Here is a 111,521-nt window from a genome sequence, read left to right as displayed (position 1 = left end):
TCAAGCTCAGCAAGAGCGGAGTCTTCGCCCTCTTCGGCTCGAAGGAAGAGCTGCAACTGGCGACCGTGCGCGCCGCCATCAAGATCTACATCGAGTACGTCGTCCAGCCGAACCGCGAACTGCCCGCCGGAATCCGCCGGTTGTGGAGCCTGACCACCAGCTGGCTCACCTACTCCGAGCAGCGGGTCTTCCCCGGCGGCTGCTTCTTCTACTCGGTCTCCGCCGAGTACGACGCACGCGAGGGCAAGGTGCACGACACGGTCGCCGGCGCACACGGCAGCTGGTTCAAATATCTTGAGCAGACGATCGAGGAGGCGAGGAAGGCGGGCGAGGTACGCGACGACACCGACATCCCCCAACTCGCCTTCGAGCTGGTCGCTCTGCTCGAGATGGCCAACTCCGAATCCGTACTGCACTCCAACTTCACCTGCTACGCCAGAGCGGCCGAGGGCATCCTGAACCGTCTCCGCGACGTCTCGACGGAACCGTCCCTGCTGCCCGACACACCTTGAACCCCACCGCGGTCCGCCGGACCGCGGCCCTGGTCCGGAGGCACCATGGCATTCGATCCACAACTCCAGGCGCTGTACGACCAGCGCGCGGAGCAGGGGGCCCGCCCCCTCTACACGATGACCCTGGAGGAGGCGCGGGCAGCCGATCTCGCCGCCATCCAGGCCGATTCGGGCACTCCCGAGCAGGTGGCGGAGGTGACCGACGAGTCGATACCCGGACCGGCGGGGCCGCTGCCCGTGCGCGTCTACCGGCCCGCGGGCGAGGGCCCGCTGCCGGTGCTCGTCTACTTCTTCGGCGGCGGCTGGACGCTCGGCTCCATCGCGACCAGTGACGCGATCTGCCGCAGCCTGGCCAACGCCGCGGGGTGCCTCACCATCGCCGTGGGCTACCGCCTCGCGCCCGAGCACAAGTTCCCCGCCGCGCCGCAGGACTGCCTCGCGGGCGTGCGCTGGGCGGTCGAGCACGCGGGGCGGTTCGGCGGTGACGGCGCGCGGGTGGCGGTCGGCGGCGACAGCGCGGGCGGCAACCTCGCCGCGGTGGTCTCGCTCATGGCGCGCGACGCCAAGGGGCCCGACATCCTGGCCCAGCTGCTCGTCTACCCCAACACGGACTACCTCGCCGACACCGCGTCGCGCCGCGAGAACACCGATCCGCTGCTCTTCAACGACAAGTCCGTGCAGTGGTACTGGGACAACTACCTGGCCTCGCCCGACGACGGCGCCGACCCCCGCGTCTCCCCGCTGCGGGCCCCCGACCACACCGGCCTCCCCCCGGCCCTGGTGATCACCGCGGAGTACGATCCACTGCGTGACGAGGGCGAGCAGTACGCCGAGCGCCTGCGGGCGAGCGGCGTGCGCGTCGAGGCGACCCGCTACCCGGGCGTGGCGCACGGCTTCTTCGCCATGGCGGGGACCCTGGACGCGGGCCGCCGCGCGATCGAGCAGGCCGCCACCTATCTGCGTACCGCCTTCGCCGGTGCCACCACGGAAGGCTGATCCCATGGCAGACACCACCACTCCCGCGCACACCGCGTCGGGGGCGCTCGACCTCGGCGAGCTGCACGGCTCGCTCACCGATCCGGTGCTGGACGCGATGAACTTCCTCAACGAGGTCGTCGCCCGCTTCCCCGAGGCCATCTCCTTCGCACCGGGCAGGCCGTCCGAGGGCACGTTCGAGCCGGAGGACCTCGCGCGCCACCTGCGGTCCTACTCCGACCACTTGGAGCAGGAGCGCGGCTGGTCCCGCGACCAGGTGCGCACCCAGCTCTTCCAGTACGGACGCACCAACGGCGTCATCCACGACCTCATCGCCCGCACCCTCGCCAACGACGAGGACATCCACGTGAGTCCGGAGTCGGTGGTGGTGACCACCGGCTGCCAGGAGGCGATGCTGCTCTCCCTGCGCGCGCTGTTCGCACGGCCCGAGGACACGCTGCTCGTCAGCTCGCCCTGCTACGTCGGGGTGACCGGCGCCGCGCGGCTGCTCGACATCGCGGTGCGTCCGGTGACGGAGGGCGCCGCGGGCCCCGACCCCGACGCGATCCTCGCCGCCGTGCGCGAGATCAGGGCCGAGGGCGGACGGCCGCGCGCCCTGTACGTGGTGCCGGACTTCGCCAACCCGTCCGGCGCGAGCATGACCGTCGCGGCCCGCGAACGGCTCCTGGAGATCGCCGCCCAGGAGGACCTGCTGGTCCTCGAGGACGATCCGTACGGGTTCTTCGTGCGCGAGGGGTCCGCGCGGCCCACCCTCAAGGCCCTGGACCGCGAGCGCCGCGTCCTGCACCTGGGGTCGTTCTCCAAGACCGCGCTGCCCGGCGCGCGCGTCGGCTATGTGGTGGCCGACCAGGAGGTGGTGGGCCCGACGGGCGAGCGCACGCTGCTCGCCGACCAGCTGTCCAAGATCAAGAGCATGACGACGGTGAACACGTCGGCCATCAGCCAGGCCGTCATCGGCGGGCTCCTCGTCGAGTCGGGCTACCGGCTCCGCGAGGCCAACGCGGCAGCCATCGACTACTACCGCGGCAACCTCAACGCCCTCCTCGCGGAGCTGGAACGGCACTTCCCCGCCGAGCGCAGGCAGGAGCTCGGGGTCGAGTGGAACCGTCCCGACGGCGGCTTCTTCCTCGTCGTACGCGTCCCGTTCGTGGCCGACACCAAGGCCCTCGAATGCTCCGCCCGCGCCTACGGCGTGCTCTGGACGCCGATGGGCGACTTCTACCTGGACGGCGGCGGCGACCGTCAACTCCGGCTCTCCTGCTCCTCGCTGAGCATGGACGAGATCACCGAGGGGATCGGCAGGCTGGCCGCGTTCATCACCGATCAGGCCGCGGAGGCGGCCGGATAGCGCCTCACGGAAGGCGCCGCGAAGCAACAGGCCGAGGGGCCGGGACCTGCTGGTCCCGGCCCCTCGGCCCTCTTTTTCCCCAATAACTAAACGTACGGTCGTGCTATTGTTTTTCTGGCCGCGCTCCCCGCCGAAAGGATCCGCATGGACATCCGGAAGCTCGACCGGACGGCAGTGCTGGAGACCGTACGCATCCTGGAACAGGCGTCGCCCGAGGACTGGGCGGCCCCCACCCCGTGTGCGAACTGGAACCTCCGCGAACTGGTGGCCCACATGGCGGGCCAGCACATCGGCTTCGCGGCGGCCGCCTCGGGCGGCGGCGCGGACCTCTCCGCCTGGCGGCCCGCCGACCTCGGCGACGACCCGGTGAAGACCTACCGCGCCGCCGCCGACGACGTCCTCGAAGCCTTCGCCCGACCCGGCGTACTCACCAGCGAGTTCGCCATCCCGGAGATCAGCACCACGACCACCTTCCCGGCCTCGGTCGCGATCGGGTTCCACTTCCTCGACTACGTCGTGCACGGCTGGGACGTGGCGCGGGCCCTCGGCATCGACCCGCGCTTCGGCGACGACGTCGCCGAGGCCGCGCTCGTCTTCGCCCTGCGGGTGCCCGACGACGACCGCAGGCTCGGCCCCGGGGCGCAGTTCGACCCCGCCCTGCCCCCGGCCCGCGGCGCCGCCACGCTCGACCTGGCCCTCGCGGCACTCGGGCGCACGCCCGGCTGGACCGCCCCCGCGACGCCCGCGACCTCACCGCAGCACTGACCCACAAGGAGACACCCATGCTCGCCGAACTCAGGACCCACGTCGCACGCCGCCTCGGCCTGCCGCAGGAGGAGGTCTTCGACGGACGGCCGCTCTCCGCCGTCCTGGTCGCCTCGCCGGACGCCATCAACTCCATCGACCTGCTCGACGCGTTCGCGGGCGCACTCGCCGACGTCGGCGTCGACGACGACGTGGAGCTGCCGACGATGACCCTCGACCACACCGCCGAGGACGTCGTGTCGGCCCTCGGCAAGCAGCTCGCCACCACCTCCTCCTGACCGGAAGGCGTCCCGACCCATGCTGATCATGACCGACATCGTCAAGGAGCTCCGCGCGGGAGCCACCGTCAGCGATGTGCTGCGCGTCCAGCAGAGCTACCACGAGCAGCGCCGCTGGGGCACCGACAACCTCTTCGACGGCCGCAGGCTCACGCAGCCCGCCCCGGGCGACAAGGCCGCGCTCTGGCACGCCTCGCGCGCCGAACTCACCACCCAGCCCGCCGGCATCCGGCTCGCCGTGGACGGCGTCAAGCTCGCCAACGAGATACGCGAGTCCAACCCGCTCGGCGCCAACGTCCTGCACATCGCCGCGGCCTGGTCGGCGCGGTACTGGCTGGAGGAGGAGGCGCACCACGAGGTCGCCTTCGGCCGCCTGATGGAGATGGCCGGCGTCGACCCGATCGACGAGGACGAGGTGATCGAGCACCGGGGCGCCTTCCCGACCGACAACTACGCCCGGGTCTGCATCCTCCAGGCGTGCGTCGAGATCGAGGCCTGCGTCTCGTACGGCTGGCAGTCCCGCACCACCGAGGACGGCCTGGTGCGCGACGTCTTCCACACGATCATGAAGGACGAGGTGCAGCACCGGCAGTACTTCGCCTCCTTCGCCAAGGCGCTCGTCGAGTCCGGGGTCTACCCCATCAAGGACGTCCTCTCGATGGCGTACACCTGGGTGCGGCCCGACGGCGGCGAGACCTTCGGCTCGGCGCGCGACGCGCAGACCGAGCGCGAGGGCTTCGTCAACTGGTGGGAGAGGACCCGCACGGCCGAGGAGGAGTTCGGGCTCGGCGACGACGCGCTGCACGAGGGCTCGGTGCACATGAAGAAGCTGACCAGCGTGTTCGCCCTGGTCCGCGAGGTGACCGGCATCCACACCCAGTCGTACGAGGACCTCAAGCGTGCCTACTTCGCCAGCCTGCGGACGAACGATGTCGACCGGATTCGATCTGCAGTCCGTGACGGAGCTGCGCGAGAAGCGGCACTTGCTCGCTAGCGGCGCCCTGTTCACCGAGGGCGAGCGCGCGCACTGCCGCTCCCGCCCCGGCCCCGACGCCTCCCTGGCCGGTCTCTTCGCGGCCAAGGAGGCGTTCGTGAAGGCGCTCAGCTCGCTGGGCGGCGGGCCCGCGCACACCTTTCCCGAGGTCGAGGTGGTGCACGGTCCCGCGGGCCAGCCCCGGCTGCGGCTGCACGGCGAGCTCGCCGCGTGGCGCAGGGAACACCGGATCGATGTCGAGCTCTCGATCAGCCACACCGGGGATCTGGCGGGCGCGGTGGTGGTGCTCCTCGCCAGGCCCGCGGACGACGGACCCGCCGGGTCCGCGCGCGACCGAAGGGACACGCCATGACCACCACCGCCGCACCGCCGCGCCTGGAGCACGCCTGCGAGGTCGCCCTGCGCCCCAACGACTTCGACTGGGCCGGGCACCTCAACAACAGCGTGTACGTCCAGCTGTTGGAGACCGGCCGCTGGGAGTGGGGCCGGGCCCACGGCGGCGACCTGAGCGAGGGCACGCCGGTCGCCGTGGTGCTCCAGCTCCAGCTGGACTACCTCAAGGCGGTCGACTGGGACCCCGTCGGCCGCCTCGTGGTCCGCACCTCCCTGGTGGAGCAGACCGCGTACAGCTTCACGCTCGCCCAGGACGTCGAGCGGGCCGACGGCACCGCGGTGGCCAGGGGCCGGGTCAGGCTCGGGCTCGTGGACCGCGACACCAAGCGGATCCGGCGGGCCGACCTCCACGCGCTGCTCAACCTCCCGGAGGGGGACCGATGATCGCGACCACCTTGCAGGAGGCCATCGCGGGGCAGGCCCACCGGGCGGAGGCCGCCGTCACCTTCGGCACCTCCGCCCGGCGCGAGCGCCTGACGTACCCCGAGTTCGCCGCGCAGATCGCCGCGGCGGCCGGTGGCTTCGCCGCACAGGGCGTACGCCGCGGGGACCGCGTGATGCTGCGCATCGGCAGCTCGCGGGAGGGCGTGCTCGCCCTGCTCGGCCTGATCCACCTGGGCGCGGTCCCCGTCTCCGTCAAGCCGCACGTCCCCGGGGCGATCATCACGCAGTACTTCGCCACGGTGATGCGGCAGCAGGACGCGCGCCACGGCTTCCGCGTCTCAGGACACGGACTGACCGAACTCCAGCTCGTGCTGCGCCCGCAGGACGCGCCGGGGCCCGCCCCCGGCGGCCCGGAGGACCTCGCCTTCATCCAGTACACGAGCGGCTCCACCGGCATGCCGAGGCCCATCCCGCTCAGCCACCGGGCCGTCCTCGGCAACATCGCGGCGATCCGCGACGTCGCGGGCATGAAGCCGGGCGACGCCGGACTCATCGCCCTGCCGCTCCACCACGACATGGGGCTGATCGGAGTGCTCACCTCGCTCGTCCAGGGCATCGACCTGGTCGTCGAGGAGCCCGGCACGTTCCTGCGCAGACCGCTGGCCGCCCTGCGCATGGTCCGCGACGCGGAGTCGGTGCACAGCGCCTTCCCCGACTTCATGCTGCGCTACCTGGCGGCGCGGATCGGCGAGGCGGCGGAGCAGGGGTCGCTCGACCCCAGCCTGTTCGGTGCCTGGCGCACGGTCTTCTGCGGGGCCGAACCCATCCGCAAGCCCTCCGTCGACACCTTCGTGGCCGCGACCCGCCGCTGGGGCTTCGACCCGACGGCGCTCGTGTTCTGCTACGGCCTCGCCGAGGCCGCGCTGATGGCCACCTCGCACCGCTACACGGACGCCGGGACGAGCTTTCGCACCGAAGGCCCCGTCACCACCGCGTGCCTGGGCACCACCATGCCCGACCTCGACCTGCGGATCGTCGACGAGTCGGGCAAGGAGTGCGCGCAGGCGCAGGTGGGCGCCGTACAACTGCGCGGCGCCACGCTGTTCAACGGGTACGACGGCACCACCGACCACCGCACCACCTGGTTCGACACGGGCGACGTGGGCTGTCTGCGCTCCGGCAGGCTCTATCTGAGCGGCCGCAGGAGCGACCGCATCAGCGTCAGCGGCGTGAACGTCTTCGCCGCCGACGTCGAGCAGGTGGCGACGGAACTGCCGGGCGTCGCCGAGTGCGTGGCACTGCCGTACGACGAGTCGTTCGCCCTCGTCGTCGTGGCCGAGCGGTCCCGGCAGATCGACACCACCGAGATCGCCAACCGGGTGGCGGCCGACTTCGGACTCGCCCCTCGGTCCGTCGTCGAGGTCACGCGCAGCGCGATCGCCAGGACCGCGAGCGGGAAACCCGCCCGCAATCACATGGCGGCGCGGTGGGAGCAGGGGCTCCTGGCCTAGCCGGGGTACCGGGTCAGCCCGGGTACTGGGTCGTACCGCGCGCGACGTACGACCCGTGCCCGGCCCGGCCCGTGAACTCCCGCCCGTCGATGACGAATTCGCCGCGCGAGAGCACCGTCTCGACCCGCCCCGTGACCCGCTTCCCCTCGTACGCCGAGTAGTCCACGTTCATGTGGTGCGTCGCGGCGGACATCACCTGCTCGGCCGCCGGGTCGTAGATGACCACGTCCGCGTCCGCGCCCGGTGCGATCGTGCCCTTCTTGCCGTACATGCCGAACATCCTGGCCGGGGCGGCGCAGGCGATCTCGATCCAGCGGCGGCGCGTGATGTGGCCGTCCACGACGGCCTGGTGGAGCAGGTCCATACGGTTCTCGACGCCCGGCATGCCGTTCGGGATCTTCGAGAAGTCGCCCCGGCCCAGCTCTTTTTGGCCCGTGAAGCAGAACGGGCAGTGGTCCGTGGAGACCACCTGGAGGTCGTCGGTGCGCAGCCCGCGCCAGAGCGCCGCCTGGTGCTCCCTGGGGCGCAGCGGGGTCGAGCACACGTACTTGGCGCCCTCGAAGTCCGGCTCCGCGAGGTTGTCCGTGGACAGGAACAGGTACTGCGGACAGGTCTCGCCGAAGACCGGAAGTCCCTTGTCCCGCGCGGCCACCAGCTCCGCGAGGGCCTCCTCCGCCGAGACGTGTACGACGTAGAGCGGCGCCTCGGCGACCCGGGCGAGCTGGATCACCCGGTGCGTCGCCTCGGCCTCCAGGAGGGCCCTGCGCACCTCGCCGTGGTAGCGCGGATCCGTCTCGCCGCGCGCGAGCGCCTGCCGCACCAGGACGTCGATGGCGATGCCGTTCTCCGCGTGCATCATGATCAGGGCGCCGTTGGCCGCGCCCTTCTGCATCGCGCGCAGGATCTGCCCGTCGTCGCTGTAGAAGACGCCGGGATAGGCGGTGAAGAGCTTGAACGACGTCACGCCCTCCCCGACCAGGCCGTCCATCTCCTTGAGCGACGACTCGTCGACGTCCGAGACGATCATGTGGAAGCCGTAGTCGATCGCGCACGTGCCGTCCGCCTTGGCGTAGTAGGCGTCGAGCCCCTCGCGCAGGGAGTGCCCCACCGCCTGCACCGCGAAGTCGATGATCGTCGTGGTGCCGCCCCAGGCCGCCGCCCTGGTGCCGGTCTCGAAGGTGTCCGACGAGGCGGTGCCGCCGAACGGGAACTCCATGTGCGTGTGGGCGTCGACGCCGCCCGGGATCACGTACTTCCCCGTGGCGTCCACGACCCGGTCCGCGCCCCACTCCTGGGTGCCCGCCGAGGCGAGCGCCGCGATGCGGCCGTCCTCGATCAGGACGTCGGCGTGGATCTCCTCGGCGGCCGTGATGACGAGACCGCCGGTGATCAGCGTACGGGTGCTCATGGGGCACTCCCTTTCCTGTAGGTCCTTCCTACGACTGGACGCTCCGCAGGGCCCGTTCGAGGATGGCTGCGCCTTCCTCCGCCTCCGCGACGGTCAGCGAGAGCGGCGGCGCCACGCGCAGCACGCTGGTGTGGTGGCCGCCTCCCTTGCCGATGAGCAGTCCGCCGTCGCGGGCCGCCTCCTGGACGGCGGCCGCCGCATCCTGGTCCGGCTCGTCCGTGCCCGGCCGCACCAGCTCGATGCCGATCATCAGGCCGCGCCCGCGCACCTCGCGCACGCCGGGCAGTTGGGCGCAGATCGCCCGCAGCCGCTCGATGAGCAGTCCGCCGACGCGCCGTGCGTTGCCCTGGAGGTCGTGTTCCAGGAGGTGCGTGAGGTTCGCGAGGCCCGCCGCCATGGTGACCGGCGAGCCGCCGAACGTCGAGATGGAGTTGGCGTCGAGGCAGTTCATGAGCTCGGCGCGGGCCACGACGCCGCCGATCGACATGCCGTTGCCGATGCCCTTGGCGAAGGTGAGGACGTCCGGCGGGCCGCTCCGGGCGTGCGCCTGCCAGCCCCAGAAGTGCTCGCCCGTACGCCCGAGTCCGGTCTGCACCTCGTCGGAGATCCACAGGATGCCCTGCTCGTCGAGGACCTCGCGGAACGCGGCGTACAGACCGTCGGGCGGCGAGGTGAAGCCGCCCACGCCCTGGATGGGCTCGGCGATCAGGGCCGCCACTCCCCCTCGCGCCTGCCCGAGCACGTCCCGCAGGTCGGCGACGCACGCTTCGATGAACTCGGCGTCGCTCAGGGCGGCGTACGGGCCCCGGCTGCGCACGCCCCCGTGCACGTACAGCGTCTGGAGGGGCGAGAGGCTGGTCGGCGACCAGGCGCGGTTGCCGGTGATGCCGACGGCCGTGAAGGAGCGGCCGTGGTAGCTGTTGCGCATCGCCAGGACCTGGTTGGAGCCCCGGTACGCGGTGGCGAGCATCAGGGCGGTGTCGTTGGCCTCGGTGCCCGACGTGGTGAAGAAGACCCGGGCGTCGGGGATCCCGGAGAGCGCGGCGACCCGTTCGGCGAGGTCCACCATCGGGCGGTTGAGGTACAGCGTCGAGGTGTGGATGATCCGCCCTGCCTGGTCCGCGACGGCCTTGGTGACCTCGGGCAGGGCGTGCGCGGTGAGGGTGGAGAGGATGCCGCCGAAGAAGTCGAGGTACCGGTTGCCCTCGGCGTCCCAGACGTGCCGGCCCTCGCCGTGGGTGAGTTCGAGCGGACGGCTGTAGTACAGCGCGAGCCAGTCGGGCAGCACCGCCCGGTGGCGGTCGTACAGATCGGTCACGGCTCCACCAGCCCCTGGTAGGCGTCGGGTCGGCGGTCCCGGTAGAACGCCCACTGCTGGCGTACTTCCTCGATGAGGCCGAAGTCGAGGTCCCTGACGAGGAGTTCCTCGGCCTTGTCGCTCGCGGGCTCGCCGACGAACTGGCCGCGCGGGTCGACGAAGTACGACGTTCCGTAGAAGTCGTTGTCGCCGTACTCCTCCTGGCCGACGCGGTTGATCGCGGCGACGAAGTACTCGTTGGCGACGGCCGCCGCGGGCTGTTCCAACTGCCACAGGTAGGCGGAGAGGCCGCGTGAGGTGGCGGAGGGGTTGTAGACGATCTGCGCGCCGCCCAGGCCCAACTGCCGCCAGCCTTCCGGGAAGTGGCGGTCGTAGCAGATGTAGACGCCGACCTTGCCGACCGCCGTGTCGAAGACCGGCCAGCCCGCGTTCCCCGGCTTGAAGTAGTACTTCTCCCAGAAGCCCTTGACCTGCGGGATGTGGTGCTTGCGGTACTTGCCGAGGTAGGAGCCGTCGGCGTCGATCACGGCCGCGGTGTTGTAGTAGAAGCCGGACTGCTCGACCTCGAAGACGGGGACGACGATCACCATGCCGGTCTCGCGGGCGAGTTCCCGCATCCTGGTCACGGTGGGCCCGTCCGGCACGGGCTCGGCCCAGCGGTAGTGCTCGGGTTCCTGGACCTGGCAGAAGTAGGGGGCGTTGAAGACTTCCTGGAAGCCGATGACCTTCGCACCCTGTCGGGCCGCCTCGCGAGCGTGCTCCTCGTGCTTGGCGATCATCGATTCCGTGTCGCCCGTCCAGGTCGCCTGGACCAGTGCGGCGCGTACGACGTTGACCATGAGCTGCTCCTTCACATGCCCTTGAGAGGACGTCAGAGAGCTTCTACGCACGTAGACTTGATGCGTAGATAGGAGAACGTAAGCCTCCGCCGACGGGCTGAGCAAGACCATCGTCGTGAACCGGCTGAGTCGATCACGTTTCGCACCCGAGCGGGCGAGAAGCGGACCGCTCGGTGGGGAGAACGGACCGGGTCAGGCGCTGAACCCCGCGACGCGCAGTGCGTGCACCAGGTCCCAGTGGTGCTCGTCGGAGACCGCCTTCGCCGTCTCCAGGAGCAGGGGTATGAGGCGGCCCGGATCGGTGTGCGCGCAGCGCGCCGCGTCCTCGGGCGTGCGCACGCGCAGATACGAGTCGAGGAGCGCGCGGGCCTCACGCTCGCGGCCCGCGTCGATCAGCCCGAGCATCGCCTCCGCCATCTCGGGCGCGGGGCGCGAGACCCCCTGCCGCAGCAGCTTCCTGCAGTCGTCGGCGCGGCCCGCCCCGGCCAGCGCGTCGGCCACGGCGACCAGGCGGTCGGGCGGCAGCGACGCGACCTCCCAGAGCAGGGTGGCCCAGTCGGCGCCGAGCCCCGCGCGGTGCAGCTCACCGGCGAGCTCGGGCAGCCGCGCCGCGGGCCAGCCCGCGGCCTCGACGAGCACGCCGTGCGCCTCGCCGCTGCGGCCCTCGCCGCGCAGCCGCACGAGCTCTTGCACGGCGGTGGCCGTGATCCGTTCGTCGTCGTCCGCGAAGCCGCCGGAATCGCCCTCGCGGTCCGGCGCCGCGACGGGCCCCGGCTCCGGGCCCGCATGCGCGAACCGGGCACCGCGGGGAGCCTCGGGAGCGTTCGCCGCGCTCCCCTCAGGGGTGGCCGCGGGGGCATCGGACGAGCCGCCGCTCCCCCCGAACCCCGCGAACCGGGCGCCACCCCTGGCACGCCTGCGGGACCGGGCCTCGGGGGCGCGGGCCTCGGGGGCGGGCGCCTGCGGCGGCACGCGGTGCTCGGCGCCTTCGGGCTCGCCGAAGTCACCGGTGGCGGTGGCCGTGGCCGTGGCGAACGGGCTCCCGAAGTCGTCCGCGACAGCGGCGGCGGACACATCGGAAGCGCCCGGCAGGTCGCCGAAGCCATCCGGGCCGGACGCGCCGTCCATGCCGGACGCGCCGCCGGGGCCGTCCGCGCGGGACGGGCCGGACCGACCGCCGAAGGCGTCCGCACCGGACCCCGCGCCCGCCCCGCCGAAACCGCCCCCGGCCGTCCTGCTCAGGTCCACCCAGGACGGCCGCCGCGCCGCGTCCAGGCGGTCCAGGCGCTCCTGGAGCTCCACGCAGCGCGCGGTGGCCCGTTCGTGGTCGTCGCGGACCCAGGCCAGGTCGAGGTTGACCCGGTCCGCCTCGTCGGCGTCCGTCGCCTCGGCCAGCTGCCGGGTGAGTTCGGCCTGGCGCTCGGTCGCGTAGCGCTGCTCCCTGAGCATCATGTCGAGCCGCTCGCCGAGCAGCTCGCGGCCGCCGGTCCTGGCGTCGTAGGCGGTGAGCGAGGCGCGGTGCAGGACGCGGGCGTGCCCGGTCTCGCGCTCGGCCTCCGCCACGCCCCGGTCCGCCGCGAGGTCGTGGAGCAGCGCCTGCACCACGTCCCAGGGAGGCACCTCCGCGCCGTCCAGACAGGCGCGCATGCCGTCCGGATCCCGTTGCCAGAACACGCCGCACCAGCCGGCGCCCTGATCGAGCCGCGCCAGCAGCTCCCTCATGTACTTCGCGAACTCCCTTACCTGATCCGGGAGTTGTCCCACTGCCATCGACCAGCACCGCCCCGTGGAGCCTGGAGTCTTCCGGTCCGGAAGATAACACCAGTCGTGTTACGGGACGACTACACGCAGTTTTCCGGGGTCCGCGCAAGAGTCACACGGGCACGAGCTCGCACCGCAGGACGATCTCGTCGAGCGAGAGCCCGAGCACGGACGCGAGCGCGGCCACGGTGAAGAGCGCGGGCGTGGGCGCGCGGCCCGTCTCGATCTTGCGGAGGGTCTCCGCCGAGACGCCGGCCTCCGCCGCCACCGACACCATGCTCCGCGCCCCCCGGGCGTCCCGCAGCAGCTGCCCGAGCCGCTCGCCGCGCTCGTGCTCCTCAGGGGTCAAGGGATTTCGCACCATGGGGCCATCGTAGCGGACCCCCATTCAAATACCGGTATAGTAATTGGCATGGTGGAACTCAAGACAGCACAATCGATCGACGCGATGCGCGAAGCGGGCCGCGTCGTGGCGCAAGGACTGACCGCGGCCCGCGAGGCGGCCGCGGTGGGCGTCTCCCTGCTCGACCTGGACGAGGCCGCGCACGCCGCGCTCCGCGCAGCAGGCGCCTCCTCCCCCTTCCTCGGCTACCGGCCGCACTTCGCCTCGACCCCCTTCCCCGCCGTCCTGTGCGTCTCGGTGAACGACGCGATCGTGCACGGCATCCCGACCGACTACCGGCTGCGCGACGGCGACCTGGTCTCCATCGACTTCGGCGCCGAGCTGGACGGCTGGGTCGGCGACTCGGCGCTGAGCTTCATCGTGGGCACCCCGCGCCCCGAGGACGTACGCCTCGTCGAGACGGCGGAGCAGTCCCTGGCGGCGGGCATCGAGGCGGCGGTCGTCGGCAACCGCATCGGCGACATCTCGCACGCCATCGGCACCGTCTGCCGCAAGGGCGGCTTCGGCATCATGGAGGACTACGGGGGCCACGGCGTCGGCCGCAGCATGCACGAGGACCCGGCCGTGCCGAACGAGGGCCGCCCCGGCCGGGGCATGCCCCTGCGCCCCGGCATGGTCTTCGCCATCGAGCCGATGCTGATCGCGGGCGGCGGCGACGGCTACCACGCGGCGCCGGACGGCTGGACCCTGTGCACCAACGACGGCAGCCGCGCCGCCCACGCCGAGCACACGGTGGCGATCACCGAGGACGGTCCCAGGATCCTCACGGCACTGTGACCCCACGGGGACATCCCCCGAGGTAGATCATCCGTACGATTCACCGGTGACAGCAGAGATCATCGACTACGGACGGTTCGCGGACCGGCTCCGGCAGTGGCAACAGGGCAGCTCCCGCTGGGACTTGCTCGACGCGGTGCAGCGCGAGTGGGGTTACGAGGACCCCGGCGGCGAGCCAGGACACTCCCGGTGGGGCGGCGAGAACCGGCGGGACGGCATCGACTGGAACCTGCCCGTCCCGCAGGCCCTCAACGAGTGGTGGGACTCGCCGCTCAACTCCTTCGCCTTCGACCCGCGCCTGTACTGGGTCCACACGCAGTGGCCGCCGACGGTCTCCGAGCTCGAAGCCGCCCCGGACAGCGGCCTGGTGGACCCCCGCGGCGACCGCCGGGTCTGCGTCTTCATGTCCGAGTACCACTACAGCCACGCGTGGGGCTATCTCGCCGCCGAGGCCGAACTGCCCGACCCCCGCGTCGTCGTGAGCGTCGACGGCGCGTGGGTCGTGCAGAGCCGCTCGCTGTCGGAGTTCCTGACGCAACTCGCCTTCGAGCGGCTGCCCGCGCACTACGGCTGGACGCTGCGGGTGCGCGCCGCCACGGTCGACGCCGACCCGGGCATCGTCGAGCGGCTCACCGCCTCGTACCGCGAACTGGGCCTGCTGCCCTGGCAGGAGATGGGCACCGACGCGCTCTCGTACGGCGCGCCGGACGCGGTCGTCCGCCATGGGCGCGGCCCCGGCGCCGACTTCAGGATCGTCGTCAACGCCCGCACCCGCGAGGCCCTGATCGCGGTCGCCGAGACCCTCGGGGTCGACTGGTCGGGCGACAAGGCGATCCAGGGGCCCGCCGAGGTGCCCGCGCCCCTGGAGAACCTCGGCCCGCTCTCCCTCGCCGAGGGCGACGCCGACCCCAGGGGGCGCTGGAGCGTCCTCTCCCGGGGTCACGTCGCACCGCCCTCGGTGCCGGGCGCCGCCGCCGCGCTCGTCCAACCCCCGGGATCCGTACGGTCGGTGGCCGCCGACCAGGACGCGACGACGCTCGCGGCGGGCGACGCGGAGGGCCAGGTGCACGTCCTGGAGACCGACGACGAGTGCCCCGAGACGATCACCCTGACCCTGCACCGCGCCCCGGTCACCGCGCTCGCCTGCGTCAAGCTGGACAGCGGGAAGCGCCTCGTGCTCAGCGGCGACGAGAACGGCGTGATCCGCTACTGGAGCACCCGCCGCAAGCCGCTGCGCTCCCCCTTCGCCCGCCGCCGCGCCCCCGTACGGGCCCTGGCGGCGGCCCGGTTGGCGACCGGGCCCGCGCTCGCCGCCGCCTGGGACGACGGCTTGGTCCGCGTCTGGGACCTCTCCTCCGACGCGGTGGCGGGGCTGCGCCTCGGCACCGGCATCAGGTTCCTCGGCCTCGACGCGGACGGCACCCTGAGCGTCACCGACGGGGGCGGTACGGCCGCGCTCCGCCTCGACCCGGCGAAGCTCTGGCCGCACCGCGACCTCTCACTGCGCCTGGACGGCGTCGACTGGGGCTCCCTGTGGACCGCGCGCGGGCCCGGCCACCGGATCCCCGAGCTGATCGGCAAGGTCGCGTCCGACGACAAGAAGACCGCCATGGACGCGGTCCACGACCTGTACAGGATGCTCGTCTCCAAGGAGGCGGCGTCGACCGCCGCCGTCCCCGCGATCCCCTTCCTCGTCGAGCTGATGACGGACCCGGACAACCAGGCCCGCAGCACGCTGCTCCTGCTCATCGCGGACCTCGCCGACGTCCGTCAGGCGCGCGGCGGCCGCGGCGACGCCCAGCTCGCCGCGGTCCGCGAGGCACTGCCCGTGCTGCGGTACCTGCACGACGACCCGGAGTCGTCGATCCGCTGGGCCGCGAACGAGCTGGAGCAGAACTGCGCGGCGTCACCCGCTTCCTAGGGCCTGTCCGTACGACATCACCGGGCGGGGTGCACCACCATCGCGGAGCCGCCGCCCCTGCGGACCTTCTCCGCGGCCGCGAGCCACTGGCCGTTCGGCAGCCGCTGCACACCGGTGGCGGCGCCGATCTCCGGGTTCTGCTTGAAGGAGTGCCCGATGGATTCGAGCGAACCCCTCAACGGGCTGTCCCACAGCCCGGGTTCGAGCTCGGTCTGCGCGGCGTTGCGCTGGCTGGCGCGCGGCGCGGCGATCGCGTCGACCAGCGGCAGGCCCCGGTCGACGAAGCCCGTGAGGGTCTGCAGGACGGTGGTGACGATGGTCGCGCCGCCCGGCGAGCCGAGCGCCACCACGGGCTTGCCGTGCTTGAGGACGATCGTCGGGGCGATCGAGGAGCGCGGCCGCTTGCCGGGACCCGGCAGGTTCGGGTCGTGCACCGCGGGGTCGGCGGGCGCGAAGGAGAAGTCCGTCAGCTCGTTGTTGAGCAGGAAGCCGCGGCCGGGCACGGTGATGCCGCTGCCGCCCGTCGACTCGATGGTGAGGGTGTACGAGACGACGTTGCCCCACTTGTCGGCGGCCGTCAGATGGGTGGTGTTCTCGCCCTCGTACGTCGTGGGGGCCGCCTTGTCGCCCGCCGCGCACGCCTCGGGGTGGCGCGGGTCGCCGGGCGCGAGCGGGCTCTTGAGCACCGCGTCGTCCTTGATCAGGCACTCCCGCGCGTCCGCGAACCGCTGCGTGAGGAGCTGCTTGGTCGGTACGTCCTCGAAGGCGGGGTCGCCCACCCAGCGCCCGCGATCGGCGAACGCGATCCGGCTTGCCTCGATGTAACGGTGCAGGTACTGGGTCTTGGACGCCTTCGAGAGGTCGGTGCGCTCCAGGATGTTGAGCGCCTCGCCGACGGTGGTGCCGCCGGAGGACGAGGGCGCCATGGAGTAGACGTCGAGCCCCCGGTAGGCGGTCCTCGTGGGCTTCTGGCGCTTCACCGCGTACGCCTTGAGGTCCTTGGCGGAGAGGTCGCCAGGACGGGCCACGCGGCCGGACGCCGGGTCGACCGGGGGCTTGTTCACCGTGCGGACGACGTCCTTGCCGATGTCGCCCCGGTAGAGCGCGGCGATGCCCTCGCGGCCCAGCTGCTCGTACGTACGCGCGAGGTCGGGGTTCTTGAACGTCGAGCCGACCACCGGGAGCCGCCCGCCCGGCAGGAACAGCTTCGCCGTGTCGGGGAAGTCCTTGAAACGTTTCTGGTTCGACTCGGTCTGCGAGCGGAAGGTCGGATCGACCGTGAAGCCGTCGCGGGCCAGGCGCTCGGCGGGCTTCAGGAGCGTGCCGAGCCGCTTGCTGCCCCACTGGTCGAGCGCCGACTGCCAGGTGGCGGGCGTGCCGGGGGTGCCGACGCCGAGGCCGCTGGTGACCGCGGACTCGAACGGGATGGGCTTGCCGTTCTCCAGGAAGAGCCCGGAGTCGGCGGTGCGCGGGGCGGTCTCGCGCCCGTCGATGGTGCTGACTTTGTGGGTCCTGGCGTCGTAGTGGACGAAGTAGCCGCCGCCTCCCACGCCCGCCGAGTAGGGCTCGGTCACCCCGAGCGCCGCGGCGGTGGCGACGGCCGCGTCCACGGCGTTGCCCCCTTTCCGCAGGACCTCGATGCCCGCCGCCGAGGCGTCCGCGTCGACGCTGGCGACAGCGCCTCCGTGGCCGACGGCGACCGGCACCTTCTCAGGAGCCGGTTCCGCTGAGCGCGTAGGCGAAGGGGGCGCGGCCGCACCGACCGACACCAATACCCCTCCGACCGCCAATAGCGTCAGATTCCGTACGACAGCGCGACGCATTCGTACCTCCAGTCAACAACCGTCTGCGCAGCGTAACTTCGAGTCGCCCGTCGCGTCAGGACCTCTTCGAACACCGGTCCGGGGGCCCGCTAGCATGCGCCCCCATGACTGAAGACGTGCGCACGATCGTCCTCGGCCTGATCGCGGTCGGCATCAGTGCCGTCCTTGGCTGGCTAGCCCGCTCCCACCTGTGGAAGCGCAAGCTCCGCCGCAAGCAGGCCTTCTTCGGGCTGCCCGAGAACTCCGAGTCGCTGCTCGTGGTCAACCGCGACGCGGGCGGGCCCGAGCTCACCGTGGTGCGCCACGACGCGTCCGCGCTCATCGAGCTCGCCGCGGTCATCAAGGAGTGCGGGGCGCACGCGCAGATCGTCGCGCACGACGCGACGCAGCAGGGCTTTGGCGAGCGCACCGAATTCTGCGTGGGCAGCCCGGTGGCGAACCGCCGCATGGCCGCGCACATGCACACGCTCCTGCCCGGCGTCCGCGTGAACACCGAGCCCGAGCCGATACCGGACCGGGGTGCCTTCCAGATCGGCAGCGAGCGCTACCGCCTGGAGTCGGGCCTCTGCGAGTACGTCATCCTGGCCCGCCTCACCGCCGACCAGGGCCAGGACGCGAGACCCGTCTTCCTCTTCTGCGGCCAGCGCGCGGTCACCAGCCAGGCGGCCACCCGCTATCTGGCCCGCCACCACGAGAAGCTCGCCCGCAAGCACGGCAACAACCCCTTCGTGCTGCTCCTGAAGGTCGTCAACTCCCAGGCGTACGGTCCCGACGTCGTCGAGCTCGTGGCGGACGTGACGCGCCCGGCGCAGACCCCGCTGCCCACGCCATCGGCACGCACCTCCCATCGCGCCAAGTGACGCCTTGATCACCGCGCGTCGATGCCATCCGGCGTCTTCTGTGATCTAGCAGGCAATTTCCGGACATCGTGCAACCTGAAGACGTCTTCAGGACTCTCTCCGTGCAGATCGACATTCGCACGGAGGTACGTTTCCTTGACCCCCCAGAGCTCTTCGAGCCGCCGACGCCCCCTTCGCACCCGCCACGTGGCGACCGCGGGAGTCGCCGTCCTTGCCGCCGCCCTGAGCGCCTGCTCGGGCGGCAGCGGCTCCTCCGGCGCCGACAAGGCCGCCGAGAAACCGAAGATCTCGGTGAACCTCTCGGGGCAGCAGGCGAAGGCGGGCGGCCCGGTCGAGGTGAAGCTGGCCGACGGCAAGCTGAAGAACGTCACGGTCGCCGACGCCAAGGGCGCGAAGCTGCCCGGCAAGCTCTCGGCGAACGGCACCAGCTGGACCTCGGAGCGCAAGGCCGCGCCCGGCACCGCCTACCAGGTCGAGGCGACCACCGACGAGGGCGGCAGCGCGAAGCACTCCTTCAGGACGGCCAAGCCCGACAAGGTCAACAAGGTGACGCTCGCCCCGGGCAAGAACACCACCGTCGGCATCGCCCAGCCCCTGTCCATCACCTTCGACAACCCGGTGCGCAACAAGGCCGAGGTCGAGAAGCACCTGAAGGTGACGACCTCGAACAACACCGAGGGCTCCTGGGGCTGGATCAAGAACTACGACGGCAAGGACCGCGTCGACTGGCGCCCCAAGGAGTACTGGAAGTCCGGCACGAAGGTGAAGCTGGACGCCCGCCTGAACGGCATCGACTCGGGCGGCGACGACTGGTTCGTGCGCGACTACGCGACGAACTTCACCATCGGCAAGAGCCAGGTCGTCAAGGTGAACCTGGACAGCAAGACGGCGACCCTGATCCGCGACGGCAAGACCCTGAAGTCGCTGCCGATGTCGGCGGGCACCCCGGGCGGCGACAAGGCGTCCTGGGGCGGCACCTCGGTCCTGATGTCGAAGGAGGGCACGATCAACATGCGCTCCGAGACCGTGGGCCTCGGCGACGCCTACGACAAGATGGTCGACTACTCGATGCGCCTGACCTGGTCGGGCATGTACGCGCACGCGGCCCCGTGGAACGCCTCATACTTCGGCAACACCAACCACAGCTCCGGCTGCGTGGGCATGAGCGACGGCGACGCGGGCTGGCTCTACGGCCAGGCCCAGATAGGCGACCCCTTCGAGGTCACGGGCAGTGGCTCGAAGGGCGTCCCGGACCCGGGCAACGGCTACGGCGAGTGGAACATCTCCTGGTCGGACTGGCAGGCGAAGAGCGCGCTGAAGTAGGCGCCCGAGCCCCAAAGATCGTTACCGGGGCGTAACTTACCGACGGGTTACCCCCGGTAAAGGATCGCGGTTACCGTCGGGTCACTTTGCACTTTCAACGAGTGAGGAAGTGACCCGTGAGCCATCCGCACCCGCACCGCGTCCTGCGCACGACCACCGTGGGCGCGGTCTCCGCGTCCCTCGTCGCGGGCGCCGCCTTCGGCCTGGCCCCGGCGGCCCAGGCGGCCCCCGCCGCAGCGCCGCGGGCCGCGAGCGCCGCAGGTTCCGACGTCCGCTTCGTCGACATCCCCGGCGACGGCGGCACGGTCCTCAAGGCCAACGTCTTCACCCCGAAGGGCGCGGAGCCCGGCGCGAGGTTCCCCTCGATCGTGCTGCCCACCAGCTGGGCCATGCCCCAGATCGAATACGTCGCACAGGCCCAGAAGCTCGCGAACTCCGGCTACGTCGTGGTCAGTTACAACTCCCGCGGCTTCTGGCAGTCCGGCGGCGAGATCGAGACCGCGGGCCCCAAGGACATCGCCGACGCCTCCAAGGTCATCGACTGGACCCTGAAGAACACCCCCGCCGACCCGTCGAAGGTCGGCATGGCGGGCGTCTCGTACGGCGCGGGCATCAGCCTGCTGGCGGCGGGGCACGACAAGCGGATCAAGGCCGTCGCCGCGATGAGCGGCTGGGGCGACCTCATCGACTCGATCTACAGCGGCCGCACCCAGCACGTCCAGGCGGCGGCCCTGCTCGGCGGCGCGGGCGCCCTCACGGGACGCCCTGGCCCCGAACTCCAGCAGACCCTGAAGGACTTCCTCGGGTCCCACCTGGACAAGGAGGACGAGATGATCGCGTGGGGCAGGAAGCGCTCCCCCGCGACCTACCTCGACCAGATCAACGAGAACGGCGCGGCCGTCATGCTCGGCAACGCCTGGGGCGACACGCTCTTCCCGCCCAACCAGTACGCGAAGTTCTACGAGCGCCTCACGGGCCCCAAGCGCCTGGAGTTCCGCCCCGGCGACCACGCGACGGCCGAGGCGACGGGGCTGCTCGGCCTGCCCAACGACACCTGGACCAGCACCCAGCGGTGGTTCGACCACTACCTCAAGGGCGAGGACAACGGCATCGACAAGGAACAGCCGGTCCAGCTCAAGTCCCGCTCGACGGGCGGCTACGAGGGCTACCCGGACTGGAAGTCGGTCGGCCCGACCCGCAAGAAGATCGAGATGGCGGGCGCCACCACCATCCGCACGAACGTCGACTCGGGCGCCAACGGCGGCATCGCCATCCTGTCCAACGCCCTGGACCAGTTCTTCAAGCTCCCGCCGATGGCCTCGGTACCGCTGCTCCCGCGCCGCTACACGGGCGTCTGGCAGTCGGAGAGGTACGCGTCGGCCCAGCGGGTCCGCGGGACGGCGAAGCTGCACACGACGCTCTCCAGCACCAAGGAGAGCGGCACCCTCGTCGCGTACCTCTACGACGTGGGCCCGCTCGGCCTCGGCAAGCTGGTCAGCAACGCGCCGTACACCTTCCACGGCAAGACACCCGGCAAGCCGTTCGGCGTGGACCTGGAGTTGTTCTCCACGGCCTACGACGTACCGGCTGGGCACAGGCTCGCCCTGGTCGTCGACACGGTCGACCCGCTCTACATCGAGCACAACCCGTCCGGCGCGCAGCTGACCTTCTCCTCGCCCGAGGCGGACCCGTCGTACCTGTCCGTCCCGCTGCGCGAGCAGTGATCACCGGCTGCTGCCGGGTGGGCATGGCCCTGCTGGCTACTGCGTACCCGGCAGCAGCGTCCCTGGTTCGGCCGGGGCGACGTCCGCGGCCTCGGTCTTGGGATTGCGCTGCTGACGCCTGGACACCCACTGGGCGAACCACGACAGCAACATGCACATCCCGATGTAGATCGGTGAGATCACCATGACTACGGGGATGAACGGCAAATCGTAGTCGAGATTCGACGCGATGAGCTTCCCGGCATGGAGGAACTCCTCATAGGTGATCAGATAACCGAGCGACGTGTCCTTCAGGGCCACCACCAACTGACTGATGATGGCGGGCAACATCGCGCGCACGGCCTGCGGCACCAGGACGTGCGACATGACCTGTGTCTTGCGCATGCCGAGCGCGTAGGCCGCCTCCCGCTGCCCCCTCTCGACGGAGTTGACGCCGGATCGGAAGACCTCGGCGAGCACCGAACCGTTGTAGAGCGTGAGTCCGGCGACAAGTGCGGGCAGCGGCTGGACCTTCAGCGCCACGAAGACGAAGAAGATCATCACCAGGACCGGCATCGCCCGGAAGAACTCCACGAGGAGCGTGGCCACCCAGCGCACGGGCCTGTGGTCGGAGAGCCGCCCCATGGCGAGCAGTCCGCCGAGGGCGAGGGCGAGGACCGCGGAGATCGCGAAGGCCTTGAGCGTGTTGCCGAGGCCGCGCAGGAGCAGTTCCTGGATGCCCTTGTACTCGAAGGGCGTCCACTTCGTCGCCGTGAACTGGTCGGTGTCGAAGAGCAGGTACAGGATCCAGGCGACGAGCCCGAGGACGACCAGGGTGGAGAGCAGTCCGTAGAGCTTGTGCCGCCGTACGGTCTTGGGCCCGGGGACGTCGTAGAGGGCGGTCGAATCGTGGGAGAGGGCTTTCATCGGGCGACTCCCCAGCGCTTTTCGAGGACATGGAAGATCGCGCTGATGGCGAGGGTGATGATGAGGTAGCCGAGGGCGATCCAGACGAAGGTCCAGACGATGTTGTAGCCCAGCTCGCTGAGCGTCTTGTACGTGCCGAGCAGCTCGGTGACGCTGAACGCGCCCGCGATCGCCGAGTTCTTGGCGAGCGCGATGAGATTGGAGCCGACCGGCGCGATGACGGAGCGGAACGCCTGCGGCAGCACGACCATGGACAGCGTCTGTCCGAAGGACATGCCCAGGCTGCGGGCCGCCTCGCCCTGTCCCTTGGGCACGGTGTTGATGCCCGAGCGGATCGCCTCGCAGATGAAGGCGGAGGTGTAGCAGCCGAGCGCGAGCACCGCGAACACCTTGAAGGGCAGCACCAGTCCGAAGCGCGGCAGGCCGAGCAGCACCGCGAAGAAGAGCAGGGTGAGCGGCGTGTTGCGCAGGACCGTCACCCACACCGTGCCGAACGCCCGGAAGGATCCGACGGGCGCGACCCGGAAGGACGCCATGACGAAGCCGAGCACGAGCGCGAGGACCGAGGCGTAGACGGTGAGTTCGACGGTGCCGATGAAGCCTTCGCCGAACGTGGAGAAATTGTCTGTCAGTACGTCCACGACGCCTCCTCAGCTCGCCGGGTAGCGGTCGATGGCGGGCGGCTTCGGCGCGGGGACTCCGGAGAGGCCGAGCGTGGCGTCGTACGCCTTCTTCCAGTCGCCGTCCTTCTCGCGGGCCGCGAGCGCGTCGTCGACGGCGAACCGCAGGTCGTTGTCGCCCTTGGGGACGCCGATGCCGTAGGGCTCCTCGGAGAACGGCTTGCCGACCACCTTGAGTTCGTCCGGCACCTTGGCCGCGTAGCCGATCAGGATCGCGTCGTCGGTGGTGACGGCGTCGACCTGGTAGGTCAGCAGGTTGTCGACGCAGACCGAGTAGGTGTCGTACGCGACGAGGGTGGCCTTCGGGTAGTCCTTCTGGATCCGCTGGTAGGGGGTGGATCCGGCCGCCGAGCAGACGCGCTTGCCCGCCAGGTCGCCGGGCCCCTTGATGTCCTCCTCGTCGTGCCGCACGAGCAGTCCCTGGCCCGCCATGTAGTACGGGCCGCCGAAGCCGACGAGCTTCTTGCGGTTGTCGTTGATCGTGTAGGTGCCTACGTAGTAGTCGATCTGCCCGTTCTGCAGGGCGGTCTCGCGGTTCGCCGACGCGATGGTCTTGAACTCGATCTTGTGGGGGTCGAGGCCGAGCGAGGCCGAGACCATCTTGGCGATCTCGATGTCGAAGCCGGAGTACCTGCCGGTGGCCGGGTCCTTCTCGCCGAGGTAGGGCTGGTCCTCCTTGGCCCCGACGACGAAGCGGCCCCGGCTGCGGGCCTTCTTCCACGTCCCGGAGCCGGGCAGCTGGAAGCCCTTCGCCACCTGGTAGGTGGGGAGCTCCTCCGCGGCGGGGCCCTTGGTCGGCGGGCTGCCCTCCTTGCCGCAGGCCGTGGCGACGAGGGCGGCCAGGACGAGTGCCGCGGCCAGGCGTGTCGTACGCGTGATGCTGCTGTGTCGCTTCAAGAGCACGTCACCCCCGTCAGTGCTTGAGGATCTTGGAGAGGAAGTCCTTGGCCCGTTCGCTCTCCGGGTTCATGAAGAAGTCCTCGGGGGACCGGTCCTCGACGATCCGGCCGTCGGCCATGAACACGACCCGGTTGGCGGCGGAGCGGGCGAAGCCCATCTCGTGGGTGACCACGACCATCGTCATGCCGTCGCGGGCGAGCTGCTGCATGACCTCGAGCACCTCGGTGATCATCTCGGGGTCGAGGGCGGAGGTCGGCTCGTCGAAGAGCAGCGCCTTGGGGTCCATGGCGAGGGCGCGGGCGATGGCCACGCGCTGCTGCTGGCCGCCGGAGAGCTGTGCCGGGTACTTGTCGGCGTGCGCGGAGAGGCCCACGCGCTCCAGGAGTTCGCGGGAGCGCTTGTCCGCCTCCTCCTTCTTGCGGCCCCGCACCTTCGTCTGCGCGAGGGAGACGTTCTGCAGGACGGTCTTGTGCGCGAAGAGGTTGAAGGACTGGAAGACCATGCCCACTTCGGCACGGAGCTTCGCGAGTCCCTTCCCCTCGTCGGGCAGCGGCTGCCCGTCGAGCCTGATCTCGCCGGACTGGATGGTCTCGAGCCTGTTGATCGTCCGGCAGAGCGTCGACTTGCCCGACCCCGAAGGGCCGATGACCACCACCACCTCCCCCTTGCCGACGGTGAGATCGATGTCCTGGAGGACATGGAGCTCTCCGTAGTACTTGTTCACATCACGCAGCTCGATCAACGGATCGACGGCCATGGCAAGACCTGCCCACTCTCAGCTGTGTACGTCCGCGCAAACTATCCACGCTTAAACGGGACTTACGGGACGACACGCACGTATGGGCATTAACCGTATTTGAGGCAATTACGGTTACGTCTCCGAAGCCTCGGCGTAGACCTGGGACAACTCGGGGGCGCCCTGCACCGCCCAGTCGAGGCCCGCCTCGACCACCGGGATCTCACGGCCCGACGCGAGGCGCACGACGGGGCTGCCGCCCGGCCACACGTACCAGGAGGCGCCCGGCACCGTGCGCACGACGACGGATCCCAGGTACAGGCCCGCGTCGTTGCCGAGCCACGGAAGGAGTTCGGGGTCGTCGCGCCAGAGCGGCAGGAGCTGGTCGAGCGCCGCCAACGAGGCCGGGGAGTCGTCGAGTTCGAGCCCGGCGGCACCGGCCTGGGAGCGCAGCAGCTCGCACTCGGAGAGCAGCTCCGCGACGCCTTCGGGGTCCTCGTCGAACGCGGCCGCGAGCCCTTCGGCGCGCTCCGCCGCGGAGTGCCGCTTGCGCCACTTGTCGAGGAACGGAATGTTCATGATCGGCCTCTCCATCGGGTGGCACAGCCGGCTGCGCGACCGGGCGCGCATGTCCGTATTTCCACGAATGTATCTTGCATCAGTTGATCACGGAATGAGGCGAATCACGCCGCCCGCGCCAGGTCTTGAGCGGCCCCGAGTGGGTACTCGTGGCTGCCTCAGTGAGGTGGTCCCGGGCCGCACGAGGGACCGGATCTCGATCGGGAGGCGGGCGATGGTGTGGTGGGTCTGGCTCGTCGCGGTGGTCGCCGTGGCGGGCGTACTGGTGGGTGGCGTCCTCGGGACGCAGGCGCGGCGGCGCGGCGGCGGAGTGATCGTGGTGCGGCGCGGACGGCGGCCGAGGGGCGGGAGGGCGCGATGACCCCGCACGCGGTGAATCCCCTGGAACCCGCGGCGCGGATCACCAAGCGCCCGGTGGTCACGCTGGGCGGCGAGGCGGTCGCCCAGGTCAAGGACGTCGTGCTCGACGCGGCCAACGGCAGGATCGCCGGATTCACGCTGGCCGGGCGGGGTTTGCTGGCCGGACCGCTGCGCAAGAGCCTGCCGTGGGCGGGGGTGCACTCGCTGGGGGCCGACGCGGTGATGATCCCCTCGGCCGACGCGCTCGAGGACCGCGCCGCGGTCGCCTCCTGGGACGAGAAGGCGGCCGGTCCCGTGCGCGGGGCCGGGGTGCTCACGGACCGGGGGCTGCGCGTGGGCACCGTGCTCGACGTGGTGGTCGAGACGGGCCGCGAGGGCCGGGCCGTGGCCATCGAGGTGGACTCCGCCGAGGCGCTCGGCAGGCACCAGCGGAAGGTCTTCCTGCCGCTCGGCGCCAGGCCCGCGATGACCGGCGACACCTTGATGGTCCCCGCGACCGACATCGAATACGTGGTCGAAGACATCGCCGAGCTGCCCGCCGCGGTGGGGCGCAAACGGCTCATGGAGCAGGGCGGCCACGACGCCGCCGGAACGGAGGGGACCCCGTGATGCTGTTCAGCCGGACACTCGGATGCCCCGTCCTGAGTGCCTCCGACGCCTCGCGCGTCGGCACCGTGGCCGGGCTCGTCGTGGACCCGGAGCGCGCGAGCATCACGGCGCTCCGGCTCACCGACGTCCCCTCGGGCGGCGACGTCATCCCCTGGACGGACGTCCACGCGGTCGGCCCCGACGCGGTCGTCGTCGAGGCGGTCGCCTCGGGCCGCTTCACGTCGGCGGCGTCCCCCGAGGTCCACAACCCGCTCGGCAAGCGCCTGTTGACCGAGCTGGGCGACCAGGTGGGGACACTCGGCGACATCGCCTTCGACCCGGAGTCGGGCGGCATCGGCACGCTGCACACCTCGCGAGGCGAACAGGTGTCCGGCGAGCGGCTGCTCGGGGTCGGCGCGTACGCCGTGGTGATCCGGGTGACGCCGGGGAGCGGGGCGCGCGGGATCACGGGGCTCGCGGAGATCCCGGAGGTCACGGAGGTCACGGAGGTCACGGAGTGAAGGTGTCCGGGTCCGCGCCGTCCCAGGCGCGGTGCCACTCGACGGGCAGGGACTTCGCGGTCAGGAGCTGCCCCGGTTCGAGCCAGGTGAAGAGGTCCGCGTACGAGCTGACCGCGTCGTACGCGACGCGCCTCCGCAGCATGTGGGGCCGCAGTGACGCCGGGTCGCGCACGCCGAGGGACGCCATGATCTCCATCGCGCTGTGCACGGTCGCCCGCTGGAACCTGGCCACCCGCCGGTACTTGTCCTCGACGTCGAGCGCCCGCCCGCGCCGCGCGTCCTGGGTGGCCACGCCCACCGGACAGCGGTTGGTGTGGCAGCGCTGCGACTGGATGCAGCCGACCGCGAACATCATGGCGCGGGCCGCGTTGGTGTAGTCCGCCCCCTGGATCATCCGCTTGACGATGTCGGCGCCGGTGGCCACCTTGCCGCTCGCGCCGATCCGGACGCGGTCGCGCAGGCCGCTGCCGACCAGCGCGTTGTGCAGGGTGGTGAGACCCTCGGTGAGCGGCGTGCCGACGTGGTCGACGAACTCCATGGGCGCCGCGCCCGTACCGCCCTCGGCGCCGTCGACGACGATGAAGTCGGGGGTGATGTTCTCCTCGATCATGGCCTTGCACAGGGCGAGGACGTCCCTGCGGCTGCCGACGCAGAGCTTGAAGCCGGTCGGCTTGCCACCGGCGAGGTCCCGCATCCTGGCGAGGAAGCGGACCAGTTCACGGGGCGTGGAGAACACCTTGTGGTAGCTGGGCGAGATCACCGTGCGGCCCTCGGGCACCTCGCGCACCCGGGCGATCTCCGCGTTGACCTTGGCCCCGGGCAGCACCCCGCCCATCCCCGGCTTCGCGCCCTGGGACAGCTTCAGGGAGACGCAGCGCACGGTGTCGCCCGCCGCCTTGCGGGCGAACTCGTCCGGATCGAAGTCGCCGTCGGACGTACGGCAGCCGAAGTAGCCGGTGCCGATCTCCCAGACCAGGTCGCCGCCGTGGCGCAGGTGGTACTCGGAGATGCCGCCCTCCCCCGTGTCGTGGGCGAAGCCGCCCTCGGCCGCGCCCCGGTTGAGGGCGAGGATCGCCTGGGCGGAGAGCGAGCCGAAGCTCATCGCGGAGACGTTCAGGAGGGCCATGTCGTACGGCTTCGCGCAGCCGGGCCCGCCGACGCGCACGGTCGGCGGGTGCTCGGGCACCGGGCTCGGGGCCATCGAGTGGGTGAAGAACTCGTACCCCGGCTCGTAGACGGAGAGTTCGGTGCCGAAGGGGTCCTGGTCGGCGACGCCCTTGGCCCGCTCGTAGACCGTGGACCGGGTGTCCTTGTCGTAGGGACGGCCGTCGTAGTCCCGCTCGATGAAGTACTGCTGCAGCTCCGGGCGCACGGCCTCCATGAGGTAGCGCAGGTGCCCGATGACGGGGTAGTTGCGCAGGACGGAGTGGCGGCGCTGCGTCACGTCGTACGTCCCCACGGCGCCCGCCGCGAGGAACGGTCCCGCCGCCGCCCACCACCAGGGGGCGGCCGTCACGGCGAGGACAGCCGCCGCGAGCCCCACGATCACCAGTACGGCCACCAGGCCCCTGCGCACCACGCTCTCTCCTCACTCCCCGCCGCCCGGCGGCGGACATGGACTCCCTGCCCCTTCTTCGGCTCCGCGACCCACCCGCATGAGCCACGCGGGCGAGGTCCCCGCGGACAGGGGGCGCCGGGTACCCGCGCCGCACGGGCCCAACCCGGCGCCGCGCCGCTCACAGGTCGCGGCGGTCCGCGGCGAAGACGGCGACGGCGGCCGCGAGCGGCGGCCAGAGCGCGAGGACGAGCCAGGCCCCGCCCGTCGTCCACGGGTAGGGGGAGTGCGGCACACCGGTCTCCACCAGGCGCGCCCACGCCCCGTACGGCGTCGCGTGACCGGCCACGGCGGACCAGTGGCGTTCGTCGCTGAGCACGCCGGGCAGGACGACCAGGAGGACGAAGGCGGCGACGACCGCGCTGCCCGCGTGCCGCAAGAGCGCGCCGAGCGCCAGTCCTGCCAGCGCGGCAACGGGCGCGAGCAGCGCCGAGGCGACGACGACCCGCCAGGCCCCCGGGTGGCCGATCGGGACCCCGGCGTCCCTGCCCGACAGGATCGCCTGGGTGAGCCAGAAGGAGGCGCCCGCGACGAGCGCGCCGAGCACGGCCGTGACCGCCGCGACGACCAGCGCCTTGGCCGCCACCAGCGAACGGCGCGCGGGCACCGCGGTGAACGTCGTACGGATCAGGCCGCTGCGGTACTCCCCCACGATCGCGAGCGCCCCGAAGGCGCCCGCGGCGAGCAGGAGGACCATGGTGGCGTTGGGCGTGAACGCCTCCTGGAGCGGGATGCCGTCGCGGAGGAACCGGGCCCGGCGGCCCGCCTCGTCCGCCTCGTCCGCCGACCAGTAGCGGTAGGTGTCGTACGCCTCGCCGACGTTGAAGGCGAGCACGGCGAGCGCGGTGACCAGGAGCGCCCAGGGGGTCGAGCGCAGCGAGCGGATCTTGATCCACTCGGCGGCGACGAGGTCCACGAAGCGGGCGCGCGGCTCGGTGGCCGAGGACAGCGGGGGCGACGGTGTGGCGGTGGTCATCGGGGCTCTCCCGCGAGGTATTCGACGCTGTCGGCGGTCAGTTCCATGAACGCCTCCTCCAATGACGCGGTGTGCGGGGTCAGTTCGTGCAGCAGGACCCGGTGGCGCAGGGCGAGTTCGGCGATGCGGGGCGCCGCGATGCCGTGCGCGACGAGCCGCCCGGTGCCGTCCGGTGCGACCGTGGCGCCCTCGGCGGCGAGCAGCGGGGTCAGCGCGGCCTCGTCGGGCGTCCGCACGGTCACGGCCGTGCGCGACGAGCGGGCCGCGAACGCGGACAGGCCCTCGGCGGCGATGAGCCTGCCCCGGCCGATGACGACGAGTTCGTCGGCGGTGTGCTCCATCTCGGACATGAGGTGGCTGGAGACGAACACCGTGCGGCCCTCGGCGGCCAGGCGCCTGAAGAGGCCGCGGACCCACTTGACGCCCTCCGGGTCGAGGCCGTTGAGCGGCTCGTCGAAGAGGAGCACCGGCGGATCGCCGAGCAGCGCGGTGGCGATGCCCAGACGCTGGCGCATGCCGAGCGAGTAGCCGCCCACGCGGCGCCCCGCCACCTCGGCGAGCCCCACCTCGGCGAGGACCTCGCCGACCCTGGCGCGCGGAATCCGGTTGGTGCGGGCGAGCGCGGCCAGGTGGGCGCGTGCGCCGCGCCCGCCGTGCACGTCGCCCGCGTCGAGCAGGGCGCCCACGTGCCGCAGTCCGCGCGGCCGTGTCCTGAAGGGGACGCCGTCCACCCTCGCCGTGCCCGAGGTGGGCGCGACGAGTCCGAGGAGCATGCGCAGCGTGGTCGTCTTGCCCGCGCCGTTCGGCCCGAGGAATCCCGTCACCCGCCCCGGGCGCACGGTGAAGCTCAGTCCGTCGACGGCCGTTGCGGCCCCGTAACGCTTCGTCAGTTCATTGACTTCGATCACGCTCACCACGGTGTCGTGGGCGCACCCGCCGCGTCGTCGGACCAGGACTGGCATTCCCGGGGCCCGGGTGTCGACCCTGGTTGTACGGCCCGGGTCCGATGCCCGCGGACGGGGCCCGCGGCTACGCTCGGCCCATGCCTGCCCTTTCGCCGTTCTCCCGTGTCGAGCGCCCGTCCGTGGGCGCGTGGGCCGCCGTGGCCTGGTGCGTGGGACTGGCCAACGCCCTGCGTTCGCAGTTCGGCATTCCAGGGATGCCGACCGGCGACGCACTGCTGAACGTGGGCGAGTGGGTGCTCGTCGCCGCGAGCATCGGCCTCGTGTGCGGCGCGGCCCGGCTGCTGGACCACAGGCCGCTGCCGGCGCTCGCTCTCCTCGTCGCCGCGACGTTCACCGCGACGCTGGCGAACGGCGAGACCGGCATCACCTTCCTGCATTACCTGGCGATCGACGTCGCCATGGCCCACATCGTGGCGAGCGGGCCGCGCGCCTCCCGCTGGACCGCCCTCGGCGCCGCGCTCTGCGTGCTGCCCGGTTACGCGCTCACCCGGCAGTGGTCGGGGCTGCCCGTCCAGCTCCCGCACACCATCGACACCAGCTGGACGGGGTGGCAGACGTACTCGCTGCTCGCCGCCGTCGCCTGGCTGGTCGGCAAGTCGGTGCGGCAGTCCCGCGAGTACGCGCGGCGGATGAGCGCACAGGCGGCGACGCAGGCCGTGACCGCCGAACGGCTGCGCATCGCCCGCGAGATGCACGACACGGTCGCGCACAGCATCGGGATCATCGCCCTCCAGGCGGGCGCGGCCGCACGCGTCGTGGAGACCCAGCCCGCCAGGGCGCGCGAGGCGATGGTGGCCGTGGAGACGGCGGGCAGGGAGACGCTCTCGGGGCTGCGGCGGATGCTCGGCGCGCTCCGGCAGGCGGACACGGCGTCGACGGACTCGGCGTCGACCGGCGCGACGTCAGCCGATACGCCGTCGGCTCCGGCGCGGGACGGCGGGCGCGAGGAGGCACCGCGCGGGCCCGCGGCGGGCCTCGCCGACCTCGACAGGATCGCCGCCGCGACCACCGCGGCCGGGGTGCGCGTGGACGTCGTACAGCGGGGCGAGCGGCGGCCGTTGCCCTCCGACGTCGACCTTGCGGCGTTCCGTATCATCCAGGAGTCGATCACCAACGTGGTACGGCACTCCGGCGCCCGATCCTGCCGCGTGAGCCTCGACCACCGTGCCGAGGAGCTCATCATCGAGATAGCCGACAGCGGCCGCGGCCACGCCACGGCCCCCGCGACCGGCGGCTTCGGCCTGGCCGGGATGCGCGAGCGCGCCGCCCTGCTGCACGGGGAGTTCAGCGCGGGGCCGCGCCCCGGCGGCGGCTTCCTGGTGACGGCGCGGCTGCCGGTGCCCGCACCCGCGCGAGCGGCGGTGGCGGGATGACCGTGCGCGTCCTGCTCGTCGACGACCAGCCCCTGATCCGTACGGCGCTCAGCATGGTCATCACCGACGTCCCCGACATCGAGGTGGTGGGCGAGGCGGACAACGGCGCGGACGCCGTGCGCATGGCGGCCGAACTCCGTCCGGACGTCGTGGTGATGGACATCCGCATGCCCGGCATGGACGGCATCGAGGCGACCTGTCTGATCACCTCGGGCACGGAGCCGACCCGGGTCGTCGTGCTCACCACGTTCGACGACGACGAGTACGTCTATGCCGCGCTGCGCGCCGGTGCCTCCGGGTTCCTCGTCAAGGACATGGCCCTCGACGACATCCTCACCGCCGTCCGCGTGGTCGCCGCGGGGGACGCGCTGATCGCGCCGAGCGTCACCCGGCGGCTCATCAAGGAGTTCGCCGAACGGCCCGCGACCGCCCCGCAGGGCGGTGACGTGGTGATCGAGGGGATCACCGAACGGGAGCGCGAGGTGCTCACGCTGGTGGGCGGCGGCCTGTCCAACACCGAGATCGCCGAGCGGCTGTGCATCAGCGTGGCCACGGCCAAGACGTACCTGACGCGGCTGCTCGCCAAGCTCGGCGCCCGTGACCGGGTGCAGCTCGTGATCATCGCCTACCGCTCGGGCCTGGTCTCCGCGGACCGCTGACGCCGGGCGTCACCACCCTTGCGCATGTTCACGTGGTGCGTCTGTTCCCTTCTCCAGCGGCTTCCTGGGCAGGAAGAGCGCGGGCAGGTAGATGAGCGCGACGAGTCCGAACGCCGTCCAGAACGTCTCGGCGAACGCCGTGGCGAGCGGTGCCTCGAACCGCTGCCGGACGGCGTCGGGCAGCTCGCCCGCCCCGCCGCCTCCTGAACTCCCGGCGCCCGACGGCAGGTTGGCGCTGATGCGGCTGCTCAGCACGACGCTCAGGACGGCGCTGCCGAAGGAGCCGCCGATCTGCTGGACGATGGTGAGGGTACTGCTCGCCCGGGGCACGGCGTCCTTGGTGAGCGTCGCGTACGCGGCGGACAGCGTCGGGCTCATGGTCGCGCCGAGCCCGAATCCGCGGACCACGAGGGACAGGGCGAGCAGGGTGTACGAGGTGTCGGGGTCGACCTGGGTGTAGAGGAAGGTCCCCGCGAGGGCCAGGGTCACCCCCGCGAGCACCACCCGGCCCGCGCCGAGGCGGTCGGTGAGCACCCCGGCGAGGGGCATGGCGAGCGCGGCCCCGAGCCCCTGCGGCGCGAGCAGCAGGCCCGCGGTGAGCGCGCTCTCGCCCTTCGCCGTCTGGTAGAAGAGCGGGAGGAGCAGCATCGAGCCGAACAGGCCGACGCTGAACAGGAAAGTGGTGAGCGAGGCCGCGCCGAAGGTGCGGTTGCGGAACAGGCGTACGTCGATGAGCGCGTCGGCGCCGCGCCGCGCGGCCGCCACGGCGAAGACGGCGAGCAGGAGCACGCCGATCGCGAGGGCGACGACCACGACGCCGTCGCCGAAGCCCTCGGTGCCCGCGCGCGAGAGGCCGTACAGCAGGGCGACGAGCCCGGTGGAGAGCAGGGCGAGGCCCCGGGTGTCCAGGCCGGCGCCGCCGCCTTCCCTCGGGGGCGTGCCCGGCAGCCACTTCACGGCGGCGGCCACGGCGAGGGCGCCGAGCGGGACGTTGATGTAGAAGATCAGCCGCCAGTCGACGCCGACGAGCCAGCCGCCGAGCACGGGCCCGAGGACCGGGCCGAGGAGCATCGGCACACCGATGATGCTCATCACGCGGCCCATCCGCTGGGGTCCCGCCGCGGTCGCGAGGATCGTCTGCGCCAGCGGCATCAGCATGCCGCCGCCGAGGCCCTGGACGACGCGGAAGGCGATCAGGCTCTCGATGGACCAGGCGGCGCCGGAGAGCGCGGAGCCGAGGGCGAAGAAGGTGAGGGAGAGCAGCCACAGGGGCTTGGTGCCGAAGCGTTCCACGGCCCAGCCGACGAGGGGGATCACCATGGCCATCGCGAGGAAGTAGCCGGTCACCACCCATTGGAGCGTGGCGAGTCCGGTGTCGAGGTCCTTGCTCAGGGTGTTGAGGGCGACGTTGACGATGGTGGTGTCGAGCACCGCCATGATCGTGCCGAGGACGACCACGCCGGCCGTCACCCAGATCTCCCTCCCCAGGCGTTCCTCCGGTCCCGGCGGGCCCTCGCGCTCCGGTAACTCGTTCACGCCTTGGGCACCCATGACGGCCTCCCGGATTGCCTCTGAGTCACATTAGCTCGAAGTTCGATGCATCTTGCAGTACAGCACCGGACGTGCTGGACTTCAAGCCATGGCCTCCCCTCCCGCCGGTGCCGAACCGGACGCAGCCGCAGTCGAGTTGACCGCCGACGCGAGTCCCGAGCTCGCCGACGACGTGAAGGCCCTCATCCGGCTCGTCACGCGTTTCACGCGGCGCGTCAGGGATTCCCAGGAGGCGGCGCCCGAGGAGCTGCGCGCGCTGCTCGGTGACGCCGGGCTCGCCAACCGCCATCTGGAGCCGCTGATCTCACTGGCGATGGACGGCCCGGCATCGGTGGGCGAGCTGGCCGAGCGGCTCTCGCTCGGCCCGACGACCACCAGTCAGCTCGTCAACGAGCTGCACAGGGGCGGGCTCGTGGCACGCGTCGAGGACGACGCCGACCGGCGGCGCACGATCGTCAGCGTCCTCGAACCGCACCGCTCGCTGATCGAGCAGTGCGCGCGGCTCAGGCTCGCCCCGCTGTACGACGCGCTCGCCGGGATCTCGCCCTCGGCCCGCAAGGACTTCATCCGTACCTGGCAGCTCGTCGTGGCGGCGTGCGAGCGGTGAGCACGGCCCCGGCGAGGGCGCACAACTCCTCCTCCCAGTCGGCCGGTTCGGCGAACGGCACGAGCACGAACGTGGAGAGACCGGCCGACGCGAGGGACCGCAGCCTGTCGGGCAGCAGGTCCAGGGTGGGCGCGAACTCCTCGACGCCGCCGACCAGTCGCTCGGCGCGCAGCCGGTCGAGGACCATCTGCTGCACGGGGCCGAGCGGCTCCTCGCGGCGCCGGTAGGGCACCACGGAGCCGTAGCCCTCGTCGCCGATGACGCGGCCCGCGCGCGCGGCGGCCTCCGCGATCACGGTGCGGGCCCGCTCGGCGCCGCCCGGCGTGGTCGTGGACGCGCCGAGCCAGCCGTCGGCGAGCCGCCCCGCCCTGCGCAGTTGGGCGTCGCTCGCGCCGCCCAGCCAGAGGGCGGGGCCCGGCCGCGCCGGCTTGGGCAGCACGTCCAGGCCCTCGTAGCGCGCGGCGGCGCCGTCATGGCTCACGGGGTCGTCCCGCCACAGCCTGCGCAACAGCGGCAGCGCCTCGTCGAACAGGGCCGCGCGGGCACCCCGCCGCACCCCGAACGCCTGCTGCTCGCCCGGATCGGCGCGCCCGAGTCCGAGCGCGACGGTGAGCCTGCCGCCGCTGAGCCTGTCCAGGCTCGCGAGCTGCTTGGCGAGCAGCGCGGGCGGCCGTCCCGGCAGGGTGAGCACGGCAGTGCCGAGCCCGATCCGGCTGGTGGCGGCGGCCGCGTAGGCGAGGGCGACAACGGGGTCGCTCACGAGCCCCGTGACGCGCTCGGGCACCCAGAACCCGTCGAACCCCTCGCGCTCGGCGACCCGCGCGGCGGTGCCGAGGACGGCCGGGTCGGGGGGCCGCGAACTCCCGGGATAGAACCCGGGAAAGAGCACACCCACGCGACTCATGACGGCCGCCTCCCGCCCGGACGCGATCCGTCCGCCTCGGTACGGGACCGATCGCGCGACCACCCGCTGCCGTGACCGGCGGGCCGGTCGTACACGCCGCTCGGAGTGTCGACGAGGACGGTGAGAGGCCGGTCCTGCGGCGTCCGGCGAGACCGGGCGACGAGAACAGAGGGGCTCGTCACGGCCGCCTCCCGTTCCGGTCCCGACGCGCCGCACCCGAGCCGTCCGCGCCCACCCCCACGCCCTCGCGCGGCCGGTCGTGCAGCCTGCGCAAGGCGTCGGTGAGGGCCGCTCCCGGGTGGTCCGGCGGCGACAGAGCGCGCCAGGCCACGAAGCCGTCCGGGCGGATCAGTGTCGCGCCGTCCGCGGGGACGCCGTACGCCCGGGGCCACTGTCCCGTGGTGTCCGACAGGTCCGCGTCGGTGCCGGGTGGGCCGACGCGGTGGGCGGGGAGCGTGATGCCCAGTTCCGCGGCGGCCTCGCGGGCGGCGGTCAGCCACCGTTCGCCCCGCTCCCCCGTCAGCAGGACGTAGGTGTCCTGCCACAGGTCGAGGGTGGAGAGGCGGGTGGCGTCCGGGCGTTGGAGGACGACGTGGGCCGCGCGGGTGCCGGGGCGTCCGGTGGGTTTGCGCGGGTCCTCGACGGGGTCGCCGTCGTCCTCGTCCAGGAGCACCGCGGCCGATCGGTAGCGGTAGCCGAGGGAGACCGTGTTGTGGTCGGCGGCCGGGGGCAGGCCGCCGACGGGGGTGGGGCCACCGGTGGGCGCGAGGCCGTGCGCCTGGCCGTCCGCGCCCTCACCGACCCAGGAGGCGGGCAGCCTGCTGGCCGTGGCGGCGACGGTGAGCTCGGCGACCGCGCGCCGCTCGGGGCCGTAGGTGTCGAGCAGTCCGGGGCCCGCCGTGCCCGCGAGGACCGCGGCCATCTTCCAGGCGAGGTTGTGGGCGTCCTGGATCGCGGAGTTGCCGCCGAACCCGCCCGTCGGCGGCATCACATGGGCGCTGTCCCCGACGAGGAAGACCCGGCCCTCCTGGAAGCGCTCGGCGACGAGCATGGCGATCTCCCACGGGGACGTGCTGCGCAGCTCGGCGTGCACGTCGTCCCTGCCGAGCGCGGAGCGGATCAGGCCACGGCAGCGCTCAGGCGTGAAGTCCCGCTCGCTCTCGCCCTGTTCGGGCCGGTACGGCACGGAGAGCTGCCACAGCCCCGAGTCGCGCGGCAGCAGGCTGGCGCCCATGCCCTCGACGAAGCAGGCGGAGAAGACGCGGCCGTCCAGTTCGGGACGCAGGTCCGCGGCGAAGTAGATGCTGATGCGGTGGCCGAGCAGCCCCGGCCCCTGCCTGGCGATGCCGAGGCGCTCGCGCACCGGACTGTGGGTGCCGTCCGCGGCGATCAAGTAGTCCGCGCGCACGGTGCGTTCGGCGCCGGTGGCGCGGTCGAGCAGGACGGCGGTGACGCCGTCCGCGTCCTGCTCGAAGCCGGTGAGCTCGCTGCCGAAGCGGATGCCCGCGCCCAGCTCACGCGCCCGGTCGAGCAGCAGCGGCTCGAACTTGTCCTGGTCGCAGGCGCAGGCCACGGTGGGGCTGACGCCGCTGAGGTCCTCCTCCCAGGGTTCGACGTTCCAGCGGACCTCCGGGTCGGCGAGGTTGTCACCGACCCAGGCGATGCCGCCGATCTCGCGGTCACTGGTGCCCGCGGCGCGGACGCGGTCCTCCAGGCCGACGCCGCGCAGCACTTCCATCGAGCGGATCGTGGGACCGCGGAAACGCGGCTGGTTCGAGGTGGCGGCGTGGCGCTCCGCCAGCAGGACGGGGACGCCCGCGCGGGCGAGGAAGAGGGCGGACGAGAGCCCTCCCAGTGCCCCGCCGACGACGAGCACGGATACGTGATCGGTCATCGTGCTTCCTCACTCCTGGGTGACGGGGGCGGCTTCGACGAGGTGGAGCCGGGGCGCGGCGACGGTGCCGATGGGCCGCGCCCCGGTGAGGGTGAAGCGTGCGTCGCCGAGCAGCGCCTCGTACTCAGCGAGGGTGCGTTCCCTGCCGCCGATGAGCATCATCACCAGGTCCGCGTACCCGGCCGTCGCGGTGGCGGGGCCTTCCGGCACGACGTCCTCGACGATCATCAGCCGGGCGCCGGGGCCCATCGCGGTGCGCACCGTGCGCAGCAGCGTCCGCGCCGTGTCGTCGTCCCAGTTGTGCAGACAGCGGGCGACGCAGTAGACGTCACCGCCGGTGGGCACGTCGTCGAAGAAGCTCCCGCCGACCAGGGCGCACCGCTCGGTGAGACCCGCTTCGCCCATCCGCTCGCGCGCGGCGCCGAGCATCGCGGGCCGGTCCAGGAGGGTGGCGGTGAGCCGGGGGTGTCTGCGCAGCGCCAGTTCGACGAAGGCGCCGTCGCCGCCGCCGAGGTCGACCAGGTGCTCCGTGCCGTCCAGCTCCATCCGGTCGAGGGCGGCGTCGAAGAAGGCGGCGCCGCTGCGGCCGAGGGACTTGGTGAACTCGCGGTCGGTGTCGGGGTGTTGGTCGAGGTAGTCGAAGTACGGCATCCCGTAGATCTTCTCGGCGGCGGGTCTGCCGGTCCTGAGGGTGTGCTCCAGCTCCCCGAAGAGCGGGAGCACGCGCTCCACCCCGACCGAGAGGAAGGCCCGCAGCGGTGCGGGCGCGTCGGCGCGCAGCAGCCGCGCCGACTCGTTCAGGGCGAAGTGCCCGCGCGGCCCCTCGGTGAAGAAGTCGAGGGCCGCGAGGGCCCGCAGGGTCCTGCCGAGCGCGTCGGCGTCCGCGCCGAGCCCCGGTGCGAACTCCTCGACGGGGCGCGGCGTCTCGTCCAGGACGTCGGGGACGCCGAGCCGCGCCACGGCGTTGAGCGCGTGGATCAGCCAGCTGCCGGTGGAGACCCGCGTCAGGAGTGCGCTCTGCTCCTGTGCCGTCACCGGCCCCGCTCCACGGTCATCGGCGGTGCCGAGACGCGGCTGCGCAGCTTCTCCAGGAGTTCCAGTCCGCCCTCGGGCGGGCTCTCGAAGAAGTCGCCGCCGTCGGAGAGACCGGACACCAGGGTCACGAAGTCGACGTCGGCGGGCAGCCCTTCGCCCCTGTCGAGGATCTTCTTGGCGTCCTCGTAGTACTCGCCGCGGTTCTTGCGCTGGTCGTAGAAGGCGCGGACGAAGTCGAGGATGCCGGTGAGGAAGCGCCGGTAGCTCTCCTCGTAGCGCCGGCCCGTCTCGTGCGCGGTGGCGGGGGTGTCGAGCATCATCCCCGCGGCGCTGGCCGCGGTGGCGCCGCCGCGCAGGGCGAGGGTGACGCCGGTGGAGAGCAGCGGGTCGACGAAGCAGGCGGCGTCGCCGACGGCGAGCCAGCCGGGTCCGTGGAAGCGCTCCAGGTTGTACGACCAGTCCTTGATGGTACGGAAGCCGCTGACGCGCGTCGCGGGCTCCATCATCCGGGCGACCTCGCGGGACTCGGCGGTCTGCTCGGCCCAGAGCTTCTCCGCGGTCAGGCCCGACTCGGCGAGGGTGGCGGTCGGGGTGACGTAGCCGATGCTGGTGGTGCCGTCGCCGAGCGGGATGAACCAGAGCCAGCCGCCGGGACGGTACTCGATCAGGACGTTGCCGCTCTCCTGCCCCTCGTACCTGCGGCAGCCCTGGAAGTACGCCCAGACGGCGATGTTGCGCAGGTCCTCGTGCCACCGGATGAGGTCGAAGTGGCGTCCGAGCCAGCGCTGTTGGCCCGACGCGTCGACGACCAGGTCGGCGTGCGCCTCGACCGGGTCGCCGCCGCGCGGCTGGTAGCGCACGCCGGTCATGCGCTCGCCGTCGAAGAGCGGTTCCTTGACGGTGGCGTCCTCCACGACGTGGGCGCCGAGTTCCCTGGCGCGAGTGAGCAGGAGCGCGTCGAAGTCGGCGCGGCGCACCTGGTAGGCGTACGGGTAGGGGCCGCCGTCGGCGAAGGAGAAGGTCCACTGCGGCAGGTCGCGGCCCCACACCAGGGTGCCGCCGTACTTCCGCACGAGCCCCATGTTCTCCAGGCGTTCGCGCAGCCCGAGCCGGTCCAGGGTCGGCCACACGCCGGGGATGAGGGACTCGCCGATGTGGTAGCGGGGGAACTTCTCGCGTTCCAGGACGAGGACGCTGCGGCCCTCGGTGGCGAGCAGTGCGGCGGTGGAGGCGCCGGCCGGGCCGCCGCCGACCACCACGACGTCGTAGTGGCGCTGCTGGTCACTCATCGCCGTTCCCTTCCTGGGTGACGTGGCCCTCTTGAGCTACGTGGGTGTAGACGACGTCGTACGCGCCCTGCTTGCCCTGGGTCAGTTCGCCGATCGGCATGAAGTGCGGGGCGGACGCGGGGTCCCGCACCATCGCCTCGAAGTCCTCGCGTCGGCGCCACTGCGTGTAGTCGACGACCTGGTAGCCGTCGACGCTGCGGTGCACGTTGCCGGAGATGTAGCCGGGCCGGTGCCGGATCAGCTCCTCGTGCGCCTTGACGATCAGATCGACCAGCTTCTGCTGGTCCCGCGGCTTGGTCGGGAACAGGTTGATGAACGTGGCGAACTCGTTGTCGGCGGAGATCTCGGCCATGTGGAGCTGCCCTCACTCTCTCGGTTGCCTCTTGCGCGGCTTGAGCCATTATGTAGAGTCGTTGATTGAGTAAGTCAATGGATTGGTCCCCAAATTGCTTTACAGGAGGAGCACCTCACCATGACGTCAACTCCCTTGCGCCCCACGCCCGAAGCCGCCACGAAACTCCGCGAGCTGGGCATGAGCCTCGGCTTCGCCGGCGCCCTGCGGGCCGCCGTCACGCTCGGCGTCCCGGACGCGCTCGACGAGGAACCGCGCACCGCGGCCGAGCTCGCCCCCGAAATCGACGCTCACGCACCGACGTTGGAGCGCCTGCTGCGCGCCCTCGGCACGCACGGCGTCTTCGAGGAGCGGGAAGGACGCCGCTTCGCGCACACCGACCTCTCCCGGCTGCTGCGCGAAGACGCCCCCGGCGGCATGCGGTTCATCGTGCTGTGGGCCACCGCGCCCTGGACCTGGCAGGCCTGGCCGCTGCTCGCCGACGCGGTGCGCACCGGCGAGCGGGTCTTCGACACCCTCTTCGGCAAGCAGTTCTTCGCGCACCTCGCCGAGGACGACCCGGAGGCCGCCGAGACCTTCGACCGGGCGATGACCCAGTCGAGCCGCATCACGTCGGCGCCGGTCGCCGACGCCCTCGACCTCACCGGGGTGGCCTCCGTCGTCGACATCGGCGGCGGCCAGGGCCACCTCGTGCACACCCTCCTGGAGCGCCACGAGGGCCTGCGCGGCACGCTGTTCGACCTGCCGGGCGTGGTCGCGGGCGCGCTGCCCGAGCTGCGCGAGGGCCCGCTGGCCGAGCGCTGCGAGATCATCGGCGGCGACTGCCGCGAGTCCGTGCCCAAGGACCGCGACCTCTACCTGTGCAAGAACGTCCTGGAGTGGGACGACGAGAGCTCGCTGGCCGCGCTGCGCGCCATGGCGGCGGCGGGTCGGCCCGGATCACGCGTCGCCCTGGTGCAGAACCTCGTCGAGGACAGCACGGAGCTCAAGGTCACCACCGCCATGGACCTCTTCCTGCTGCTCAACGTCGGCGGCAAGAAGCACACCGCGGCGGGCCTCGCCGACCTCTTCGGCCGGGCGGGCCTCACCTACCACGGCTACCGCCCCGTACCCGGCACCAGCCTGCACGTGGTGGAGGGCACCGTATGAGCCAGGAGGAGCCGCACCTGCGCGTGCTCTTCCTCGTCCGCGTGGAGAGCGGCGGCGCCGACCGGTTCGTCACGGCGTACGAGCACATACGCCATCAGGTCGCCCGGGCGGAGGGGCACGTGGGCGACGAGCTCTGCCAGTCCCTCACCGACCCCGACGAATGGCTCATCACCAGCGAGTGGGTCTCGGCCGCGCACTACCGCGCCTGGGCCGAGAGCCCCGGTCAGCCGGACCTCGCCGCCCCCATCACGGCGGCTTCCGTCACCTACGTCCACAAACCCTTCGCGGTGCGCCTGCGCACGGCAGCACCCCTCTGATCCGACCCAACGGGGACAAGGAGAACCATGACCACGCACACCGTGCGCGTCGTCGACGCACGCGATGCCGTGCCGGGCACCCGGCGCGGCGGCGAACTGCGCACCCTGCTCACGCCGTCGGCCGTGGGGGCCACGTCCGGCTTCATGGGCGTCGCCCGCATCGAGCCCGGCGACTGGATCGCCGAGCACTACCACCCCTACTCCGAGGAGTTCCTCTACGTCGTGCAGGGCGATGTCGTCGTCGAACTCGACGACGTGCCGCACCGGTTGGGCCCCGACCAGGCCCTGATGGTGCCCATCGGCATGCGCCACCGGGTCCGCAACGCGGGCAACGTCGACGTACGCATCGTCTTCCACCTCGGCCCGCTCGCGCCCCGGCCCGATCTGGGGCACGTCGACACCGAAGAGCGGTACGGGACATGACCCGGCAGGTCGCCGTCACGGGGGTGGGCGTCGTGGCGCCCGGCGCGATCGGCTCGGACGCCTTCGTCGAACTGCTCGGCTCCGGACGCACCGCCACCCGTGCCATCACGCTCTTCGACCCGACCGGCTTCCGTTCGCGGATGGCGGCCGAGTGCGACTTCGATCCGGCCGAGCACGGCCTGAGCCCGCACGAGGCCCAACGCATGGACCGCTACGTGCAGTTCGCCGCGGTCGCGGCGCGTGAGGCGCTCGACGGGGCCGGTCTCGACATCGCCGCCGAGGACCCCTGGCGCACCGGCGTATCACTGGGCAGCGCGGTCGGCGGCACCACGCTCCTGGAGTCGGACTACATCCGCGCCTCCGCGCGCGGCAGCAGCTGGGAGGTCGACCACGAGCGCACCTCGCCCGACCTGCACCGCGTCTTCTCGCCCGCCCCGCTGGCCGGTGAGATCGCCGAACTCAGCGGCGCCCAGGGCGTGGTGCACACCGTCTCCACGGGCTGCACATCGGGGCTCGACGCGGTCGGCTACGCCTTCCAGGCCATCGCGGAGGGCCGCGCCGACGTCATGATCACCGGCGCTTCGGAGTCACCCGTCTCCCCGATCACCGTCTCCTGCTTCGACGCGATCAGGGCCACCTCCGAGCGCAACGACGCTCCGGAGCGGGCCTCGCGCCCCTTCGACCGGGACCGTGACGGATTCGTCCTCGGCGAGGGCGCCGCCGTCCTCGTCCTGGAGGAGCTCGACCACGCGCGGCGGCGCGGCGCCGAGGTCCACTGCCTGGTCGGCGGCTTCGCGACCCGCAGCAACGCGTACCACATGACGGGTCTGACCAGGGAGGGAATCGAGCTGGCCGAATCCATCGAGCGCGCGATGCAGCAGGCGGCCCTGGGGCCCGACGCGATCGACTACGTCAACGCGCACGGCTCGGGCACCAAGCAGAACGACCGGCACGAGACGGCCGCCTTCAAGCTCGCCCTCGGCGGGCGGGCCCGCGAGGTGCCGATCAGCTCCATCAAGTCGATGGTCGGGCACTCGCTCGGCGCGATCGGCGCGATCGAACTCGCCGCCTGCGTCCTGGCGATGGACGAGTCGCTCGTCCCGCCGACCGCGAACCTGGAGAACGCCGACCCCGAATGCGACCTGGACTACGTGCCGGTGACGGCACGTCAGGCGCGCCTGGACACCGTGCTGTCCGTGGGCAGCGGGTTCGGCGGCTTCCAGTCGGCCGTCGTCCTCGACCGGAGGGAGCTGAGGTGACACGCCGCACGGTCATCACGGGGGTCGGCGCCATCGCGCCCACCGGAATCGGCATCGACCTGGTGTGGAAGGCGGCGCGGGAAGGGCTGTGCGCCATCGCCCCGCTCACCCGTTACGACCCGCGGGGCACACCGCTCGCGCTCGCGGGAGAGATCAGGGGCTTCGAACCCCTGGAACACCTGGAGGGCCGGATCGTCGCGCAGACGGACCGGTTCACCCATCTCGCGCTCGCCGCCTCCGACATGGCGCTGCGCGACGCGGCCCTGTCCCCCGCGGAACTCCCGCCGTACTCCTTCGGGGTGGTCACGGCGAGCTGCGCCGGTGGCGTCGAGTTCGGCCAGCAGGAGATCCAGCGCCTCTGGAGCAAGGGGCCCCGGCACGTGGGCCCCTACCAGTCCATCGCCTGGTTCTACGCCGCGAGCACCGGCCAGATCTCGCTGCGGCACGGCCTCAAGGGGCCGAGCGGCGTCCTGGTCACCGACGAGGCGGGCGGCCTCGACGCGGTGGCGTACGCCCGCAGGGAGATCGGCAGAGGGGCCACGGCGATGCTCGCGGGCGGCGCGGAGGCGCCGCTGTCCCCGTTCTCCATGGCCTGCCAGTTCGGCCACGGACTGCTCAGCGCGGAGCGCGATGCCCGGCGCGGCTACCTGCCGTTCACCGCGCGGGCCCCGGGGTTCGTCCCCGCCGAGGGCGGCGCGATGATCGTCCTTGAGGAGGCAGGGGCGGCGCTCGCGCGCGACGCGGAGCCGCAGGCCGAGGTGCTCGGGCACGGCACGACGTTCACCGGGGCGCGCCGCTTCGGCCCTTCGGCCGAGGGGCTCGCGGCGGCGGCCAGGATCGCGCTGGCCGAGGCGGGCGTCGGCCGGCACGAGGTCGACGTGGTCTTCGCCGACGCGCTCGGCGTGCCCGAGGCCGACGCCGCCGAAGTGGCCGCGCTGCGCGCCGTGTTCGGCGCGCGACTGCGCTCGGTGCCGGTGACGGCACCCAAGTCCGGTACGGGACGCGCCTATTCGGGCGCCGCCGCGCTCGATGTGGCGCTCGCCGTGCGCGGCCTGCGGCACGGCGTGATCCCGCCGACGCCCCGGGTCGGGACCACCGACCCCGCCCTGCACGACCTGAACCTCGTCACCGGGCGGGCGCGCACCGTGCCGGTCCGCACCGCGCTGCTCCTCTCGCGCGGTCTCGCGGGCAACAACTCCGCGCTGGTACTGGGCCGTTCACCATCCCAAGGAGAGACCTCATGACCACAGGAACACCCCTCACGTACGAAACGCTCGCCACGCTGGTCGAACAGTGCGCCGGAGTGGCGCTGCGCCCGGCCGAACTCGCCGACCCCGAAGCCGTGTTCAAGGACCTCGGCGTCGACTCGCTCGGCACCCTCGGCATCGTCGCCGAGCTGGAGAACCGCCTCGGCGTCCAGCTCGGCAAGGACGCGGAGGAGGCGGCGGCCCCCGGCGAGCTGCTCGCCATCGTCAACCGCCGCCTCGCCGAGGAGGCGGGCGCACCGACCGGCACACCGAAGGGAGCCTGACCGTGCCCGAGCTCACCGAGAACGAGATCGTCATCCACGCGCCGCTCGACGTCGTGTGGCAGCGCACCAACGAACTGGAGCGCTGGACCGACCTCTTCAGCGAGTACAAGGAGGTCGAAGTGCTCGAACGCGAAGGCGACCGCGTCCTCTTCCGCCTCACGCTGCACCCCGACGAGAACGGCAAGGAGTGGAGCTGGGTCTCCGAGCGCGTCATGGACCGCGCCCGCGCGACCGTGCGGGCGCACCGCGTGGAGACGGGCCCCTTCGCGTTCATGCGCATCCACTGGACGTACGAGGAGGTGGCGGGCGGCACCCTGATGCGCTGGCGGCAGGAGTTCGCCATGAAGCCCGACGCCCCGGTCGACGACGCCTGGATGCGGGACAACATCAACCGCAACAGCAAGGTGCAGATGGCCCTGATCCGGGACCGCATCGAGGCCGAGACCCCGCGCGCGGCCGTATGAGCGCCACCGAGGCCGACGCGGTCACCGGCGTCGACACCATCGACACCGCCGACGGCACAGGCCAGGGCCTGGACGAGCTGTGCCGCAGCGCCGAGCGCCTGGTCAGACTCGCGGGGCCGGGGCTCAGCCGCCTCCAGCTCACCTCGGGCGGCACCGTGGTGGTCGTGGAGTGGAACGGGGCACCGGCGGCGGCCCAGCCGCCCTCGGCCGCCGCGAGCCACGGCGAGGGCGGCGGCGTGGGCGAGGGCGAGGCGCACGCGGAGGAGGACACCCGGGCCCGGGTGCTCTCCCCCTGCGTCGGCACCTTCTACCACCGCCCGCAGCCGGACGCCCCGCCCTTCGTGAAGCCGGGGGACGCCGTCACCCCCGGCCAGCAGATCGGCGTCGTCGAGGCGATGAAGTTGATGACGCCGGTGTCGGCGCAGACGGCGGGCCTGGTCGCCGAACTCCTCGTACCGGACGGGGAACCGGTCGAGTTCGGGCAGCCGCTGCTCGCCATCGAACCCGCCTGAGCCTCAGCCCCGGTCGCCCTGCGGGGCGATCAGTGAGGCCGCGATCGCCTTGTTCACGGCGTCGATCCGCGAGGTGGCGCCCAACTTGGCGAAGATGTTGCGCAGATGGTGCTTCACGGTGCCCTCGGCCACCGCGAGCTGACGCGCCGTCTGGCCGTTGGTCATGCCCTGGGCGACCAGGGTCATGACCTCGCGCTCACGGGCGGAGAGCAGCCCCGGCTCGGAGGGAGCCGGGGTGTGCACCTGCGCCATGCTCGCCCGGGAGACCGACAGGACGACCCGTTCGTCGTCGGCGACCACCGCCCGTACCGCCGCCACGAGGTCCTGCCGGGACACGGTCTTGAGCAGATAGCCGCGGGCACCGCCCCTGAGCAGTTCCTGGACGATGCGCGGCTCGTCGTACACGCTCACCATGATCACCCGCACCGCGGGGACCGCGTCGAGGATGCGCCGCAGCGTCCCCACGGCGTCGCCGTCGGGCAGCCCGACGTCGAGCAGCACCACGTCGGGCGACTTGGCCGCGATCACCTCGACCGCCCCCGGGCCGTCCCCCGCCTCGCCGACGACCAGGAACTCCGGCTCCGCGTTGAGCATCTCGCTCAGTCCGTCGCGTACGAGCGTGTGGTCGTCGACGATCACGATGCGGGTCACCACGGTCTGCATCCGCGCCTCATCCGCTCTTCGTGGGCAGCAGGAACTCGACGAAGACGCCCCTGCCCGTGTGACTGGAGATGCCGACCGAGCCGCCGAGGCGCTCGATGCGCTCGCGCATCGAGGTGAGCCCCACGCCGCCGGGGCGCCTGGCCACCTCGAAGCCGACCCCGTCGTCCTCGACCACCGCCCGCGTCTCGTGCGGCGCGATGTCGACGCGCACGGTGACCGTGCTCGCCATGGAGTGCGCGAAGGCGTTGCGCAGGGCCTCGCGCAGCGCCTGGAAGAGCTCGTCCATCGTGTCGTCGGAGAGCCAGCTCTCGTGCCCGGTGACGACGATGTCGAAGGCGGCGTCCGGTGCGCACAGCGCCTGCGCGCAGTGCCGCAGCGCGTTCTCCAGACCCTCGATGCGGGCGTGCACCCGCAGCTCGCAGGCGAGTTGCCTGACCTCTTCGAGCGCGGTGCGCAGCGAGTCCTCCGCCTCCACCAGCTTGGCGTCCGCAGAGGGGGCGTCCAACGCCCGGTACAGGCGCACCAGTTCGACGTTCTGCTTGGCCACGCTCACCGCGTAGCCGACCCGGTCGTGCAGGTCGCGGGAGATGCTGCGGCGGTTCTCCAGGAAGCTCTGGGCCGTCTCGTGGAGCATCTGCCTGGTCTTGGTCTCCAGTGCGGCCTGGAACCGCCACATGATGCTGTGGTGCAGGCTGACGGCCGCCTCCACGGTGCACCGCGAGGTGTCGGGATGGTGCGTCATGGACGCCGCGACCGCCTCCACGACCACGTCGAAGAGCAGCATCACGGCGGTGCGCGGATCCTCCAGGCGCCAGTCGGCCTGGTAGGGGAAGGAGACGGTGCCGTTGCCCGTGCCGCGTTCGGCATCGACCGAGCGCATCCGCTCCAGGGGCCGACGGCTGCCGAGCGCCTGGAGCGAGTCCTCGATCACGGCCCTGGCCTGAAGGGTGCAGAAGCTCAGTACGCGCGGGTCGTCGACCCCCACGCCCGAGGCGAGCAGGCGCTGTTCGTAGTGGTGGAGCACGGACTCGAGACGGGCCCCGAGGGCCTCGGCGATCTCGGGTCCGCGGCTTAAGTGATCAGTGGCAGCCTCGTTCACAGCAGCCTCCCCGGTTCGGTCGCGCGGTCTCGCGGGAGGGCGGGGCGTGCGGGTGCGCGCCGCGGACTCCCGCCGGCCGGGCGGGTGCGGGCCCACGGGCAGGCCACCACTGTGTGCCGGTCACGGTCCCCCGTACTGGTCGAGTGCGCGATCATCGTCGTTCAGCACTGCCCCTCCGCCTTCGGCCCGCGGCAGGCAGGTAAGTGTCACCTGAGGGTCCCGCCACGCTACGAGTGACGTTACTCCGGTCATCCCGCACGCCGTCAATGTCGCAATATGCCGATTCGGACAGCGGCCCCGCCCACTGGGACAGGTTCCGTCCCCCGTCCGACCCGCGGCGGCTCTGCCGAAGGAGGGATGTCCCCTCCCCCGTGTGCCATAGACCGCCATGCCACCCCCTACTGTCCGGATCTGTCCTTGGGCCGGATGCGTTGAGCGCCCCCACCGGCCGCGATTAGGGTCGGGCGCAGCCGATGAATCACGCAGGCTTCGTGCACAGGGGGTACACGATGACCGTGAGCAGCGCCCGACCACACCATGCCGACCCGGCCGACCGGGCCGGGGCGGGGCGCGGGTCCCCGGCGCAGAACACCGGAACCGACTCCGACTCCGACTCCGACTGGGCCGTCTGCGACGCCTGCCACGGGGTCGTCTACCGCACGCGGCTGCGGCGCGCCCTCCAGGTCTGCCCCGACTGCGGCCACCACCACCGGCTGAGCGCCCACGAGCGGCTGAGCACGCTCCTGGACCCGGGCTCCGTACGGCAGTTGGACTTTCCCGTCGCCGCGCGGGACCCGCTGGACTTCACCGACACCCAGCCGTACGCCGAGCGCCTCGCCCGCGCCCGCGCCGCCACCGGTCTCGACGAGGCGGTGCTCTGCGCGCGCGGCGCCCTGGCCGGGCGGCCCGTGGTCGTGGCGGTCATGGACTTCCGGTTCCTCGGCGGCAGTCTCGGCAGCGCGGTCGGCGAACTCGTCACGCGCGCGGCCGAGGAGGCGCTGCGCACCCGCACGCCGTTCCTCGTCGTCACCGCGTCGGGCGGGGCCCGGATGCAGGAGGGCGCCCACTCGCTCATGCAGATGGCCAAGACCGGCTCCGCGTTCGCGCGGCTGCGGGCGGCCGGGGTGTTCACCGTCTCGCTGATCACCGACCCGACGTACGGCGGTGTCGCCGCGTCCTTCGCCACGCTCGCCGACGTGATCGTCGCCGAGTCCGGCACCCGGCTCGGCTTCGCGGGGCCGCGCGTGATCGAGCAGACCATCCGCCAGCGGCTGCCCGAGGGCTTCCAGACCGCCGAGTTCCTGCTCGAACACGGCCTGGTGGACGGGGTGTACCGGCGCGGCGCGCTGCGCCCCGCGCTCGCGCGGCTGCTCGCGGCCGCCGACCGCCCCGCCCCGGCGGGGACCGCGCGTGAGCCCCTGCCGGGACCGGCGCGCCAGCCCGCGCCCGACCCCGCGCCGAACGAGCCGCCCGAGTACGTCGTGACCGACCCGGCGCTGCTCCCCGACCGCGCCCCGTGGCCGGTGGTCAAGGGCTCGCGCGAGCTGGAGCGCCCCACCGTGCTCGACTACGCGGGCCGCGTCCTCGACGGCTTCGAGGAGTTGCGCGGGGACCGCGCCTCGGGCGACTGCGCGGCCATGGTCGGCGGGATCGGCACCCTGGACGGCGTGCCCGTCATGCTCATCGGCCACCAGAAGGGGCACACTCCTGCCGAACTGGCCGCCCGCAACTACGCGATGGCGTCCCCTGCCGGGTACCGCAAGGCGGGGCGCCTCATGTGCCTGGCCGCCCGCATCGGCCTGCCCGTGGTGACCCTCATCGACACCCCCGGCGCCCATCCGGGCATCGAGGCGGAGGAGAACGGACAGGCTTTCGCGATCGCCGAGAGCCTCTGCCTGATGAGCACCCTGCCCGTCCCGGTGGTCGCCGTCGTCATCGGCGAAGGCGGCAGTGGCGGCGCGCTGGGGCTTGCCGTCGCCGACCGCGTGCTGATCTGCGAGAACGCCACGTACTCGGTGATCAGCCCGGAGGGCTGCGCCGCGATCCTGTGGCAGGACCCCGCGGCCGCGCCCCGGGCCGCCGACGAACTCGGCCTGGTACCCGAGCGGTTGCTGCGGCACGGCATCGTGGACGGCGTGGTGCGCGAGCCGGAGGGCGGCGCGCACACCGACCCCGGCCTGGCCGCCGAGCGGCTGCGCGGCGCGCTCTGGTGGGCCCTGCGGGACTCCCTCGCGCTCTCCCCCGACGAGCTGGTCGCCCGGCGCACCCGACGCTACCGGGACATGGACGGCTCCGTGCGGCACGGGGAGGCGCTGTGTTCCGCAAGGTCCTGATCGCCAACCGGGGCGAGATCGCGCTGCGCGTCGCGCGCACCTGCCGTGAGCTGGGCATCGCGGTGGTCGCCGTGCACTCCACGGAGGACACCGACAGCGCCGTCGTCCGCATGGCCGACGAGGCCGTGTGCATCGGCCCTGCGCCCGCCAGGCACAGCTACCTGCGGATGAACAACATCGTCGAGGCCGCGCTGCGCACCGGCGCCGACGCGGTCCACCCCGGCTACGGGCTCCTCTCCGAGGACCGGGACTTCGCGGAGGTGTGCGCGAAGAACGGCCTCGCCTTCGTGGGCCCGCCCGCGGCCGTCATCGAGGCGCTCGGCGGCAAGCCCGCGGGCCGCGCCCTGATGGGCCGCAGCGACGTGCCGCTGCCGCCCGGCAGCGAGCGGCCCCCGCACGACGAGGCCGACGCCCTCGCGCTCGCCTCGGCCCTCGGCTATCCCCTGCTCGTCAAGGCGGCCGCGGGCGGCGGCGGGCGCGGCATCCGCACGGCGGACGACGCCGCAGGGCTGCGGGACGCCTTCCGGGAGGCCCGCGCCGAGGCCCAGCAGCTCTTCGGCGACGGCCGGGTCTACCTGGAGCGCCTGGTGCGCCCCGCCCGCCACGTCGAGGTGCAGGTGCTCTGCGACCGGCACGGCGGCGCCGTCCACCTCGGCGTCCGCGACTGCACCGTGCAGCGCCGCCGCCAGAAGCTGATCGAGGAGTCGCCCGCGCCGACGCTGGCGCCGGAGGTCGCCCGCGAGATGGCGGAGGCCGCCGTGCGCGGCGCGCGGGAGGCGGGGTACGAGGGCGCGGGCACCTTCGAGTTCGTCGTGGACGACGCCGACCGCTTCCACTTCATCGAGGTCAACTGCCGTATCCAGGTGGAGCATCCGGTCACCGAGATGGTGACGGGCGTCGATCTGGTCGCCGAGCAGCTGCGGGTGGCGGCCGGGCTGCCCCTGTCCGTACGCCAGGAGGACGTGCGGCCGCGCGGCGTGGCCGTGGAGTGCCGGGTCAACGCCGAGGATCCCGACCGGGCGTTCGCGCCCACGCCGGGCGTCCTCGACGTGTACGAGCCGCCGGGCGGGCCCTTCGTCCGGGTCGACGGCTACGGCTTCGCGGGCGCGCGCGTCTCGGGCGCGTACGACCCGCTGCTCGCCAAGGTGATCACCTGGGGCCCCGACCGGGAGGCCGCGCTCGCCCGCATGGAGCGGGCGCTCGGCGAGTTCAGGATCGAGGGCCGCGGGATGCGTACGACGCGTCCGTTCCTGCTCCGGGTCCTCGCGGATCCGCGCTTCAGGTCGGGGCGCCACCGGGCGACGTACGCGGACGAACTCCTGGCGGGGGCGGAGGCGGACCGTGCCTAGGCCCCGCCGGGAACGACCGCGTCAGTGCCCCGCGGGCACCTGTGCCGACACCTTCTCCATGAGGGCGCCGAGCCGCGTCTTCTCCTCTTCGGTGAGCGCTTCGAGGGCGGGCGCCGTGTCCATGGTGCGCGCCACCTTCGTGTGCATCCGGCGGCCCGCGGCGGTCAGGGTGAGCATCTTGACCCTGCGGTCGTCCGGATCCACATGCCGCTTCATGAGCTTGCGCTCTTCGAGGCGGTCCACGAGACCCGTGACGTAGGAGGCATCGCAACGCAGCTTCACAGCGAGTTTCCGCACGGTCGGTGCCGTGACGACGTGGTAGAGCGCCCGCGCCTGGGGCACGGTGATGCCCAAGTCGGCGGCGGTGCGCACCAGTTGGTCCTGGTGCGCCTGCGCGAAGTCCAACAGGCTGCCGAGCAGCGCGCTCTGCGCCGCCTTGCCGGCCGCGGGCGGCGCCGTGGTCGTGGTCATGTTCGCTCACCTCTGCTGTGACGTGCTTCGAGACCGCCGGTGGGGGAATCGGCGGACTTGGTCAATCATTGCAGAAGTCAGTGGTGGATGGATAGAAGTGCCGCGTCGGCCGTCCGCCGGTCGAGCACGTCCAGGAGCGGCGCGGTCATCACCGTCGCGGCGAGCGCGACGAGCACGAGCACGGTGAACAGGGAAGGCGAGAGCACGCCGAGTTCGCGGCCGATGGTGAGGATGACCAGTTCGGTCAGGCCGCGGCAGTTCATCAGCGTGCCCACCCGCAGGGCGTCCGCGCGCCCCACGCCCATCAGCGCGGCCGCGGCGGCACAGCCCACGATCTTGCCCGCCACCGCGACGAACAGGGTCGCCCCCGCCCACAGCCAGAGCCCGGCGTCGTCGGCGAGCAGTCCGAGGTCGGTCTTGAGGCCGACGTACGCGAAGAACGGCGGGAGCAGCACCGACGTGGTGAACTCCTGCATCCGGTCCTGCACGGCGTCCAGGGCGGGCACGCCCGCCGGGCAGACCGCCCCGAACAGGAAGGCACCGAAGATCAGATGCACCCCGATCCGCTCGGTCGCCACGGCCGAGAGCAGCACGCCGACCAGCACGAGCGCGAGCAGCCCGCCGTCGGGCAGCCACCGCTCGGGACGCCCGAGCGCCTTGCGCAGCAAGGGTCGTACGAGGAGCAGCATGCCCGCGAGGAACAGCGCGGTCAGCGCGAGCGTGCGCACCACGCCCAGCGGCGACGAGCTGCGCAGCAGGGTCACCACGAGGGCGAGGAGCAGCCAGCAGACCAGGTCGGCGACGGCAGCGCCGAGCACCGCGAGTGATCCGGCGCGCGATTGCAGCAGGCCGCGCTCCATCAGGAGGCGGGCGAGCACGGGGAAAGCGGTCACGCTCATGGCGACGCCGATGAAGAGGGCGAAGGGCACGAACTCCACGCCGTGCGGGGCGAGCGTCCGGTACATCGCGCAGCCGAGCCCGATGCCGAGCGCGCACGGCAGCGCGACCCCCACGAAGCCGACGGCCATGCCGGTGCGCCCCTGCCCCTCGTGGCGGGCCGCGCCGAACTCCAGGCCCACCAGGAACATGAAGAGGGCGAGGCCGATCTGGGAGACCGCCTCGATGTGCGGAAGCAGCGGCCCGGGGAACAGCGTGTGGTAGAGGCCGGGGGTGAGCATGCCGAGGACCGAGGGGCCGAGCACGATCCCCGCCACCATCTCGCCGATCACTCTGGGCTGGCCGAGGAAGCGGCTGAAGAGGGCGCCCGCGGCCCGTGCGGCGGCGATGATCACCGCGAGGGCGAGCAGCAGGCGCCAGCCGGTCATCCCGTCGCCGGAGCCTGCCGACGCGCCCTCGCGCGCGGCGCCCGCGCCGGACGCGGGCGCGGAGCCCACCCCCTGCCACAGCAGCAGTGCCGCGGCGGCCAGGGGCAGGACCGCGAGCACGCAGGCCAGGGCGAGCCCGCGCCCGCCCGCGCCCTCCGTCCGCATCCGGCATCCCTTGTGGTCCGCCATGGCGGGACTACTCGACGGGGACTACGCCGCGGCCCCGCTCCCACTGGTAGAACTGCGTCGCCGACGCGGCGTGGATGGAGCCCCAACTGCCTTGGTAGGGCTGGATGTACTCGTCGAGCGCCTTGCTGATCTGCTGGAAGAGCGGGTTCTTGCGGTGGCTCTCGATGCTCGGTCCCGCCGCGACCTCGGACTCGACCTGGTGGATGTACACGTCGTGGAAGGTGAAGAGCTTGCGGGTGCGGACACCGATCTGCTCGGGCAGTCCGCTGGCGTCCGACTCGGCGAAGAGGCGGGCGATCTCGGCCTCGCTCCCGGGCAGGTGCCGCGCGACGATCAACGTGGTGTGCATGGACGAACTCCCTTTCGCCTTGCGGAATCTCGCGTTATGGAACTCGGGCGATCGCGTACTCGCAGGTGTTGTGCTGCACGACGGTGCCGTCGGCGCGCACGGAGCCCCTGAAGTGCCGGTCGAAGACGGCGCGGACGGTACGCTCGCCCGCCACCGAACTCGCGTGCCGCAGCAGCCCGGTGGCGCCGAGGGCCGACCAGGCCGTCGTCAGGTCCGGGTAGCCGAAGGGGCAGGAGAGCTCCTTGGTGAAGACGATCGGCAGCCCGGCCCCGCGCACCGCGCGCCGCACCTCCGTGGGCGTGTTGGCCGCGTCGGTCCCGGATCCCGCCGGGGGTTCGGGCAGCAGCGCGAGCACGTCGAAGAGCATCGCGGTGGTCTCGCACTTGACCGGTTCGCCCCAGCCGCCGAGGACCACCGCTCCGCCGGACCGCACGACCCGGCCGAAGCCGCGCACCGCGGCGACCGGATCGCGCGCGTAGCGCAGCGCGTTGAACGAGAGCAGGACGTCGAACTCCCCGTCTTCGTAGGGAAGTTCCTGAAGGTCACCGACGCGCAGGTCGGACCCTTCGGGCAGTCGCTCGCGGGCGATGCCGAGCAGTCCGGGCGAGGCGTCGAGCCCCGCCGTCGTGGCACCGCGCGCCGCGGCGAGCCGCAGCAGCAGCCCCGATCCGCAGCCCACGTCGAGCACCTTGCTGCCGGGGCCGACTCCTGCCTGCCCCAACGCGTCCTCGAAGGACGACTGGAACTGGGCCTCCTGGAACTCGGCCCAGTCCTGGGTGCCTTGGTCCCATAACCGGCCCTCCGCCTCCACCTCGCCCACACCGGCTCCCATCGGTTGCTGTGCTAATTGATTGAGTAATTGCTTGAGTTACTCTACTAAATACCCGGATCCACGCAAGGGCCCGGGCCCACCCACGCAAGGGCCCGGGCCCGTCCACACAGGGGCCCGGGCCCGCGCCCCGTCGCCGCGCCGAGTTCGCGTCATGTTCACGCGCGGCTCATTGACGCGCCTCGGCCACCTCCTTAGCTTCATGGCGCATCTGTCATCACGCGGGAGGGGTCTGTCGTGCGCCGAAGAATCTGGGGAACGGCCACCGTGCTCGCCCTGCTCACCGGCATCGCCCCGGTGGCCTCCGCCGGGGCCACCACCGGACACGGACCCCGGCCGCTCCCCCTGGAGCGGCTCTTCGACAACCGGGCGGTCAGCGACGACGCCCGCCCAGCCGACGCCGACTTCGACGGTTCCGGCGGCTCCCTCTCCGCCCGGGACCTGACGGCCGCGGGCTGGACTCCCGGCCGCACCCTGGCCGTTGACGGCAGCCGACTCAGCTGGCCCCGCACCGCTCCCGGCGACGACGACAACGTGCGCGCCGACGGCCAGTCGGTGCGGGTGCGCGGCCGGGGCGACGCCCTCGCCTTCCTGGTCGCGGGCACCGGCGGCGGGGCGACGGGCACCGGGACGGTGCGCTACCGGGACGGCTCACGCGGCACCTACCGGCTCACCGCACCCGACTGGCGCACGGGCCCGCCCGCCACCAAGGCCGTCGCCCTGCCGCACATCAACACGCCCGGCGGCCAACTCGCCCAGCAGGCGAGGCTGTACGTCGTGACAGTGCCCCTCGTCCGGGGGCGCGAGGTCGCGTCGGTGGACCTGCCGCGCGACCCCGGCGCCGCGGATCTGCACGTGTTCGCCCTCTCGGTGCGCGCCCGGACCAAGGGCTGGACGGGCACCTGGTCGGCGTCGACCGCCGGATACACCACGGTGGGCCCCTGGACCGACCGCACCGTACGCCTCGTCGTCCACACCAGCACCGGCGGCCCCCGGGTGCGGATCAGGCTCGACAACACCTTCGCGGCCGCCCCGGTGCGGATCGGCGGCGCGACCGTGGCCGTGCAGGGCGCGGGGGCGGAGGCCGCGTCCGAGCCCCGGCGGCTCACCTTCCGCGGCTCGGCGGGCACCGAGATCCCGGCGGGCGCCCAGGCGTTCAGCGATCCGCTCGCCTTCGACGTGCCCGCCGACGCGAACCTCCTGGTCAGCTTCCACCTGCCGGGACCCGTGACCACGGCACCCGTGCACAGCCAGGCCATCCAGCGCTCGTACGTGAGCACGCCGGGCGACCACGCCGCGGAGAGCTCCGCCACGGCGTACACCTCGACGATCACGAACTGGCCGCTGCTCACCGGTGTCGACGTGAGCGGCGGTCCCGGATCCGTGGTGCTGCTCGGCGACTCCATCACCGACGGCGTGAAATCGACGCAGGACGCCAACCACCGCTGGCCCAACGTCCTCGCGACGCGCCTCCTGAACCAGTCGGAGGTGCCGCGCTACGGCGTCCTGAACCAGGGCATCTCGGCGAACCGCGTCGTCGCGGACCGCTACTCCGGCGACGGCGTCTCCACCGACACGGGCGGCGTGAGCGCGCTGCACCGCCTGGACCGCGACGTCCTCGCGCAGACGTCGGCGCGCACCGTCGTGGTCTTCGAGGGGGTCAACGACGTGCGCTGGGGCGCGTCGGCGGACCAGGTGATCGCGGGCCTGCGGGAGATCGCGGACCGCGCCCACGCGCGCGGGCTCCGCGCCGTCGCCGCGACGATCGCGCCCTGCGAGGGCGAGTCGCTCTGCACGGTCGCGGCCGACGCCGAGCGCCGGGCCGTCAACGCGTACCTCCGCGACAACAGCGACTATGACGCGGTGCTCGACTTCGACGCGGTGCTCCGCGATCCCGCGCGTCCGGCGCGGATCCTTCCCGCCTACGACAGCGGGGACCATCTGCATCCGGGCGACGCGGGGCTCGCCGCGCTCGCTAAGTCGGTCGATCTGCGCCTCTTGGCGCGGTGATCACCGGCTTCGCCGCGTTCGTCCTCAAACGCCGGACGGGCTGAACAGCGCCCCTCCTACACCTCCAGGTCGACCACGACAGGGGCGTGGTCCGAGGCGCCCTTGCCCTTGCGCTCCTCGCGGTCCACGTACGAGTCGGTGACGGCCTTCGCGAAGGGCTCGTTCCCGTAGACCAGGTCGATGCGCATGCCCTTGTTCTTGGGGAAGCCGAGCTCCCGGTAGTCCCAGAAGGTGAACGGGTGCGCGTACTTGAGGGGGCGCGGCACGACGTCGGTCAGGCCCGTCTCGCGCAGGGCCGCGAGGGCGGCGCGCTCGGCCGGGGTGACGTGCGTGGCGCCCTCGAAGAGCGCCGGGTCCCAGACGTCGTCGTCGGTGGGTGCCACGTTGAAGTCGCCGAGGACGGCGAACGGGCGCGGGCCCGCCGCGTCCTTCGCGATCGCCGCCTTCAGTGCCTCGAACCACTGGAGCTTGTACGCGTAGTGCGCGTGCTCCACCTCGCGGCCGTTCGGCACGTACACCGACCAGACGCGGACCGGGCCGCAGGTCGCGGAGATGGCGCGGGGCTCCTCCGCGCCGTCGTAGTCGGGACCGCCGGGCAGTCCCTTGACGACGTCGTCAAGCCCCACCTTGGAGACGAGCGCGACGCCGTTCCACCGCCCGGTCGCGTTCACCGCCGACTCGTAGCCGAGCTCGCGGAGCTCGTCGGCGGGGAACGCCTCGGCCGTCGTCTTGGTCTCCTGGATGCACAGCACGTCCGTGCCGGTGTTCTCCAGCCAGGCCAGGAGCCTCGGCAGCCGAGCGGTGATCGAGTTCACGTTCCAGGTCGCAATGCGCATGCCTCACAACCTACCGGGCGGCACTGACAGTCACAGGTCGGCCGACTCCCCGGGTGTCAGCCGCAGGTGCTCGGCGCCGCCCAGGGCGCCGATCTGGTTGTCGTAGATCGGCCGGGCCAGATCGGTGAGCAGCGCGTCGTGGATGTCGTACGCGCGCCGGGGCTTGACCTCGCGTACGTACTCGATGACCTCGGAGATCTTGTTCCAGGGGGCCATCACGGGGAGCATCAGCGTCTCGACCGGCTGGTCGGGGACGGTCAGCGCGTCACCAGGGTGGAACACCGAACCGTCCACCAGATAGCCGACGTTGGTGATCCGCGGGATGTCCGGGTGGATCACGGCGTGCAGCTCGCCGTGCACCTGGACGTCGAACCCGGCCGCCGTGAACGTGTCGCCGTCGCCCACGGTGTGCACCCGCCCGGGAAAGGCGGCCGAGAGCTGGTCGGCGACGGACTTGAGGGTCCAGATCTCGGCGGCCGGGTTGGCCGCCATGCCCGCCCTCAGCCGCTCCTCGTTGAAGTGGTCGGGGTGCTCGTGGGTGACGAGGATCGCGTCGGCGCCCAGGGCCGCGTCGTCCTCGCTGAAGACGCCCGGGTCGATGACGAGCGTGCGTCCGTCCTTTTCGAGACGCACGCACGCGTGGGACTTCTTCGTGAACGTGATGCGCTTGGTGGAGGTCGTCATGCCTCCATCCTGCTACTCCTGGGGCGTGGTTTCCTCGCGGATCACGCCCTGGGCGACCTTGAAGGCGGCGTTCGCCGCCGGGACGCCGCAGTAGACGGCGGCCTGAAGCAGCACTTCCTTGATCTCGGCGGGGGTCAGCCCGTTGCGCAGCGCGGCCTTGGTGTGGAACGCCAGCTCGTCCAGGTGCCCACCGGCGACGAGCGCGGTCAGCGTGACGCAGCTGCGGGAGCGGCGGTCGAGCCCCGGCCGGTTCCAGACCTCGCCCCACGCGTAGCGCGTGATCAGCTCCTGGAAGTCGCCCGAGAAGTCGTCGGCGGCGGCGAGCGCCTGGTCGACGTGGGCGTCGCCGAGCACCTCGCGACGGACCTTGATCCCCGCCTCGTACGGATCGGGTCTCGCCGCCCCCTCCACGGCCTCGGGCTGCTCCATGGGCGCGATCTCCGCCATGGGCGGCACGAGCGGCGGGGCGAGCACGGGCTTGACCGGCGGCGCGGTGATCGCGGCCTGGGTGTCCTGCTGCCAGGCCGTCGAGAAGTGCCGCACGAGCAGGTCGGTCACGGCGGCGGGCTGCTCCACGGGCGCGAGGTGCGAGGCCCCCGGCACCACGGCGAGCCGCGCGTCGGGGATCCCCGCGACGAGCGTGCGCGCCTCCCCCTGCCCCGTGACCTGGTCCTCGGACCCCACGAGCACCAGCGTGGGCACCCCGACCCTGCCCAGCTCGGCCCGCACGTCAAAGGCGGCGAGCGCCTCACAGGCGGCGATGTAGCACCCCGGATCGGTGGTGCGCACCATCTGTACGGCCCAGTCGGTGATCGCGGGCTGCGCGGCCGCGAACCCGGGCGTGAACCAGCGGTCGGGCGCGGAGCGCGCGATCGGGTCGAGCCCGTTGCTGCGCACGATGACACCGCGCTGACGGAACTCGTCGGCGGTGCCGAACCTCGGCGAGGCGGCGATCAGCGCCAGCGAAGCGACGCGCTGCGGATGCCGCAGCGCCAGCTCGACACCGATGGCCCCGCCGAAGGCACAGCCCGCGTACCCGAAGCGCTGCACCCCGAGCTCGTCGAGCGTCGCGAGCAGCCGCCCGGCGAGCTCGCCCACGGACCCGCAGGGATGGGCGGGCGCCCCGCCGTGCCCGGGCATGTCGAAGCGGAAGACCCGCCAGTGCCGGGTCAGCTCGGGTATCTGCCGATCCCACATGTGCCAGGTGGTACCCAGTGAGGCACCCAAGATCAGGACAGGGGCGTCTTCCGGCCCGTCAAAGCGGTATTGCAGGGTGTTCATCGGTGTCTCACTCACCCGCCCGACCCTCTCATCAGTCACGAGATGTCACATCGCCGGGGTGAACCCAGCGGGCCGTGTCCCGCTCGCGACGGCAGGTCCGACACCGCCGGAACCCCTCGATGAGCCCAGGTACGTACTCTCCAGCGTGCACTCGTGACCGTATCCACAGTGAGCCTCCGGGCACATGCCCTCCCCCAGTTCCTACGAGGATCTTCATCCTTGGTCACGCCTTCACGTGGTTCCGGTCGCAGCGGCTTGAACACCACGCAGTGAACAAGATCCGGCTTCCGAGCAATGCTCAATACCTGTGGATCAGCCCTGACGGAAGGAGGCGTACCTTCCCGATGGATCGACCGATAGGTCATCGAGCAAGGCCGACGTTGCCGCGTCGGTCGGGAAGGCGCGCCCATGCTTACGGTGGTCAACGAGGACAGCACCACGCCAAGCGGCGGTTCGCTGCTTGATGAGATTGTCCGGGAAGGCGCACGGCCGGAGCGGTCGAGGTGAAGGCGCTGCGGGTGAACGACAAGCGCGTCGACCAGGCCACCGGCGAGCACAAGCGGTTCTCCCCCGCGATCCTGCCGCCGTGGTGCCGCAAGTCCCCGAAGATCAGCGAGGTGCTGCCCCTGCTCTACCTGCACGGCCTGTCCTCCGGCGACTTCGTGCCCGCACTCGAGCAGTTCCTCGGCTCCTCCGCCGGTCTCTCCCCGGCGACGCCCCCCGCTGACCCAGCAGTGGCAGGCCGACCACACCGCCTTCATGGACCGCGACCTCGCCGAGGTCGACTACGTGTACGTGTGGGCCGACGGCATCCACCTCAACATCCGCCTGGAGGAGGCCAAAGCCTTCGTCCTGGTGCTCATCGGGGTGCGCGCCGACGGCTCCGCCGTCAAGAAGATCACCGACGACGAGGCTGAGCTACTGGCCTTCTATGGCTTCCCCGCCGAACACTGGATCCATCTGCGGACGACCAACCTGATCGAGTCCACGTTCGCCACCGTCCGGCTGCGGACCAAGGTCACCCGTGGCGCCGGCTCCCGCACTGCAGCCCCGACGATGGTCTTCAAGCTTGTTGAGTCCGCCCAGGCCCAGTGGCGGGCCGTGAACGCGGCCACCTCGTCGAACGTCCCGAAGCCCGCGTGGCATGAGCGAGCGCAACCGATCCGCAGATCGCCACCCATGGATCCGGGTCACGGGCGCGGGAAGCGGGCGCGTGGGGCGTCGATGCAGGTGTCCCGGGACGTGGGTCCGCCGAACCGAAGACGGTCGTAGGCCGTGAACGCCGGTTCCAGCGTGTCGAGTTCGTCGACCAGCGCGTGCAGCCGCTCAGACCACCGCGCTGAACCGAAATCCGGCTCCTTCGCTGCGGCGCTGATCGCGGTCGTCAGGTGATCTTTGCGCTGAATGGCGGCTGGGGTCACCGAGTGCAGGCACACGTACTGTCCGCTGAGGTACGCATTCCATTCCGCCTTCCCGGTGATCGGGTCGGCCCAGTGAGCGGTGAACCACGCTTCGAGCAGCTCTACGCCACCGGCTTCGTCGGCGAGAGCGAACAGGTCGGCCGGCACCATCTCGGCACCGTCGGAGCGCAGATATCCCGGAAGCGGCAGATGCTGCCCCAGCATCAGCCGGCGTACCGCATCGGCATCGCGGCCATGAATTGCGCACAGTTCCTCCAGGGCAACGAACTGCGCGCTGACGTATGCGTCATCGGTATCGGTCATCGGATGGTCACCGTTGACTTCGCGGAATCGCTCGACGAGCTGCTGCTCCAGATCTGTCTCCGACATCAGGTCGCCTCCGGCGTTTACCAGCGTGGGCATCTCCCGCACAGGACTCGGCACGCTACCGGCCGGGCGGTTCGGCACTCACCGAACCATCGATGGAACCACGACAGCACGAAGGCACCTCGCCCTCGCTCCGCCCCACCGATCCACAAGGAGGCTAGGCGTCACACTTCACGGCGTAGGAGAAGCGGCGCCCGGTTTCCAGGGGCCGCGGCTGTCCTTCCGAGCCTCGGCGGAGAACTCTGCGTCCGCGACGAGCGGGGAGGTCGGAGTCTCAAGGTCATCAGGCCAGCGGGCGGACCATGGTGGCGTAGATCGGGACGTCGGGGAACGGCTGCTGGCCGCCGATGTCGCGATACCCCAGGATTCGTACCGCGTCTTGCCCTTGGGGAGATCGGGGTCGACGAGGAGGGTGACGCGCTCTTCCGTCCGGGACCGGAGGAGTTCCTCGTGGATGCGCTGGGCGAGGCCAGTGCCCCGCCAGCGGCTGCGGACCTTCAGTTCAAAAGTTCGAACCGCGGTGCCAGACCGGCTTCGCTCCGGAATTTCCAGACCAGGAGAAAGGCTCGATGTGATCAGCAGCAAGAGCAAGATGCGTTTAACGGCTGGTGCGGGTGCGCTGCTCCTTGCCGCCGGCGGGATTGTCGCGGGACGGAACAGGGCTCATAGGTTGGGCCACCCAGTGCGGGCGCAATGAGATCGTGGGCACCCCGCTGCAGGGAAAGGTGTCGTCTGTGAAGACGCACGGCAACGCCGTCACCTTCTACAACTACAACAACCCGTGGTTCAGCGTCGCCGAAGTGGGCCCCTGGACGCAGACCAACCTCTCCCCGAAAGAGAACGACTCTCCCGACTGGATGTACGTCGATTGCTGAGGCAGTTCGTCCCCGCGTGCACCCACACTGAGCGCTGATCCATCCAGAGCGGCGCACGGAAACTGTCCGTCCGGGCAGTCACTGTGCGCCGTTTACCCGTCGAGCGCGTTCCTAAGACAATGCCCCTTGAAAGCCGATGCCCGCAGGCGCGGCAATCCGCCGTCGCCAAGGCTTCCGGGCCGGGGAGACGAATCCGCGACCCGTTGACGCTTCACCACCGGATCGCGCTCACGACATCCTCTGTGCCTGCACGGGCAAAGTAGACCTCCGCCCGAGCCGAAATCTCCATATCTTCCATCGCATTTGGCATGCGTCAGCGGCAGTTCGACGCCGGTACGGCTGACAGCAGGTCGACCACGGCGTCACCGCGCTCGGTGCGTCGTATCCGCACGTGTCGGCCGTGCTGCTGACGGTCGATGAGTCCGGCGTCCGCGAGTTGTCGGCAGTGATGGGTGGCGTTGGCCGCGCTGCAGCCGAGCAGGCGGGCCACTTCGCCCATGGTCAACGACTGCGCGGCCGCCCGCAGGATTGCCGCCCGCAGCGGGCCGGCCACCAGCGACAGCGCGTCGGCCTTGGGGGCAGGGGCACTCGCGGACGCTTCCCACATCCGGCCGATCGCGGGCAGCGGGTATCCGATCCACACCAGGTCCGGGCGATCCAGCGCGAACATCGACGCACCGGGCCCCGACACGATGGGGACCAGGACCAGCCGCCGTCCGTTCAGCCGAAAGGTGTCGGCCTGCGGATCGGGCAGGTGCAGGCTGCCGTCTTGCAGGCGAAAGCGCGGGCTCAGGTCCTGGAACACCAGATCGGCGCAGCCTTGGAGGACCGCAGCACCCACCCGTTCAGCTTCCCGTTGGATGTGCGGCTTCGCTTGTTTCCAGACCGGTTCGAACTCCCGCCAGACGCACTGGGACAGCTGGGCATAGGCATGCAGCCAATGCCGCGGTCGGTCCACCACCGGTCGCCACCGCTCGGGCACGGTCGTGCCGAACTCCGCACCCAGTTCCGCCAGGAGCGTGTCCGGAGGCAGGTCGGCGATCTGTGCGCACAAGGTGGCCACATCGCCGCCCGGCATGCATGCCGTCGGGGTGACGCAATCGGGGATGACCGAGGAGCCGGGAGCGAACAGCGGCCCGAGGATCGCCTCCGGGGACTTCGAGATGGCCGAGCGGACCAGGCGACGCCACCGCGGCGGCACTCCTTGGCTGCGCTGTCCGAAGGCATCGGCCAGCAGCGACAGCAGCGTAGCGCCCTGGTGTGCGGCGAGTGAGATCGGTAGCCGGTCAAGTGGGTCGAGACGCAACTCAGTGAAACCTTGCATGGATCCGCCCCGTCAGGTTCCGTGGTTCCGGCTGTCAGCGTACAGAGCGGCGGGAGCAGCGGGTCGGGGCGTACGAAGAGGGAGCGGAGCCGAAGGAGTTGGACCGGGACAGGACCGTCGCGGCCAGTGCGTCCCGCCCCACGGACTAGGCGGATGAATGACTTACTCGTACGCCCGGGCGCGGCCGATCTGTCGGTGCTCCTCAACAGGAATGGGATCTACGCCGTCCCGCACCCGGGCGGTGCAGAGAAGGCCATCGAGGTGGTCGACCTCGTGGTGGACGAGCCGGGCCAGGCCGCGTTCGTAGGCACGCGAGTTGCTGGAGCTGACCAACGAGCCGGTCGCCCAGATCCGGTTTGGCATCGCGGCACGCGCCGGCCATCAGGAGGTCCTGTCGAGGGGTCAGCCGGCGAGGATGCGCCCCACTCCTTCCCGATAGCTGGTGACCGGGAAGTCGGGAAAGCGGGCCGCGAACGTCGAGCTGTCGAAGATGTTGTCGTCGCGGTAGCGGACGAGCAGCTCGTACATCTCGTCGAGCGGCTTGACGAAGCGGCGCCCGAGGCGGAAGGCGAGCATCGGCAGCACCGTGTAGCCGATCTTGCGGCCCGTGACCTCGCCGGCGATCTCGATGAGCTGGGCGTAGGACTTGCGGTCCGGGTCGACGGGCAGGTGCCAAGTCTGGCCGTAGGCGTCCGGGGTGTTGCCGAGCAGAGCGAGGGCGCGGCTCGCGTCGGGGGTCCAGATCAGGGAGCGCTTGGCGTGGGCGTCGACGGGAACGAACGGCCGCTTGCCCGTCTTGATCCGTTCGAACACCAACGAGTTCGTGTAGCTCTTCGTCCGGCCGGGACCGTAAAACTCGGGCGCTCGGCCGATCAGTGCCTCGACCCGTCCGGCCCGCATGGCCTCCAGCAGCGTGGTGGCGATCTGTCCGCGGACCCGTCCCTTGCGTCCGCCCGGCGCGAATGCCGTCGACTCGGTCTGGGGCGTCGATGTTCCGGGATACATGTAGGTGTTGTCGAAGAAGACGAGCTTCGTGCCGTGTTCGGCGCAGGCGTCGATGACGTTGCGCATCATGAGGGGGAACTTTCGCTCCCACAGCTCCGAGTCCAGGGGCAGGCCGACGGTGAGGTAGGCGATGTCGCTGCCCGCGACGGCACGGCTGGTGGCGTCGGCGTCGGTGAGATCTGCGGCGACGAGCTCATCGGTGTCGTTCACCCTCGACGGCTTGCGGCTGACGAGGCGAATGTCCTTGGTGTGGTGGCGGTGGAGCTCGTTCACGAGCTCGTCGGCGATGGGTCCGCCGGCGCCGAGAACGGTCTGCATGGGGCTGCTCTCCTTGAGGTGGGCGGTGCGGGTGGTGCGGGTGGTGTCGACAACTCAACTGCGAGCAGCGTCGTGCCGCCACGTGACGAGGCGGCCGACCACCGTGGCCGGGGTGCGGACCCAGCCGATGTGGTTGTGGGTCGGGCCTTCGGGCGCTTGGTCGCTGGTGTGGTGCCGGTGTGTCACCGAGGTGAACGAGAAGAGGCGATGAGCGAGGTCGTCGACGGCCCGCCGGCGAGAACGTGTCGTCGCCCAGGCTGATGACGAGGGCCGGTGAGCACTCTGCGGGTCTCGGCCCCTCCGGATGTACCGTATGTTTACGGTGCTCACACAGCATAGGAGGGCGAAGTAAGCAATGTCAACATCAGAGAAGAGCAGCTACCACCACGGCGACCTGCGGGCGGCGCTGCTGTCGACCGCGATGGAGATGCTGGAGGGTGGCGAGCCCTTCTCGCTGCGCGCCGTCGCACGCCGGGCCGGAGTGTCGCCGACCGCGCCGTATCGCCACTTCAAGGACCGCGACGCCCTGGAGTCCGCGCTGGCCGTCGAGGGTTTCCGGGACCTGCTGGGCAACTTGGGCGACGGGCGCGACCTGCCCGCCTCACTCCCGGACCTGGCCGAGTTCGCCGTCGCCTACGTCGCCTTCGCGCTGCGGCGCCCGGCCCTGTTCCGCGTGATGTTCGGCAAGCCCTGCGATGACGCCGAGGACGAGCGGGTCAAGGCCGCCGACGCCCTGCACCAGCTGCTGGCCGACGCGCTCGATCGCGTCTTCCCCGACGCGGACGCCTCGGCCCTGGCGTCGGCCGGCTGGGGGCTCGCCCACGGACTGGCCTGCCTGTACCTCGACGGCAAGCTGCAGGCCGCGTCGGGCGAGGAGGTCGCCGACCGGGTGCGCAGCGCCTTCCTCGCCATCACGTCGGTCGGCTCCTGACGCGTGCCGTCCGCCCGCCGTGCACCTCACCTCATCCATTGTTGACGGTGCTCACATCCCATGCGATTCTCGATGTGAGCACCGCCTACATCGGAGGAGAGTCATGGCCGCGACCGGCAAGCTGATCGACCGGACCGTGGAGGTCGATCTCGCAGGGCGTCTCGTCACCGTCCCTGAAGGCGGCCTCTACGACCGGTTCCGCATGGACACCGACCTCGACGAGGTCGAGCGGGACCCGCGGGTCAGCAGCGTCGACTTCTTCCGCCGGATGCCGAAGAGCCGCGTGGACTCCCGCATCGGCCCCACGCTGACGCCGAACTTCTACTACCGCATCTCCACGGCCCGGCTCACGATGCTCGCGCCGACCAAGGCGATCCGGGCCCGCCTGCCCCGGGAGCTGGACCCGCTCGAGATCGCCCCGGGGCTCGGCATCGTCTCCGTGATGGCCTTTCGGTACGACGTGTGCGACATCGACTTCTATACCGAGGCCGCGGTCGGCATCGCCGTGAAACCGGCGCGGCACGGTGGTCTGGGCCTGCTCGACCTGGCCACCGGGCTCAAGAACGACTCCCTGCACTCCTACGTCCTCTCCCTCCCGGTCAACACCGAGATCGCGCAGGTGCGCGGCCACGACGGCTACGGGTTCCCCAAGTGGGTCACCGGGCTCGACGTCGGCATCGACACCGAGCGCACCTCCGCCAGGGTCACCAACGACCAAGGTGGCCTTGACCTCGCCCTGTCGGCGCCCACCCCGAAGCAGACCGCCCGGCCCACCGGCGAACACGTCTCGACCCTGACCTCCTACACCACGATCGACGGTGCCTGGCACTCCACGACCAGCCAGATCAACATGCTCGCCTCGGGAACCACACGGCTGCCCCGCGCCCTGGACCTGCGGCTCGGTGAGGGCCGGATGAGCGACGACCTGCGCTCGCTGAAGCCGATCCGGACGATCCAGCTCGACGTCACCACCGAGGGCCAGCTGGCGCTGCACATGCCCGTACCCACCTCCATCCAGGGCCGGAGCTGAGGACAGGATGACCACCACCAACACCGGCCCCGTCGAGGCCGCCCTCCCCACATCGCTGACGCCAACCCGGGTCGGCCACCTGGCCACCCTGGTGGCCGCCGGTGCTCGTGCCCAGCGGGTCACCACGACCTCGCCGTACACCGGCAAACCCCTCGCGGACCTGCCGGTCTCCACCCCCGGCGACGTCGAGGACGCCTTCACCCGGGCACGCGCCGCCCAGGCCGGCTGGGCAGCCACCCCGGTGGCCGACCGCAAGCGCATCATGCTGCGTTTCCACGACCTCCTCCTGCAGCGGCAGGAGGAGGCACTCGACCTGATGCAGGCCGAGAGCGGCAAGACCCGTCGCGACGCGTTCCTCGAGGTCAGCGACATCGCGATCACCGCACGCTACTACGCGCGCAGCGCACGGCGGCTGCTCTCACCCAAGCGCCGCAAGGGCGCGATCCCGGTGCTGACCCACACCACCGAGCTGCACCACCCCAAGGGCGTCGTCACCGTCATCTCGCCCTGGAACTACCCGCTCAGCATGGCCGCCGGCGACGCCCTCCCGGCCCTGATGGCCGGCAACGCCGTCGTACAGAAGCCCGACACCCAGACCGCCCTGACCGCGCTGTGGGCGCTGGCCCTGATGCGCGAGGCCGGCCTGCCGCCCGACGTGTGGCAGATGGTGGTCGGCCGTGGCAGCTCCATCGGAGACGCGCTCATGGCCGGCGGGGACTACATGATGTTCACCGGCTCCACCGCCAGCGGGCGCCAGATCGCACGCGACGCGGGTGAGCGGCTGATCGGCGCGTCCCTGGAGCTCGGCGGCAAGAACGCCATGGTCGTCCTCGCCGACGCCGACATCGAGAAGGCCGCCGCCGGCGCGGTCGCCGCCTGTTTCCCCTCGGCCGGGCAGCTGTGTGTGTCCATCGAGCGGCTCTACGTCGCCGATGAGCTCCACGACGCGTTCGTCACCGCGTTCGTCGAACGCGTCCGGGCCATGCGCCTGGGCGCGGCCTACGACTACTCGGTGGACATGGGCTCGCTGACCACCCCCTCGCAGCTCGAGACCGTCAGCTCGCACGTCGGTGACGCGGTGTCGAAAAGCGCGACCGTACTGACCGGGGGCAAGGCCCGGCCCGACCTCGGGCCGCTGTTCTACGAGCCGACGATCCTGGCCGATGTGACCCCGGAGATGACGTTGTTCGACCACGAGACCTTCGGCCCAGTCGTGTCGATCTACCGCTGTCGGACGGTCGACGAGGCGGTGGCGATGGCCAACGCCACGCCGTACGGCCTCAACGCGAGCGTCTGGGGCCGCAACGGCGCCGAGGCCCGCAAGGTCGCGGGACGGCTGCACGCCGGCACCGTCAACGTCAACGAGGCGTTCGCCGCCGCCTGGGGCAGCGTCGACGCCCCCATGGGCGGCATGGGCGACTCCGGCCTCGGTCGCCGCCACGGCGCCGACGGGCTGCTCAAGTACACCGAAGCCCAGACCGTCGCCCACCAGCGCCTCCAGGGCTTCACCCCGCCCCGCAGGATCGGGCACGAGCAGTGGGCGCGGATCCTGACCCGAACGTTCAAGACGCTGCGCGCCCTGAGCGTCCGCTGACCGACCACCGGCTCAGACGGCCCGTCACCTCGCCATCCCGGTCCGCATGAAGGAAGATCAGCCATGACCAAGCGCGTCCTCCACGTCGTCACCAACGTCGGCCACTACGACGACCCGTCCCACACCACCGGCCTGTGGCTCTCCGAGCTCACGCACGCCTGGCACGTCTTCGAGGAGCACGGCTACGAGCAGACGCTCGTCAGCCCGGCCGGCGGCGCGGTGCCGCTCGAACCGCGCGCGCTGAAGTTCCCCAACTACGACAAGACCGCCAAGGCGTGGCGTGCCGACCCCCGGAAGATGGCGCTGCTCGAGAACACGGCGAGCCCGGACCAGATCGCCCCCTCCGGGTACGACGCGATCTTCTTCACCGGCGGTCACGCGGTGATGTACGACTTCCCCGACAGCGAGGGCCTGCAGCGCATCACCCGCGAGATCTACGAGCGCGGCGGCATCGTTTCCTCGGTCTGCCATGGCTACTGCGGCCTGCTCAACACCCGGCTCTCCGACGGCTCTTACCTCATCGCCGGCCGCAAGATGACGGGCTTCGCCTGGACCGAGGAGGTCCTCGCCCGCGTCGACAAACTGGTCCCCTACAACGCCGAGGAGAAGGCCAAGGAGCGCGGCGCGCGCTACGAGAAGGCGACACTGCCGTTCGTCTCCTACGTCGTGACCGACGGCAACCTCGTCACCGGCCAGAACCCGGGCTCGGCCAAGGCCACAGCGAAGAAGGTCGTCGAGGCCATCGAGAGCATCGAGGGCAACGCGTCGAAGGAGCGAGGCTGAGCCGAGACGCAGTCCTCCCGTGACAGATGGCCATCGGATCAACATCCCGGAAGATCGCGCTCCACGTCAGCGGGAATGACCTCGCCTGACCGCTTCGGCAATCACCTCTTAGGCCACCCACAGCCATACTTGGGTTTGTCAGACGGACCAGTACCAGTGCATGTAGTCGGCGTCGCCGCTGTGGTGCCGCGGCAGCCGTCCAGCGCCAGCTTGGTGTCATCTCCCAGGGCGCGGCCCGTCTGAAGGGAGATGCATACCCCTTGGTCAAACGCCAGGATGATCTTCTTCACACCGTAGCCACGGCTCCGCAACCGCCTGACTCTACGTCATACCCCGGTCCCGGCGAGCCGCTGCGCCAGGTGACGGGCAGACCCCGTGAGTTGGCAACGCATTGCGCTTACACGAGGTGCCGCCCTGGGTCACCGGGCAGCGCTCCGGCTCAGCAGCCGCATGAGCAGGTACTTCGGGGGTGGGGCGGCAGAGGGCCCGGCAGGGCTTGCACAGTCCGTCGTCGAGGGCGCCGCAGGCATCCTTCGGCGGTGCCTCGTGGGCCCGGGTGACGGAACGCGCAGCCGGGCGGGTGCCGTGCTCGGGGTACAGGCCCCGCTCCAGGCGCATCGTGCGGCGGCGTGCCAGGGACTTCCCGTGCACCGCTTCGGCGCACACCTCGCAGGGTGTGCCGATGGTCCACAGGGTGCCGCTCTCGCAGTCCTGAAGGCCGCAGCCCCAGCGGGGCAGGGCCGCGCCGAGGATCCACCGGCCCAGGTCGCGGATTTCGTCCATCATCGTGCCCGCGAGCCGGACGGTCAACCGTTCCACAGGCGTGCCTTCGCGCAGCTGGCGGCCCGCCTCCCGGCCGATCTGCCGCACTACGAAGTCGTCGCCGACTCGGGCGAGCAGCCAGTGGACCGGCTCCAGGACCGTGTGGACCTGGGCGCTCAGGGACAGCCGGGGGCCGTCGTACGAGCGGGGTGCACGTCCCGCGTCACGGCCGTGGCTTTCAGGGAGTTGCTCAGCGCGGGAGGGAAACTCCCCGCTGGTATCCGAGCCGAGCTCGCGCGAGTCCGCCCCGGCACTCGGGAGCAGTGAAGTGCTGTCATCTGCGCAGGTGCCGTCGCGCCCCAGCCAGGGCACAGTGAGTGTGCACAAGGTAAGGGCAGCCGTCATCTGTAGTCGGCGATGGATGACGGCTGCCCGGCCGCGCGAGGAGAAGGAGCTCCCCTCCCAGTTCCTCGTGCGGTCACCCCTCTGGCCGCACGACGTGCGGGAGGCGCCGTACGGCCGGGAGGGGACAGGCCGGGGCCGTGGTGCGTCCGGAAGTGCTCACGGCCCCGGCCCGCCCAGAGGGTCAGGGTGGTTGCAGGGCGGTGGGTAGGTCCGGGTGGACGGGGAAGAGACGGTCGGCGCCGGTGAGGTGCAGCACCTTGCGGGCCAGCCGGTGCGGCGCGCTGACCCCCAGGGGCAGGCTGCGATGTACGGCCGCGGCGTGGGTGTCCTCCAGGACCTCGACGCCGGCGAGGGTGAGCACGGCCGGACGCAAGTCGATGATGACCGAGCGGGCGGACGTCCGCTCCACCAGGCGCGTGAACTCCACCCGCAGGCCCGGCGCGTTGGCGATGTCGATGATGTCCTCGACGGGGACAACCAGATGACTGGTGACTTGATAAGGGAAAAGCATCACGGCTCCTGAGCAGATTTCACCTCAGGGGCGGCCGACTCCCTGACCACTCCACGACGTCGGAATGTAGCCGACCAATCCCACAGAGTGAAGGGGGCGGATCCACTCTCGCACCCTCTGCGCCCCCGTGTACCCCCGTGCGCCCTCCTGGCCTTGCCGACGGCATACGCGGTGGGCAGGGGATACCCGTCCGCCCCACGTATGCCGCCGGCGAAAAGGGGGACAACCGATGGCCCACCCACAGCCACCTGGGGACGGAATCCGCGAGGTCGCCCTGGCCCAGTTGCGGTCCCTGCTGCTGGACTCCGACCGGCTCGAGGAATTCCTCCAGGGCTGATCCGCATCGTCGACGGAGGCGGCGTGGCGCCCGACGGGTTCGTAGCTCATCTGCCGGATCAGGGTCACGTGGCACAGCAGCCCTTCCTGCCCGCTTATGACCACCGCCCGGGAACCCGACCGACCCTGATGTTCCTGCACTACTGGGGCGGTTCCGCCCGTACCTGGGACCTCGTCGTCGAGGGCCTCGCGGGTCGCGACATCATCACCGTCGACTTCCGCGGGTGGAGCCGCTCGGGCGGCCTGCCCGGTCCCTATACGCTCCGTCAGCTCGCCGACGACACCCTCGCCGTGCTCGCCGACGCGGGCGTCGCCGACTACCTGCTCGTCGGGCATTCCCTGGGAGGCAAGGTCGCGCAGCTCATCGCGGCGACCCGGCCCGCGGCCCTGCGCGGGATCGTCCTCGTCGGCCCTGGCCCGGCGAAGCCCCCGGCGCGGATCACCCCCGCGTACGGGCAGGCCCTTGCGCACGCGTACGACTCCGCCGAGTCCGTCGCCGACGCACGGGACCGCATCCTCACCGCGACCGACCTGCCCGAAGCCGTCAAGGCGCGGATCGTGGCCGATTCACGCGGCGGCGCCGACGCCGCCCGCACGGAGTGGCCGCTGCGCGGCATCGCGGAGGACATCTGCGAGCACACCCGCATGATCAGCGTGCCCGCTCTCGTCGTCGCCGGAGAGAACGACCAGGTCGAGCCGGTCGACGTACTCGTCGACAACCTGATGCCGTGCCTCACCGGGGCCGACTTCATGGTGATACCGAAGACGGGTCACCTGATCCCACTGGAAGCCCCGGCCGAGCTCGTCGACGCGATCACGGCTTTCGCGCCGACGGACTGACGGTCCGCGCGGCTCCGCCGGAGTCGTCGTCCGGGGAGGGCGGTACGCGGTACTCCTGGTTCAGCGCCCGGATCACGGGGCTCGCCGGTCCCACCGGCCCCGCCGGTCCATATGATTGGTCTCATGTCGAAGCCTGACGAGCTGCTCGTTGACGTCGCCGCCCTGGTGGAGTCCGGGCGGAGCAACCAGATGTCCCTGACCGTGGTCGCCGGTGGCGCTGTCATCACCGGTCGACTGGCCCCCGAAGCGGTGTGGAGGCAACGGGTGTCGGACGTCCTCAAGGATTCGGACCGCCTCGGCGAGTTCTCCGGCGTCTTCGACGCACCCGCGAAGAACGAGGGGCCGCCGTCCCACCTGCACTTCCACGTCGCCCGGATCCTCCAGGGCACGGTGGGCATCCCGGAGACGGGCGGGATGTACCGGGTGGCGATCGGGGACGTCAGCGCCTGGACCATGGGCGACTTCAGCTATTCCGACCACTGACGTTCCGGCCACTGACAGTCCGATCACTGACCGTCCGATCACTGGACACGTACTGCCGCCGCGGGCATCCGTCGCACGGAGTCTGCCCGCGCCTGTTCCCTGAGGACAGCAGGGCCCGGACCGCGCGTCGCGGTCCGGGCCCTGCTGCGTACTGCCGTGCCTGTGTCAGCTCTGGGCGGCGTCGTCGCCCGTCTTCGCGGCGCCCTCGGTGCCGCCCACCTTCTCGCGCATCTTGCGGAGCAGCTCCGCCTTCTGGTCGGCGGCGCCCTTGCGGTCGAGGTTGCGGTGCGGGCCGTTGTTCTGTCGCTCGGCGCGGGACTGCTTCTTGCGCTGGCCGCCGCCCATGCCGACAGGGTTGTTGATGTTCTTGCTCACGGGTTCTCCCGGATGGTGTGAAGTGATCTACGGATTCATCGGTGGGGACGGGCGCGGCGACGTCGGGACGTCAGCAGGGGCCCATCACGCTCACTCGTAAATCGGCGTCTGGAAGAACATGGACACGACGTTACCCCGTTCTGTCGCCCCCGCACACCAGGTTTTCACCGTTCCCACGGGCCCCACCGGCCGGAGACGCGCCAGCGAGGTCCGTAGCGCCTCGGTCGACCGTCTACGCACATGACAGTAACTGCGCCTCTTTATACGTCATGTGATGCATTGACCCCACAGTGCGATCACGGTTGCATTTCGGTGACCCTCCCGTGGGGAACTGGAGGGCGAGATCACGAACGATCGTGTCCTATTTGGGGGGGGAACATGAGTGGAAACGTGAATCGGGGGACCGGCAGACGTGTCACCAGACGTGTGCGGGGCGTCTTAGGCGCGGCTGTCGCGGTCTGCGCGGTCACGGTGGCGCTGCCCGGAGTCGCCTCGGCCGAGCCCTCGGGCGCCGGTGCGGCCGGTGCGGCCGGTGTCGAGAGGATCAGCGTCGCGGCCGACGGCACGCAGGCCGACGGTGACTCCGCCGACGCCTCGATCAGCCACGACGGCCGTCGCGTCATCTTCTCGTCGTCCGCGACGAACCTGACGTCCGACACCGCGTCGGGAGGCAGCAAGGTGTTCCTCCGGGACCAGCGGACGGGACAGAACCAGCGGATGGGGGACCTCTCCCCCATCGGGCCCCCGGTGATCAGCGGCGACGGGGAGTACATCGGCTACGCGCATGAGTGGATCACCAACGTGCGGATCCGCCAGTACCAGACGAGCACGGGACGGACGGCTTCGCTCAACTGCTCGGCCTACACCTGCGACCAGGCGTCGCTGAACACGGACGGCCGCTACACCGCCCACGTCCTCCGTTATCCCAGGCAACCCACGTTCGGCCAGCGCATCGAGGTGCAGGACTGGAACAACGGCGGCGCCAACCAGAACGTCGCCACCTTCGCCCACACCAAGCCCTCCAAGCCGTCCATCAGCGGTGACGGCCGCTACGTCGCCTACCAGGACGGCCAGACGGAGGACGTCTTCGTGTGGGACAGGACCGGCGCCACCACCTCGGGGCCGATCGAGGGCCCGGACAAGGCGGCGTCCCTCGTCCAGCTCAGCGACGACGGCGGCAAGGTCGTCTACCTCTCGGGCTCCGACACCTACGTCCACGACATCCGCACGGGCACCAACCAACTGGTGCCGAATGTCAAGGGCTTGGCCATCGACCCCACCGGCCGCTATCTGCTGTACGCCCCGCGCGACACGAGCGCACCGTCACTCGTGCTGCGCGACCTGCGGACGGGCACCGACGAGGTCGTCTCCGCCCAGCCCGCCTCGGCCGGGACCGACGCCGTCAGCGCCGGTGGGCGCGACGTGGTCTTCCAGTCCGCGGCCGACGACATCGTGCCCGGCGACACCAACGGCAAGTCGGACGTCTTCGCCCGCCACCTCTACTGATCGCCGTAACAGGCCGGACCACTAGGGGTTTTCGGTAGCGGTCACGGAATTCGTCCGAGCAGACCGGACGTCCGCACCCGTGCGGCCCCTTGCGGTCCGGCCCCGCCCGTTCCGTGATGACGGAACGGGGCCGGTCAGTCGCGAGGCCGCTAACGCGCGGCGGACGGCGGGTACTTGCCGCAGAACTCGGCCTCGACCACGTCGGTGTACATGTCGCCGTCCCGCAGCCAGTCGCCGTTGATGTTGAACGTCAGTTGGTGCTTGCCGTCCGGCGTGCCGACCATGGCCGACAGCGAGCCGTTGGCGCGGCCGCTCTTGCCCACCACCTTCACTCCGCAGGACAGTTCGGCGAACTCGACGCCGAGCCCGTACCCGTTGAACTTTCCGTCCGGCACTTCGTGGAGCATCTCCTTCATCTGCGCCTTCGGGAGCAACTCACCGCGTATCAAGGCGCGTTGGAAGCGGTTGAGGTCGTCGGTGGTGGAGATGACGTCGCCCGCCGCGCCCAGCCACGTCATGTTCTGCTCGGTGGCGTCGACGATCGCGGCGTCGGGGGCCTTCTCGTGGAGTCGGGAGTACCCGACGGGGTGCGGCTTCGGCAGGTGCGGCGCCGTGCCCGGGAACGACGTCCGGCGCAGCTTCAGCGGCTTGATGATCCGCCGGGTGGCCTCCTGCGCGTACCCGCGGCCCGTCGCCTTCTCGATGACCATCCCGGCGATCACGAAGTTGGTGTTCGAGTACAGCGGCGACTTCTCGGGGGCGGGGTGCGGGGGCTGCTTCAGCGCGGCCGCCACGAGCTCCTCGGGCGCGTAGGTGTCGTACCGGTGCTCCAGGAAGCCGAGTCCCGCGGAGTTGTGGGAGATGACGGGGTCTTCGGTGTAATTGGCGATGCCGCTCGTGTGGTTGAGCAGCTGCCGCAGGGTGATCTTGTTGCCGTCGTACCCGTTGCCTCTGACCAGGCCCGGCAGCCACGCCTCGACGGTGTCGTCCAGGCTCAGCCTTCCCTCCGCCTCCAACTGGAGCAGGACGGTCGCGACGAAGGTCTTGGTGATGCTGGCCCCGCGGAAGTGATCGGCGGCCGTGCGCTTGCGCCCCGTTCCGGTGTCGGCGTACCCGGCCGTACCGAACCAACTCCCCTTGCCGTCACGGACCTTGGCGGCGACCCCGGGCAGCTCCCCCTTCTCGACCAACGCACGCAGCGCGGCCCGGGTCGCCTCGTGCCCCCGGTCCGCCCCGCTCGCCTCGCGCCCCCGGTCCGGCCGGTCCGCCGCGTGTGCCGAGGGGGCGACAGCGGCCGCCCCGATCAGCGCGGATGTCACCATCGCGAGGGAAGTCGTACGTGCAGCCCACCGCTTCATGGGTGTTGCCTCCAGGTCATCGTCTCCGGGGGGCCTGGTGTGCCCCCTGTGTTGCGTGTGACGTCGACCGCGGGCCGCGCGGTTGACGATGAACCCAAGGACGGCACCGCGGTACTACGCGACGCGGCACGAACGGGACCACAGGCCCACCGGATCCCGCCGCGTACTACCAGGGCACGACGCCGGGACCGGTCGGGCCGCGACGCACGAACCGCGCTCCGACATCGTTGTCAGAAGCGCGGCTCGTACGGTTCTCAGGGGCGCGAGGTGGCCCTACGGCTTGTAGACGGCGTCACTGCCGTACAACTCCCTCGTGAACGCGGAGACATCGGCGCTGCGGTCGGTGCCGTCGAGGTTGTACGTCAGGTAGACGCCGTAGCCCTCGCTGACGGTGCGCCGGGCGAGACTGGCGGACGTGCTCCGCGAGGTCCCGCCGATCTCGACGGCCGCGGGCGACAGCTTCGACTTGGGCAGCGCGATGCCGGGGACCTGCCAGCTGCCGTAGTACGGGTTCCAGGCGTAGTCGAACTTGGACGAGACGTCGACGCCGCCGTAGGAGAGGCGCGACGCGGCCGGGCCGATGTTGTAGAGGCTGATGATCTTGTTCGGCATGTTCGCGCGCAGTGCCGTCACCAGGTGCACGAACGAGCTGGCGTTCGGCTGCCCCGTGCCGTTGTTGCCGTACTCGGCGTACTCGTCGTCGAAGTCGATGCCGTCGAGGCCGTACTTGGTGACGGTGTCCGACATCTGCTTCGCGAACGCCGAAGCCGCCTGCTGGGACGGGAAGTTGGCGAACCCGGCGCCCTGGTGGTTGCCGAGCACCGAGAGGACGACCTTGATCCCCTTCTGCTGCAACGGGCGTATCTGCGTGGCGGCGTTGTCGAGAACGCGCTGCACGTTCTCGTTGAAGTGCAGGTACGCCGCCTTCTTGGTCGTGTCGTAATTGATGTTCGCCGCGAAGATCACCGCGACGTCGAAGACGTTGCCGCCGCCGTTGGCCAGGCTGTACTTGCCGACGTTCAGCATGCTGTTGTTGTTCACCTCGACGTACGCCACCGAGGTCGGTCCCTGTTTCTTGGGGGCGGGAGCGGGGGCCGCCGCCGCGCCGGCCGTGGCGGTCGTACCGAAGGCGAGGGCCGCGACGGCCGAGAGCGCGAGCGCGGCCTTCCGCGTTCTGCCCCGTACCAGAGTGAACATCGTTGATCGGTCTCCCATCGCATGGGTCGGCGCCCGACCTGTTTCGAAAGCGCCGAGTGAGCCCTCTGAGTTTTCCGCTCCTGCGACCGATCCCCAAGAATCACGCACGGAATCTTCATGATCTCCACACATCGTGTGTCACAACCCGGGGGCCGGATGCGGGCTTTGGGATGTTCCGGCGATATCCGGCCTGCTGGGCCGAAGCCTTGTCAGGACGACAACTCGCGTCGCAAGCTCCTATGACGGAGAAGCATTCAACTTCCACCACCAGGAGGGCCGTTCGGCCTTCGACCGTGCCGCCCTTCCCTGCCTCGGGGGGGCTCGCGTGCGCGAACTGACCAAAGGTGCCAACACGGCTCTTCCTCCACTCGGCGACGGGGGCGGTTCCTTCGTGGCGCGGCTCGGCTGGAGCAGCGCGAGCGGTGAGGGCGACTGCGACGTGTCGGTCCTGTTGCTCCGCGAGAACGGGAAGGTCGGCGGAAACGACGACTTCTACTTCTACAACCATCCGGTCGCGGCGGACGGATCCGTCCAGGTACTCGGTCAGACACCGACCGACAACGGCAGCGAGGACAGAATCAGGCTCGACCTGTCGGCGCTGCCCGCCGCGGTGGAGCGCGTGGTCATCGCGGCCAGCCGGTACCGGCGCGCCGGTTTCGGCGAGTTGCAGGACCTCCGACTCACCCTCACCGGTGCGTCCGGCGAGGACCTCGTCGGCTTCGCCCTCGTGGGGGCGACCGTCGAGAGTGCCGTCGTCTTCGCCGAGATCTACCGCCGCGCGGGCGAGTGGAAGTTCCGCGCGATCGGACAGGGGTACGAGACGGGCCTCGCGGGCCTCGCCACGGACTACGGCATCGAGATCGACGAGGACGACGACCAGGACGTACCGCCGCAGTCCGCGTCGGCCGCCGAGGCAGCAGAACCCGGAGAGGCAGCAGAGGTCGCAGAGACCGCCAGCACGGACGCTCCCCAGGAGCTTTCGGCCCCTGCCGCACCGGTCCTGGCGCTCCCCACCCCCTCCCCTTCACCACCCGCCCCTCAGCCTCGTCGGCTTCGCACGGCGAAGAAGAAGACCAAGCTGCCGAAGGCGCCTGCCAAACCGTCCCTGGCGGAGAACGACGAGTGGCGTCCCGCGCGGCTCTTCCCGCTCTCCTCGCTGAAGAGCGACAAGGACCGGGAGGTGCGGGCGACCTCCATCCTGCTGTCGGTCATGGCGCAGGTGCCGGAGTTCGGCCGCAGGCTGACCGCTGCCTTCGGCGCGCCCGCGGGCCGCATGGAGACGTTCACCGAAGTCGTGCTGCCGAACTCGGACCGCCCCCGGCGCCCCGACGGCATCATCCGCGTCGAACGCGCGGGCAGGCTCTGGACCGCCCTCGTGGAGACGAAGACCAACGGCAATCCCCTCAGGGCCGAACAGGTCCGTGACTACCTCGACATCGCCGTGCGCCGGGGATACGAAGCCGTCATCACCCTCTCCAACGACGTGGCGCTCGACGGCAGCCCGCTCGTGGAGGTCAACCCCGATGCCCGGCGCAAGAACAAGGTCGCGCTCTGGCATCTGTCCTGGGCCGATGTCACGCACCAGGCGCAGATGCTGATCCACCACGAAGGAGTCCGCCAGGAGCCGCACGCCTGGCTGCTCCAGGAACTCCTCCACTATCTCCAGCACGAGAACTCGGGCTGCCACGGCTTCCAGAACATGGGCGCCGACTGGGTCTCGGTCCGCAACGGGATCGACGACGAGACCCTCGTACCGGGTGATCCGCGTGCGGTGCGGGTGGTGGAGAGCTGGGAGCGTCTCATCCGTCAAGTCTGCCTGCGCCTCGGGGGCGAACTCGGCGAGAAGGTCGTCCCCGTCCAACGCGCCAAGCGCGGCACGGATCCGCAGTCGCGCCGTACGGCGCTCGCCAAGTCGCTGTGCGAGGACGGCCGACTGCACGCCGAGATCAAGATCGACGGCGCGCCCGGCCCGCTGCACCTCACCGCCGATCTGCGACTGAGCCGGTTGCGCATGTCGATCGAGGTGCGGGCGGCCGACCAGGGATACCCGCTGACCTGGGTGAAGCGCCTCATGAAGCAGTTGGCCGCGGCCCCTGCCGATCTGCACGTCGAGACGCTGATGCGCGGAGAAGTGCCGGGCCCACGAGGCACGTTGGACAAGCTCCGCCCGGAGCCGGCCGACCTCCTTCCGGGCTCCGGCAGGGGCTTCTCCGGTGAGATCACCGGCTTTCGGCTCTCGCTCTCCCGGACACTGGGCAGTACGCGCGGAAACGCGGCGTCCGGGTTCATCCGGAGCGTCGACTCGGCGATCGACGTGTTCCATAGAGGAGTGATCACCAACGTGAGCTGACGCACGGAGCCCGAAGAGCAGGCGACGGCGTGGGCTCGCGGACGCGGATGAGAGGACGGAGAGAATCACCATGAAGGCCCACTCCTCGCAGCACGAGGGCGGCTCGCTCCCCGGTGCGGCGGTTCATGTCGACGCCGGGACGCTGGCCCGTCTCGTTCCCATGGCCGATGCTGTCGACGCGCTGGAAGCCGTGCTCGTCTCCGGGCTCGATCCGGAGGCGGAACCGCCGCGCGGGGTCGTGGAGGTGGCCGGTGGGCAGTTGCTTCTGATGCCGTCGGCCACGGCGTCGTACGCCGGGGTGAAGGTCGCCACCGTCACGCCCGCCAACGCGGATCGCGGGCTCCCCCGCGTCCAGGGCCTCTATCTCCTCCTGGACGGGGTGACGCACACGCCGTTGGCTCTGCTCGACGGCATCGCGCTGACGTCGCTGCGTACGCCCGCCGTGTCCGGCGTGGCCATCCGGCACCTCGCGGTGGCCGAGGCCGAGCGGCTGCTCGTGTTCGGGACGGGGCCGCAGGCGTGGGGGCACGTCGAGGCGGTGCGGGCGGTGCGTCCCGGGCTGCGGCACGTCGACGTGGTCGCGCGCGACGCCGAGCGGGTCGCCGCCTTCGTCGACCGCTGCCGCGACGACGGCCTCAGCGCCTTGGCCGCCACACCGGAGGACGTCGCCCACGCGGACATCGTCTGCTGCTGCACCACCGCACGCGAACCCCTCTTCGACAGCTCCCTGCTGCCCGACCACGCGACGGTCGCCGCCGTCGGCTCCCACGAACCGGACGCCCGCGAGGTCGACGCCGCTCTCGTGGGCCGCGCCACCGTGGTCGCGGAGTCCCGAGAAGTCGCCGGACGCGAGTGCGGCGACCTGGTGCTGGCGGTCGACGAAGGCGCCTTCGACATGGCCCGGTTGCATACGTTGGACGCCCTCGTGCGGGGTGAGGTGAAGGTCGACGCGGGACGGCCCCGGCTGTTCAAGTCGGCCGGGATGGCCTGGGAGGACCTGGCGGTCGCGGCGGCCGCGTACGTGGCACGGGACGCCGTCGGCTGAGCCGTCAGCGCACGGTAGGCGGGTGGGTGAGCGTCGGTCAGGCGCAGCGCGTCGCGCCGCTCTTCGGCGGTGCGGTCAGCGCGACGTCCTCGAGTCTGACGCTCATCGCCGTCCAGTCGCCCTCACCGCGCTTGCCGCCCTCGGCGTCCTGGAAGCCCCAGAGCCAGATCCGTTCCCCCGTACTGCCGAAGGTCAGGACGGGGCGGTCCGTGACCAGCGGGCCGTTGTAGACCGCGATGTCCTTGCTCAACGGCTTCGCGCACATGAGCGTTCCGTGCAGGCCGTAGTAACCCGGCGGATTGCGGCCCTCCTTGACGGCGGCCGCCGCGTCGTCCGTGGCGGCAGCGGCCGTGATCAGGCCGACGAGCAGCGTCGTCACGATGTACAGCGCCGCGACGACGGGCAGGACGAACCCGGGTATGCCGTCGCCGGGAACACGTCCCCAGTAGGTGTGCCGCGCCCACCCCGCGGCGGCCACGAAGACGAGCGCGAAGGCCGCGGCGAGGCCGATCGGCTTCAGGGCCGCGTACGTCATGGAGTACGTCGTGACCGGCACCGCATCGACGGGCACGCCGAAACCCACCGTCAAGTAGAGGGTGTACAGGAGCCGTCCGAACCACGGCACGACGAAGAAGAGGGGTGCGGCGACCACGGGCACGAACCAGTGCGCGTTCCTGCTCAGCCAGGAGGGGACGAGGGCCCACCAGACCCCTGCCCCCACCGGGGCAGCGCCCACGACGCCCAGCACCGTCAGCGACGTCGCCCACAGCACGTCACCGCCCGCCACGGGCAGCGCGAGCATCAGTTGGTAGCCGAGGAAGAGGAACATCGCCGCCATCGCCGTGCCCAGGGCGAACCGTCGCGGGCGGGAGAGATGGCGCTCCGCGAGGAACCAGCCGAGCGCGTCGCCGAGTGCGAGTGCGGGGAGCAGTGCCGTCCACCGCCAGGGGGTGTCGAGGCGTTGCAGCGCGCCGCCGAGGGTGAGACAGACCAGACCGCCCGCGCAGAGCGCGGCCACGCTGAGGCAGAGCGAGAGCAGGCCGCTCGCCGTCGTGGGATCGAGGATCCGCGGTGCGGCGCCGGGCTGCGCCGGCGGGTCCGGTGGTCCGTGCACCTCCTCGGCCGAGGGGTCGAAGAGGCGGTCGCCGAAGCGGCTCGCGGTCAGTTCGGCGACGGCCGCCGCGCGGTCCGGCGGTCCCGGCAGGGAGACCGCCCGCCGGTCGTGGGCGCCCGTCACGTGCCGGGCGAGGCGCAGCACGTGTCGGGCGGCCGTGCTGCCGTCCGCGGGCGGGGCGAGCCGGACGTGGTAGGGCGTGCGGCGCTCGCGGGGCGGGGTGCACAGCGTCGATTCCCGTACCCACAAGGCGAGTGAGCGCCGCGCGGCGAGGCGCTCCACCCGGTGCACCGCGGCCTTGCGCGCACCGCGCCTCGCACCCCGCAGCCGTACCTCGACGACGAGACCCGCACGGCGGGGCCCGACGCGCGCGGCCTCGGGGGCGGTTGCCGCCCTGACCACGCAGCCCTCCGCGACGAGCAGCTCCTCCGCGAGCGCCAACTCGTCCGGATGGTCGGTCACTTCGACGAGCAGGCGGACCCGACGGTTGAAGTCGGTGACCCCGATGGTTTCGATGGCGGTGCGGTCCTCTCGGTCTCTGCGGTGGCGCGGACGTAAACGTCACTCGCTGAACGCTGAACGTCTCGATCATCGCAAGGACCACTGACAACGGACCACCGGCAGCCGGAAGTCACCAAGCGGCAAGCTCGAGCCCCGTTCAGACGACCGTCACCGCATGCCGCACCACCGCGTCGAACAGATACCCCTGCGTGTTGTGCGTCGTCGTGCGCGGCTGGACGCGGCCCGTCGTGTCCGTGGCGCGGGACAGGAGCGTCGTGGGGCCGGGGTGCGTCGGGTGCCACGGGAGGGACCAGCGGGTCCAGGTGGCGCGGTGGGGGGTGTCGTGGAGGTGGGCGCGGTGCCAGGTCGTGCCCGCGTCCGTGCTGACGTCGACCCGGGCGATCGCGGCCGCGCCCGACCAGGCGCGGCCGGTCAGACGGTGCCGGGTGCCGGTGGGAAGCCGGGCGTTCCACGGGAGTTCGAAGGCCGACTTGAGGGTCTGGCGGGTGAGCGGGGCGCTGCCTTGTGGTGGGTAGCCGTCGCCGTACAGGCGGTAGAAGTCCGTGTTCCAGGGCGAGTAGAGCGGGGCCGAGGAGACCTCGATGTCGCCGAGCCACTTGATCGAGGCGATGCCGACCCAGGACGGCGCGAGCAGGCGGACCGGGTGGCCGTGGTCCGGGGGCAGGGGCGCGCCGTTCATCTCGTACGCGAGGATCACGTCGTCCAGGGCCTTGGCGAGTGGGAGGGGGCGGCGGACCCGGCCGAGGTTCGTGCCGTCCGCCGTCACGTAGTCCGCGTCGAGGCCGCGCGGCAGCACGTCCACCGCGCGGCGCGAGAGGCCCGCGAGGCGCAGGACGTCGGAGAGCCGTGCGCCGCGCCAGCGCGCCACGCCGACCGCGCCCAGCGTCCAGGCGGTGCCGGAGACCTCTTGGCCCTGCTGCGTGGCGAACAGGCTCCTGCCGTTGCCCGCGCACTCGACGAACGCCGTGCGGGACACGGCGGGCAGCCGCTTGAGGTCGGCGAGCGTGAACTCCCTCGCACCGCCGGTCAGTCCGTCGCCCCAGATCCGCAGGGACCAGGTGTCCGCGTCGATCCGCGGCGTCGCCGTGTGGTTGCGTACGAAGAAGTGGGAGACGGGAGTGGTGTGGCCGGTGGCCGCGAGGGACTCGAAGCGCGTCTCGGCGTTCGTGCCCCGGATCGTGAAGCGCTCCGGAGGCAGCGGTTTGACGATGCCCGGCGCGGCCTCCGACGGGGCCGCCGAGGCCGGGGACGGGGCGAGACCCACCGGGACCGCGGACGCGAGGCCCGCCGCGGCGACGAGCCGCAGGACGTCCCTGCGCGCGACGCCGTCGGCCCGCGCCTCCCCCGCCAGCCACTCACGGAGCCTGCGGCGGTCGTACGACGCTTCGGACGGGGCGCCGCCCACGGCGGGGTGCGCCTTGCGGCGCGAGGGATACATGCGCGAGGGATCCATGGGCGCCACGCTAGGAGGCCGCGGCGCCCGCCGCCCCGCGATCCGGCGCCGCTTCACGGACCGGCAACAATGCCCGGCGCGGCGGGGCCCTCAGGGGGTCGTCGACGACACCACGTACACCATGGGGTGCTTGGCGTTGGAGCGGTCCACGACGACGTCCTGCGTCGGGGCCGGGTTCTTCTTGTCGTGGGTGAGGCCCGACCACGGGCCGGGACCCGTGAACTCCCAGCCGACGACCTTCTGGTCGCGCTTGCTGATCGTGATGTCCTTGGGCTCCAGGCGGTCCGTGGAGGTGCCGATCCGCTGGAGGAACTTCTCCAGGCCCTCGTTGCTGGTCAGGAACTGGACGTACAGACGGCTGGTGCGCCAGTTGTTCGTCTCGTAGTAGGCGACTTCCTTGGAGTACGGCGGGATCGGCACGTCGTACAGACGGCGCTGCACCCGGGACGGCCAGCCCTCGCTGAGGCCGGTCGCGGAGTACTTGCTCTCCTTGTCGCGGCCGCTGTTGCGGCTCTGGCTCGCGGAGATCGCCAGGTAACCGGCGGGGATGCCGATCAGGAGCACGATGATCGTCGCTGTCAGCCAGCGGCGGCGGATCATGTGGCGGCGGTCCTCGGTCTTGCCTCCCTCGCGGTCCGGCTTTCCGGCCGCGCCGGGGCGGTCCGGGGGCGAGGGCTGGCGGGGCACGGTCATCTGTTTACTGGGTTCCCTGAGAAGTGCGGTCGTTGGTGCGGCGGGCCTCGGCGTACCGCTCATAGCGTTCGTAGCGCTCCACGCGGCGCCGGTTGGCGCGGCGGAAGCGGCGGGCGACCAGGCGGGCCAGGTCGGCGGCGCCCACCATGCCGGCCTCGGGGCCGAGCTGGGCGCGGGCGATGCGGGCCTCGGGACGGTAGCCGCGGCCGGTGAGGTGGCGGCGGAAGGCGTCGCGGGCGGGACCGATCAGGAGGTCGTCGGCGGCCGACACGCCGCCGCCGATCACGAAGCAGGACGGGTCGAGGGCGGCGGCGAGGTTCGCGATGCCCACGCCGAGCCACTGGCCGATGTCCTGGAGCAGCTCGACGCACATGGCGTCGCCCTCGCGGGCCAGCTCGGTGATGAGGGGGCCCGTGATGTCGGGGACGTTGCCCTTGACGCGCTCGATGATGCCGTACGCCACCGGGGAGTCGGCGGCGGCCAGCTCGCGGGCCTCGCGGACCAGCGCGTTGCCGGAGCTGTACTGCTCCCAGCAGCCGCGGTTGCCACAGGGGCAGCGGTGGCCTCCGGGGACGACCTGCATGTGGCCGAACTCGCCCGCGACGCCGAACTTGCCGCGCTTGACCTGGCCGTCCTCCAGGATCGCGCCGCCGATGCCGGTGCCGAGCGTGATCATGACCAGATGGTCCTCGCCGCGGGCGGCGCCGAAGCGCCACTCCGCCCACGCCGCCGTGTTCGCGTCGTTGTCGACGAGCACGGGGACCGCGAGGCGGCCCGAGATGCGGTCGCGCAGGGGTTCGTTGCGCCAGGACAGGTGCGGGGCGAACAGGACCCGGTTGCGGTCCGCGTCCACCCAGCCCGCCGCGCCGATGCCCACCGCGTGCACGTCGTGCCGGTCGGAGAGGTCGAGGACCAGTTCGACGATGGTGTCCTCGACGACGCGCGGGCTCTTCGACTTGTCCGGGGTCTCCGTACGGAGGGTCTCCAGGATGTTGCCGTCGGCGTCGACGACACCCGCCATCACCTTCGTGCCGCCGATGTCGATGCCGACGGTGGGGACGCGGGGCGCCGTCAGATGGGATCGGCGTTCGCGCGTGCCCACGGTCCGCAGGACGGTGGCTCGTGCGGAGCCGCGGTGCGCGAGGTCGCGGTAGGTGCTCATTGCGGCGATTCTGCCTCACGCTCGCGGGGGCGCGCACAACGGGCACGGGGCGGGCGCCCCGTCAGGGGCGCGCCCCGTAGGGGCGCGGGGAACTGCGCGAGCAACCACGAATAAGCCGCAGTCGCGTCTGCCGGACCACCGAGCAGACGCGACTGCGGCTTTTCCTGGGCTGAGCGCGCAGTTCCCCGCGCCCCTGGAGGGGCCTATCGGCCCTCCAGCTCATGACGGAGGTCATCCAGCTCGGAGCCGCCCGCCATTTGGCGGGTCAGCTCGTCGAGGGTGATCTCGTCGCGGGCGTAGCTGCCGGACATCGCGCCGCGCTTGAGGAGGACGAAGCGGTTGCCGACGAGGTACGCGTGGTGGGGGTTGTGCGTGATCAAGACCACGCCGAGGCCCTGGTCCCGCGCGGCGGCCACGTACTTCAGGACCACGCCGGACTGCTTGACGCCGAGCGCCGCGGTCGGCTCGTCGAGGACGAGCACCTTCGCGCCGAAGTGGACGGCGCGGGCGATCGCCACGCACTGACGCTCACCGCCCGAGAGCGTGCCGATGGGCTGGTCCACGTCGCGCAGGTCGATGCCCATGCGGAGCAGCTCCGCGCGGGTCGTCTCGCGCATCAGGTCGACGTCCATGCGGCGGAAGGGGCCCACCCCCTTCGTCGGCTCGGAGCCGAGGAAGAAGTTGCGCCAGACCGGCATCAGGGGGACGACGGCGAGGTCCTGGTAGACCGTGGCGATGCCCAGGTCGAGGGCCTCGCGCGGGGAGCCGAGGCGGGTGTCGTCGCCCTCGATGCGGAAGGCGCCCGCGTCGTGCTGGTGCAGCCCCGCGATGATCTTGATGAGGGTGGACTTGCCCGCGCCGTTGTCGCCGAGCACGCAGGAGATCTCGCCCGCGTGCACTTCGAGGGAGACGCCTTCCAGGGCGCGGATGTTGCCGTAGTACTTACTGACGTCGTCGAGCTCGACGAGCGGGGTGCGCTCCACCGTCTGCGGTACGGCGTCGCTGACGTCGGTCTTGTCGGTCACTTCGTCGCCTCCGCGCGCTTGCGGACCCAGTGGTTGAGCAGGGTCGCCAGGAGCAGCATCACTCCGAGGAAGAACTTGAACCAGTCCGGGTTCCACTCGGCGAACACGATGCCCTTGCTGACCATGCCGAAGATCAGCGCGCCGACGGCCGCGCCGACCGCCGAGCCGTAGCCGCCGGTGATCAGGCAGCCGCCGATGACGGCCGCGATGATGTAGATCAGCTCGTTGCCGACGCCCTCGCCCGACTGCACGACGTCGTACGAGAAGAGCAGGTGCTGTCCGGAGACCCAGGCGCCGAAGGCGACGCCCATGTAGAGGCCGATCTTGGTCGCGGCGACCGGGACGCCGACCGCGCGGGCCGCGTCCTCGCCGCCGCCGACGGCGAAGATCCAGTTGCCGACGCGGGTGCGGAGCAGGATCCAGGTGGCGAGGGCGATCAGGGCCAGCCACCAGACGATGGTGATCTTGAAGTCGACGCCGCCGACGGTGATCGTCGAGGCGAAGACCTCCTTGGCGGAGGAGAAGCCCTCCATGTCGGCGATCGACTTGGTGGAGACGGTGCCGCTGATCAGCTTGGTGAAGCCGAGGTTCATGCCGGTCAGCATCAGGAACGTACCGAGCGTGATGATGAAGCTCGGCGGGTCCGTGCGGGTCAGCATCACGCCGTTGAACACGCCGACCGCGAGGGTCGCGATCAGCGAGACCAGGACGCCGACCCAGACGTTCGCGGTCATCTGGTAGCTGAACATCGACGAGATCAGCGCGGACGTCGTCACCATGACGCCGGCCGACAGGTCGAACTCGCCGCCGATCATGAGCAGCGCCACCGGCACCGCCATGATGCCGATCGTCGACGCCGCGTAGAGGACCGTGGACAGGCTGGTGGCCTGCACGAAGCTGTCCGCGACGATCGCGAAGAAGATGAACACGGCGACGGCGCCGACCACCGAGCCGAGCTCGGGCCTGCCGAGGAGCTTCTTCAGCGGCGACGTCTTCAGCAGACGCTCGTCGCTCTTGGTGCCCGGCGACGGCGCCGGGGCGGGTGCGGTCGCTGTCATCGCGTCCCTCGCTTCGCGTATTCCTCCAGCTCGGCGGCCTGGTCCTTGGTGATGATCTGGGGACCCGTGAGGACCGGCTTGCCGCCGCCGAGTACGTCGGCGTTGTACTTGTACAGCCACAGCAGGTCCACGGCCTCGTACCCCTGGAGGTAGGGCTGCTGGTCGACGGCGAAGCCGAGCGAGCCGGACTTCAGGCCCGCGGCGACCTTCTCGTTGAGGTCGAAGGTGTCGATCTCCGCCTTGCTGCCCGCGCCCTCCTTGGCCTTCACCGCGGCGTCCGCGAAGGGCGCGCCCAGCGTGACGACCGCGTCGACCGACTTGTCGGTCTGGAGCCTGGCCTCGATGGAGGACTGCACGTCGGGCATGTTGGTGCCCGTCACGTACAGGTTCTGCATCTTGCCCTCGAAGGTCTTCTTGGCGCCCTCGCAGCGCTGCTCGTGGCCGACGTTGCCCTGCTCGTGCAGGATGCAGAGCGCCTTCTTCCTGCCGCGCTTGTTGAGCTCCTCGCCGACGGCCTCGCCCGCGATCGTCTCGTCCTGGCCGATGTGGGTCAGCGCGCCGAACTCCTTGGACTCCGCGGAGCCGGAGTTCACGGTGATCACCGGGATACCGGCCTTCTTCGCGCGGGCCAGGGCGCCCTTCATCGCGTCGGGCTTGGCCAGCGTGACGATGATCCCGTCGACCTTCTTGTCGATGTAGGAGTCGACGAGCTGGGCCTGCTGCTGGGCCTCGTCGTCATGGGCGTACAGGAACTTGATGTTGTCCTTGACCGCGGCCTGCTTGGCGCCGTTCTGGACGATGTCCCAGAAGGTGTCGCCGTCGCCGGAGTGCGTGACCATGCCGAAGGTCCAGCGCGGCGTGTCCACCGCGGCTCTGCCTCCGGCGGCCGCCGCCTTGCGGGCGTCCTCCGCGCGCTTGCCTCCGGTGCTGCTGCATCCCACGAGGGAGGCCCCGAGCACCGCAACCAGCACGGCGCCCACCGCACGTACCCCTGTCTTCACCCTTGCCACGACGCCGTGCCCTTCTTGTTCTGCTCCTCGGTGCGGCCGGTCCGGATCCCCGGCCCCGGCCGCCCAAGTATCGACCACGCGGATCACGCATGTGTTCATCGGGTACCGCGGCGTGTGGTCATCGTGTTCCCCTGGCCGTGTACTCCGCCAGCTTCGGCACGTCCTTGGAGGTGACGATCGCGGGTCCGGTCAGGACGGGCTTGCCGCCGCCGATGACGTTCGCGTTGGTCTTGTAGAGCCACAGTTCGTCGACGGAGAGGTAGCCCTGGAGATAGGGCTGCTGGTCGACGGCGAAGCCGACCTCCTTCGCCTTGAGGCGCTTGACGACCTCGGCGTTGAGGTCGAACGTGTCGACCTCGGCCTTGCTGCCCGCGTCCTCCTTGGCCTTCACCGAGTACGCGGCGATCGGCGCGCCGAGCGCGACGACGGCGTCGATGTCCTTGGTGGCCTGGAGCTTCGCGCTGATGGAGGACTGGGATCCGGGCGCGTCGGTGCCCTGGACGTTCAGGTTCTCGACCGATCCGTCGAAGGTCTTCTTCACGCCCGCGCAGCGCTGTTCGAGCGAGACGTTGCCCTGCTCGTGGATGACGCAGAGGGCCTTCTTCCTGCCGCGCGAGTTCAGCTCCTCGCCGACCGCCTCGCCCGCCACCGACTCGTCCTGGCCGATGTGGCCGAGCGCCCCGAACCGCGCGGAGAACTCGCCGCCCGAGTTGATCGTGACGACCGGGATCCCCGCAGTCTCCGCCTTGGCGAGGACGGCCTTCATCGCCTCGGGCTTGGCCAGGGTCACGACGATCCCGTCGACCTTCTTGTCGACGAAGGACTGGACGAGCTCGGCCTGCCCCTTGGCCTCCTTGTCGTTGGCGTAGAGGAACTCGACGTTGTCCTTGCGGGCGGCCTGCTTGGCACCGCTCTGGACGATGTCCCAGAAGGTGTCGCCCTCGCCGGAGTGGGTGACCATCGCGATCTTGAGGCGGGGCGTGTTCACGCCCTTCCCTCCCCCGCCGCCGTCCCCCGACCTGTCCTCGTCGTCCTTGCCGCCGGAGCTGCTGCAGCCGACGGCGAGCGCGAGGACGGCTATGAGGGCTGCGGTCGTGCGGGCTGTACGCATGGGACCACCTCTTCTCCCGGCCGCCCGATTGCGGCTGGGGGAGTTCTAGCGGCGGGCGTGCGGCAGCGTCAATGAATTTGTCAGAACATTCTGACTATGGCCGTACGAGGAGCTGGAACTCGAAGGAGTAGCGCGAGGCCCGGTACACGTGCGAGCCGAACTCGACCGCGCGGCCCGTGTCGTCGAAGGTCGTGCGGCGCATGGTGAGCAGCGGGGCGCCCGCGCCCGGCTCGGCCAGCCGCTCGGCCTCCTCGGCGGTCGCGGCGCGGGCCCCCACGGACTGGCGCGCGCTGTGCAGGGTGAGGCCCGCCGCGCGCATCAGGCGGTAGAGCCCGGTGGCCTCCAAGCGCTCGGTGTCGAGGTCGAGGAGCCCGCCGGGGATGTGGTTGGACAGATACGCCATGGGCTCGCCGTGGGCGAGGCGCAGCCGCTCGATGAGATGCACCTCGTCCCCCTCGCCGACCCCGAGCGCCGCGGCGACCTCGGCGGACGCGGGCTCGACGGTGTTGCGCAGGACGCGGGTCTCGGGCCGCTGGCCCGCCGCCTCCAGGTCGTCGAAGAGGCTGCTCAGCTCCAGGGGGCGTTTGACCTGGCTGTGCACGACCTGGGTGCCGACGCCTCTGCGCCGCACCAGCAGGCCCTTGTCGACCAGGGACTGGATGGCCTGGCGGACGGTGGGCCGGGACAGGCCGAGCCGCCCCGCGAGCTCGATCTCGTTGCCGAGGAGGCTGCCGGGGGTCAGGGCGCCGCGTTCGATCGCCGCTTCCAGCTGCTGGGAGAGCTGGAAGTAGAGCGGGACCGGACTGCTGCGGTCCACACCGAGGCGCAGCGCGACGGTGGGGTCCTTGATCGGCTTGTCCTGGGCTGCTTTGGCGACTGGTTTGGACACGGGCCGAGCGTAGTCCCGGGAGAGGATGACGGGAAGTTCTGTTGTCAGGACAGTTCTGTTGTCAGGACAAAGCATTGACAGGAGCGGCGGGGCGTGGCGAGTGTGGGTCCATGCGCATCGGACTGATCGGAACGGGCCGGATCGGCACTTTTCACTCGATGACCCTTGGCCGTCATCCCGAGGTGACGTCCCTGGTCGTCGCCGACGCGGACGGCGCCAGGGCGACCGACCTCGCGGAACGGATCGGGGCGACGGCGGCCCCCTCCGTGGACCAGGTGTTCGCCCTCGGGGTGGACGCCGTGGTGATCACCGCGGCCACCTCCGCACACGCCGAGCTCATCGGCCGGGCGGCCCGCGCCGGGCTCCCGGTGTTCTGCGAGAAGCCGATCGCGCTCGACCTGCCGGGCACGCTGACCGCGCTCGCCGAGGTCGACGCCGCGGGCACCGTGCTGCAACTCGGTTTCCAGCGCCGCTTCGACGCGGGGTACGCGGCGGCGCGCGACGCGGTCCGCGCGGGCGCCCTCGGCCGACTGCACACGGTGCGGGCGATCACCTCGGACCCCGCCCCGCCCCCCGCCGCGTACCTGCCGCTCTCCGGCGGTCTGTACCGCGACTGCCTGGTGCACGACTTCGACGTGCTGCGCTGGGTGACGGGGCGCGAGGTCACCGAGGTGTACGCGACCGGTTCGGACGCGGGCCCCGCGATGTTCCGCGAGGCGGGCGACGTCGACACGGCGGCGGTCCTGCTCACCCTGGACGACGGCACGCTCTGCACGGCGACGGCGACCCGGTGCAACGGAGCGGGTTACGACGTGCGCATGGAACTGGCCGGTGAGCTCGACCAGTTGGCGGTCGGCCTGGACGACCGCACGCCGCTGACCTCCGCGGAACTCGCGGGCCCCGCCGCACCGGACAAGCCCTGGCCCGGCTTCCTCGAACGGTTCGCGCCCGCCTACGAGGCGGAGCTCGCCGCCTTCGTCGAGGTCGTACGGGGAGAGCGGGCGAACCCCTGCGACGGCCGCGAGGCGCTGCACGCGCTGCGGATCGCGGAGGCGTGCGAGCAGTCGCGGCGCGAGCGCAGGCCGGTGCGGATGGCGGAGATCCCCGGTCCCGTCCGGCCTGCCTGACCCACCCGCCGCGCCGCTCACGCCGTGGAGAGCACGGTCCCCTGGGCGATCGCGCACAGGACCTCGGCGCCCTCGGCACCTTCCGCCGGGGCCGCGCCGCTCACCGTGAGCAACTCGCAGCGCACCACCGCCTGCCGCCGTCCCGAGTGCGCGACGGTGGCGCGGGCGATCAACTTGGCGCCGGTCGCCGGGCGTACGTACTGAATGGAGAACCCGGTGGTCAGCACGGCGGGCCCGAGCGTCGTGCCCGCGGCGAAGGTGATGCTGTTGTCCGCCGCGTACGCGAGGACTCCGCCGTGCAGGAAGCCGTTCTGCTGGTGGAGTTCCTCGCGGATGTCGATCTCCAGCGTGGCCGCGCCGTCGCCGAAGCGCGTGATGCGCGTGCGCAGGAGACGGCTGAACGGCTGGGCGTGCAGGACCTTCTGGGCCATCGCGAAATCGATCGGCTCGACCGGCAGGGGCTCGGCCGGCACGGGCTCGCTCGGCTGGGACTCAGTCATGAAGGGACTTCTATCACCTCAGCGCGGCTCGTCGAGCAGTCCCGCGTCATGCGCCAACAGCGCGATCTGCACCCGGTTGTTGAGGTCGAGCTTGGTCAGGATGCGGGACACGTGCGCCTTGACGGTGGCCACGCTCAGGAAGAGTTCCGCCGCGATGTCCGCGTTGGATCCTCCTCTGCCGATCGCGACGGCGACCTCCCTCTCGCGCTCGGCCAGCGTGCCGAGCCGCTCCACCGCGCGCCGCCTGCGGTCCGTCTGCGGGTCCACGCCGGTGACCTGCGTGATCAACTGCTGGGTCACGGTGGGCGAGAGCACCGGTTCGCCCGCGGCCACCGCGCGTACCGCCGCGACGATCTCGGCGGGTGCCGTGTCCTTGAGGACGAAGCCCGCGGCGCCCGCCCGCAGCGCGCGCAGGACCTGTTCGTCGGCGTGGAAGGTGGTGAGGACGATGACTTCGGGGGCGTCGGGCCGCTTGCGCAGTGCCTCCGTGGCGGCGAGGCCGTCCATCGTGGGCATGCGGATGTCCATCAGGACGACGTGGGGGCGGAGTTCACCGACCAGCGGGGCGACCTCCGTACCGTCGCCCGCCTCACCCACGATCTCGATGTCGTCCGCGCCGCCGAGCATGAAGCAGAGACCGGCGCGGACCAGGGGGTCGTCGTCGACGAGGAGCAGCCTGATGGTGTTCATGGGGCCCACGGTAGCCAGGCCTCCAGGTGGAAGCCGCCCTCGGGCGGCACGCCGTGCCCGAGCCTGCCGCCCGCGAGCGAGGCGCGCTCGGTGAGGCCGATCAGGCCCTGCCCCGAGCCCGGCACCTTCGGTACGTCGCCGACGGGTGCGGGGTTGCGCACGGAGAGCGTCAGACCCTCGCCGGGGGCGCCCGACACGACGACGGTCACCTCGGTTCCCGGGGCGTGCTTGCGGGCGTTGGTCAGCGCCTCCTGCGCGATGCGGTACGCGGTGCGGCCGACGGCCGCGGGCACGGCCGCCGGGTCGGCGACGTGGTTGTCCAGGACGACCTTCATGCCCGCCGCGCGGGACTCGGCGACCAGGGTGTCCAGGGCCGTGAGCGTGGGCTGCGGGCGGCCCGACGCGTCCGCGTCGCCGCCGCGCAGGACGCCGATCACCTGGCGCAGGTCCTGGAGCGCCTCGTGGGAGCTCTCGCGGATGACGCCCGCGGCGCGGACGATCTCCGCGCGGGGCGCGTCGGGGCGGAACTCCAGGGCGCCCGCGTGCACGCTGAGCAGCGTCAGCCGGTGCGCGAGGACGTCGTGCATCTCGCGGGCGATGGCCTCGCGGGCCAGGCGCTGGGCCTGTTCGGCGCGGAGCGCGGCCTCGTTCTCCGCGCGTACGGCGCGGTCGCGCAGGCTGAGCAGCAGTTGGCGGCGGGAGCGTACGAACATGCCCCAGCCGAGGACCGCCGTGGTCAGCAGGACGCCGAAGGCGATGGAGATCCCGTACGGCATCTCCGAGTCGGGCCGCAGCCAGTAGGTGAGGGGCACCGCCGCGGCCGAGATCCCGCCGATCCAGGCGACGTACCGGAAGGGCCGGTGCACCGCGAGGGTGAAGAGGGCGATGACCGCGGCACCGCCCGCCGTGTCGGAGGCCACCGACACCGGCACCATCGCGATGGCGAGACCCACGGGCCAGCGCCGGCGCAGCCAGACCGCGGCGCAGGCGAGTGCGCCGATCACCTGGTCGAGTTCGGCGTAGCCCGCGGAGACGTGCGGATTGTCGCCGACCGCGTCGGCGCCGATCATGCCGATCAGGACGGCCGTGAGGAAGCAGGCGAAGTCGACGAGCCAGTCGCGCACGGTCCGCCGGGTGCCGCGGCGCCGCGCGTGGTCGGGGTCGAGTTCGCTCGCGACGGCGGACGGCAGCGCCCACGGCCTTCTGGCCAGGGGCTGGGGGGTGGGCTCTGTGCCGCTCATGGTCGACAAATCTACGCACTGCCCGGGGCCCGGGGCATCCCGCACGCGTGATCGTCTACGAAAGTCGCGCAGGTCCGCGACTTTCGGACCCGCGCCGTAAGGGGATCCTCGCCCGGCGACGGATGTGCGTGGGGAAGCGCCGGGGCGAGGATCCCGGTATGAGACAGGTACTTGAGGTCCTCGGCGTGCTGCTGCTGATCCAGGGGGCGGCCGGACTGATCCACGAGCTCACCGGCGCCCTGGACGGCTGGGGCGTCGTGCAGCGTCTCGGCTTCCTCGACGGGTACGAGATCTACGCGAGCGTCACCCTGCTCGTCCTGGCCCTCGCGCTGTTCGCCGCGGTGGAGAGCCGCGGGTCACGCTGACAGAGCGCCCCGGACCGTACGACGACGGACTCAGCAGCCGTGATCCACCAGGTCGAAGGACGCGTAGTGGTCGGCGGTGTAGTAGTCCTCCTGGCTCTTGTCGCCGGTCACGATGCGCCGGGCGCCGCGGTCGTCCGAGCCGGGCGTGATGACGGTGTACTCGTGGTAGTAGCCGGAACTCTGCTGGGGCAGCTCGCCCTCACGGTTCTGGAAGACGGTGCCGTCCTGCGGGAACGGGTAGGGGCCGCCCTTGTCGATCAGGTCCAGGGTGTCGTGCGCCTGGGAGGGCAGGGCGGAGTAGCAGATCTCGCCGACCGCGGTGACGGAGTACGAGACGGGGGCGGCGGGCGCCGCGCTCGCGGTGGCCGCGACGGGGCCGCCGATGAGCAGGGCGGCGGCGAGGGCAGTGACGCTGACGATTCGTGGGGGGATTCGCATGGGTCCAGTGTGACGCGCGTAGAGGTTGGCGTGTCAACGTCAAGTGCGGTGAATTTTCCGGGAGTTACCGGTTGTTAACCGAGCACAATCCGCTCTTCGCCGTCACTTCTTCCGCGCATCGGCACATCACCGCGCCCGGCGTCCCAGCCCTGTTCCCACCAGCACCAGCGCCCCGCCCAACAGCCCGAGCCCGCCGAGCCGTTCGCCACCGATCACGATGCCCGTGGCCGCCGCCCACAAAGGCTCCGTGCCGAGCAGCAGGCTCACCCGCGACGGCGAGGTCCTGCGCACCGCCCACATCTGGACGAAGAAGGCGACGAGCGTGCAGAAGACGGCGAGGAAGAGCAGGCCCGCCCACTCCCGCGCGCCGAAGCCCGCGGCGACGGACCACGGAGCGTCCCCCGCGCCCGCGGCCGCGAGCAGCGCGAACACCAGGAGGGCGCCGCCCAGTTGGACCGTGGTGAGGGAGAGCGAGTCGGCGTCGCGCACCGCCTTGACGCGCGCCATCGCGAGGACGTGCGCGGTGCGGGCGAGAGCGGCGAACAGGATGAGCAGATCGCCGACCGACGGGCTGGTGAAGCCGCCGCTCTGGGTCAGCAGGACCACGCCGAGCACGGAGAGCCCGGCGGCGGCGAGGAACACGCGCGGCGGCCGTGTCCGTCGCGCCGCCGCCTCGGCGAGCGGTGTGAAGACCATGGTGAGGCTGATGATCAGGCCCGCGTTGGTCGCCGATGTGTGCACGACGCCGTAGGTCTCCAGGAGGAAGATCCCGGCGAGGATCAGGCCGAGGAGCCCGGCCCCGCGCCACTGCGCGGCCCCGAGGCCCCGCAGGGAGCGCCACCCGACCACCACCAGGGCGGGCAGCACCACCGCGAACCGCAGGACGAGCACGGCGACGACCGTGTGCGCCGTGGTGATGCCCTTGGCGGCGAGGTAGCTGGCACCCCACACCACGGCCACGAGCAGCACGGGCAGGTCGGTCAGCCAGGCACGGCGCGGGGCGAGGGCGGCGGGGGCGGCGAGGGTCGACACGGGGCGCGGTCTCCAACGGGTGCGGCAGCGGCCGACGGGTGCGGCAACGGCTGCGGCGGTGTGGAGACTTCGGCGGCTCGCACGCGGAGCGCACACCGTATCCGTCGAAGATCGCGCCGGGAAGGGCTCGCGCGGTCAGAAGCTCCCGTACTCCGGGCGGCCCGCGCGCTCGTACGTGCTGATGACCACGCCCTTGGACGTCGTGCGCGACCCGGCGAGCCGGAACGCCGTGGGCAGGCCGCCCTCCTCGAAGAGCCGCTTGCCCGTGCCGAGGACGACGGGGAACGTCAGCAGGTGCAGCGTGTCGATCAGGTCGTGCGCCATGAGCGAGCGCGCCAGGCCCGCGCTGCCGTGCGTCTGGAGCTCGCGCCCCGGCTGCTCCTTGAGCGCGGTGACGTCCTTGACCAGGTCGTCGCGGCCGATGATCCGCGTGCCCTGCCAGTCGGCGGCGGTCAGGGTGGTGCTCGCGACGTACTTCGGCAGGGAGTTGAGGCGCGAGGCCACCGGGTCGGTGGGGTCGGTCATCTTGGGCCAGTACCCGGCGAAGATCTCGTAGGTGCCCCTGCCGAGCAGGAAGGCGTCGGCCCGGTCGAAGACCTCGGTGATGAAGGCGCCGAAGTCGTCGTCGCCGTAGGGCGCCGACCAGCCGCCGTGCTCGAAGCCGCCGTCGCGGTCCTCCTCCGGGCCGCCCGGGGCCTGGATGACGCCGTCCAGGGTGAGGAACTGGGTGAAGGTGAGCTTCATGGTGCGTGCCTTCTCTCGGGTGGGTGCCGTGTCGGACAGGTGCCGTGTCCTTCACTACTGAGACCCGTCGGCGGCGCGGAAGTCATCGCCGCCGAGCCGCCGAGAACCGCGTCCGTTTACCGCCAGCCGCGGCCCGCACGAACGCCTTTCATTGAACCCGTAAGCACTTACGGCGCAAGCAGCCGGATACCGACACGGACACATAGAAGAGGTACGAAAAGACATGTCTCCTCTCAGCAGCCCGAGCAGCCTCAGCGGCAAGAAGGCCCTGGTCACCGGCGGCAGCCGCGGCATGGGCGCGGCGATCGCGCTGCGCCTGGCACAGGCGGGCGCGGACGTGGCGATCACCTACGTCCGGAACGAGACCGCGGCCCAGGAGGTCGTCGCCAAGATCGAGTCGACGGGACAGCGCGGTTTCGCCGTCAAGGCCGACGCGGCGGACGCCGGGGACGCCGCGGGCGCCGTGGAGCGTGCCGCCGACGACCTGGGCGGCCTGGACATCCTGGTGAACAACGCGGGCATCGGGGTCCTCGGCCCGATCGGCGACCTGACGCTCGCCGACGTCGACCGGGTCATCGCCGTCAACGTGCGCGGGGTCTTCCTGGCGTCGCAGGCGGCGGCCGGACGGCTCGCGGACGGCGGCCGGATCATCACCGTCGGCAGCTGCATGGCCCAGCGGGTACCGGGCCCCGGCGGCACCCTGTACGCGACGAGCAAGGCCGCGCTGATCGGTCTGAACAAGGCGCTCGCACGGGAGTTGGGCGGGCGCGGCATCACCGCGAACCTGGTCCAGCCGGGCCCCGTCGACACCGACATGAACCCGGCGGACGGCCCGTTCGCGGACGCGCAGAGCGCCATGACCGCGCTCGGCCGCTTCGGCACCGCCGACGAGGTCGCGTCGCTGGTCGGCTATCTCGCCGGGGAGGACGCCGCGTACGTCACGGGCACCGAGCTCTCGATCGACGGCGGTCACGCGGCCTGACCCGTAAAGGAGTTGGGTGCGGGGCGCACCGGGGCTTTCCACCCGGTGCGCCCCACGTTCAGCGGGGGCGGATCAGCCGCCCAGCTCCTGGTGACGGGCGGCCAGCTTGGCCGCGCCGCCCTCGGTCAGCGAACCGAACAGGCGCAGCCGGGAGATGCCGCCGTCGGGGAAGATGTCGACGCGGACGTGCGTGCCGACCACCGGCGCGTCGAGCACGAAGCGGTGGTTGGTGTCGGGCTGCAGGCGGGTGCGCGGCAGCGCCTCCACCCACTCGCCGCTCTCGCCGTCACGTACGGAGAGGGAGGCCCAACCGGCCGAATTGCCCTTCAGGTACGCGGTGTCGATCTCGACGGCGCGGATCTCGGACTGCTGGACGAGCCGGTAGCGGATCCAGTCGTTGCCGTTGTCGCGGCGCCGGCGCGTCTCCCAGCCGTCGTCCATCTTGCGGGAGCGGCCCGGCTGGATGGTGTTGGTGGCCGGGGAGTAGAAGCGATCGGACGCGTCCTCGACCTGGCCGCCGTTCTCCAGGGCGACCACGTCGAAGGTGCCGAGCGCGGCGAGCCACTTGGGGTCGGCGGCGACCTCGCCGTAGACCCGGAGGCGGGCGATGCCGCCGTCGGGGTGCTGGTTGACGCGCAGGTGCGTGAAGCGCTGCTCGACGTCGACGGCGAAGCCGTTGGCGGCGTGCCCGCCGACGGTCGTGCGCGGTACGAGGGTCGTCCACTTCACGTCGTCGCCGAGGAGCTCGTCGGGAGTGGGCGAACCCTCGACGCTCGTGCCCTCCACGGACACGGCCTGCGGGTAGTTGCCGCGGAAGTGGGCGGTGTCGATGACGATGCCGCGCACGACGCCCGGGGCGCCGAGGCGGACGAGCGCCCAGTCGTGGTCGTCGGCGGTGGGCCACGGGTGCTCACCGGACACACCACGCCGACGGCGGGTCTCCCAGCCGTCCATGACCTTGCCCTTGTGCCCGAAGTGCTCCGGGTCGAAGACGGCGTCGTGCGGCAGGAGCAGGTTCTCGCGCATCGCGAAGAACTCGTCGTTGGCGGCGATCACACCGGCGCCGAGCTGCCGGTCGGCGAGGTTGGCGTACTGGGTGAAGGGGAAGTCGGCCGTGCGGTAGTCGGCAAAGGGCTCGCCGCCGCCGTAGGGGCTCGCGTCGCCGGTGAAAGAAGGTATCGCCGTCACTTTTTAGCTGTTCCTTTCCAGAAGTCGGCCTGCGGGTTCGCTGAACTCGCCGCCGTGCAGGATGCGTTCGCCGCGCAGCCAGGTGGACTTCACGACGCCGCTGAGGGTCTTGCCCGCGTACGCCGTGACTCGGTTCCGGTGCTGGAGCTCCGCGGGATCCACGGTGAAGGTCTCGTCGGGCGCGAGGACCGCGAAGTCGGCGTCGCGGCCGGCCTCGATGGCGCCCTTCTGGTCGAGTCCGACCAGTTGTGCGGTGCGGGTGGACATCCACCGCACCACGTCCTCGAGCCCGTACCCCCGCTTACGGGCCTCGGTCCAGACGGCGGGCAGGCTCAGCTGGAGCCCGGAGATGCCGCCCCAGGCGGTCGCGAAGTCGTCGGTCTTCAGATCGGCGGTCGACGGCGAGTGGTCGGTCACGACGCAGTCGATGGTCCCGTCGGCCAGCGCCTCCCACAGCAGGTCCTGGTTGCCCGCCTCCCTGATGGGCGGGCAACACTTGAACTCGCTGGCCCCGTCGGGGACTTCCTCGGCGGTGAGCGTCAGATAGTGCGGACAGGTCTCCACCGTCAGCTTCACGCCCTCGCGCTTGGCGGCGGCGACCAGCGGCAGCGCGTCGGACGACGACAGGTGCAGGACGTGCACGCGGGCGCCGAGCCGCTTGGCGACGGCGATGAGGCCCTCGATCGCCGTGTCCTCGGAGATGCGGGGACGGGTCTGGAGGTAGTCGTCGTACTTGGGGCCGCTCTTGCTCGGCGCCGCCTCCAGCTCGTGCGGATCCTCGGCGTGCACGATGAGCAGCCCGCCGAACCCGGTGATCTCGGCCATGGAGGCGGTGAGCTGTTCCTGGTTGAGCTCGGGGAACTCATCGACGCCCGAGGGCGACAGGAAACACTTGAACCCGTACACGCCCGCGTCGTGCAGCGGCTTCAGATCCTGCACGTTGTCGGGCAGCGCACCGCCCCAGAACCCCACGTCGATGTGGGCCTTGCTCCTGGCGACGTCCTGCTTGGTCCGCAGGTTGTCGACGGTCGTGGTCGGCGGCAGGGAGTTGAGCGGCATGTCGACGAGGGTCGTGATGCCACCGGCGGCCGCGGCCCGGGTGGCGGTCCAGAAGCCCTCCCACTCCGTACGGCCGGGGTCGTTCACGTGGACGTGCGTGTCGACGAGGCCGGGCAGCAGGACGTCGTCGCCGAAGTCCTCCAGGCGGGCGCCGTCCGGCACCTCGGCGTCGTGCGCGCCGACGGCGACGATCTTCCCACCGGCAACGGTGACCGATGCGGCCCGCGTACCCTCCGGCGTGATGACGCGAGTCGAGCGAAGAACCAGCTCAGCGGCCACGTCCTGTTCCGACACCCGTGTCCCCTCTCTTCTGTTCCGCTTCACAGACCTTGTGTTTCCGCTTAACGGAATTCAACGTTCTGTTGAAGGAGTTTTCACGCTCGGCCGCGAGACGTCAAGGGTTCTTTTCTCTCCCTCGACGCACTGGACGTTTCCACAACGTGGAATTAGAATTCCGCTTGCCAGAACGTAGGTACGCACAACCGGACCGTCGAGGGAGCACGGGACATCCCAGCGAAGACGCGGACAAAGGGCCCCCTGAGCCCCTCTGACCGGCGGTGACGCCGTGACGCGCAAGAACCCTTCAGAAGAACCGCCCGGTAGGCTGCTTCCTTGCCCGCCAGCACCGAAAGGAACGCGCCGTGCCGACGTCCAGCGCCAGCGACGCATCTGCTGAAGTCGCCGCCACCAAATCCCCCGCCGCGAGCGGTGGGGTCCAGTCCCTCGAGCGCGCCTTCGACCTCCTCGAGCGGATGGCGGACGCCGGGGGCGAGGTCGGCCTCAGCGAGCTCTCCGCCAGCAGCGGTCTTCCGCTCCCCACGATCCACCGCCTCATGCGCACGCTCGTCGCCTGCGGTTACGTACGTCAGCAGGCCAACCGCCGCTATTCGCTGGGCCCACGCCTGATCCGCCTCGGCGAATCGGCGTCCCGGCTGCTCGGCACGTGGGCCCGGCCCTACCTCGCCCGGCTGGTCGAGGAGACCGGCGAGACGGCGAACATGGCGCTGCTCGACGGCGACGAGATCGTGTACGTCGCGCAGGTGCCGTCCAAGCACTCCATGCGGATGTTCACCGAGGTCGGCCGTCGGGTGCTGCCGCACTCCACGGGCGTGGGCAAGGCGCTCCTCGCCCACACGCCGCCGGAGGAGGTCCGGGCGCTGCTCGCCCGCACCGGGATGCCCGCGGCCACGGAGAAGACGATCACCACGCCGGAAGGGTTCCTCGACGCGCTCGAGGAGGTACGGCGCACGGGGTACGCCGTCGACGACAACGAGCAGGAGATCGGGGTGCGGTGCCTGGCGGTGCCGGTGCCCAACTCCCCCACGGCGGCAGCGATCTCCATCTCCGGTCCGGCCGGTCGCGTCACGGAGTCCGCCACGGACAAGATCGTTCCGGTTCTGCAAGAGGTGGCGGTGGAACTCTCAGCGGCGCTGGCGAGCGCGACGCCTTCCTCCTAACGGCTCCGTCTGCGCCGGGGTGCAGGGGTAGGTGGCGTCTTCCCCACGTCCGGCGCGACGGCACACGGGGGTTTTGCGCAGTTCCCCGCGCCCCTTGAGGGGCGTCGCCGTTCGTGTTCGGCTGCGGGGGTGGCTACTGCCCGTCTGTGGGGCGGGGCCGCGGCGGTATGTCCGTCCTCGCCGTCCCAGATGGCCGCCACACTCCGGGCACCTCGGAACGTGGCCACATGTGCTCCGGGCGGACATACCGCCACGTCCCCTCCGGTCGAACGGCGACCGCGGGCCGGTGGGGGCCGGGAACCCCCGCCGGGGGGCGGTCGCGAGCGCGCGCGAGGGGACGTGGGGGTATGTGCGCACGGAGCACATAAGTGACCGAGGCAAGGAAGCAAGTCCGGTAGCGGTCATCTGGGACGGCGAGTACGCACATACCCCCGCGGCCCCGCCCCCACGACGAACCCAAGGCGCAAGACCCGCACCCACCGAGCCCCGCGACCCCGCCCCAGGGAACGCGCACGGCGCAGACCCGGGAACGCCTACCGCGCCCCCGTCAGCGACAACCTGCCGTCCACCATCTCCACCACCCGATCCGCCACCCCAAGCCGCGCCCGATCATGCGTGACCAGCACCGTCGCCGTCCCCCGCTCCCGCGTCAGCTCCGCCAGCAGGTCCATCACCACGGCCCCCCGCTCATGGTCCAACGCACTCGTCGGCTCATCCACCAACAGCACCGCGGGCTCGTTCATCAGCGCCCGCGCGATCCCCACCCGCTGCCGCTGCCCACCCGACAACTGATGCGGACGCCGCCCCGCCTCCCCCGCGAGCCCCACCGCCGACAGCAGCTCCCGCGCCCGCTCCGGTGCCCCGCGCCGCGCCCCCGCCACCCGTGCCATGAGCTCCAACTGCTCCAGCGCGGTCAACGAGGCCAGCAGGTTCGGCTGTTGGAAGACGATGCCCAGGCGCGTCCGGCGCAGCTCCGCCTTCTCGGACGGGCTCAACGAACCCGTCTCGACGCCGTCGACCACGACCCGCCCCCGCTCCGGTGTGACGAGCGTCGCGGCCACGGCGAGGAGGCTGGACTTGCCCGACCCGGAAGGGCCGACGACAGCCGTCATCGTCCCGGCGGGGACATCGAGCCCCACGCCGTCCAGCGCGGTCAGCCGCCCACCCCCGTCCGGATAGGTCAACGTCACGCCTTCGACGACCAACGAGGACACGGGCATACCCATCGAACGACTCACCGCGCACTTCCCAACGCAACCAACGGATCCACGGCGGTGATCCGCCGCACGGACAGACCGGCCCCGAGCACCCCGAGCACCACCATCACCCCGGCGGGCCACAGCACGGTCGACACCTCGAGGACGAACGGAACGTCGCCCCCACCGATGAGCCACCCCACCCCCACGGCGATCGCGGTCCCGATGCCCGCACCGGCGACGAGCATCACCACGGCCTGCCCGAGCGCGTCCCGCAGGAGGTAGGGCGTGGAGGCCCCGAGCGCCTTCAGGACGGCGATGTCCCCGGCGCGCTGAATGGTCCACACGGTGAAGAACGCCCCTATGACCAGCGCGGAGATGACGAACAGGAACCCCCGCATCAGCTGGAGGGACCCGTTCTCGGCCTGGTAGGAACCGATCGCGCTCAACGCCCCGTCCAGGGACTTGGTCTCGGTCCCTGCCGCCTTGTCGCCCGCGGCCAGGTCCACCCCGTCGCCACCGGTCCGCAACGCGATAACGGTGGCCTGTTCGTCGACGGACGTACCGCGGTGTCCGATTCCCTGCCAGTCGTCAAGGGTGATCCACACGACGGGCGTATGGCTGTACGAGGCATCGGAGGCGATCCGCGCGACGCGTTCGCGCGGACCGCCGGTGCCCAGGCGGACCCGGTCGCCGACGCCCACGCCGAGATCGTCGGCGGCCTGCTCGGAGAGCACCGCCTCGCCCGGCGCGATGCCGTCGGGCGCGATCCCGGAGTCCGGCTCGACGCCGAAGGCGGAGACCGCGCCGGACCGGTCGCCCGCGGTGGCGCTGAGCGTGCTGATCCCGATGGGCCGCGCGGAGGTCACCCCGGGGCGCTCCGCCCACTTCTCCCAGGCGCTCTGGCGTACGAGCGAGTTGGTGAAGGAGACGGACTGGCCGTCGGGGGGCGCGGCGAAGGCCAGCTGGTCGGCGGGCAGCCCGGTGATCGCCGAGGTGTTCTCCTTGGCGAGCCCGGCGGTCAGCCCGGACAGCAGGCCGACGAGCAGGGTGATCAATACGACGACGGCCCCCATGAGGGCGAACCGCCCCTTGGCGAACCGCAGGTCTCTCCATGCGACGAACATGCCCCCACCCTGCGGCCACGCCCACCCTCCGGGCATCGCGCCACAGCACGCTTCACCCGAATCGAAGGAGGGAGCCGTCTTTCGAACTTTCGGTTGACGGCGCGGCGGGGGCCACCCCGTACGGTGAAGGGGGCACAGCCCTCCGGGACGGCCACAGCCCGCCGGTCCCCCTCTTACGCTGGAAGAACCATGCCGCGCCCCCAAGAGACCGCACCCCCGCTCCCCGTGCCCCTCGCCCTCCGCCTCTGCCTCCACGCCCTGCTCGCGGGACTCCTGTCCCTGGCCGCGGTCAAGGCACTGACGGGCGCGAACGACACGGGCGGCGGGGCCGGGCTCGCCCACCATCCCGCCGCGATCGTCGCGGCCGCGCTCCTCATGGGCGCCGTCTACACGGCAGGCGCCCTGAACCCCCGGGTCCCCCGCGCACGCCGCGCCGCGGTCCTCTGGCTGACGGCGCTCGCGGCGAGCTGGCTGGTGCTGCTCGCGCTCTCGCCCGACGGGCTCTGGGCGGCGTTCCCGCTGTACTTCCTCCAGCTCCACCTGCTCCCGCTCCGCTGGGCGCTCCCCGCGGTGCTCGGTACGGCCGCCGCGGCGATCGCGAGCTTCCTCGTGCACAGCGCGCAGGTCACTCCGGGCAGCTTCATAGGGCCGCTGCTCGGCGCGGCGGTGGCCGTGGTCACGGTCCTCGGGTACCAGGCGCTGTACCGCGAGAGCGAGCACCGCCGCGAGCTGATCGACGAGCTGGTGGCGACCCGCGCCGAGCTCGCCGCCGCCGAGCGCACGGCGGGCACGCTCGCCGAGCGCGAGCGGCTCGCGCGCGAGATCCACGACACGCTCGCGCAGGGCCTCTCCTCGATCCAGCTCCTGCTGCGGGCGGCCCAGCGCGGACTTCCCGCGGGCTCGCCCGCCGCCCCGCACATCGAGCGGGCGCGCGCCGCGGCGCAGGACAACCTCGCCGAGGCGCGGCGCTTCGTCCGCGCCCTGACGCCGCCCGATCTGGAGCACGGCTCGCTGGCCGGGGCGCTGGAGCGGCTGAGCACGTCGAGTCCGGGCCCTCGGGTCCGCTTCTCCGTCAGCGGCACGCCGACAGAACTCCCCACTCCGTACGAAGTGGCGCTGCTGCGCATCGCACAGTCCGCGCTCGCGAACACGGTGCGGCACGCGGCGGCGGACCGCGCGGAGATCACGCTGACGTTCATGGACGCGTCCGTCACGCTCGACGTGGTGGACGACGGCCGCGGTTTCGACCCGGTGAGGGAGCCGCGCGCCGACGCGCCGCGGGACGGGGGCGAGGGCGGCTTCGGGCTCCCCGCGATGCGCTCGCGCGCGGAGTCGCTCGGCGGCACGTTCACCGTCGAGTCCGGTCCTGGCCAGGGCACGGCGGTGGCGATCTCGCTGCCGATGCCCGCGCGTACCCGGGAGGCGGCCGCGTGAGCCCGGACACGGCCAGGACCGTGCGCCTCCTCCTCGCCGACGACCACCCCGTCGTACGGGCCGGTCTGCGCGCCGTGCTCGACGCCGAGCCGGACTTCGAGATCGTCGCGGAGGCGGCGACGGCGGAGGCCGCGGTGGAGCGGGCCGCGGGCGGCGGGATCGACGTGGTGCTGATGGATCTGCAGTTCGGCGCCGGGATGCACGGCTCGGCGGCGACGGCCGAGATCACCGCGTGCGCGGGGGCGCCGCGGGTGCTCGTGCTCACGACGTACGACACGGACGCGGACATCCTCGCGGCGGTGGAGGCGGGGGCCGCGGGCTATCTCCTCAAGGACGCGCCGCCGGAGGAACTCGCCGCGGCGGTCCGCACCGCCGCGTCGGGCCGCTCGGCCCTCGCGCCCGCGATCGCGCACCGCCTCATGGACCGGATGCGGGCGCCCGGGGAGGCGCTCAGCCGCCGGGAACTGGAGGTACTCCGCCTGGTGCGGGACGGTCTCTCCAACCAGCGGATCAGCAAGGAACTGTTCCTGAGCCAGGCCACGGTGAAGTCCCATCTGGTGCACATCTACGCGAAGCTCGGCGTGGACTCCCGCACGGCGGCGGTCGCTGCGGCGACCTCACGCGGCCTGATCAGACGCGACACCTGACGCACCGACCCCCACACGGCCAAGCCTCCCCGCCCCTCCCTCCACCGAGCCGCACCTCCCCGGCGAGTCCGGCTCATCCGGCTGGTCCGGCTCATCCGGCTGGTCCGGCACGGGTGCACGGGTGCACGGGTGCACGGGTGCACGGGTGCACGGGTGCACGGGTGCACGGGTGCACGGGTGCACGGGTGCACGGGTGCACGGGTGCACGGGTGCACGGGTGCACGGGTGCACGGGTGCACGGGTGCACGGGTGCACGGGTGCACGGGTGCACGGGTGCACGGGTGCACGGGTGCACGGGTGCCCCGCGCGGTCCTGTCGGACGGCACGGGGCACCCTCTCCACCGCACCGCGCCACCCGGCCGCACCACCGAGCCGCACCACACCGCCCCACGCCCCGGGCAGCCCCGCCCAACCCGACCACCCACATCGCGTCGCCGCGCCGCCCGACCACCGCGCCGCATCGGACCGCCGCCCTGCGCGCCCCCGCACCGCACCACCGCCCTGCCCGACCACCGCCCCGGGCAGCCCAGCCCCCCACCCGACCACCCCACCACCGAGCCGCCCCACACCGCCCCACCCAGCCGCTCTCCCCCTCCCCTCAGCGCCCCACCCAACCGAACTCTCCCTCCCCCTCAGCGCCCCACCAACGCAAAGTCCTCCGCCATAACCCTCCGCAGCGCCCTGCGCAGCCCCTTCGGTACGGCAGGTGCCGGGACCGTGAGGACGGGGCAGCCCGCGTGCGTCCTGACGTAGCGGTGGATCCTGGTGCCGCGCCCGCCTCCGTGTCGGCGTCCGCGACCGCGTCGCGTGCCGATCACGATGAGGTCCTCCGCGCGCCCCGCGACCTCGCACAGGGCCCGCCCCGGCCGGTCCCTGACCACCAGCCGCCGCACCGTCCCGATCCCCGACGGCTCGCCGCCGAAGACCTGGTCGAAGGCGCGGTCGAGTCGCGCCCGTGCCTCGGCCTGCCAGTGCAGGGCCCATTCCCGGTCGGGGTGGCGCAGATACAGCGCCTCGCCCTCCGGCGGCTCCCAGGCGGCGACCGCGAGCAGTCCGAGGCCGCCGCGCCGTGCCTCCACGGCGGCCGCCCGCAGCGCGGCGAGGCTCGCGAGGGAGCCGCTCACGCCCACGATCACCCGCCCGCCACCCGCGCCATCGCCACCGCCCGACCGCTCCACTCCGCTCTCCATCCACCCCATCGGTTCCACCGGTGTCCTTTCCCAGATCTCAGATCCCAGATCCCAGGCCAAAAGGCCGACTCACGCCGCCCGAGAAGGAGTCTGTAGGCTCATTGGCCTGGAAGGCAGGGCCAATACGAGGGAGTTGGCATGGCAGAGGCATCGGTGGTCCACGCCGTGGACAGGCGGCTCGGCAGTCGGCAGTTCGCCGCGCTGCTGCACGGCACGTCCGGCGAGCACCCCGGTTACCGCGCGCTCGCCCACGGCGTCCGCACCCTCCTGCTCGACGGCCGCGTCCCGCTGCACACCCGGCTGCCCGCCGAGCGGGAGCTGGCCACGGCACTCGGGGTCAGCCGGGCCACGGTCACGGCGGCGTACGACGTGCTGCGCGAGGGCGGCTACGTACGCAGCCGGCGCGGGGCGGGCACCTGGACCGAGCTGCCCGAGGGACAGCGACCGGCCAGCGTGGCGGCCTTCCCGGCGGGTGACGGCGTGCTCGACCTCGCGGTGGCCGCGCCCGGCGCCCCGGAGCCCGAGCTCACCGCGGCCCTCGGCGCGGCGGCCACGATGCTGGCCGAGCACGTGCCGACGCCGGGCTACCACCCGTACGGGATCCCGGAGTTGAGGGCGGCCGTCGCGGAGCGTTTCACGCGGCGCGGGCTGCCGACGCTGCCCGATCAGATCCTGATCACCACGGGCGCCCAGCACGCGCTGTCGCTGACGCTGGCCCTGCTGGGCAGGCAGGGCGACCGAGTGCTCGTGGAGAACCCGTCGTACCCGAACGCCCTCGACGCGATCCGCGGGGCGGGCCTGCGCGCGGTGCCCGTGCCGGTCACGGAGGACGGCTGGGACAGCGGTCTCGTCGAGTCGTCGCTGCGGCAGGCGGCGCCGCGCATCGCCTATCTCGTACCGGACTTCCAGAACCCGACCGGCTGTCTGATGCCGCGCGAGCAGCGCGTGCGCGTCCTGGAGACGGCTCGCGCCACGGGCACCTGGCTGCTGATCGACGAGACCATCGCGGACATCGCGCTCGACGTGCCGCCGCCGGCGCCGTTCGCCTCGCTCGCGCCGCACAGCACGGCCGAACAGGTCGTCACCGTCGGGTCGTTGAGCAAGACGCACTGGGGCGGGCTGCGGATCGGCTGGGTGCGGGCGGGGTCGCGGCTGATCACCGAGCTGGCGATGAAGCGGGTGCCGAGCGACATGGCGACGCCCGTCATCGAGCAGTTGATGGCGCTCCAGTTGCTGCGCGGGATGGACGAGGTGCTGCGCGAGCGGCTGCCGCGGCTGCGGGCGCAGCGGGACGCGCTCGCGGCCTCGCTCGCCCGCCATCTGCCCGAGTGGCGTTGGCAGTTGCCGCCCGGCGGGCTCTCGCTCTGGGTGGACCTGGGCCGCCCGGTGGCGTCCGCGCTCGCGGGTGCCGCGCTCGGACACGGCGTACGCATCGAGGGCGGCTCGCGCTTCGGCGCGGATCCCGGTACGCACGAGCACCGGCTGCGCGTTCCCTTCACGCTCCCGCCCGAGCTGTCGGAGCAGGCGGTGCGGCGGCTCGCGGCGGCGCTCGCGGGCGATCTGCGTCCGCTCGACGCGGACCGAACGCACCGCAATTGGGTGGCCTGAAAGCGCGCCGCCCGCGTCACCCGCGTCCCGCCACCCACCTCACGCCACTACGTCACGCCACCCGCACCACATCAGCGGCCGCCGAACATCTCCACCGCGCCCCGTACCGCGGCGAGCCCCGCGGCCAGCGCGCTGACCGAGCCGATCGCGCCCGCGACGAGCAGCAGCGACCGGCGCATCCTGAGCACTTCCGGGGCGCCGCCGCGAGCCATCTCGGCGAGGGCGGCGAGTTCGTCCTCGGCGATGCCCCGGTCGGCGAACTCGACGGGGTGTGCGGCGAGTTCACGGCGCAGCCGGGCCACGGCGGCATGCAGCTCCGCCACCCGTGGATCCTCGCCGCCACCGCTCACTCGTCTCTGCCCCACACTCCGCAACACAGCTCTCCCCCTCGCGCGCCTGCGTGCGCGCGTACGCAAGCTCCCGCTCGTACTCGTACCGCGATCCGTCCGGCGCTGGTCAGGCGCCGAAGGGCCGCGGGCCAGTAAACGCCACACGGCGGCGGATGCGCCACTTTCCGGCCACCTTCGTGGCGTACGCGGTGTATGCAGGAGTCATGACGCGAGAGACGAACGGGCCGGGGACCGATACCGACGGGGTCGTGGGGCTGGACGGGGTCGTGGGGCTGGTCCTCGCGGCGGGCGGCGGGCGCAGGCTCGGCGGGCGGCCGAAGGCATTGCTCGAACACCGGGGGCGGCCACTGGTGGAGCACGCGGTGGGGGTGCTGCGGGAGGCGGGCTGCGTGCGGGTGCACGTGGTTCTGGGCGCGGCGGCGGACGCCGTACGGGAGCGGGCCGCACTGCCCGGATGTGTCCTTGTCGACAATCCCGACTGGCAGGAGGGCATGGGGTCCTCCTTGCGGGCGGGTCTGGAGTCCCTGCGGGACACGGGCGGCGGGACGGCGGCGCTCGTCTCGCTCGTGGACCAGCCGGGGATCGGCGCGGCGGCGACGGCCCGGGTGCGCGCCGCCTACCGCTCCCCGTCGACACTCGCGGCAGCGGCGTACGAGGGGGTGCGGGGCCACCCGGTCCTGTTCGGCTCCGCGCACTGGGCCGGGATCGCGGCGAGCGCGGTGGGCGACCGGGGAGCGCGCGCCTACCTCAAGGAGCACGCGGCCGAGGTGACTCTGGTCGAGTGCGGAGACGTGGCGCGGGCACACGACATAGACACCGTCGAGGACCTGATCCACTTGGAGTGACCGGGGTGGCACTCAGCGACATGTTCTGTCGACGGAGAGAATCTCGACGTCAACAAACCATTGAACTTCCACCATGAGGAAACTAGTATCCACTGACCAGAAGGCCCGTTACCTCGGACGGGGCCCACAGCCGTACCTCGGCTCGGGTGGCACCCAGTGCCACCGCGTCTGCCCGGCGGCTCGCCAGGCACCGTCCGTGCAGCTCTCTGAAGGAAGTGACAGCTCATGTCCGCACTAGCGCCGTCGCCGCTGGCCATCGTCGACGCAGAGCCCCTGCCCCGGCAGGAGGAGGTGCTCACCGACGCGGCCCTCGCCTTTGTGGCCGAGCTGCACCGGCTGTTCACGCCCCGGCGTGACGAGCTCCTCGCCCGCCGCGCCGAGCGCCGTGCGGAGATCGCCCGCACGTCGACCCTCGACTTCCTGCCGGAGACGGCCGCGATCCGCGCGGACGACTCGTGGCGGGTCGCCCCGGCGCCCGCCGCGCTGAACGACCGCCGCGTGGAGATCACGGGCCCGACCGACCGCAAGATGACCATCAACGCCCTGAACTCGGGCGCCAAGGTCTGGCTCGCCGACTTCGAGGACGCCTCCGCGCCCACCTGGGAGAACGTGGTCCTCGGTCAGCTCAACCTCGCCGACGCCTACGAGCGCCGCATCGACTTCACGGACGAGCGCACCGGCAAGTCGTACGCCCTGAAGGAGGGTGGCGAGCTCGCCACCGTCGTGATGCGCCCGCGCGGCTGGCACCTGGACGAGCGCCACCTGCAGCTCGACGGCCAGCCCGTCCCCGGCGCGCTCGTCGACTTCGGCCTGTACTTCTTCCACAACGCCAAGCGCCTCATCGAGCTCGGCAAGGGCCCGTACTTCTACCTCCCGAAGACGGAGTCGTACCTGGAGGCGCGCCTCTGGAACGACATCTTCGTCTTCGCGCAGGACTACGTCGGCATCCCGCAGGGCACCGTCCGCGCCACGGTCCTCATCGAGACGATCACGGCCGCGTACGAGATGGAGGAGATCCTCTACGAGCTGCGCGATCACGCCTCGGGCCTGAACGCGGGCCGCTGGGACTACCTCTTCTCCATCGTCAAGAACTTCCGTGACGGCGGCTCGAAGTTCGTCCTGCCGGACCGCAACCTGGTCACGATGACCGCCCCCTTCATGCGGGCGTACACCGAACTCCTCGTCCGCACCTGCCACAAGCGCGGCGCGCACGCGATCGGCGGCATGGCCGCGTTCATCCCGTCGCGGCGGGACGCCGAGGTCAACAAGGTGGCGTTCGAGAAGGTCCGCGCCGACAAGGACCGCGAGGCGGGCGACGGCTTCGACGGCTCCTGGGTCGCGCACCCGGACCTCGTCCCGATCGCGATGGAGTCCTTCGACGCGGTCCTGGGCGAGAAGCCCAACCAGAAGGACCGCCTGCGCGAGGACGTCAACGTCGCCCCCGGCGACCTGATCGCGATCGACTCCCTCGACGCGAAGCCCACCTACGACGGCCTGGTCAACGCCGTCCAGGTCGGCATCCGCTACATCGAGGCCTGGCTGCGCGGCCTCGGCGCCGTCGCCATCTTCAACCTCATGGAGGACGCGGCCACCGCCGAGATCTCGCGCTCGCAGATCTGGCAGTGGATCAACGCGGGCGTCGTCTTCGAGAACGGCGAAACGGCCACGGCCGACCTCGCCCGCAAGGTCGCCGCAGAGGAACTCACCGCGATCCGCACCGAGATCGGCGACGAGGCCTTCACCACAGGCAAGTGGCAGCAGGCCCACGACCTCCTCCTCCAGGTCTCCCTGGACGCGGACTACGCGGACTTCCTGACCCTCCCGGCATACGAGCAACTGCGCTGACCTCCGCCCCACCCTTTCCCCATCGAGCCCTCGGCACCGTGCGGTGCCGGGGGCTCGGTCGTGTTCGGGCGGGTGCGCTCGGAAGAGTCGACCCAAAGGCGCAATAGCGAACCTTGTTGGATAAATGCCCTCTTCTCATGACTGTTATCTGTTTGATGCCACATCAGGTACAACCATGCTTGAAGTCACAAGTGGATCATCAGCTTTGCGCCGTACGCCCAGAATAGTCCGTTTGGTTCGCTGCGTGGCAGCTACATACAGTCTCGACTCGGTTCCCCCCTTAAGGGAATTTTCATCTTTCTGACTGGTCGGGTGGGGTATGTGGAGGCGCGCGCGCTCGCGCGGCGGAGCAGGGGTTCTGGCGAGCCTGGTGAGTGTGGTCGTCGTGGCAGGTCTTGTCCCGGCGGACACCGCGACCGCGGCTTCACCGGCCGCGTCGCCCCTGGCGAACTCCGCGAGTAAGGGTTCCGCCGCCGAAGGCGCTGGTACCGAGGCCGCGCTGGCGGAGGCCAGGCACACCGGAAAGCCGGTCGAAGTCACGTCTCAGCGCGGTGAGTCCCGTGATGTGTATGCGACGCCCGACGGGAATCTGGAGGCGCGGGAGTATCTCCGTCCCGTTCGGACCCGGGTGGGCGAACAGTGGAAGTCGGTCGACACCGATCTGGTGAAGTCCGCCGCCGGCGCCGTCGCGCCGAAGGCGACC

110 protein-coding genes and 1 pseudogene (2 of these 111 running past the window's edge) are annotated in these 111,521 nt (G+C 71.5%); 52 read left to right on the top strand and 59 right to left on the bottom strand.

Features of this window, described 5'->3' with window-relative positions; all coding sequences use genetic code 11:
• The 9 genes from KY5_RS34040 to KY5_RS34000 form a co-directional block, all read left to right on the top strand.
• Positions 1-512: the 3' portion of a TetR/AcrR family transcriptional regulator gene (locus tag KY5_RS34040; protein ID WP_098245799.1), read on the top strand. The gene continues 133 nt to the left of window position 1, outside the view; the window shows 512 of its 645 coding nt (coding positions 134-645); the start codon falls outside the window, past its left edge; its stop codon occupies positions 510-512.
• 45 nt (positions 513-557) lie between these two features.
• Positions 558-1,508 carry an alpha/beta hydrolase gene (locus KY5_RS34035; protein WP_098245798.1) on the top strand — a complete coding sequence of 317 codons (951 nt, stop codon included), beginning with the start codon at positions 558-560 and terminating at the stop codon, positions 1,506-1,508.
• A gap of 4 nt (positions 1,509-1,512) precedes the next feature.
• Entirely contained in the window at positions 1,513-2,856 is a 1,344-nt protein-coding gene (locus tag KY5_RS34030) for a PLP-dependent aminotransferase family protein (RefSeq protein WP_098245797.1), read from the top strand.
• Between the two features lie 144 nt (positions 2,857-3,000).
• A complete protein-coding gene (locus KY5_RS34025; RefSeq protein ID WP_098245796.1) occupies positions 3,001-3,621 on the top strand; it encodes a TIGR03086 family metal-binding protein in 621 nt (206 codons plus the stop codon).
• A gap of 17 nt (positions 3,622-3,638) precedes the next feature.
• Positions 3,639-3,899, top strand: coding sequence for a hypothetical protein (locus KY5_RS34020; RefSeq protein ID WP_098245795.1), 261 nt, complete (start codon positions 3,639-3,641; stop codon positions 3,897-3,899).
• Between the two features lie 19 nt (positions 3,900-3,918).
• A complete protein-coding gene (locus KY5_RS34015) occupies positions 3,919-4,893 on the top strand; it encodes a hypothetical protein (protein ID WP_098245794.1) in 975 nt (324 codons plus the stop codon).
• Positions 4,883-5,245 (top strand): holo-ACP synthase, encoded by a 363-nt coding sequence (locus KY5_RS34010; RefSeq protein WP_234362997.1) that lies wholly within the window; start codon positions 4,883-4,885, stop codon positions 5,243-5,245. The genes KY5_RS34015 and KY5_RS34010 overlap by 11 nt, the downstream gene beginning before the upstream one ends.
• Positions 5,242-5,670, top strand: a complete 429-nt coding sequence (locus KY5_RS34005) for an acyl-CoA thioesterase (RefSeq protein WP_098245792.1) — start codon at positions 5,242-5,244, stop codon at positions 5,668-5,670. The genes KY5_RS34010 and KY5_RS34005 overlap by 4 nt, the downstream gene beginning before the upstream one ends.
• Positions 5,667-7,181, top strand: a complete 1,515-nt coding sequence (locus KY5_RS34000) for an AMP-binding protein (RefSeq protein ID WP_098245791.1) — start codon at positions 5,667-5,669, stop codon at positions 7,179-7,181. Before KY5_RS34005 ends, KY5_RS34000 begins: the two co-directional genes overlap by 4 nt.
• A 13-nt stretch (positions 7,182-7,194) precedes the next feature.
• Here the strand turns inward: KY5_RS34000 and hydA are convergent, their stop codons facing one another.
• The 5 genes from hydA to KY5_RS33975 all read right to left on the bottom strand — a co-directional run bounded on the left by hydA (position 7,195) and on the right by KY5_RS33975 (position 12,871).
• Positions 7,195-8,589, bottom strand: a complete 1,395-nt coding sequence (gene hydA, locus KY5_RS33995) for a dihydropyrimidinase (RefSeq protein ID WP_098245790.1) — start codon at positions 8,587-8,589, stop codon at positions 7,195-7,197.
• A 28-nt stretch (positions 8,590-8,617) separates the two neighbouring features.
• Positions 8,618-9,907, bottom strand: coding sequence for an aspartate aminotransferase family protein (locus tag KY5_RS33990; RefSeq protein WP_098245789.1), 1,290 nt, complete (start codon positions 9,905-9,907; stop codon positions 8,618-8,620).
• The gene (locus tag KY5_RS33985) at positions 9,904-10,746 is read right to left on the bottom strand and encodes a nitrilase-related carbon-nitrogen hydrolase (RefSeq protein ID WP_098245788.1); all 843 of its coding nucleotides are present in this window, start codon (positions 10,744-10,746) and stop codon (positions 9,904-9,906) included. The genes KY5_RS33990 and KY5_RS33985 overlap by 4 nt, the downstream gene beginning before the upstream one ends.
• A gap of 192 nt (positions 10,747-10,938) precedes the next feature.
• Positions 10,939-12,468 carry a hypothetical protein gene (locus KY5_RS33980; RefSeq protein WP_234362996.1) on the bottom strand — a complete coding sequence of 510 codons (1,530 nt, stop codon included), beginning with the start codon at positions 12,466-12,468 and terminating at the stop codon, positions 10,939-10,941.
• 151 nt (positions 12,469-12,619) lie between these two features.
• A complete protein-coding gene (locus tag KY5_RS33975) occupies positions 12,620-12,871 on the bottom strand; it encodes a helix-turn-helix domain-containing protein (RefSeq protein ID WP_098245787.1) in 252 nt (83 codons plus the stop codon).
• A 48-nt stretch (positions 12,872-12,919) separates the two neighbouring features.
• Between KY5_RS33975 and map the strand changes: the two genes are divergently transcribed.
• Positions 12,920-13,687: a type I methionyl aminopeptidase gene (gene map / locus KY5_RS33970; protein ID WP_098245786.1), complete on the top strand. Its 768-nt coding sequence runs from the start codon at positions 12,920-12,922 to the stop codon at positions 13,685-13,687.
• A gap of 46 nt (positions 13,688-13,733) precedes the next feature.
• Complete coding sequence (locus KY5_RS33965) at positions 13,734-15,608, top strand: WD40 repeat domain-containing protein (RefSeq protein WP_098245785.1); 1,875 nt, start codon at positions 13,734-13,736, stop codon at positions 15,606-15,608.
• A gap of 17 nt (positions 15,609-15,625) precedes the next feature.
• Here KY5_RS33965 and ggt read toward each other — a convergent pair whose 3' ends face one another.
• The gene (gene ggt, locus KY5_RS33960) at positions 15,626-17,431 is read right to left on the bottom strand and encodes a gamma-glutamyltransferase (protein WP_098245784.1); all 1,806 of its coding nucleotides are present in this window, start codon (positions 17,429-17,431) and stop codon (positions 15,626-15,628) included.
• A 104-nt stretch (positions 17,432-17,535) separates the two neighbouring features.
• Between ggt and KY5_RS33955 the strand changes: the two genes are divergently transcribed.
• The 3 genes from KY5_RS33955 to KY5_RS33945 all read left to right on the top strand — a co-directional run bounded on the left by KY5_RS33955 (position 17,536) and on the right by KY5_RS33945 (position 21,338).
• A complete protein-coding gene (locus KY5_RS33955) occupies positions 17,536-18,291 on the top strand; it encodes a hypothetical protein (protein ID WP_199843363.1) in 756 nt (251 codons plus the stop codon).
• 186 nt (positions 18,292-18,477) lie between these two features.
• Entirely contained in the window at positions 18,478-19,614 is a 1,137-nt protein-coding gene (locus tag KY5_RS33950) for a L,D-transpeptidase (protein WP_234362995.1), read from the top strand.
• Positions 19,615-19,730: 116 nt separating this feature from the next.
• Positions 19,731-21,338 carry a CocE/NonD family hydrolase gene (locus KY5_RS33945; RefSeq protein ID WP_098245781.1) on the top strand — a complete coding sequence of 536 codons (1,608 nt, stop codon included), beginning with the start codon at positions 19,731-19,733 and terminating at the stop codon, positions 21,336-21,338.
• Between the two features lie 36 nt (positions 21,339-21,374).
• Here the strand turns inward: KY5_RS33945 and KY5_RS33940 are convergent, their stop codons facing one another.
• From KY5_RS33940 to KY5_RS33920, 5 genes are all read right to left on the bottom strand, one after another.
• Positions 21,375-22,244, bottom strand: a complete 870-nt coding sequence (locus tag KY5_RS33940) for an amino acid ABC transporter permease (RefSeq protein WP_098245780.1) — start codon at positions 22,242-22,244, stop codon at positions 21,375-21,377.
• Positions 22,241-22,885, bottom strand: coding sequence for an amino acid ABC transporter permease (locus KY5_RS33935; RefSeq protein WP_098245779.1), 645 nt, complete (start codon positions 22,883-22,885; stop codon positions 22,241-22,243). Before KY5_RS33935 ends, KY5_RS33940 begins: the two co-directional genes overlap by 4 nt.
• A gap of 9 nt (positions 22,886-22,894) precedes the next feature.
• Positions 22,895-23,803 (bottom strand): glutamate ABC transporter substrate-binding protein, encoded by a 909-nt coding sequence (locus KY5_RS33930; protein WP_098247657.1) that lies wholly within the window; start codon positions 23,801-23,803, stop codon positions 22,895-22,897.
• Positions 23,804-23,837: 34 nt separating this feature from the next.
• A complete protein-coding gene (locus KY5_RS33925; protein ID WP_098245778.1) occupies positions 23,838-24,581 on the bottom strand; it encodes an amino acid ABC transporter ATP-binding protein in 744 nt (247 codons plus the stop codon).
• 114 nt (positions 24,582-24,695) lie between these two features.
• Positions 24,696-25,139, bottom strand: a complete 444-nt coding sequence (locus tag KY5_RS33920) for a DUF6278 family protein (RefSeq protein ID WP_098247656.1) — start codon at positions 25,137-25,139, stop codon at positions 24,696-24,698.
• A 214-nt stretch (positions 25,140-25,353) separates the two neighbouring features.
• On the opposite strand from KY5_RS33920, the gene KY5_RS42315 reads away from it, so the two are divergent.
• Genes KY5_RS42315 through KY5_RS41965 form a run of 3 tightly spaced genes read left to right on the top strand, consistent with a single transcriptional unit; the run spans position 25,354 to position 26,608 of the window.
• Entirely contained in the window at positions 25,354-25,500 is a 147-nt protein-coding gene (locus KY5_RS42315) for a hypothetical protein (RefSeq protein WP_199843362.1), read from the top strand.
• Positions 25,497-26,108: a PRC-barrel domain-containing protein gene (locus KY5_RS33915; RefSeq protein ID WP_098245777.1), complete on the top strand. Its 612-nt coding sequence runs from the start codon at positions 25,497-25,499 to the stop codon at positions 26,106-26,108. The genes KY5_RS42315 and KY5_RS33915 overlap by 4 nt, the downstream gene beginning before the upstream one ends.
• Positions 26,105-26,608, top strand: coding sequence for a PRC-barrel domain-containing protein (locus tag KY5_RS41965; RefSeq protein ID WP_159072664.1), 504 nt, complete (start codon positions 26,105-26,107; stop codon positions 26,606-26,608). Before KY5_RS33915 ends, KY5_RS41965 begins: the two co-directional genes overlap by 4 nt.
• Here KY5_RS41965 and KY5_RS33905 read toward each other — a convergent pair.
• The 3 genes from KY5_RS33905 to KY5_RS33895 all read right to left on the bottom strand — a co-directional run bounded on the left by KY5_RS33905 (position 26,598) and on the right by KY5_RS33895 (position 30,107).
• Complete coding sequence (locus KY5_RS33905; RefSeq protein WP_098245776.1) at positions 26,598-28,187, bottom strand: FMN-binding glutamate synthase family protein; 1,590 nt, start codon at positions 28,185-28,187, stop codon at positions 26,598-26,600. The two genes, KY5_RS41965 and KY5_RS33905, sit on opposite strands and share 11 nt — an antisense overlap.
• A gap of 157 nt (positions 28,188-28,344) precedes the next feature.
• Complete coding sequence (locus KY5_RS33900; protein WP_098245775.1) at positions 28,345-29,199, bottom strand: ABC transporter permease subunit; 855 nt, start codon at positions 29,197-29,199, stop codon at positions 28,345-28,347.
• Positions 29,196-30,107, bottom strand: coding sequence for an ABC transporter ATP-binding protein (locus tag KY5_RS33895; protein ID WP_199843361.1), 912 nt, complete (start codon positions 30,105-30,107; stop codon positions 29,196-29,198). The genes KY5_RS33900 and KY5_RS33895 overlap by 4 nt, the downstream gene beginning before the upstream one ends.
• Before the next feature lie 134 nt (positions 30,108-30,241).
• On the opposite strand from KY5_RS33895, the gene KY5_RS33890 reads away from it, so the two are divergent.
• The gene (locus KY5_RS33890; RefSeq protein WP_098245773.1) at positions 30,242-31,537 is read left to right on the top strand and encodes a sensor histidine kinase; all 1,296 of its coding nucleotides are present in this window, start codon (positions 30,242-30,244) and stop codon (positions 31,535-31,537) included.
• Complete coding sequence (locus KY5_RS33885; protein WP_098245772.1) at positions 31,534-32,196, top strand: response regulator; 663 nt, start codon at positions 31,534-31,536, stop codon at positions 32,194-32,196. The genes KY5_RS33890 and KY5_RS33885 overlap by 4 nt, the downstream gene beginning before the upstream one ends.
• 9 nt (positions 32,197-32,205) lie before the next feature.
• On the opposite strand, the gene KY5_RS33880 is transcribed toward KY5_RS33885, so the two are convergent.
• Complete coding sequence (locus KY5_RS33880) at positions 32,206-33,732, bottom strand: DHA2 family efflux MFS transporter permease subunit (RefSeq protein ID WP_234362994.1); 1,527 nt, start codon at positions 33,730-33,732, stop codon at positions 32,206-32,208.
• 103 nt (positions 33,733-33,835) lie between these two features.
• On the opposite strand from KY5_RS33880, the gene KY5_RS33875 reads away from it, so the two are divergent.
• Entirely contained in the window at positions 33,836-34,354 is a 519-nt protein-coding gene (locus tag KY5_RS33875; RefSeq protein WP_098245770.1) for a MarR family winged helix-turn-helix transcriptional regulator, read from the top strand.
• Here the strand turns inward: KY5_RS33875 and KY5_RS33870 are convergent.
• From KY5_RS33870 to KY5_RS33850, 5 genes are all read right to left on the bottom strand, one after another.
• On the bottom strand, positions 34,311-35,258 hold the full coding sequence (locus tag KY5_RS33870; RefSeq protein ID WP_098245769.1) for an LLM class flavin-dependent oxidoreductase: 948 nt from the start codon (positions 35,256-35,258) through the stop codon (positions 34,311-34,313). The two genes, KY5_RS33875 and KY5_RS33870, sit on opposite strands and share 44 nt — an antisense overlap.
• Positions 35,259-35,436: 178 nt before the next feature.
• Positions 35,437-37,152 (bottom strand): FAD-dependent monooxygenase, encoded by a 1,716-nt coding sequence (locus KY5_RS42990; RefSeq protein ID WP_098245768.1) that lies wholly within the window; start codon positions 37,150-37,152, stop codon positions 35,437-35,439.
• 9 nt (positions 37,153-37,161) lie between these two features.
• On the bottom strand, positions 37,162-38,187 hold the full coding sequence (locus KY5_RS33860; protein WP_098245767.1) for a methyltransferase: 1,026 nt from the start codon (positions 38,185-38,187) through the stop codon (positions 37,162-37,164).
• Positions 38,184-39,476 (bottom strand): NAD(P)/FAD-dependent oxidoreductase, encoded by a 1,293-nt coding sequence (locus tag KY5_RS33855; RefSeq protein WP_098245766.1) that lies wholly within the window; start codon positions 39,474-39,476, stop codon positions 38,184-38,186. The genes KY5_RS33860 and KY5_RS33855 overlap by 4 nt, the downstream gene beginning before the upstream one ends.
• On the bottom strand, positions 39,469-39,828 hold the full coding sequence (locus KY5_RS33850; RefSeq protein WP_098245765.1) for an antibiotic biosynthesis monooxygenase family protein: 360 nt from the start codon (positions 39,826-39,828) through the stop codon (positions 39,469-39,471). Before KY5_RS33850 ends, KY5_RS33855 begins: the two co-directional genes overlap by 8 nt.
• 120 nt (positions 39,829-39,948) lie before the next feature.
• On the opposite strand from KY5_RS33850, the gene KY5_RS33845 reads away from it, so the two are divergent.
• Genes KY5_RS33845 through KY5_RS33810 form a run of 8 tightly spaced genes read left to right on the top strand, consistent with a single transcriptional unit; the run spans position 39,949 to position 45,483 of the window.
• Positions 39,949-40,977, top strand: a complete 1,029-nt coding sequence (locus tag KY5_RS33845; RefSeq protein WP_098245764.1) for a methyltransferase — start codon at positions 39,949-39,951, stop codon at positions 40,975-40,977.
• Positions 40,974-41,294: an antibiotic biosynthesis monooxygenase family protein gene (locus KY5_RS33840; protein ID WP_098245763.1), complete on the top strand. Its 321-nt coding sequence runs from the start codon at positions 40,974-40,976 to the stop codon at positions 41,292-41,294. The genes KY5_RS33845 and KY5_RS33840 overlap by 4 nt, the downstream gene beginning before the upstream one ends.
• A gap of 27 nt (positions 41,295-41,321) precedes the next feature.
• A complete protein-coding gene (locus KY5_RS33835) occupies positions 41,322-41,717 on the top strand; it encodes a cupin domain-containing protein (RefSeq protein WP_098245762.1) in 396 nt (131 codons plus the stop codon).
• Positions 41,714-42,976 carry a beta-ketoacyl-[acyl-carrier-protein] synthase family protein gene (locus KY5_RS33830; RefSeq protein ID WP_098245761.1) on the top strand — a complete coding sequence of 421 codons (1,263 nt, stop codon included), beginning with the start codon at positions 41,714-41,716 and terminating at the stop codon, positions 42,974-42,976. The genes KY5_RS33835 and KY5_RS33830 overlap by 4 nt, the downstream gene beginning before the upstream one ends.
• Positions 42,973-44,220, top strand: coding sequence for a beta-ketoacyl synthase N-terminal-like domain-containing protein (locus tag KY5_RS33825; protein WP_098245760.1), 1,248 nt, complete (start codon positions 42,973-42,975; stop codon positions 44,218-44,220). The genes KY5_RS33830 and KY5_RS33825 overlap by 4 nt, the downstream gene beginning before the upstream one ends.
• Positions 44,217-44,507, top strand: coding sequence for an acyl carrier protein (locus KY5_RS33820; RefSeq protein WP_098245759.1), 291 nt, complete (start codon positions 44,217-44,219; stop codon positions 44,505-44,507). The genes KY5_RS33825 and KY5_RS33820 overlap by 4 nt, the downstream gene beginning before the upstream one ends.
• Before the next feature lie 2 nt (positions 44,508-44,509).
• A complete protein-coding gene (locus tag KY5_RS33815) occupies positions 44,510-44,971 on the top strand; it encodes an SRPBCC family protein (RefSeq protein ID WP_098245758.1) in 462 nt (153 codons plus the stop codon).
• Positions 44,968-45,483 (top strand): acetyl-CoA carboxylase biotin carboxyl carrier protein, encoded by a 516-nt coding sequence (locus KY5_RS33810; RefSeq protein ID WP_098245757.1) that lies wholly within the window; start codon positions 44,968-44,970, stop codon positions 45,481-45,483. Before KY5_RS33815 ends, KY5_RS33810 begins: the two co-directional genes overlap by 4 nt.
• Before the next feature lie 3 nt (positions 45,484-45,486).
• Here the strand turns inward: KY5_RS33810 and KY5_RS33805 are convergent, their stop codons facing one another.
• Both KY5_RS33805 and KY5_RS33800 read right to left on the bottom strand, forming a co-directional pair.
• Positions 45,487-46,146: a response regulator gene (locus KY5_RS33805; RefSeq protein ID WP_098245756.1), complete on the bottom strand. Its 660-nt coding sequence runs from the start codon at positions 46,144-46,146 to the stop codon at positions 45,487-45,489.
• 7 nt (positions 46,147-46,153) lie between these two features.
• Positions 46,154-47,245 (bottom strand): sensor histidine kinase, encoded by a 1,092-nt coding sequence (locus KY5_RS33800; protein ID WP_098245755.1) that lies wholly within the window; start codon positions 47,243-47,245, stop codon positions 46,154-46,156.
• A 509-nt stretch (positions 47,246-47,754) separates the two neighbouring features.
• On the opposite strand from KY5_RS33800, the gene accD reads away from it, so the two are divergent.
• Together accD and KY5_RS33790 are read left to right on the top strand one after the other, a co-directional pair.
• Positions 47,755-49,578, top strand: coding sequence for an acetyl-CoA carboxylase, carboxyltransferase subunit beta (accD, locus tag KY5_RS33795; RefSeq protein WP_098245754.1), 1,824 nt, complete (start codon positions 47,755-47,757; stop codon positions 49,576-49,578).
• On the top strand, positions 49,560-50,927 hold the full coding sequence (locus KY5_RS33790; RefSeq protein ID WP_098245753.1) for an acetyl-CoA carboxylase biotin carboxylase subunit: 1,368 nt from the start codon (positions 49,560-49,562) through the stop codon (positions 50,925-50,927). Before accD ends, KY5_RS33790 begins: the two co-directional genes overlap by 19 nt.
• A 21-nt stretch (positions 50,928-50,948) precedes the next feature.
• On the opposite strand, the gene KY5_RS33785 is transcribed toward KY5_RS33790, so the two are convergent.
• The 4 genes from KY5_RS33785 to KY5_RS33770 form a co-directional block, all read right to left on the bottom strand.
• On the bottom strand, positions 50,949-51,398 hold the full coding sequence (locus KY5_RS33785) for a MarR family winged helix-turn-helix transcriptional regulator (protein WP_098245752.1): 450 nt from the start codon (positions 51,396-51,398) through the stop codon (positions 50,949-50,951).
• 77 nt (positions 51,399-51,475) lie between these two features.
• Entirely contained in the window at positions 51,476-52,912 is a 1,437-nt protein-coding gene (locus KY5_RS33780; RefSeq protein ID WP_234362993.1) for a cation:proton antiporter, read from the bottom strand.
• A 7-nt stretch (positions 52,913-52,919) separates the two neighbouring features.
• On the bottom strand, positions 52,920-53,261 hold the full coding sequence (locus KY5_RS33775) for a TcmI family type II polyketide cyclase (RefSeq protein WP_055544278.1): 342 nt from the start codon (positions 53,259-53,261) through the stop codon (positions 52,920-52,922).
• A 34-nt stretch (positions 53,262-53,295) separates the two neighbouring features.
• The gene (locus KY5_RS33770; protein ID WP_098245750.1) at positions 53,296-54,093 is read right to left on the bottom strand and encodes a class I SAM-dependent methyltransferase; all 798 of its coding nucleotides are present in this window, start codon (positions 54,091-54,093) and stop codon (positions 53,296-53,298) included.
• Positions 54,094-54,327: 234 nt separating this feature from the next.
• Here KY5_RS33770 and KY5_RS33765 point away from each other — a divergent pair, with 234 nt between their 5' ends.
• The gene (locus KY5_RS33765; protein ID WP_098245749.1) at positions 54,328-56,100 is read left to right on the top strand and encodes an SGNH/GDSL hydrolase family protein; all 1,773 of its coding nucleotides are present in this window, start codon (positions 54,328-54,330) and stop codon (positions 56,098-56,100) included.
• 56 nt (positions 56,101-56,156) lie between these two features.
• On the opposite strand, the gene KY5_RS33760 is transcribed toward KY5_RS33765, so the two are convergent.
• From KY5_RS33760 to pcaC, 3 genes are read right to left on the bottom strand one after another with little or no spacing between them, the layout of a single operon-like run.
• Positions 56,157-56,936 carry an exodeoxyribonuclease III gene (locus tag KY5_RS33760; RefSeq protein ID WP_098245748.1) on the bottom strand — a complete coding sequence of 260 codons (780 nt, stop codon included), beginning with the start codon at positions 56,934-56,936 and terminating at the stop codon, positions 56,157-56,159.
• A 30-nt stretch (positions 56,937-56,966) separates the two neighbouring features.
• Positions 56,967-57,620, bottom strand: a complete 654-nt coding sequence (locus KY5_RS33755) for an MBL fold metallo-hydrolase (protein WP_199843360.1) — start codon at positions 57,618-57,620, stop codon at positions 56,967-56,969.
• Between the two features lie 12 nt (positions 57,621-57,632).
• The gene (gene pcaC / locus KY5_RS33750) at positions 57,633-58,916 is read right to left on the bottom strand and encodes a 4-carboxymuconolactone decarboxylase (RefSeq protein ID WP_098245747.1); all 1,284 of its coding nucleotides are present in this window, start codon (positions 58,914-58,916) and stop codon (positions 57,633-57,635) included.
• A gap of 473 nt (positions 58,917-59,389) precedes the next feature.
• On the opposite strand from pcaC, the pseudogene KY5_RS33745 reads away from it, so the two are divergent.
• Positions 59,390-60,011 (top strand): annotated as a pseudogene (locus KY5_RS33745) (transposase); the annotation flags it as partial.
• An 80-nt stretch (positions 60,012-60,091) separates the two neighbouring features.
• Here KY5_RS33745 and KY5_RS33740 read toward each other — a convergent pair.
• Positions 60,092-60,691 (bottom strand): DUF6058 family natural product biosynthesis protein, encoded by a 600-nt coding sequence (locus tag KY5_RS33740; RefSeq protein WP_098245746.1) that lies wholly within the window; start codon positions 60,689-60,691, stop codon positions 60,092-60,094.
• Between the two features lie 731 nt (positions 60,692-61,422).
• On the opposite strand from KY5_RS33740, the gene KY5_RS41960 reads away from it, so the two are divergent.
• Complete coding sequence (locus tag KY5_RS41960) at positions 61,423-61,563, top strand: hypothetical protein (RefSeq protein ID WP_159072662.1); 141 nt, start codon at positions 61,423-61,425, stop codon at positions 61,561-61,563.
• 313 nt (positions 61,564-61,876) lie between these two features.
• On the opposite strand, the gene KY5_RS33735 is transcribed toward KY5_RS41960, so the two are convergent.
• From KY5_RS33735 to KY5_RS33725, 3 genes are all read right to left on the bottom strand, one after another.
• Positions 61,877-62,887: a helix-turn-helix domain-containing protein gene (locus KY5_RS33735; protein WP_098245745.1), complete on the bottom strand. Its 1,011-nt coding sequence runs from the start codon at positions 62,885-62,887 to the stop codon at positions 61,877-61,879.
• Between the two features lie 162 nt (positions 62,888-63,049).
• Positions 63,050-63,250, bottom strand: coding sequence for a hypothetical protein (locus KY5_RS33730; protein WP_234362992.1), 201 nt, complete (start codon positions 63,248-63,250; stop codon positions 63,050-63,052).
• A gap of 39 nt (positions 63,251-63,289) precedes the next feature.
• The gene (locus tag KY5_RS33725; RefSeq protein ID WP_098245744.1) at positions 63,290-64,210 is read right to left on the bottom strand and encodes an NAD-dependent epimerase/dehydratase family protein; all 921 of its coding nucleotides are present in this window, start codon (positions 64,208-64,210) and stop codon (positions 63,290-63,292) included.
• 355 nt (positions 64,211-64,565) lie between these two features.
• On the opposite strand from KY5_RS33725, the gene KY5_RS33720 reads away from it, so the two are divergent.
• The 4 genes from KY5_RS33720 (at position 64,566) to KY5_RS33705 (ending at position 68,548) form a co-directional block, all read left to right on the top strand.
• Complete coding sequence (locus KY5_RS33720; protein ID WP_098245743.1) at positions 64,566-65,141, top strand: TetR/AcrR family transcriptional regulator; 576 nt, start codon at positions 64,566-64,568, stop codon at positions 65,139-65,141.
• A 103-nt stretch (positions 65,142-65,244) separates the two neighbouring features.
• Positions 65,245-66,171 (top strand): acetoacetate decarboxylase family protein, encoded by a 927-nt coding sequence (locus tag KY5_RS33715; RefSeq protein WP_098245742.1) that lies wholly within the window; start codon positions 65,245-65,247, stop codon positions 66,169-66,171.
• 7 nt (positions 66,172-66,178) lie between these two features.
• Positions 66,179-67,765 carry a succinic semialdehyde dehydrogenase gene (locus KY5_RS33710; protein ID WP_098245741.1) on the top strand — a complete coding sequence of 529 codons (1,587 nt, stop codon included), beginning with the start codon at positions 66,179-66,181 and terminating at the stop codon, positions 67,763-67,765.
• A 63-nt stretch (positions 67,766-67,828) separates the two neighbouring features.
• Positions 67,829-68,548 carry a type 1 glutamine amidotransferase domain-containing protein gene (locus KY5_RS33705; protein ID WP_098245740.1) on the top strand — a complete coding sequence of 240 codons (720 nt, stop codon included), beginning with the start codon at positions 67,829-67,831 and terminating at the stop codon, positions 68,546-68,548.
• Between the two features lie 321 nt (positions 68,549-68,869).
• On the opposite strand, the gene KY5_RS33700 is transcribed toward KY5_RS33705, so the two are convergent.
• Together KY5_RS33700 and KY5_RS33695 are read right to left on the bottom strand one after the other, a co-directional pair.
• On the bottom strand, positions 68,870-69,682 hold the full coding sequence (locus KY5_RS33700; RefSeq protein ID WP_159072661.1) for a hypothetical protein: 813 nt from the start codon (positions 69,680-69,682) through the stop codon (positions 68,870-68,872).
• Between the two features lie 214 nt (positions 69,683-69,896).
• Positions 69,897-70,226 carry an STAS domain-containing protein gene (locus tag KY5_RS33695; RefSeq protein ID WP_098245738.1) on the bottom strand — a complete coding sequence of 110 codons (330 nt, stop codon included), beginning with the start codon at positions 70,224-70,226 and terminating at the stop codon, positions 69,897-69,899.
• A gap of 465 nt (positions 70,227-70,691) precedes the next feature.
• Between KY5_RS33695 and KY5_RS33690 the strand changes: the two genes are divergently transcribed.
• Together KY5_RS33690 and KY5_RS33685 are read left to right on the top strand one after the other, a co-directional pair.
• Positions 70,692-71,402 (top strand): alpha/beta fold hydrolase, encoded by a 711-nt coding sequence (locus KY5_RS33690; protein WP_098245737.1) that lies wholly within the window; start codon positions 70,692-70,694, stop codon positions 71,400-71,402.
• Positions 71,403-71,525: 123 nt separating this feature from the next.
• Positions 71,526-71,885 carry a hypothetical protein gene (locus tag KY5_RS33685; RefSeq protein WP_098245736.1) on the top strand — a complete coding sequence of 120 codons (360 nt, stop codon included), beginning with the start codon at positions 71,526-71,528 and terminating at the stop codon, positions 71,883-71,885.
• 165 nt (positions 71,886-72,050) lie between these two features.
• Here the strand turns inward: KY5_RS33685 and KY5_RS33680 are convergent, their stop codons facing one another.
• Positions 72,051-72,260, bottom strand: coding sequence for a DUF6243 family protein (locus tag KY5_RS33680; protein ID WP_098245735.1), 210 nt, complete (start codon positions 72,258-72,260; stop codon positions 72,051-72,053).
• A 426-nt stretch (positions 72,261-72,686) separates the two neighbouring features.
• On the opposite strand from KY5_RS33680, the gene KY5_RS33675 reads away from it, so the two are divergent.
• Positions 72,687-73,766 (top strand): hypothetical protein, encoded by a 1,080-nt coding sequence (locus KY5_RS33675; RefSeq protein ID WP_098245734.1) that lies wholly within the window; start codon positions 72,687-72,689, stop codon positions 73,764-73,766.
• Positions 73,767-73,915: 149 nt separating this feature from the next.
• Here KY5_RS33675 and KY5_RS33670 read toward each other — a convergent pair whose 3' ends face one another.
• Positions 73,916-75,124 (bottom strand): serine hydrolase domain-containing protein, encoded by a 1,209-nt coding sequence (locus KY5_RS33670; RefSeq protein ID WP_098245733.1) that lies wholly within the window; start codon positions 75,122-75,124, stop codon positions 73,916-73,918.
• Positions 75,125-75,397: 273 nt separating this feature from the next.
• A complete protein-coding gene (locus tag KY5_RS33665; RefSeq protein ID WP_098245732.1) occupies positions 75,398-76,321 on the bottom strand; it encodes an endo-beta-N-acetylglucosaminidase H in 924 nt (307 codons plus the stop codon).
• Between the two features lie 334 nt (positions 76,322-76,655).
• Between KY5_RS33665 and KY5_RS33660 the strand changes: the two genes are divergently transcribed.
• Both KY5_RS33660 and KY5_RS33655 read left to right on the top strand, forming a co-directional pair.
• Positions 76,656-78,671: a TerD family protein gene (locus KY5_RS33660; RefSeq protein ID WP_098247654.1), complete on the top strand. Its 2,016-nt coding sequence runs from the start codon at positions 76,656-76,658 to the stop codon at positions 78,669-78,671.
• 70 nt (positions 78,672-78,741) lie between these two features.
• Complete coding sequence (locus KY5_RS33655; RefSeq protein WP_098245731.1) at positions 78,742-79,716, top strand: ornithine cyclodeaminase family protein; 975 nt, start codon at positions 78,742-78,744, stop codon at positions 79,714-79,716.
• 37 nt (positions 79,717-79,753) lie between these two features.
• On the opposite strand, the gene KY5_RS33650 is transcribed toward KY5_RS33655, so the two are convergent.
• From KY5_RS33650 to KY5_RS33610, 9 genes are all read right to left on the bottom strand, one after another.
• A complete protein-coding gene (locus tag KY5_RS33650; RefSeq protein WP_234362991.1) occupies positions 79,754-81,292 on the bottom strand; it encodes a hypothetical protein in 1,539 nt (512 codons plus the stop codon).
• A 196-nt stretch (positions 81,293-81,488) separates the two neighbouring features.
• On the bottom strand, positions 81,489-82,790 hold the full coding sequence (locus KY5_RS33645; protein ID WP_098245730.1) for a sulfite oxidase: 1,302 nt from the start codon (positions 82,788-82,790) through the stop codon (positions 81,489-81,491).
• A 105-nt stretch (positions 82,791-82,895) separates the two neighbouring features.
• The gene (locus KY5_RS33640; RefSeq protein ID WP_098245729.1) at positions 82,896-83,498 is read right to left on the bottom strand and encodes a sugar kinase; all 603 of its coding nucleotides are present in this window, start codon (positions 83,496-83,498) and stop codon (positions 82,896-82,898) included.
• 4 nt (positions 83,499-83,502) lie between these two features.
• Positions 83,503-84,660: an ROK family glucokinase gene (locus tag KY5_RS33635; protein WP_098245728.1), complete on the bottom strand. Its 1,158-nt coding sequence runs from the start codon at positions 84,658-84,660 to the stop codon at positions 83,503-83,505.
• Between the two features lie 203 nt (positions 84,661-84,863).
• Positions 84,864-85,685 (bottom strand): ATP-binding cassette domain-containing protein, encoded by an 822-nt coding sequence (locus tag KY5_RS33630; protein ID WP_199843358.1) that lies wholly within the window; start codon positions 85,683-85,685, stop codon positions 84,864-84,866.
• Positions 85,682-86,743 carry an ABC transporter permease gene (locus KY5_RS33625; RefSeq protein WP_098245727.1) on the bottom strand — a complete coding sequence of 354 codons (1,062 nt, stop codon included), beginning with the start codon at positions 86,741-86,743 and terminating at the stop codon, positions 85,682-85,684. The genes KY5_RS33630 and KY5_RS33625 overlap by 4 nt, the downstream gene beginning before the upstream one ends.
• Positions 86,740-87,723 carry a sugar ABC transporter substrate-binding protein gene (locus KY5_RS33620; protein WP_199843671.1) on the bottom strand — a complete coding sequence of 328 codons (984 nt, stop codon included), beginning with the start codon at positions 87,721-87,723 and terminating at the stop codon, positions 86,740-86,742. Before KY5_RS33620 ends, KY5_RS33625 begins: the two co-directional genes overlap by 4 nt.
• 148 nt (positions 87,724-87,871) lie before the next feature.
• Positions 87,872-88,864: a sugar ABC transporter substrate-binding protein gene (locus tag KY5_RS33615; RefSeq protein WP_098245725.1), complete on the bottom strand. Its 993-nt coding sequence runs from the start codon at positions 88,862-88,864 to the stop codon at positions 87,872-87,874.
• A 94-nt stretch (positions 88,865-88,958) separates the two neighbouring features.
• Positions 88,959-89,828: a GntR family transcriptional regulator gene (locus KY5_RS33610; RefSeq protein WP_098245724.1), complete on the bottom strand. Its 870-nt coding sequence runs from the start codon at positions 89,826-89,828 to the stop codon at positions 88,959-88,961.
• Positions 89,829-89,863: 35 nt separating this feature from the next.
• Here KY5_RS33610 and KY5_RS33605 point away from each other — a divergent pair, with 35 nt between their 5' ends.
• Positions 89,864-90,880, top strand: coding sequence for a Gfo/Idh/MocA family oxidoreductase (locus KY5_RS33605; protein ID WP_098245723.1), 1,017 nt, complete (start codon positions 89,864-89,866; stop codon positions 90,878-90,880).
• A 17-nt stretch (positions 90,881-90,897) separates the two neighbouring features.
• Here the strand turns inward: KY5_RS33605 and KY5_RS33600 are convergent, their stop codons facing one another.
• The 3 genes from KY5_RS33600 to KY5_RS33590 are packed head-to-tail and all read right to left on the bottom strand — an operon-like array spanning position 90,898 to position 93,311.
• Positions 90,898-91,380 (bottom strand): PaaI family thioesterase, encoded by a 483-nt coding sequence (locus tag KY5_RS33600; protein ID WP_098245722.1) that lies wholly within the window; start codon positions 91,378-91,380, stop codon positions 90,898-90,900.
• A gap of 18 nt (positions 91,381-91,398) precedes the next feature.
• Positions 91,399-92,070, bottom strand: a complete 672-nt coding sequence (locus KY5_RS33595) for a response regulator (protein WP_098247651.1) — start codon at positions 92,068-92,070, stop codon at positions 91,399-91,401.
• Complete coding sequence (locus KY5_RS33590; RefSeq protein WP_199843356.1) at positions 92,067-93,311, bottom strand: sensor histidine kinase; 1,245 nt, start codon at positions 93,309-93,311, stop codon at positions 92,067-92,069. The genes KY5_RS33595 and KY5_RS33590 overlap by 4 nt, the downstream gene beginning before the upstream one ends.
• A gap of 158 nt (positions 93,312-93,469) precedes the next feature.
• Here KY5_RS33590 and KY5_RS33585 point away from each other — a divergent pair, with 158 nt between their 5' ends.
• The gene (locus KY5_RS33585) at positions 93,470-93,676 is read left to right on the top strand and encodes a hypothetical protein (protein WP_098245720.1); all 207 of its coding nucleotides are present in this window, start codon (positions 93,470-93,472) and stop codon (positions 93,674-93,676) included.
• Between the two features lie 30 nt (positions 93,677-93,706).
• Here the strand turns inward: KY5_RS33585 and KY5_RS33580 are convergent, their stop codons facing one another.
• The 3 genes from KY5_RS33580 to KY5_RS33570 form a co-directional block, all read right to left on the bottom strand.
• Positions 93,707-94,114: a ribonuclease domain-containing protein gene (locus KY5_RS33580; protein ID WP_098245719.1), complete on the bottom strand. Its 408-nt coding sequence runs from the start codon at positions 94,112-94,114 to the stop codon at positions 93,707-93,709.
• A gap of 126 nt (positions 94,115-94,240) precedes the next feature.
• Positions 94,241-95,146: a DMT family transporter gene (locus KY5_RS33575; RefSeq protein WP_098245718.1), complete on the bottom strand. Its 906-nt coding sequence runs from the start codon at positions 95,144-95,146 to the stop codon at positions 94,241-94,243.
• Positions 95,147-95,281: 135 nt separating this feature from the next.
• A complete protein-coding gene (locus KY5_RS33570) occupies positions 95,282-95,890 on the bottom strand; it encodes a dihydrofolate reductase family protein (protein ID WP_098245717.1) in 609 nt (202 codons plus the stop codon).
• Between the two features lie 223 nt (positions 95,891-96,113).
• Here KY5_RS33570 and KY5_RS33565 point away from each other — a divergent pair, with 223 nt between their 5' ends.
• Entirely contained in the window at positions 96,114-96,872 is a 759-nt protein-coding gene (locus tag KY5_RS33565) for an SDR family oxidoreductase (protein WP_098245716.1), read from the top strand.
• Between the two features lie 72 nt (positions 96,873-96,944).
• On the opposite strand, the gene alc is transcribed toward KY5_RS33565, so the two are convergent.
• Both alc and allB read right to left on the bottom strand, forming a co-directional pair.
• Positions 96,945-98,060 carry an allantoicase gene (gene alc, locus KY5_RS33560; protein ID WP_098245715.1) on the bottom strand — a complete coding sequence of 372 codons (1,116 nt, stop codon included), beginning with the start codon at positions 98,058-98,060 and terminating at the stop codon, positions 96,945-96,947.
• A 3-nt stretch (positions 98,061-98,063) separates the two neighbouring features.
• Positions 98,064-99,413, bottom strand: a complete 1,350-nt coding sequence (allB, locus tag KY5_RS33555; protein ID WP_234362990.1) for an allantoinase AllB — start codon at positions 99,411-99,413, stop codon at positions 98,064-98,066.
• A gap of 347 nt (positions 99,414-99,760) precedes the next feature.
• Here allB and KY5_RS33550 point away from each other — a divergent pair, with 347 nt between their 5' ends.
• Positions 99,761-100,576 carry an IclR family transcriptional regulator gene (locus KY5_RS33550; RefSeq protein WP_098245714.1) on the top strand — a complete coding sequence of 272 codons (816 nt, stop codon included), beginning with the start codon at positions 99,761-99,763 and terminating at the stop codon, positions 100,574-100,576.
• A gap of 533 nt (positions 100,577-101,109) precedes the next feature.
• Here the strand turns inward: KY5_RS33550 and KY5_RS33545 are convergent.
• Positions 101,110-101,802, bottom strand: a complete 693-nt coding sequence (locus KY5_RS33545; protein ID WP_234362989.1) for an ABC transporter ATP-binding protein — start codon at positions 101,800-101,802, stop codon at positions 101,110-101,112.
• A gap of 8 nt (positions 101,803-101,810) precedes the next feature.
• A complete protein-coding gene (locus KY5_RS33540) occupies positions 101,811-102,899 on the bottom strand; it encodes an ABC transporter permease (RefSeq protein ID WP_098245713.1) in 1,089 nt (362 codons plus the stop codon).
• Positions 102,900-103,088: 189 nt separating this feature from the next.
• Between KY5_RS33540 and KY5_RS33535 the strand changes: the two genes are divergently transcribed.
• Positions 103,089-104,333: a sensor histidine kinase gene (locus KY5_RS33535; RefSeq protein ID WP_098245712.1), complete on the top strand. Its 1,245-nt coding sequence runs from the start codon at positions 103,089-103,091 to the stop codon at positions 104,331-104,333.
• Complete coding sequence (locus KY5_RS33530; protein WP_098245711.1) at positions 104,330-104,980, top strand: response regulator; 651 nt, start codon at positions 104,330-104,332, stop codon at positions 104,978-104,980. Before KY5_RS33535 ends, KY5_RS33530 begins: the two co-directional genes overlap by 4 nt.
• Before the next feature lie 632 nt (positions 104,981-105,612).
• On the opposite strand, the gene KY5_RS33525 is transcribed toward KY5_RS33530, so the two are convergent.
• The gene (locus KY5_RS33525) at positions 105,613-106,179 is read right to left on the bottom strand and encodes a universal stress protein (RefSeq protein WP_234363256.1); all 567 of its coding nucleotides are present in this window, start codon (positions 106,177-106,179) and stop codon (positions 105,613-105,615) included.
• A gap of 129 nt (positions 106,180-106,308) precedes the next feature.
• On the opposite strand from KY5_RS33525, the gene KY5_RS33520 reads away from it, so the two are divergent.
• Positions 106,309-107,778, top strand: a complete 1,470-nt coding sequence (locus KY5_RS33520; RefSeq protein WP_098245710.1) for a PLP-dependent aminotransferase family protein — start codon at positions 106,309-106,311, stop codon at positions 107,776-107,778.
• 71 nt (positions 107,779-107,849) lie between these two features.
• Here KY5_RS33520 and KY5_RS33515 read toward each other — a convergent pair whose 3' ends face one another.
• Positions 107,850-108,155: a DUF5955 family protein gene (locus KY5_RS33515; RefSeq protein ID WP_098245709.1), complete on the bottom strand. Its 306-nt coding sequence runs from the start codon at positions 108,153-108,155 to the stop codon at positions 107,850-107,852.
• 176 nt (positions 108,156-108,331) lie between these two features.
• Between KY5_RS33515 and KY5_RS33510 the strand changes: the two genes are divergently transcribed.
• From KY5_RS33510 to KY5_RS33500, 3 genes are all read left to right on the top strand, one after another.
• Entirely contained in the window at positions 108,332-108,973 is a 642-nt protein-coding gene (locus tag KY5_RS33510) for a nucleotidyltransferase family protein (protein ID WP_098245708.1), read from the top strand.
• A 225-nt stretch (positions 108,974-109,198) separates the two neighbouring features.
• Positions 109,199-110,818, top strand: coding sequence for a malate synthase A (gene aceB, locus KY5_RS33505; RefSeq protein ID WP_098245707.1), 1,620 nt, complete (start codon positions 109,199-109,201; stop codon positions 110,816-110,818).
• Between the two features lie 319 nt (positions 110,819-111,137).
• Positions 111,138-111,521: the 5' end (the start) of a LamG-like jellyroll fold domain-containing protein gene (locus tag KY5_RS33500; RefSeq protein WP_098245706.1), read on the top strand. It continues 3,891 nt past the right edge of the window; the window shows 384 of its 4,275 coding nt (coding positions 1-384); the start codon lies at positions 111,138-111,140; its stop codon lies beyond the right edge, outside the window.

Source organism: Streptomyces formicae (assembly GCF_002556545.1).
In the GTDB taxonomy this organism is placed as follows: Bacteria; Actinomycetota; Actinomycetes; order Streptomycetales; family Streptomycetaceae; genus Streptomyces; species Streptomyces formicae_A.
The sequence above is the reverse complement of the archived record's forward strand: the minus strand, read 5'-3'. Positions and strand labels throughout refer to the sequence as shown.

What these genes read in the sequence shown, in the direction of transcription:
- aceB (WP_098245707.1), top strand. Translation starts at nt 109,199, where the DNA reads ATGTCCGCACTAGCGCCGTCGCCGCTGGCCATCGTCGACGCAGAGCCC.
- KY5_RS33955 (WP_199843363.1), top strand. Translation starts at nt 17,536, where the DNA reads ATGACTGAAGACGTGCGCACGATCGTCCTCGGCCTGATCGCGGTCGGC.
- KY5_RS33715 (WP_098245742.1), top strand. Translation starts at nt 65,245, where the DNA reads ATGGCCGCGACCGGCAAGCTGATCGACCGGACCGTGGAGGTCGATCTC.
- KY5_RS33540 (WP_098245713.1), bottom strand. Translation starts at nt 102,899, where the DNA reads ATGTTCGTCGCATGGAGAGACCTGCGGTTCGCCAAGGGGCGGTTCGCC.
- KY5_RS33590 (WP_199843356.1), bottom strand. Translation starts at nt 93,311, where the DNA reads ATGAGCGGCACAGAGCCCACCCCCCAGCCCCTGGCCAGAAGGCCGTGG.
- KY5_RS33710 (WP_098245741.1), top strand. Translation starts at nt 66,179, where the DNA reads ATGACCACCACCAACACCGGCCCCGTCGAGGCCGCCCTCCCCACATCG.
- map (WP_098245786.1), top strand. Translation starts at nt 12,920, where the DNA reads ATGGTGGAACTCAAGACAGCACAATCGATCGACGCGATGCGCGAAGCG.
- KY5_RS33615 (WP_098245725.1), bottom strand. Translation starts at nt 88,864, where the DNA reads ATGCGTACAGCCCGCACGACCGCAGCCCTCATAGCCGTCCTCGCGCTC.
- KY5_RS33520 (WP_098245710.1), top strand. Translation starts at nt 106,309, where the DNA reads ATGGCAGAGGCATCGGTGGTCCACGCCGTGGACAGGCGGCTCGGCAGT.
- KY5_RS33830 (WP_098245761.1), top strand. Translation starts at nt 41,714, where the DNA reads ATGACCCGGCAGGTCGCCGTCACGGGGGTGGGCGTCGTGGCGCCCGGC.
- KY5_RS34025 (WP_098245796.1), top strand. Translation starts at nt 3,001, where the DNA reads ATGGACATCCGGAAGCTCGACCGGACGGCAGTGCTGGAGACCGTACGC.
- KY5_RS33890 (WP_098245773.1), top strand. Translation starts at nt 30,242, where the DNA reads ATGCCTGCCCTTTCGCCGTTCTCCCGTGTCGAGCGCCCGTCCGTGGGC.
- KY5_RS33600 (WP_098245722.1), bottom strand. Translation starts at nt 91,380, where the DNA reads ATGACTGAGTCCCAGCCGAGCGAGCCCGTGCCGGCCGAGCCCCTGCCG.
- KY5_RS33845 (WP_098245764.1), top strand. Translation starts at nt 39,949, where the DNA reads ATGACGTCAACTCCCTTGCGCCCCACGCCCGAAGCCGCCACGAAACTC.
- KY5_RS34000 (WP_098245791.1), top strand. Translation starts at nt 5,667, where the DNA reads ATGATCGCGACCACCTTGCAGGAGGCCATCGCGGGGCAGGCCCACCGG.
- KY5_RS33820 (WP_098245759.1), top strand. Translation starts at nt 44,217, where the DNA reads ATGACCACAGGAACACCCCTCACGTACGAAACGCTCGCCACGCTGGTC.
- KY5_RS33755 (WP_199843360.1), bottom strand. Translation starts at nt 57,620, where the DNA reads ATGACGACCTCCACCAAGCGCATCACGTTCACGAAGAAGTCCCACGCG.
- accD (WP_098245754.1), top strand. Translation starts at nt 47,755, where the DNA reads ATGACCGTGAGCAGCGCCCGACCACACCATGCCGACCCGGCCGACCGG.
- KY5_RS34035 (WP_098245798.1), top strand. Translation starts at nt 558, where the DNA reads ATGGCATTCGATCCACAACTCCAGGCGCTGTACGACCAGCGCGCGGAG.
- KY5_RS33920 (WP_098247656.1), bottom strand. Translation starts at nt 25,139, where the DNA reads ATGAACATTCCGTTCCTCGACAAGTGGCGCAAGCGGCACTCCGCGGCG.
- KY5_RS33740 (WP_098245746.1), bottom strand. Translation starts at nt 60,691, where the DNA reads ATGTCGGAGACAGATCTGGAGCAGCAGCTCGTCGAGCGATTCCGCGAA.
- KY5_RS33850 (WP_098245765.1), bottom strand. Translation starts at nt 39,828, where the DNA reads ATGGCCGAGATCTCCGCCGACAACGAGTTCGCCACGTTCATCAACCTG.
- KY5_RS33720 (WP_098245743.1), top strand. Translation starts at nt 64,566, where the DNA reads ATGTCAACATCAGAGAAGAGCAGCTACCACCACGGCGACCTGCGGGCG.
- KY5_RS33885 (WP_098245772.1), top strand. Translation starts at nt 31,534, where the DNA reads ATGACCGTGCGCGTCCTGCTCGTCGACGACCAGCCCCTGATCCGTACG.
- KY5_RS33510 (WP_098245708.1), top strand. Translation starts at nt 108,332, where the DNA reads ATGACGCGAGAGACGAACGGGCCGGGGACCGATACCGACGGGGTCGTG.
- KY5_RS33975 (WP_098245787.1), bottom strand. Translation starts at nt 12,871, where the DNA reads ATGGTGCGAAATCCCTTGACCCCTGAGGAGCACGAGCGCGGCGAGCGG.
- KY5_RS33835 (WP_098245762.1), top strand. Translation starts at nt 41,322, where the DNA reads ATGACCACGCACACCGTGCGCGTCGTCGACGCACGCGATGCCGTGCCG.
- KY5_RS33810 (WP_098245757.1), top strand. Translation starts at nt 44,968, where the DNA reads ATGAGCGCCACCGAGGCCGACGCGGTCACCGGCGTCGACACCATCGAC.
- KY5_RS33545 (WP_234362989.1), bottom strand. Translation starts at nt 101,802, where the DNA reads ATGGGTATGCCCGTGTCCTCGTTGGTCGTCGAAGGCGTGACGTTGACC.
- KY5_RS33625 (WP_098245727.1), bottom strand. Translation starts at nt 86,743, where the DNA reads ATGACAGCGACCGCACCCGCCCCGGCGCCGTCGCCGGGCACCAAGAGC.
- KY5_RS33705 (WP_098245740.1), top strand. Translation starts at nt 67,829, where the DNA reads ATGACCAAGCGCGTCCTCCACGTCGTCACCAACGTCGGCCACTACGAC.
- KY5_RS34015 (WP_098245794.1), top strand. Translation starts at nt 3,919, where the DNA reads ATGCTGATCATGACCGACATCGTCAAGGAGCTCCGCGCGGGAGCCACC.
- KY5_RS33635 (WP_098245728.1), bottom strand. Translation starts at nt 84,660, where the DNA reads ATGAGCACCTACCGCGACCTCGCGCACCGCGGCTCCGCACGAGCCACC.
- KY5_RS33695 (WP_098245738.1), bottom strand. Translation starts at nt 70,226, where the DNA reads ATGCTTTTCCCTTATCAAGTCACCAGTCATCTGGTTGTCCCCGTCGAG.
- KY5_RS33570 (WP_098245717.1), bottom strand. Translation starts at nt 95,890, where the DNA reads ATGAAGCTCACCTTCACCCAGTTCCTCACCCTGGACGGCGTCATCCAG.
- KY5_RS33535 (WP_098245712.1), top strand. Translation starts at nt 103,089, where the DNA reads ATGCCGCGCCCCCAAGAGACCGCACCCCCGCTCCCCGTGCCCCTCGCC.
- KY5_RS33875 (WP_098245770.1), top strand. Translation starts at nt 33,836, where the DNA reads ATGGCCTCCCCTCCCGCCGGTGCCGAACCGGACGCAGCCGCAGTCGAG.
- KY5_RS33785 (WP_098245752.1), bottom strand. Translation starts at nt 51,398, where the DNA reads ATGACCACGACCACGGCGCCGCCCGCGGCCGGCAAGGCGGCGCAGAGC.
- KY5_RS33870 (WP_098245769.1), bottom strand. Translation starts at nt 35,258, where the DNA reads ATGAGTCGCGTGGGTGTGCTCTTTCCCGGGTTCTATCCCGGGAGTTCG.
- KY5_RS33980 (WP_234362996.1), bottom strand. Translation starts at nt 12,468, where the DNA reads ATGAGGGAGCTGCTGGCGCGGCTCGATCAGGGCGCCGGCTGGTGCGGC.
- KY5_RS33780 (WP_234362993.1), bottom strand. Translation starts at nt 52,912, where the DNA reads ATGGCGGACCACAAGGGATGCCGGATGCGGACGGAGGGCGCGGGCGGG.
- KY5_RS33725 (WP_098245744.1), bottom strand. Translation starts at nt 64,210, where the DNA reads ATGCAGACCGTTCTCGGCGCCGGCGGACCCATCGCCGACGAGCTCGTG.
- KY5_RS33855 (WP_098245766.1), bottom strand. Translation starts at nt 39,476, where the DNA reads ATGAGTGACCAGCAGCGCCACTACGACGTCGTGGTGGTCGGCGGCGGC.
- hydA (WP_098245790.1), bottom strand. Translation starts at nt 8,589, where the DNA reads ATGAGCACCCGTACGCTGATCACCGGCGGTCTCGTCATCACGGCCGCC.
- KY5_RS33605 (WP_098245723.1), top strand. Translation starts at nt 89,864, where the DNA reads ATGCGCATCGGACTGATCGGAACGGGCCGGATCGGCACTTTTCACTCG.
- KY5_RS34020 (WP_098245795.1), top strand. Translation starts at nt 3,639, where the DNA reads ATGCTCGCCGAACTCAGGACCCACGTCGCACGCCGCCTCGGCCTGCCG.
- KY5_RS33690 (WP_098245737.1), top strand. Translation starts at nt 70,692, where the DNA reads ATGTTCCTGCACTACTGGGGCGGTTCCGCCCGTACCTGGGACCTCGTC.
- KY5_RS33985 (WP_098245788.1), bottom strand. Translation starts at nt 10,746, where the DNA reads ATGGTCAACGTCGTACGCGCCGCACTGGTCCAGGCGACCTGGACGGGC.
- KY5_RS34030 (WP_098245797.1), top strand. Translation starts at nt 1,513, where the DNA reads ATGGCAGACACCACCACTCCCGCGCACACCGCGTCGGGGGCGCTCGAC.
- KY5_RS33840 (WP_098245763.1), top strand. Translation starts at nt 40,974, where the DNA reads ATGAGCCAGGAGGAGCCGCACCTGCGCGTGCTCTTCCTCGTCCGCGTG.
- KY5_RS33940 (WP_098245780.1), bottom strand. Translation starts at nt 22,244, where the DNA reads ATGAAAGCCCTCTCCCACGATTCGACCGCCCTCTACGACGTCCCCGGG.
- KY5_RS33730 (WP_234362992.1), bottom strand. Translation starts at nt 63,250, where the DNA reads ATGCCAAACCGGATCTGGGCGACCGGCTCGTTGGTCAGCTCCAGCAAC.
- KY5_RS33610 (WP_098245724.1), bottom strand. Translation starts at nt 89,828, where the DNA reads ATGCTTTGTCCTGACAACAGAACTGTCCTGACAACAGAACTTCCCGTC.
- KY5_RS33770 (WP_098245750.1), bottom strand. Translation starts at nt 54,093, where the DNA reads ATGGGAGCCGGTGTGGGCGAGGTGGAGGCGGAGGGCCGGTTATGGGAC.
- KY5_RS42315 (WP_199843362.1), top strand. Translation starts at nt 25,354, where the DNA reads ATGGTGTGGTGGGTCTGGCTCGTCGCGGTGGTCGCCGTGGCGGGCGTA.
- KY5_RS42990 (WP_098245768.1), bottom strand. Translation starts at nt 37,152, where the DNA reads ATGACCGATCACGTATCCGTGCTCGTCGTCGGCGGGGCACTGGGAGGG.
- KY5_RS33670 (WP_098245733.1), bottom strand. Translation starts at nt 75,124, where the DNA reads ATGAAGCGGTGGGCTGCACGTACGACTTCCCTCGCGATGGTGACATCC.
- KY5_RS33760 (WP_098245748.1), bottom strand. Translation starts at nt 56,936, where the DNA reads ATGCGCATTGCGACCTGGAACGTGAACTCGATCACCGCTCGGCTGCCG.
- KY5_RS33925 (WP_098245778.1), bottom strand. Translation starts at nt 24,581, where the DNA reads ATGGCCGTCGATCCGTTGATCGAGCTGCGTGATGTGAACAAGTACTAC.
- KY5_RS33805 (WP_098245756.1), bottom strand. Translation starts at nt 46,146, where the DNA reads ATGCAGACCGTGGTGACCCGCATCGTGATCGTCGACGACCACACGCTC.
- KY5_RS33685 (WP_098245736.1), top strand. Translation starts at nt 71,526, where the DNA reads ATGTCGAAGCCTGACGAGCTGCTCGTTGACGTCGCCGCCCTGGTGGAG.
- KY5_RS33595 (WP_098247651.1), bottom strand. Translation starts at nt 92,070, where the DNA reads ATGAACACCATCAGGCTGCTCCTCGTCGACGACGACCCCCTGGTCCGC.
- KY5_RS33900 (WP_098245775.1), bottom strand. Translation starts at nt 29,199, where the DNA reads ATGACCACCGCCACACCGTCGCCCCCGCTGTCCTCGGCCACCGAGCCG.
- KY5_RS33655 (WP_098245731.1), top strand. Translation starts at nt 78,742, where the DNA reads ATGAAGGCCCACTCCTCGCAGCACGAGGGCGGCTCGCTCCCCGGTGCG.
- KY5_RS33640 (WP_098245729.1), bottom strand. Translation starts at nt 83,498, where the DNA reads ATGACCGTGCCCCGCCAGCCCTCGCCCCCGGACCGCCCCGGCGCGGCC.
- ggt (WP_098245784.1), bottom strand. Translation starts at nt 17,431, where the DNA reads ATGCGTCGCGCTGTCGTACGGAATCTGACGCTATTGGCGGTCGGAGGG.
- KY5_RS34005 (WP_098245792.1), top strand. Translation starts at nt 5,242, where the DNA reads ATGACCACCACCGCCGCACCGCCGCGCCTGGAGCACGCCTGCGAGGTC.
- KY5_RS33775 (WP_055544278.1), bottom strand. Translation starts at nt 53,261, where the DNA reads ATGCACACCACGTTGATCGTCGCGCGGCACCTGCCCGGGAGCGAGGCC.
- KY5_RS33525 (WP_234363256.1), bottom strand. Translation starts at nt 106,179, where the DNA reads ATGGGGTGGATGGAGAGCGGAGTGGAGCGGTCGGGCGGTGGCGATGGC.
- KY5_RS33665 (WP_098245732.1), bottom strand. Translation starts at nt 76,321, where the DNA reads ATGTTCACTCTGGTACGGGGCAGAACGCGGAAGGCCGCGCTCGCGCTC.
- KY5_RS33585 (WP_098245720.1), top strand. Translation starts at nt 93,470, where the DNA reads ATGAGACAGGTACTTGAGGTCCTCGGCGTGCTGCTGCTGATCCAGGGG.
- KY5_RS33580 (WP_098245719.1), bottom strand. Translation starts at nt 94,114, where the DNA reads ATGCGAATCCCCCCACGAATCGTCAGCGTCACTGCCCTCGCCGCCGCC.
- KY5_RS33915 (WP_098245777.1), top strand. Translation starts at nt 25,497, where the DNA reads ATGACCCCGCACGCGGTGAATCCCCTGGAACCCGCGGCGCGGATCACC.
- KY5_RS33735 (WP_098245745.1), bottom strand. Translation starts at nt 62,887, where the DNA reads ATGCAAGGTTTCACTGAGTTGCGTCTCGACCCACTTGACCGGCTACCG.
- KY5_RS33565 (WP_098245716.1), top strand. Translation starts at nt 96,114, where the DNA reads ATGTCTCCTCTCAGCAGCCCGAGCAGCCTCAGCGGCAAGAAGGCCCTG.
- KY5_RS33645 (WP_098245730.1), bottom strand. Translation starts at nt 82,790, where the DNA reads ATGTATCCCTCGCGCCGCAAGGCGCACCCCGCCGTGGGCGGCGCCCCG.